Annotated in this window: 102 protein-coding genes, 1 pseudogene, 1 riboswitch and 1 other annotated feature (1 of these 105 running past the window's edge); of the genes and pseudogenes, 81 read left to right on the top strand and 22 right to left on the bottom strand. The window is 44.9% G+C overall.

Annotated features, from left to right (window positions below; all coding sequences use genetic code 11):
- The 13 genes from priA to lgt form a co-directional block, all read left to right on the top strand.
- Positions 1-1,770, top strand: partial view of a replication restart helicase PriA gene (gene priA / locus NE638_RS04215; protein ID WP_114002105.1) — the 3' portion only. 450 nt of this gene lie to the left of the window's left edge; 1,770 of the gene's 2,220 nt are visible here — the last part of the coding sequence; its start codon lies beyond the left edge, outside the window; the stop codon is at positions 1,768-1,770.
- A 12-nt stretch (positions 1,771-1,782) separates the two neighbouring features.
- Positions 1,783-2,256 (top strand): peptide deformylase, encoded by a 474-nt coding sequence (gene def, locus NE638_RS04210; RefSeq protein ID WP_021651614.1) that lies wholly within the window; start codon positions 1,783-1,785, stop codon positions 2,254-2,256.
- Between the two features lie 12 nt (positions 2,257-2,268).
- Positions 2,269-3,213 carry a methionyl-tRNA formyltransferase gene (gene fmt, locus NE638_RS04205; RefSeq protein ID WP_021651615.1) on the top strand — a complete coding sequence of 315 codons (945 nt, stop codon included), beginning with the start codon at positions 2,269-2,271 and terminating at the stop codon, positions 3,211-3,213.
- A 6-nt stretch (positions 3,214-3,219) separates the two neighbouring features.
- Positions 3,220-3,927 carry a zinc metallopeptidase gene (locus NE638_RS04200; RefSeq protein ID WP_015526118.1) on the top strand — a complete coding sequence of 236 codons (708 nt, stop codon included), beginning with the start codon at positions 3,220-3,222 and terminating at the stop codon, positions 3,925-3,927.
- On the top strand, positions 3,923-5,275 hold the full coding sequence (gene rsmB / locus NE638_RS04195) for a 16S rRNA (cytosine(967)-C(5))-methyltransferase RsmB (protein ID WP_044961572.1): 1,353 nt from the start codon (positions 3,923-3,925) through the stop codon (positions 5,273-5,275). The genes NE638_RS04200 and rsmB overlap by 5 nt, the downstream gene beginning before the upstream one ends.
- A 6-nt stretch (positions 5,276-5,281) precedes the next feature.
- Positions 5,282-6,322 (top strand): 23S rRNA (adenine(2503)-C(2))-methyltransferase RlmN, encoded by a 1,041-nt coding sequence (gene rlmN / locus NE638_RS04190; RefSeq protein ID WP_015526117.1) that lies wholly within the window; start codon positions 5,282-5,284, stop codon positions 6,320-6,322.
- Position 6,323: 1 nt separating this feature from the next.
- On the top strand, positions 6,324-7,070 hold the full coding sequence (locus NE638_RS04185; RefSeq protein ID WP_021651617.1) for a Stp1/IreP family PP2C-type Ser/Thr phosphatase: 747 nt from the start codon (positions 6,324-6,326) through the stop codon (positions 7,068-7,070).
- Positions 7,064-9,289 (top strand): Stk1 family PASTA domain-containing Ser/Thr kinase, encoded by a 2,226-nt coding sequence (gene pknB, locus NE638_RS04180; RefSeq protein ID WP_173733432.1) that lies wholly within the window; start codon positions 7,064-7,066, stop codon positions 9,287-9,289. Before NE638_RS04185 ends, pknB begins: the two co-directional genes overlap by 7 nt.
- A 2-nt stretch (positions 9,290-9,291) precedes the next feature.
- On the top strand, positions 9,292-10,170 hold the full coding sequence (gene rsgA, locus NE638_RS04175; protein ID WP_173733433.1) for a ribosome small subunit-dependent GTPase A: 879 nt from the start codon (positions 9,292-9,294) through the stop codon (positions 10,168-10,170).
- A 3-nt stretch (positions 10,171-10,173) separates the two neighbouring features.
- On the top strand, positions 10,174-10,848 hold the full coding sequence (rpe, locus tag NE638_RS04170; protein ID WP_015526113.1) for a ribulose-phosphate 3-epimerase: 675 nt from the start codon (positions 10,174-10,176) through the stop codon (positions 10,846-10,848).
- A 2-nt stretch (positions 10,849-10,850) separates the two neighbouring features.
- Positions 10,851-11,525, top strand: coding sequence for a thiamine diphosphokinase (locus tag NE638_RS04165; protein ID WP_021651620.1), 675 nt, complete (start codon positions 10,851-10,853; stop codon positions 11,523-11,525).
- Between the two features lie 145 nt (positions 11,526-11,670).
- A complete protein-coding gene (ychF, locus tag NE638_RS04160; RefSeq protein ID WP_022426886.1) occupies positions 11,671-12,768 on the top strand; it encodes a redox-regulated ATPase YchF in 1,098 nt (365 codons plus the stop codon).
- 56 nt (positions 12,769-12,824) lie between these two features.
- Positions 12,825-13,943 (top strand): prolipoprotein diacylglyceryl transferase, encoded by a 1,119-nt coding sequence (gene lgt / locus NE638_RS04155; RefSeq protein WP_173745808.1) that lies wholly within the window; start codon positions 12,825-12,827, stop codon positions 13,941-13,943.
- 194 nt (positions 13,944-14,137) lie between these two features.
- Here the strand turns inward: lgt and NE638_RS04150 are convergent, their stop codons facing one another.
- On the bottom strand, positions 14,138-14,944 hold the full coding sequence (locus NE638_RS04150) for a helix-turn-helix domain-containing protein (RefSeq protein ID WP_015526109.1): 807 nt from the start codon (positions 14,942-14,944) through the stop codon (positions 14,138-14,140).
- 139 nt (positions 14,945-15,083) lie between these two features.
- On the opposite strand from NE638_RS04150, the gene NE638_RS04145 reads away from it, so the two are divergent.
- From NE638_RS04145 to ftsZ, 12 genes are all read left to right on the top strand, one after another.
- Positions 15,084-18,128, top strand: coding sequence for a glycoside hydrolase family 2 TIM barrel-domain containing protein (locus NE638_RS04145; protein WP_173745807.1), 3,045 nt, complete (start codon positions 15,084-15,086; stop codon positions 18,126-18,128).
- 303 nt (positions 18,129-18,431) lie between these two features.
- Complete coding sequence (gene mraZ, locus NE638_RS04140; protein WP_021651636.1) at positions 18,432-18,863, top strand: division/cell wall cluster transcriptional repressor MraZ; 432 nt, start codon at positions 18,432-18,434, stop codon at positions 18,861-18,863.
- Positions 18,864-18,898: 35 nt separating this feature from the next.
- A complete protein-coding gene (gene rsmH, locus NE638_RS04135; RefSeq protein ID WP_015526106.1) occupies positions 18,899-19,834 on the top strand; it encodes a 16S rRNA (cytosine(1402)-N(4))-methyltransferase RsmH in 936 nt (311 codons plus the stop codon).
- 22 nt (positions 19,835-19,856) lie between these two features.
- A complete protein-coding gene (locus NE638_RS04130; RefSeq protein WP_173745806.1) occupies positions 19,857-20,426 on the top strand; it encodes a hypothetical protein in 570 nt (189 codons plus the stop codon).
- A gap of 30 nt (positions 20,427-20,456) precedes the next feature.
- On the top strand, positions 20,457-22,526 hold the full coding sequence (locus tag NE638_RS04125) for a peptidoglycan D,D-transpeptidase FtsI family protein (RefSeq protein WP_243269275.1): 2,070 nt from the start codon (positions 20,457-20,459) through the stop codon (positions 22,524-22,526).
- A 67-nt stretch (positions 22,527-22,593) separates the two neighbouring features.
- Entirely contained in the window at positions 22,594-24,360 is a 1,767-nt protein-coding gene (locus tag NE638_RS04120) for a peptidoglycan D,D-transpeptidase FtsI family protein (RefSeq protein ID WP_161209757.1), read from the top strand.
- A gap of 63 nt (positions 24,361-24,423) precedes the next feature.
- A complete protein-coding gene (gene mraY / locus NE638_RS04115) occupies positions 24,424-25,380 on the top strand; it encodes a phospho-N-acetylmuramoyl-pentapeptide-transferase (RefSeq protein WP_015526100.1) in 957 nt (318 codons plus the stop codon).
- Between the two features lie 14 nt (positions 25,381-25,394).
- Complete coding sequence (gene murD, locus NE638_RS04110) at positions 25,395-26,750, top strand: UDP-N-acetylmuramoyl-L-alanine--D-glutamate ligase (RefSeq protein WP_173745805.1); 1,356 nt, start codon at positions 25,395-25,397, stop codon at positions 26,748-26,750.
- A gap of 54 nt (positions 26,751-26,804) precedes the next feature.
- Entirely contained in the window at positions 26,805-27,905 is a 1,101-nt protein-coding gene (locus tag NE638_RS04105; protein WP_015526098.1) for an FtsW/RodA/SpoVE family cell cycle protein, read from the top strand.
- Between the two features lie 27 nt (positions 27,906-27,932).
- Positions 27,933-29,213: a UDP-N-acetylglucosamine 1-carboxyvinyltransferase gene (murA, locus tag NE638_RS04100; protein ID WP_256137110.1), complete on the top strand. Its 1,281-nt coding sequence runs from the start codon at positions 27,933-27,935 to the stop codon at positions 29,211-29,213.
- On the top strand, positions 29,210-30,493 hold the full coding sequence (locus tag NE638_RS04095) for a cell division protein FtsQ/DivIB (RefSeq protein ID WP_022426894.1): 1,284 nt from the start codon (positions 29,210-29,212) through the stop codon (positions 30,491-30,493). Before murA ends, NE638_RS04095 begins: the two co-directional genes overlap by 4 nt.
- A gap of 251 nt (positions 30,494-30,744) precedes the next feature.
- Positions 30,745-31,896 carry a cell division protein FtsZ gene (ftsZ, locus tag NE638_RS04090; RefSeq protein WP_015526094.1) on the top strand — a complete coding sequence of 384 codons (1,152 nt, stop codon included), beginning with the start codon at positions 30,745-30,747 and terminating at the stop codon, positions 31,894-31,896.
- 123 nt (positions 31,897-32,019) lie between these two features.
- On the opposite strand, the gene NE638_RS04085 is transcribed toward ftsZ, so the two are convergent.
- Complete coding sequence (locus tag NE638_RS04085; protein ID WP_021651645.1) at positions 32,020-32,343, bottom strand: DUF1540 domain-containing protein; 324 nt, start codon at positions 32,341-32,343, stop codon at positions 32,020-32,022.
- 440 nt (positions 32,344-32,783) lie between these two features.
- On the opposite strand from NE638_RS04085, the gene infC reads away from it, so the two are divergent.
- From infC to NE638_RS04030, 11 genes are all read left to right on the top strand, one after another.
- Complete coding sequence (gene infC / locus NE638_RS04080) at positions 32,784-33,278, top strand: translation initiation factor IF-3 (RefSeq protein ID WP_015526092.1); 495 nt, start codon at positions 32,784-32,786, stop codon at positions 33,276-33,278.
- 83 nt (positions 33,279-33,361) lie between these two features.
- Positions 33,362-33,559, top strand: coding sequence for a 50S ribosomal protein L35 (gene rpmI / locus NE638_RS04075; protein WP_021651646.1), 198 nt, complete (start codon positions 33,362-33,364; stop codon positions 33,557-33,559).
- A gap of 33 nt (positions 33,560-33,592) precedes the next feature.
- A complete protein-coding gene (gene rplT / locus NE638_RS04070) occupies positions 33,593-33,949 on the top strand; it encodes a 50S ribosomal protein L20 (protein WP_015526090.1) in 357 nt (118 codons plus the stop codon).
- Positions 33,950-34,185: 236 nt separating this feature from the next.
- Complete coding sequence (locus NE638_RS04065) at positions 34,186-35,343, top strand: ABC transporter substrate-binding protein (protein WP_015526089.1); 1,158 nt, start codon at positions 34,186-34,188, stop codon at positions 35,341-35,343.
- Between the two features lie 96 nt (positions 35,344-35,439).
- Positions 35,440-36,324 (top strand): branched-chain amino acid ABC transporter permease, encoded by an 885-nt coding sequence (locus tag NE638_RS04060; protein ID WP_015526088.1) that lies wholly within the window; start codon positions 35,440-35,442, stop codon positions 36,322-36,324.
- Positions 36,325-36,334: 10 nt separating this feature from the next.
- The gene (locus NE638_RS04055; RefSeq protein WP_173745804.1) at positions 36,335-37,408 is read left to right on the top strand and encodes a branched-chain amino acid ABC transporter permease; all 1,074 of its coding nucleotides are present in this window, start codon (positions 36,335-36,337) and stop codon (positions 37,406-37,408) included.
- A gap of 2 nt (positions 37,409-37,410) precedes the next feature.
- A complete protein-coding gene (locus tag NE638_RS04050) occupies positions 37,411-38,169 on the top strand; it encodes an ABC transporter ATP-binding protein (protein ID WP_147603281.1) in 759 nt (252 codons plus the stop codon).
- 14 nt (positions 38,170-38,183) lie between these two features.
- Positions 38,184-38,894, top strand: a complete 711-nt coding sequence (locus NE638_RS04045) for an ABC transporter ATP-binding protein (protein WP_015526086.1) — start codon at positions 38,184-38,186, stop codon at positions 38,892-38,894.
- A gap of 10 nt (positions 38,895-38,904) precedes the next feature.
- Positions 38,905-39,525 (top strand): cytidylate kinase-like family protein, encoded by a 621-nt coding sequence (locus tag NE638_RS04040; protein ID WP_110102931.1) that lies wholly within the window; start codon positions 38,905-38,907, stop codon positions 39,523-39,525.
- Positions 39,526-39,627: 102 nt separating this feature from the next.
- Positions 39,628-40,392, top strand: a complete 765-nt coding sequence (locus tag NE638_RS04035) for a polysaccharide deacetylase family protein (RefSeq protein WP_147603280.1) — start codon at positions 39,628-39,630, stop codon at positions 40,390-40,392.
- Between the two features lie 182 nt (positions 40,393-40,574).
- The gene (locus tag NE638_RS04030; protein ID WP_173745803.1) at positions 40,575-41,897 is read left to right on the top strand and encodes a replication-associated recombination protein A; all 1,323 of its coding nucleotides are present in this window, start codon (positions 40,575-40,577) and stop codon (positions 41,895-41,897) included.
- Positions 41,898-41,925: 28 nt separating this feature from the next.
- On the opposite strand, the gene NE638_RS04025 is transcribed toward NE638_RS04030, so the two are convergent.
- The 3 genes from NE638_RS04025 to NE638_RS04015 are packed head-to-tail and all read right to left on the bottom strand — an operon-like array spanning position 41,926 to position 44,083.
- Positions 41,926-42,438: a DUF4364 family protein gene (locus tag NE638_RS04025; RefSeq protein ID WP_059086750.1), complete on the bottom strand. Its 513-nt coding sequence runs from the start codon at positions 42,436-42,438 to the stop codon at positions 41,926-41,928.
- A 14-nt stretch (positions 42,439-42,452) separates the two neighbouring features.
- On the bottom strand, positions 42,453-43,394 hold the full coding sequence (locus NE638_RS04020) for a TIGR01212 family radical SAM protein (protein WP_059086751.1): 942 nt from the start codon (positions 43,392-43,394) through the stop codon (positions 42,453-42,455).
- The gene (locus tag NE638_RS04015; RefSeq protein WP_173745802.1) at positions 43,394-44,083 is read right to left on the bottom strand and encodes a YesL family protein; all 690 of its coding nucleotides are present in this window, start codon (positions 44,081-44,083) and stop codon (positions 43,394-43,396) included. Before NE638_RS04015 ends, NE638_RS04020 begins: the two co-directional genes overlap by 1 nt.
- 239 nt (positions 44,084-44,322) lie before the next feature.
- Between NE638_RS04015 and NE638_RS04010 the strand changes: the two genes are divergently transcribed.
- Positions 44,323-44,640, top strand: coding sequence for a YerC/YecD family TrpR-related protein (locus tag NE638_RS04010; RefSeq protein ID WP_015526079.1), 318 nt, complete (start codon positions 44,323-44,325; stop codon positions 44,638-44,640).
- Positions 44,641-44,771: 131 nt separating this feature from the next.
- Here NE638_RS04010 and NE638_RS04005 read toward each other — a convergent pair whose 3' ends face one another.
- Entirely contained in the window at positions 44,772-45,392 is a 621-nt protein-coding gene (locus tag NE638_RS04005) for a DUF1836 domain-containing protein (RefSeq protein ID WP_021651658.1), read from the bottom strand.
- 145 nt (positions 45,393-45,537) lie between these two features.
- On the opposite strand from NE638_RS04005, the gene pcrA reads away from it, so the two are divergent.
- The 8 genes from pcrA (at position 45,538) to NE638_RS03965 (ending at position 54,375) form a co-directional block, all read left to right on the top strand.
- Positions 45,538-47,781: a DNA helicase PcrA gene (gene pcrA / locus NE638_RS04000; protein WP_173745830.1), complete on the top strand. Its 2,244-nt coding sequence runs from the start codon at positions 45,538-45,540 to the stop codon at positions 47,779-47,781.
- A 98-nt stretch (positions 47,782-47,879) separates the two neighbouring features.
- Positions 47,880-48,175: riboswitch (cobalamin riboswitch) on the top strand.
- A 103-nt stretch (positions 48,176-48,278) separates the two neighbouring features.
- Complete coding sequence (locus NE638_RS03995; RefSeq protein ID WP_148448563.1) at positions 48,279-49,373, top strand: ABC transporter substrate-binding protein; 1,095 nt, start codon at positions 48,279-48,281, stop codon at positions 49,371-49,373.
- Positions 49,374-49,387: 14 nt separating this feature from the next.
- Positions 49,388-50,473 carry a FecCD family ABC transporter permease gene (locus tag NE638_RS03990; RefSeq protein ID WP_173745801.1) on the top strand — a complete coding sequence of 362 codons (1,086 nt, stop codon included), beginning with the start codon at positions 49,388-49,390 and terminating at the stop codon, positions 50,471-50,473.
- A complete protein-coding gene (locus tag NE638_RS03985) occupies positions 50,473-51,228 on the top strand; it encodes an ABC transporter ATP-binding protein (protein WP_021651662.1) in 756 nt (251 codons plus the stop codon). The genes NE638_RS03990 and NE638_RS03985 overlap by 1 nt, the downstream gene beginning before the upstream one ends.
- Before the next feature lie 36 nt (positions 51,229-51,264).
- On the top strand, positions 51,265-51,618 hold the full coding sequence (locus NE638_RS03980; RefSeq protein ID WP_044961569.1) for a CGGC domain-containing protein: 354 nt from the start codon (positions 51,265-51,267) through the stop codon (positions 51,616-51,618).
- Positions 51,619-51,836: 218 nt separating this feature from the next.
- Entirely contained in the window at positions 51,837-52,067 is a 231-nt protein-coding gene (locus tag NE638_RS03975) for a hypothetical protein (RefSeq protein ID WP_015526073.1), read from the top strand.
- Positions 52,068-52,277: 210 nt separating this feature from the next.
- On the top strand, positions 52,278-53,972 hold the full coding sequence (rlmD, locus tag NE638_RS03970) for a 23S rRNA (uracil(1939)-C(5))-methyltransferase RlmD (RefSeq protein ID WP_173745800.1): 1,695 nt from the start codon (positions 52,278-52,280) through the stop codon (positions 53,970-53,972).
- A 31-nt stretch (positions 53,973-54,003) separates the two neighbouring features.
- Positions 54,004-54,375 (top strand): TnpV protein, encoded by a 372-nt coding sequence (locus NE638_RS03965; protein WP_117636582.1) that lies wholly within the window; start codon positions 54,004-54,006, stop codon positions 54,373-54,375.
- 79 nt (positions 54,376-54,454) lie between these two features.
- Here NE638_RS03965 and mobQ read toward each other — a convergent pair whose 3' ends face one another.
- From mobQ to NE638_RS03935, 6 genes are all read right to left on the bottom strand, one after another.
- The gene (gene mobQ, locus NE638_RS03960) at positions 54,455-56,164 is read right to left on the bottom strand and encodes a MobQ family relaxase (protein ID WP_117996605.1); all 1,710 of its coding nucleotides are present in this window, start codon (positions 56,162-56,164) and stop codon (positions 54,455-54,457) included.
- 135 nt (positions 56,165-56,299) lie between these two features.
- The gene (locus tag NE638_RS03955) at positions 56,300-56,521 is read right to left on the bottom strand and encodes a hypothetical protein (protein WP_005428277.1); all 222 of its coding nucleotides are present in this window, start codon (positions 56,519-56,521) and stop codon (positions 56,300-56,302) included.
- Between the two features lie 169 nt (positions 56,522-56,690).
- Complete coding sequence (locus tag NE638_RS03950; RefSeq protein WP_005428275.1) at positions 56,691-57,548, bottom strand: ATP-binding protein; 858 nt, start codon at positions 57,546-57,548, stop codon at positions 56,691-56,693.
- Positions 57,545-58,261 (bottom strand): replication initiator protein A, encoded by a 717-nt coding sequence (locus NE638_RS03945; protein ID WP_005428274.1) that lies wholly within the window; start codon positions 58,259-58,261, stop codon positions 57,545-57,547. The genes NE638_RS03950 and NE638_RS03945 overlap by 4 nt, the downstream gene beginning before the upstream one ends.
- Positions 58,262-58,285: 24 nt before the next feature.
- A complete protein-coding gene (locus NE638_RS03940; RefSeq protein ID WP_005428271.1) occupies positions 58,286-58,669 on the bottom strand; it encodes a hypothetical protein in 384 nt (127 codons plus the stop codon).
- Positions 58,670-58,672: 3 nt separating this feature from the next.
- The gene (locus NE638_RS03935; protein ID WP_009245410.1) at positions 58,673-59,590 is read right to left on the bottom strand and encodes a ParM/StbA family protein; all 918 of its coding nucleotides are present in this window, start codon (positions 59,588-59,590) and stop codon (positions 58,673-58,675) included.
- Positions 59,591-60,127: 537 nt separating this feature from the next.
- Here NE638_RS03935 and NE638_RS03930 point away from each other — a divergent pair.
- The 5 genes from NE638_RS03930 (at position 60,128) to NE638_RS03910 (ending at position 65,471) form a co-directional block, all read left to right on the top strand.
- Positions 60,128-60,883, top strand: coding sequence for a hypothetical protein (locus tag NE638_RS03930; RefSeq protein ID WP_005428267.1), 756 nt, complete (start codon positions 60,128-60,130; stop codon positions 60,881-60,883).
- Positions 60,876-61,769: a hypothetical protein gene (locus NE638_RS03925; protein WP_005428264.1), complete on the top strand. Its 894-nt coding sequence runs from the start codon at positions 60,876-60,878 to the stop codon at positions 61,767-61,769. Before NE638_RS03930 ends, NE638_RS03925 begins: the two co-directional genes overlap by 8 nt.
- Before the next feature lie 12 nt (positions 61,770-61,781).
- Positions 61,782-62,423 (top strand): ABC transporter ATP-binding protein, encoded by a 642-nt coding sequence (locus NE638_RS03920; protein ID WP_009245407.1) that lies wholly within the window; start codon positions 61,782-61,784, stop codon positions 62,421-62,423.
- A 73-nt stretch (positions 62,424-62,496) separates the two neighbouring features.
- The gene (locus NE638_RS03915) at positions 62,497-64,017 is read left to right on the top strand and encodes a DUF6034 family protein (protein ID WP_117636856.1); all 1,521 of its coding nucleotides are present in this window, start codon (positions 62,497-62,499) and stop codon (positions 64,015-64,017) included.
- 494 nt (positions 64,018-64,511) lie between these two features.
- A complete protein-coding gene (locus tag NE638_RS03910; RefSeq protein WP_226817998.1) occupies positions 64,512-65,471 on the top strand; it encodes an ATP-binding cassette domain-containing protein in 960 nt (319 codons plus the stop codon).
- Positions 65,472-65,807: 336 nt separating this feature from the next.
- On the opposite strand, the gene NE638_RS03905 is transcribed toward NE638_RS03910, so the two are convergent.
- A complete protein-coding gene (locus NE638_RS03905) occupies positions 65,808-68,051 on the bottom strand; it encodes a tetratricopeptide repeat protein (protein ID WP_147598263.1) in 2,244 nt (747 codons plus the stop codon).
- Positions 68,052-68,319: 268 nt separating this feature from the next.
- On the opposite strand from NE638_RS03905, the gene NE638_RS03900 reads away from it, so the two are divergent.
- Positions 68,320-68,454, top strand: coding sequence for a hypothetical protein (locus NE638_RS03900; protein WP_255646893.1), 135 nt, complete (start codon positions 68,320-68,322; stop codon positions 68,452-68,454).
- A 40-nt stretch (positions 68,455-68,494) separates the two neighbouring features.
- Here NE638_RS03900 and NE638_RS03895 read toward each other — a convergent pair whose 3' ends face one another.
- Together NE638_RS03895 and NE638_RS03890 are read right to left on the bottom strand one after the other, a co-directional pair.
- Positions 68,495-69,103, bottom strand: a complete 609-nt coding sequence (locus NE638_RS03895; RefSeq protein WP_117636858.1) for a GNAT family acetyltransferase — start codon at positions 69,101-69,103, stop codon at positions 68,495-68,497.
- Entirely contained in the window at positions 69,096-69,281 is a 186-nt protein-coding gene (locus NE638_RS03890) for a hypothetical protein (RefSeq protein WP_117636859.1), read from the bottom strand. The genes NE638_RS03895 and NE638_RS03890 overlap by 8 nt, the downstream gene beginning before the upstream one ends.
- A gap of 294 nt (positions 69,282-69,575) precedes the next feature.
- Between NE638_RS03890 and NE638_RS03885 the strand changes: the two genes are divergently transcribed.
- The 6 genes from NE638_RS03885 to NE638_RS03860 all read left to right on the top strand — a co-directional run bounded on the left by NE638_RS03885 (position 69,576) and on the right by NE638_RS03860 (position 76,455).
- The gene (locus NE638_RS03885) at positions 69,576-71,417 is read left to right on the top strand and encodes a recombinase family protein (protein WP_244094796.1); all 1,842 of its coding nucleotides are present in this window, start codon (positions 69,576-69,578) and stop codon (positions 71,415-71,417) included.
- 150 nt (positions 71,418-71,567) lie between these two features.
- The gene (locus tag NE638_RS03880; RefSeq protein ID WP_330603359.1) at positions 71,568-72,740 is read left to right on the top strand and encodes an ROK family protein; all 1,173 of its coding nucleotides are present in this window, start codon (positions 71,568-71,570) and stop codon (positions 72,738-72,740) included.
- Between the two features lie 400 nt (positions 72,741-73,140).
- The gene (locus NE638_RS03875; RefSeq protein WP_059086986.1) at positions 73,141-74,169 is read left to right on the top strand and encodes a zinc-dependent alcohol dehydrogenase; all 1,029 of its coding nucleotides are present in this window, start codon (positions 73,141-73,143) and stop codon (positions 74,167-74,169) included.
- A gap of 9 nt (positions 74,170-74,178) precedes the next feature.
- Positions 74,179-74,571: a VOC family protein gene (locus NE638_RS03870; protein ID WP_021652508.1), complete on the top strand. Its 393-nt coding sequence runs from the start codon at positions 74,179-74,181 to the stop codon at positions 74,569-74,571.
- 18 nt (positions 74,572-74,589) lie between these two features.
- A complete protein-coding gene (locus tag NE638_RS03865) occupies positions 74,590-75,954 on the top strand; it encodes an MFS transporter (RefSeq protein WP_059086762.1) in 1,365 nt (454 codons plus the stop codon).
- A gap of 84 nt (positions 75,955-76,038) precedes the next feature.
- Positions 76,039-76,455 carry a carbohydrate kinase family protein gene (locus NE638_RS03860; protein WP_244094797.1) on the top strand — a complete coding sequence of 139 codons (417 nt, stop codon included), beginning with the start codon at positions 76,039-76,041 and terminating at the stop codon, positions 76,453-76,455.
- Between the two features lie 97 nt (positions 76,456-76,552).
- Here NE638_RS03860 and ilvN read toward each other — a convergent pair whose 3' ends face one another.
- The 3 genes from ilvN to NE638_RS03845 form a co-directional block, all read right to left on the bottom strand.
- Positions 76,553-77,062 carry an acetolactate synthase small subunit gene (gene ilvN / locus NE638_RS03855; RefSeq protein WP_015526065.1) on the bottom strand — a complete coding sequence of 170 codons (510 nt, stop codon included), beginning with the start codon at positions 77,060-77,062 and terminating at the stop codon, positions 76,553-76,555.
- 12 nt (positions 77,063-77,074) lie between these two features.
- Positions 77,075-78,793 (bottom strand): biosynthetic-type acetolactate synthase large subunit, encoded by a 1,719-nt coding sequence (gene ilvB / locus NE638_RS03850; protein ID WP_173745799.1) that lies wholly within the window; start codon positions 78,791-78,793, stop codon positions 77,075-77,077.
- 100 nt (positions 78,794-78,893) lie between these two features.
- Positions 78,894-79,135: a binding site (T-box leader), on the bottom strand.
- A gap of 183 nt (positions 79,136-79,318) precedes the next feature.
- Positions 79,319-80,605 (bottom strand): HlyC/CorC family transporter, encoded by a 1,287-nt coding sequence (locus NE638_RS03845; RefSeq protein ID WP_021652503.1) that lies wholly within the window; start codon positions 80,603-80,605, stop codon positions 79,319-79,321.
- Between the two features lie 232 nt (positions 80,606-80,837).
- Between NE638_RS03845 and NE638_RS03840 the strand changes: the two genes are divergently transcribed.
- The 5 genes from NE638_RS03840 to NE638_RS03820 all read left to right on the top strand — a co-directional run bounded on the left by NE638_RS03840 (position 80,838) and on the right by NE638_RS03820 (position 86,696).
- Positions 80,838-81,536, top strand: a complete 699-nt coding sequence (locus NE638_RS03840) for an ABC transporter ATP-binding protein (protein ID WP_118753327.1) — start codon at positions 80,838-80,840, stop codon at positions 81,534-81,536.
- 9 nt (positions 81,537-81,545) lie between these two features.
- Complete coding sequence (locus NE638_RS03835) at positions 81,546-83,861, top strand: ABC transporter permease (RefSeq protein ID WP_173745798.1); 2,316 nt, start codon at positions 81,546-81,548, stop codon at positions 83,859-83,861.
- 265 nt (positions 83,862-84,126) lie between these two features.
- Entirely contained in the window at positions 84,127-84,504 is a 378-nt protein-coding gene (locus NE638_RS03830) for a diacylglycerol kinase family protein (RefSeq protein ID WP_015526060.1), read from the top strand.
- A gap of 95 nt (positions 84,505-84,599) precedes the next feature.
- Positions 84,600-85,025, top strand: coding sequence for a phasin family protein (locus tag NE638_RS03825; protein WP_202031287.1), 426 nt, complete (start codon positions 84,600-84,602; stop codon positions 85,023-85,025).
- A 69-nt stretch (positions 85,026-85,094) separates the two neighbouring features.
- Positions 85,095-86,696, top strand: coding sequence for an ABC1 kinase family protein (locus tag NE638_RS03820; RefSeq protein ID WP_173745797.1), 1,602 nt, complete (start codon positions 85,095-85,097; stop codon positions 86,694-86,696).
- A gap of 143 nt (positions 86,697-86,839) precedes the next feature.
- On the opposite strand, the gene NE638_RS03815 is transcribed toward NE638_RS03820, so the two are convergent.
- Entirely contained in the window at positions 86,840-87,658 is an 819-nt protein-coding gene (locus NE638_RS03815) for an AraC family transcriptional regulator (protein ID WP_173745796.1), read from the bottom strand.
- A 1,012-nt stretch (positions 87,659-88,670) separates the two neighbouring features.
- The gene (locus tag NE638_RS03810) at positions 88,671-89,315 is read right to left on the bottom strand and encodes a YesL family protein (RefSeq protein WP_059086770.1); all 645 of its coding nucleotides are present in this window, start codon (positions 89,313-89,315) and stop codon (positions 88,671-88,673) included.
- Between the two features lie 593 nt (positions 89,316-89,908).
- On the opposite strand from NE638_RS03810, the gene NE638_RS03805 reads away from it, so the two are divergent.
- The 12 genes and pseudogenes from NE638_RS03805 (at position 89,909) to larE (ending at position 103,181) form a co-directional block, all read left to right on the top strand.
- The gene (locus NE638_RS03805; RefSeq protein ID WP_021650446.1) at positions 89,909-91,162 is read left to right on the top strand and encodes an ABC transporter substrate-binding protein; all 1,254 of its coding nucleotides are present in this window, start codon (positions 89,909-89,911) and stop codon (positions 91,160-91,162) included.
- 99 nt (positions 91,163-91,261) lie between these two features.
- Positions 91,262-92,164, top strand: a complete 903-nt coding sequence (locus NE638_RS03800) for a carbohydrate ABC transporter permease (RefSeq protein WP_021650445.1) — start codon at positions 91,262-91,264, stop codon at positions 92,162-92,164.
- 15 nt (positions 92,165-92,179) lie between these two features.
- Complete coding sequence (locus NE638_RS03795) at positions 92,180-93,019, top strand: carbohydrate ABC transporter permease (RefSeq protein ID WP_021650444.1); 840 nt, start codon at positions 92,180-92,182, stop codon at positions 93,017-93,019.
- Between the two features lie 180 nt (positions 93,020-93,199).
- Entirely contained in the window at positions 93,200-95,419 is a 2,220-nt protein-coding gene (locus NE638_RS03790; protein ID WP_015526050.1) for an alpha-galactosidase, read from the top strand.
- Between the two features lie 149 nt (positions 95,420-95,568).
- Positions 95,569-96,489 carry an AraC family transcriptional regulator gene (locus NE638_RS03785; protein WP_173745795.1) on the top strand — a complete coding sequence of 307 codons (921 nt, stop codon included), beginning with the start codon at positions 95,569-95,571 and terminating at the stop codon, positions 96,487-96,489.
- Between the two features lie 311 nt (positions 96,490-96,800).
- Positions 96,801-98,126 (top strand): alpha-glucosidase/alpha-galactosidase, encoded by a 1,326-nt coding sequence (locus NE638_RS03780; RefSeq protein WP_118062740.1) that lies wholly within the window; start codon positions 96,801-96,803, stop codon positions 98,124-98,126.
- A 152-nt stretch (positions 98,127-98,278) separates the two neighbouring features.
- A complete protein-coding gene (locus tag NE638_RS18190; RefSeq protein ID WP_256137108.1) occupies positions 98,279-98,428 on the top strand; it encodes a substrate-binding domain-containing protein in 150 nt (49 codons plus the stop codon).
- Positions 98,403-98,735, top strand: a pseudogene (locus NE638_RS03770) (L-arabinose isomerase family protein); the annotation flags it as partial. The gene NE638_RS18190 and the pseudogene NE638_RS03770, both read left to right, overlap by 26 nt.
- A gap of 108 nt (positions 98,736-98,843) precedes the next feature.
- Positions 98,844-100,448, top strand: coding sequence for a xylulokinase (locus tag NE638_RS03765; protein WP_173745827.1), 1,605 nt, complete (start codon positions 98,844-98,846; stop codon positions 100,446-100,448).
- A 91-nt stretch (positions 100,449-100,539) separates the two neighbouring features.
- Positions 100,540-100,902: an inorganic diphosphatase gene (locus NE638_RS03760; RefSeq protein ID WP_244094794.1), complete on the top strand. Its 363-nt coding sequence runs from the start codon at positions 100,540-100,542 to the stop codon at positions 100,900-100,902.
- A 394-nt stretch (positions 100,903-101,296) separates the two neighbouring features.
- The gene (locus tag NE638_RS03755) at positions 101,297-102,097 is read left to right on the top strand and encodes an MBL fold metallo-hydrolase (protein WP_173745794.1); all 801 of its coding nucleotides are present in this window, start codon (positions 101,297-101,299) and stop codon (positions 102,095-102,097) included.
- Positions 102,098-102,353: 256 nt separating this feature from the next.
- Entirely contained in the window at positions 102,354-103,181 is an 828-nt protein-coding gene (larE, locus tag NE638_RS03750; RefSeq protein WP_173745793.1) for an ATP-dependent sacrificial sulfur transferase LarE, read from the top strand.
- A 145-nt stretch (positions 103,182-103,326) separates the two neighbouring features.
- Here the strand turns inward: larE and NE638_RS03745 are convergent, their stop codons facing one another.
- Together NE638_RS03745 and NE638_RS03740 are read right to left on the bottom strand one after the other, a co-directional pair.
- The gene (locus NE638_RS03745; RefSeq protein ID WP_110103302.1) at positions 103,327-105,291 is read right to left on the bottom strand and encodes an oleate hydratase; all 1,965 of its coding nucleotides are present in this window, start codon (positions 105,289-105,291) and stop codon (positions 103,327-103,329) included.
- 157 nt (positions 105,292-105,448) lie between these two features.
- The gene (locus NE638_RS03740; protein ID WP_022426663.1) at positions 105,449-106,033 is read right to left on the bottom strand and encodes a TetR/AcrR family transcriptional regulator; all 585 of its coding nucleotides are present in this window, start codon (positions 106,031-106,033) and stop codon (positions 105,449-105,451) included.
- Between the two features lie 141 nt (positions 106,034-106,174).
- Between NE638_RS03740 and NE638_RS03735 the strand changes: the two genes are divergently transcribed.
- The 7 genes from NE638_RS03735 to NE638_RS03705 form a co-directional block, all read left to right on the top strand.
- Complete coding sequence (locus tag NE638_RS03735; protein ID WP_022426664.1) at positions 106,175-107,203, top strand: sugar ABC transporter substrate-binding protein; 1,029 nt, start codon at positions 106,175-106,177, stop codon at positions 107,201-107,203.
- Positions 107,181-108,689 carry a sensor histidine kinase gene (locus NE638_RS03730; RefSeq protein ID WP_022426665.1) on the top strand — a complete coding sequence of 503 codons (1,509 nt, stop codon included), beginning with the start codon at positions 107,181-107,183 and terminating at the stop codon, positions 108,687-108,689. The genes NE638_RS03735 and NE638_RS03730 overlap by 23 nt, the downstream gene beginning before the upstream one ends.
- The gene (locus NE638_RS03725) at positions 108,667-110,265 is read left to right on the top strand and encodes a response regulator transcription factor (RefSeq protein WP_022426666.1); all 1,599 of its coding nucleotides are present in this window, start codon (positions 108,667-108,669) and stop codon (positions 110,263-110,265) included. The genes NE638_RS03730 and NE638_RS03725 overlap by 23 nt, the downstream gene beginning before the upstream one ends.
- 5 nt (positions 110,266-110,270) lie before the next feature.
- Positions 110,271-111,350 (top strand): sugar ABC transporter substrate-binding protein, encoded by a 1,080-nt coding sequence (locus NE638_RS03720; RefSeq protein WP_022426667.1) that lies wholly within the window; start codon positions 110,271-110,273, stop codon positions 111,348-111,350.
- A gap of 308 nt (positions 111,351-111,658) precedes the next feature.
- Positions 111,659-112,687 (top strand): multiple monosaccharide ABC transporter substrate-binding protein, encoded by a 1,029-nt coding sequence (gene chvE / locus NE638_RS03715; protein WP_227574350.1) that lies wholly within the window; start codon positions 111,659-111,661, stop codon positions 112,685-112,687.
- 85 nt (positions 112,688-112,772) lie between these two features.
- Complete coding sequence (gene mmsA, locus NE638_RS03710; RefSeq protein WP_173745792.1) at positions 112,773-114,311, top strand: multiple monosaccharide ABC transporter ATP-binding protein; 1,539 nt, start codon at positions 112,773-112,775, stop codon at positions 114,309-114,311.
- A gap of 4 nt (positions 114,312-114,315) precedes the next feature.
- A partial coding sequence (locus NE638_RS03705; protein WP_173740086.1) for an ABC transporter permease subunit occupies positions 114,316-115,343 on the top strand: 1,028 nt, incomplete at its 3' end.

Here is a 115,343-nt window from a genome sequence, read left to right as displayed (position 1 = left end):
ATCCTGGAGGCCGGGAGCCTGGATTATACCTATGCCTCCAAAGAGCTTGGAGCCGGCATTTCCGTTCTTGATTTTTTTGAGAAAAAAGGTCTGATAACTATTGAAAGTCAGGAAATGTATCGCATTCCCGAGGGGCTCGGCCTGGTGAAGGAGAACATGGAACTGAGTCTGAACCAGGAACAGCTTTTGGCGGCAGAGCAGATCTTTCGGGAATGGCAGGAGCCGGACCCAAGGCCTGCACTTCTTTTCGGAGTGACCGGAAGCGGAAAGACCCAGGTTTATATGCGCCTGATCCAGAAGGTACTGGAGGAGGGAAAACAGGCGATCGTGCTGATCCCTGAGATTGCGCTTACTTATCAGACAGTCAGGCGCTTTTATGCCATGTTCGGAGATAAGGTTTCGGTTCTGAACTCCAGACTTTCCCAGGGAGAACGTTATGATCAGTTCAAAAGAGCAAAACGTGGTGAGATCCAGGTGATGGTAGGACCCAGATCCGCACTGTTCACACCGTTTTCAGATCTGGGACTGATCGTTATCGACGAAGAGCATGAACCCACCTACAAAAGTGAGAATACGCCAAGGTACCATGCACGTGAGACTGCCATTGAGAGGGCACGAATGGAACATGCCCGTGTGGTCATGGGATCAGCCACTCCGTCATTGGAAGCCTACAGTCATGCCTGTGACGGAGAATATCTTCTGGTAAAGTTAAACGCACGTTATGAGGAAAGGCCTCTTCCACAGGTATCAATCGTGGATCTTCGGGAAGAATTAAAGAAAGGAAACCGCTCGGTACTGAGTCTGGAGCTGAAGAGGGATCTGGAGCAGGTCCTTGAAAGAAGAGAACAGGCCATGCTGTTTCTGAACCGGAGAGGATATGCGGGCTTTGTTTCCTGCAGAGCCTGCGGTCACGTTATGAAATGTCCCCACTGTGATGTATCTCTAAGTGAACACAATGGCAATCGTCTGATCTGTCATTATTGCGGCTATGAGACTGTGAAACCGGAAATCTGTCCGTCTTGTGGTTCACCGCACATTGGTGGATTTAAGGCAGGAACCCAGCAGATCGAGAAGGTCATTGAAAAAGAATTCCCGAAAGCCAGGGTACTTCGAATGGATTTTGATACCACAAGGACCAAGGACAGCTATGAGAAGATCCTGGCTTCTTTTGCAAAGCATGAGGCAGATATTCTGGTGGGGACCCAGATGATCGTCAAGGGACATGATTTTCCGAATGTGACTCTGGTAGGAGTGATTGCAGCAGATCTTTCGCTGAATATGGATGACTATCACTGCGGGGAGCGTACATTCCAGCTTCTGACTCAGGCAGTTGGACGTTCCGGCAGAGGGAATCGGCCGGGGCAGGCGGTGATCCAGACATATCAGCCGGAGCATTACAGTATCCAGGCTGCGGCTATTCAGGATTATAAGAAATTTTATAAAGAAGAAATGGGGTATCGGATGCTTTTGGACTATCCGCCGGCAGCCCATATGATGACTGTTTTTGGTGCCTGCCAGGATGAAGAACTTCTGAAAAATGCCATGTATTATATAGAAGTTTTTATCCGCAGGGTAAGTCCGAAGGAAGAGCTTCACATGATCGGACCTGCAGCTGCATCGGTAGGTAAGGTAAAGGATGTTTATCGTCAGGTGATCCATCTGAAGCACAGGGATATCTGCTTTCTCACAGCAGTCAGAGAGAAGCTGGAGAAATATATAGAGATAAATTCCGGATTCCGGAAAATATACATTCAATTTGATATGAATTAAAGGAGAAGAAAAATGGCACTTAGAACAATCCGTGTACAGGGGGATTCTGTACTGACAAAAAAATCCCGGACAGTAGACAAAATGACACCGAGGATCGGGGAACTGATCACAGATATGCTGGATACCATGTATGATGCAATGGGTGTTGGCCTCGCTGCACCACAGGTAGGAATACTGAAACGTATCGTTGTCATCGATGTAGGTGAGGGCCCGATCGTGCTGATCAATCCGGAGATCCTTGAGACAAGCGGCGAGCAGACCGGTGACGAGGGATGCCTGAGCGTTCCGGGAATGGCAGGACAGGTAACACGTCCGAACTATGTGAAGGTAAAAGCACTTGATGTAAATATGAACGAACAGATCTACGAGGGAGAGGGCCTTCTGGCAAGAGCGTTCTGTCATGAGATTGACCATCTGGATGGAAAAATGTATACAGAACTTGTGGAGGGAGAACTTCACAAGGTAACTTATGATGAAGAAGACTAAAGGCGGGATACTATGAAGATTATTTATATGGGAACTCCGGACTTTGCGGTGGCGCCTCTTGCAGCACTGGCAGAGAACGGATATGAAGTGGAGGCTGTGATTACACAGCCGGACAAACCGAAGGGCAGAGGCAAAACTATGATGCCTACTCCTGTAAAAGAAGAAGCACTGAAACACGGGATCCCGGTACTGCAGCCGGTGAAGGTAAGAGATCCTGAATTTGTGGAAGAACTGAAAAATCTTGCACCGGACATCATCATTGTTGCGGCATTCGGGCAGATCATTCCAAAGAGCATCCTGGATATGCCGAGATTCGGATGTATCAATATCCATGCGTCTCTGCTTCCTAAATATCGTGGAGCTGCACCGATCCAGCAGGCGGTGATCGACGGTGAAAAAGAATCCGGCGTTACCATTATGCAGATGGGAACCGGTCTGGATACCGGTGATATGATTTCCAGGATCGTGGTTCCGCTTGCCAAAGATGAGACAGGTGGAAGCTTGTTTGATAAGCTCGCACAGGCAGGTGCAGAGCTTCTGGTACAGACTTTACCGTCCATTTTTGACGGAACTGCAATCCGCGAGAAACAGCCGGAGGAGAGTCCAACACCATATGCTGCCATGATCTCCAAAAAAATGGGGCTTCTGGATTTCAGCAAAAATGCGGAAGAACTGGAGCGTCTGGTAAGAGGCCTTGATCCATGGCCAAGCGCTTTTACCTTTATCAATGGAAAAACATTGAAGGTCTGGAAGAGCTCTGTTCTGGAAAAACAGGCACAGGAAGCACCGGGAACTGTGATAGCCGCTGACAAAGGAGGAATCCAGGTAGCATGCGGCCAGAAGGTACTCGTGCTCCATGAAGTGCAGCTGGAAGGCAAAAAACGCATGGAAGTGGATGCGTTCCTTCGGGGATATCAGTTGAAACCAGGAGACATGTTCAGAGATTCCAGGGAGTGATGAGTTATGTACGGATATGGTTATTACGGATGGGGAATGGACCCCACGATTCTTTTGCTCGTGATCGGAATGCTTCTTTCTCTTGCGGCATCCGCGAAGCTGCGCAGTACCTTTGCAGTCTATAAAAAGGTCCGGAGTCATTCAGGTATCACCGGTGCGGAAGCTGCACAGAGGATCCTGAGAGCGGCTGGGATCACAGACGTACAGGTGGTTCCGATCCGCGGAAGTCTTACGGATCACTATGATCCGAGAACGAAAACGGTTTCCCTTTCAGAAGATATTTATGGAAGAAATTCTCTGGCGGCTGTGGGGGTGGCAGCACATGAATGTGGCCATGCGATCCAGGATGCGATCAATTATGCACCACTGAATATCCGTTCAGCCATTGTACCTGCTGCAAATATTGGTTCCCAGCTTTCATGGCCGCTGTTTATCGCAGGACTGATCTTTTCCATTGATCCGCTGGTAACTCTGGGAATTGTTTTGTTTTCACTGGCAGTACTGTTTCAGCTGGTGACACTTCCGGTTGAGATCAATGCGTCTTCCAGAGCGCTTAAAATGCTGGAAAGTACAGGTATCTTAGGTGCAGATGAAAAAAAGGGTGCAAGAAAAGTACTTACAGCGGCAGCGCTTACCTATGTAGCAGCTCTGGCGGCATCTATTCTGCAGCTTCTGAGACTGATTATCCTTGCAGGAGGTAGAGATCGTGATTAGCAGCGGAGTAAATACCAGAGAACTGATCCTTGAGATCCTGTTACAGATCGAGGAGGAGGGTGAGCACAGCCATATTGCGATCCGGAATGCGCTTTCCAAATATCAGTTTCTTCCGAAACAGGAACGTAGCTTTATTACAAGAGTATGTGAGGGAACCCTGGAATACAGGATCTATATTGATTATGTCATCGATTCTTTTTCCAAGGTTTCTGTAAACAAGATGAAACCGCAGATCCGTGAGATCCTGAGAAGTGCGGTATATCAGCTGAAATTTATGGACAGTGTTCCGGACAGTGCAGTATGCAATGAAGCGGTAAAGCTGGCACAGCGAAAAGGCTTTTATAATCTAAAGCCCTTTGTCAACGGGGTGCTCCGTACGATCGCAAGAGAGATCGGTGATCTGGAGCTTCCTTCCAGGGAAGAAAACGAAGTCCGTTATCTTTCTGTGAAATATTCCATGCCGGAATATCTGGTAGAAAAATGGAAAGCAGCCTACGGAGTGAAGACTACGGAGAAGATCCTGGAGGATTTTCTGACAGAAAGACCGATCACAGTACGGTGCCGTACTCATAAGGCGTCTCTGAGAGAGATCGTCACCAGTTTGAAGTCTCAGGGAGTGACAGTAGAACAGGCTCCTTATCTTCCCTATGCACTGAAGATTTCCGATTACAATCATATTTTGACACTTGAGACCTTCCTTCAGGGAAAGATCCTGGTGCAGGATGTAAGCTCTATGCTTGTAGCGGAAGCTGCAAGTCCGAAAAAAGGTGACCATATCATCGACATGTGCGCTGCACCAGGTGGAAAAAGCATCCATGCGGCAGACAAAATGGGGGATTACGGAAATGTGGATGCCAGAGATGTAAGTCAGTATAAGGCAGATCTTATCAAAGAAAACATCCACAGGACCGGAGTGATCAATGTGGAAGCCAGAGTTCAGGATGCAACGGTATATGATCCGGATTCCGAACAGGCTGCGGATATTGTGATCGCGGATGTACCGTGCTCCGGTTATGGAGTTATCGGCAAGAAACCGGAAATCAAATACCGGGCAACTCCGCAGAAACAGGAAGAGATCGTAATGCTCCAGAGAATGATCCTGGATAAGGCTGCAAAGTATGTGAAACCGGATGGAACGCTGATCTTCAGCACATGTACCATTGCCCGGGAAGAAAACGAAGAAAATGTATTATGGTTTTTAAAGAATTATCCGTACCGGCTGGAAAGCCTGGATCCGTATATTCCGGAGGAACTGCACTGTAAATCCACGAAGCTTGGCTATCTGCAGCTTCTGCCGGGAATACATAAGACAGATGGATTCTTTATTGCCAGATTCAGAAGGAAATAACAGAAAATGACAGATGTAAAATCCATGACCATGGAGGAATTGAAGGAATTCATGACAAAGATCGGTGAAAAGCCTTTCCGGGCGAAACAGATCTATGCATGGCTCCACCAGCAGCTGGTTACCTCCTGGGATGAAATGACAAATCTTTCCAAAAGCCTCAGGGAAAAGCTTTCGGCTTATCCGATCACAGCACTGACCCAGGCAGATGTAAGGATCTCAAAAATTGACGGAACCAGAAAATATCTGTTCCAGCTGGAAGATGGAAATGTGATCGAGAGTGTTCTCATGCGGTATCACCACGGAAATTCTGTGTGCATTTCTTCTCAGGTGGGCTGCCGTATGGGATGCAGATTCTGTGCATCTACCATCGGAGGACTGACCAGATGCCTGAAACCGTCCGAGATGCTGGATCAGATTTACCGTATCCAGGCAGATACCGGCGAACGTGTGGCCAATGTAGTTGTGATGGGAACCGGTGAGCCGATGGATAATTATGACAATCTTGTCCGTTTTGTCCGGATCCTTACCGACGAAAACGGTCTTGGGATCAGTCAGAGAAATGTGACGGTTTCTACCTGTGGGATCGTGCCGAAGATGTATGATCTGGCTGAAGAAAAGCTTCAGATCACTCTGGCACTTTCCCTTCATGCTCCAAATGATGAAAAACGACAGGAACTGATGCCGATCGCGAATAAGTATTCCATGGATGAGGTTCTGGATGCCTGCAGAAATTATTTTGACAAAACAGGCCGAAGGATCACCTTTGAGTACAGTCTTGTAGCTGGCGTCAACGACAGTGAAGAAGATGCGAGACAGCTGGCAGGCCGTATAAAAGGCATCAATTGCCATGTAAATCTGATTCCGGTCAATCCCATCAAGGAACGCTCCTATGTGAGGTCTACTCGACAGGCTGTGGAGAATTTCAAAATAAAACTTGAAAAATACGGAATTAATGTTACTATTAGAAGGGAAATGGGCAGCGATATCGACGGTGCCTGTGGACAGCTAAGAAAAAGTTACATGGAAAAAACAGAAAGCGAGAAGTGACATGAGGATATACTCAGCTACTGATGTAGGGCAGAAGCGGAAGATGAATCAGGATTACGTGTTTGCATCTGAAGGTCCGGTTGGAAATCTGCCTAATCTTTTCACAGTCGCGGACGGAATGGGCGGACATAACGCCGGTGACTATGCATCCTCACATGCAGTACGGATCCTTGTGGATGAAATCCGTGAAGATGCGGATTACAATCCTGTGAAGGTTATTCGTCATGCGATCGAAGCTGCGAACACGGAGATCAGAAACCGTGCGCAGGAAGACGAAAACCTCCGGGGCATGGGAACCACTATGGTGGTGGCGACTATTGTAGATCAGTATGCCTATGTAGCCAATGTGGGTGACAGCCGTTTATATGTGATCCAGGACGGAATCCGCCAGGTCACCAGAGATCATTCCCTGGTACAGGAAATGGTGAGAATGGGCGAGATCAGCGAAGCGGAAGCACGGAATCATCCAGATAAGAACATCATTACAAGGGCACTTGGCGCGGAGAAAACGGTGGATGTGGATTTCTTTGATCTGAAACTTGAAAAAGGATGTACGATCCTGATGTGTTCAGACGGTCTCAGCAATATGGTTGAAGATGAGAAGATCCAGGAGATCATATCCGATCCGGAAGCAGATATTGATCAGAAGGGCAGTGCGCTCCTTCGGGAAGCAAATCAGAATGGTGGTAAGGATAATATTGCAGTCGTACTGGTAGAGCCATTCACGAATGAGGTGGAAGCATGTTGAAGACGGGAATGATCATAGCCGAGCGCTATGAGATCGTAGGAAAAATCGGAACTGGCGGAATGGCAGATGTCTATAAGGCTATGGACCATAAGCTGAACCGTTTTGTTGCCGTGAAGGTCCTGAAACCGGAGTTTCGGGAAGACACCACGTTTATAAAGAAATTCAGAAGTGAGGCCCAGGCGGCAGCTGGTCTTACACATCCGAATATCGTCAATGTATTTGACGTAGGAGATGACGGCGGTGTTTATTACATTGTTATGGAACTGATCGAGGGTATCACTCTGAAGGAATACATCTCCAAGAAGGGAAAGCTTTCCATTAAAGAGGCTACAAGTATCGCAATCCAGGTTTCTATGGGTCTGGAGGCGGCACACAGCCATGGTATCGTTCACAGAGATGTGAAACCTCAGAATATCATTATTTCCACAGATGGTAAAGTAAAGGTGACAGACTTTGGAATTGCCAGAGCTGCATCTTCCAATACGATCAGCTCCAATGTAATGGGATCTGTACATTACAGCTCACCTGAGCAGGTGAGAGGCGGATACAGCGATGAGAAGAGCGATATCTATTCTCTTGGAATCACACTGTATGAGATGGTCACAGGAAGAGTTCCTTTTGACGGAGATACCACTGTGGCGATCGCTATCAAGCATCTGCAGGAAGAGATGGTTCCGCCAAGTGTTTATACACCGGACCTTCCGTACAGTCTGGAGCAGATCATTCTGAAATGTACACAGAAAAGTGTAGATCGTCGTTACAGCCGTATGGAGGATGTGATCGCAGACCTGAAGCATTCTCTGATCGATCCCCAGGGTGATTTTGTAAAGCTTACTACAGTTGACAACGATGCCAAGACGGTTGTGATCTCAGAAGAAGAGCTTGGTGAGATCAAACATACACCGAAGCAGATCACAAAACCGGAGATCACCGCACTTGAGGAAGAAAAATACGACGATAACGATTACGATGATGCAGAGGAAGAATACAGACCGAGATCCGAGCATAGATCCGGAAAGAAAAAGAAGCATCATGGTTCCGGAAGAGGCCTGACGATTGCGGCACTGATCGGAGGTGCAGTCCTTCTGATCGTTCTTGTGGTAGTGCTTGGACGTGCCGCAGGACTGTTTGGAACCGGCAGCAGCGGAGCTGCAGACAGCAGCAAGGCAGAGGCGAAGCAGGAATCAGCAGCTGACGGTCTGGCAACCGTTCCTGATCTTGTAGGCAAGACAGAGGAAGAGGCTAAAACACTTGCAAACGATGCACATCTGGGTGTCCAGATGGCCGGTGAGGAGGCATCCGATCAGGAAAAAGGCAGGATCTCCCGTCAGGAGACAGCGGCGGGAACACAGGTTGAAGCCAATACAACTGTGAAATACTGGGTAAGCACCGGAACAGCACAGGTTACGATCCCGGATCTGGATGGACGTACAGGAATCGATGCACAGCAGACTCTGGAAGATCTTGGACTTCAGGTAAATGTCCAGAAAGAATACAGCGACACAGATGACAACGGATATGCACTGGTAGATCCGGGATATGTTTACAATGTCGAGCCGGCAGCAGGTACTTCTGTGCAGGCAAGCTCTTCTGTAACACTGACAGTCAGTCGAGGGGTTGATTATGGCGATAATGCTGAGGTTCCGAGTGTTGTAGGAATGACCAAGGATGATGCGCTTACTACTTTAGGGAAATTTATTGATATCCAGATAACAGAACAGCAGAGTACAGAAGCTGCAGGTACAGTTATCGCACAGGATCCGGAAGCCTATGCGGCAGCAGACCCGGATCAGCCGATCAGCATTACCATCAGCTCCGGTGACAAGGCTCCATCCACAGACAGCGCAGCATCTGCAGATAGTACAGCATCTACAGACAGTACAGCATCTACAGACAGCACAGCATCTGCGGACAGCACAGTATCCACAACTACATCTACAGCAGATGTCAATGCAAACACAGGCTGGAAATGTACACAGACACTGGATACCCCGTCCGGCTACAATGGAGGCGCGATCCGTCTGGAACTGATCCAGGACGTAAACGGTGAGCCTAAGGCATCCACCATCATTGATGGACAGAATATCAGCTTCCCGTATCAGCTTGATATCTCAGGTGCTGAGGGCGTTACCTCAGGAACCATCTATCTCTATGAAGAGGTAGACGGGGATTATCAGCAGCTTGGAACCTACACGGTTACATTCAAGAAAGCTGAGTGATCATGCAGGGAAAGATAATCAAAGGTATTGCCGGATTCTACTACGTATATGCAGAAGACGGCAATACATATGAATGCAGAGCCAAGGGAATTTTCCGTAAGGATAAATTCAAGCCTCTGGTAGGTGACAATGTGGAGATTGCAGTTCTGGATGAAAAGGAACTGGAGGGAAGTGTGACGGAGATCCACAAGCGTAAGAATTCTCTGATCCGTCCGGCTGTGGCCAATGTAGATCAGGCACTGGTGATCTTTGCCATGGATAATCCGAAGCCGAACTTCATGCTTCTGGATCGTTTCCTCATTATGATGGAGAGGGAAGGTGTTCCGGTAGTCATCTGTTTTAACAAAAAAGATCTGGCAACAACGGAAGAACTGGAATTTCTCTATGAAACATACCAGAGCTGCGGCTATCAGGTGATCCTGTCAAGTGCCCTGAAGGGAGAAGGACTCGACGAGATCGAAGAAGTGCTTCAGGGCAGGACAACTGTGGTAGCCGGCCCATCCGGCGTGGGAAAATCTTCTCTTACAAATTCCCTTCAGGAAGAAGTGGAGATGGAAACCGGTGAGATCAGCCGTAAGCTGAAACGGGGAAAACATACCACGCGCCATGCACAGATCATACCGGTGGCACAGGATACATTCCTTGTGGATACGCCGGGATTTTCCTCCTTATATATTGAAAATATGGAGGAGCAGGAACTGAAGGATTACTTTCCGGAGTTCCGAAGATATGAAGGACAGTGCCGCTTTCAGGGGTGCCGTCACATACATGAACCGGGCTGCGCTGTTAAGGAAGCCCTTGAGAACAATGAGATCAGCAGACTCCGATATGAAGATTATCTGGAGCTGCACCAGGAATTAAAAGAGAAAAGGAGATACTGAGTCATGGAATACCGATTGTGCCCGTCGATCTTATCAGCAGATTTTAACAGACTGGGAGAACAGATCAAAATTCTGGAAAAGGAAGGCGTTGAATATCTGCATATTGATGTTATGGATGGAGATTTTGTTCCCAGCATTTCTTTTGGAATGCCGGTGATCAAATCGATCCGGAAAGAATCCAACATGTTTTTCGACGTACATTTGATGGTAACAGAACCGGAAAGATATATCCGCGATTTTGTAGAATGCGGAGCAGATTCCATTACTGTACATGCGGAGGCATGTGAGGATCTGGAGCGTACACTGGAGCAGATCAGGGCAGCAGGGGTAAAGGCGGCAGTTTCGATCAAGCCATCCACACCGGTAAATGACATCAGCCATCTTCTTGAAGATGTGGATATGGTGCTGATAATGACTGTTCAGCCAGGATTTGGCGGACAGAAATACATGGACGAATGCACGGAAAAGATCCAGGAGCTTCGTGAGCTTATTGATGAAGAAGAGCTGGATGTTGATATCCAGGTAGATGGTGGTATCAATGATGATACACTGGAGACGGTTATGCGTGCCGGTGCAAACCTCATGGTCGCAGGTTCCTGGGTATTTAAGGGCGATGTGGCAGCCAATGTAAGACACATTACAGAAAAAATCCACAATATCAAAAAAGAGCTGGACTGAAAATGATCGATACAATAATAATCAGCGGGGGCAATATCCAGAATGGTTTTGCCCTCGATTTTTTAAAAAAAAGAATAGAAGAAAGCCGAGGAGAGAAAATCACTCTTGTTGCTGCAGATAAGGGGATGGAATGGTTTATGAAAAACCGGGAATTTATTCCGGATCTTGCAATTGGGGATTTTGACAGTCTTTCCGAAGAAGGCCAAAAATATATGGAAAGCCTGAAGGGACCGGAGATCATCAGGCTGAAGCCAGAGAAGGATGATTCGGATACACAGTCTGCGGTAAACCAGATGATCCGCAAGGGTGCAAAGGATATCCTGATCCTGGGAGCTACCGGCACAAGGCTGGATCATGTGCTGGCGAATCTGGGACTGCTTTCCATGGGTAAGGAACAGGGCGTTCGTATTGCGATCGCAGATCAGTGGAATTATATCACACTTGCAGAAAGTGGAACCATACTGCACAGAGAGGAGCAGTTTGGAAAATATGTTTCATTCTTTACTGTGGGAGGTGATGTGACAGGCCTCACTCTGAGGGGATTTAAGTATCCGCTGAACGGATATCATCTGACAGTAGAAGACAGTGGCCTGACCGTCAGCAATGAGATTTCGGAAGAAACCGCAGAGATCCTGTATGAAAGCGGGCAGCTTCTGATGATCATGTCCAGGGACTGACAGTAACAACAAATGCCTCACAGTTGCGATTTCAGGCTGTGTATGGTAATATGGGACAGGAATGGCCTGAAAAACGGAAAGGCCTGTTTAAAGAGTATCTGAAAAATACTGTAAATAAATATATCGAAAGGATGTATATAGAGAGATGAAATTAGGTATCGTAGGACTTCCTAACGTAGGAAAAAGTACATTATTCAATTCACTGACAAAAGCCGGAGCAGAATCCGCAAACTATCCGTTCTGTACTATCGACCCCAATGTGGGGGTTGTAACCGTTCCGGATGAGAGACTGAATCTTCTCGGAGATTTTTATAAATCAAAAAAAGTAACACCGGCAGTGATCGAATTCGTCGATATTGCAGGTCTTGTAAAAGGCGCATCCAAAGGAGAGGGACTTGGAAACCAGTTCCTTGCAAATATCCGTGAGGTAGATGCTATCGTTCACGTGGTACGCTGCTTTGAGGATTCCAATGTTGTTCATGTAGATGGAAGCATTGATCCGCTCCGCGATATCGAGACTATTAATCTGGAGCTTGTTTTCTCTGATCTTGAGATCCTCGAGAGAAGAATTGCCAAGGTTACCAAGACTGCACGTATGGATAAGGAAGCTGCCAAAGAGCTTACATTCCTTGAAAAAGTAAAGGCGCATCTGGAAGAAGGACAGCTTGCCATTACTCTGGAAACAGAGAACGAAGATGAGGATGCATGGCTTGCAACCTATAATCTTCTTACTGCAAAACCGGTGATCTATGCGGCTAACGTTGCAGAGGATGATATCGCAGATGATGGGGCGAACAATCAGTATGTACAGGCAGTACGTGAATACGCTGCCAAACAGAACAGCGAGGTATTTGTGATCTGTGCGCAGATCGAGGAGGAGATCTCCGAGCTGGATGAGGATGAGAGAAAGATGTTCCTTGAGGATCTGGGACTGACAGAATCCGGCCTGGAGAAGCTGGTGCGCGCAAGCTATCACCTTCTTGGACTTATGAGTTTCCTGACAGCAGGAGAGGATGAGACAAGAGCATGGACTATCAAGATCGGAACCAAGGCACCGCAGGCAGCAGGTAAGATCCACACAGACTTTGAACGTGGATTTATCAAAGCAGAGGTTGTGAATTATCAGGATCTTCTGGATTGCGGTTCCTATGCAGGTGCCAGAGAGAAGGGCCTTGTACGTATGGAAGGAAAAGAGTACGTTGTACAGGACGGAGATGTGATCTTATTCAGATTTAACGTGTGATCACCAACGTCTGTGAAATACCGGCTGTAAGCTGAAAAATTATAACAGGTGATTTTATGGATATGTCAATTCGGTTTCCCGGATTAAATCTGGTTTTGGATCATGTGCCGAGATCCTTTGAGATCTTTGGCTTTGAGATCACGATCTATGGCGTCCTGATCGCGATAGGAATGCTTCTGGGAATCTTTTTTGTGGTACTGGAAGCCAGAAGAAATCATGAAGATCCGGATGCATATCTGGATCTGGCCATCATAACGCTGCTTTCCGGTGTGGCAGGGGCAAGGCTGCTTTATGCGGCTTTTTCCTGGAGCCTTTATAAAAATGATCCGGGACAGCTTCTGAATATACGGTCCGGAGGACTTATGTTTTATGGCGGACTTCTGGGCGGTGTGCTGGGTGGTGCGGTCTACTGCAGGATCCGAAAGAAATCCTTCTGGCAGATGGCAGATCTTGCCTGCATGGGACTTCTGATCGGGCAGATAATAGGAAAGTGGGGAAGCTTTTTTAACAGAGAATCTTTCGGGGAATATGCAGACAACATTTTTTCCATGCAGCTGCCGCTGACTGCGGTACGGGCAGGAGAGGTCACCACGGCTATGCGTGAAAAGCTTCAAACCGTGGACGGTGGTACCTGGATTTTGGTACAGCCCTTGTTTTTCTATGAAAGTCTCTGGTGTCTGCTTGTGCTTTTGGTGCTTATGATGCTGCTTCGCAAAAAAGTATTTCAGGGAGAGATCTTTCTGAGATATCTGGCAGGCTATGGTCTTGGAAGAGTAGTGATCCAGTGGTTCCGCACAGATAAAATACTGTTTCCGGGAACCGGCGTGGATGTTTCACTGGTGATCTCGGTAATACTTTTTGTTCTTTGCACCGTGGTAGTTGCAGTGAAACGCGTGATGTCCAGAAAGCGGGCAAAAGTACGGATGAGAAGGATCGAGAAAGATCAGCAGGCAGAGAAAGAAGCGGAACAGCAACGGGAAAATGTAGCAGAGAATCTGGAAACAGAGACTGTACAGGGAGAAAAAAATGGATCAGAACGAGATACAGAAGAAAGAGGAAGCTCTTCGGAAAGCGTCACTTTTGCAGCAGCTGCAGGAGGAACGGAAGAAGCTGGACAGCCAGATCAGGAGCAGGAGCGATCTTCTGAAGAATCTGGAGGCCAGCCAAAGAGTTGACCGTATTCTGGAATTATATTACGGAAACTGAGAGCAAACAGATACAGGATACAGATGCTTTTGTCTGATGGATCAGAATATAGGATAGGATACCGGCATTTGGCTGATAAGAGCAGCAGAAAACTGCCCTGCAGGAAAACGTCTTCTACGACGTTTCCGGCAGGGCAGTTTTTGTGCTGTGCAGTAGGAATATATCAGTACATCTTTCGGAAATCCAGAGGAGTTGTGCCTGTGACTTTACGGAACATGGCGATAAAGTGGCTGGCATCGGAAAATCCGGAAGCGCCGGCAACATCCTGGATCTTCATATCCGGTCTGGAAAGCAGAAGCTCACGTGCGCGGCTGATGCGGTACATGGTAACGTACTCGTAAACCGAGCAGCCCATAAAACGGCGGAACAGACGGGAAAGATACTGCGGAGAGACAAAAACGCTCCGGCTCAGCTGCGCTGCAGTGATATCCTGCTGATAACCGGTTTCGATTTCTTTTATTACCGGGATCACATATCTCTGGTAGAGAGGATTATCCTGTATCTTCGGAGAAGCTGCACAGTCTGTAAAATTCATAAGAAAATTATAGCAGTCGGAAGAAAGAGATTTCATATCCGGTGTGGGCTGATGATATTTACGCAAGGTAGAAGAAATCATTTTTCGGATACTGGCTCCCTGTTCCTTTTCGATAAGGATCACTTCCTGGTTGTCTGTCATGGAAGGAATGCTGCCTGCCAGTGTTCCTGTGAAGGTGGCAAACATCGTGGTCCAGGAAGTAGACTCCCTGTGATAGGAATGAGGGACACCGGGGGCGATGAGGATGCCCTCGTTGGCTCCGAGAGTATAAAATTTTCCACGGACTTCAATGCGTCCGGTACCCTTTTCAGTCTGGAGGTAATGATAATACGGATATCCGTCCGGACGGAAGATATTAACCTGATTCCAGTGGTTCCCAAGAGATTCAAACATGAAGGGAGCACTGACCGGAGTGTTTCTGAAATAGATCGACATGATATTCACCTGTTTCTAAATGTTATATATTTTGGCGAAACATATTATACCATAATCCGGTGGATTATACTATAATGATCATAGCATAAAAAACGAAGGATCCGGCAGAAAAAAAGAATCTGCCGGGCAGGAGGAAAAAATGAAAAAATTTGATCATTCTCTGTTAAAAGATCCCCGGTATTTCAGCGACGGAAGAATGGATGCCCACTCAGATCATACATATTATCGCTGTGAGGAAGAGAGAGAAGATGGGAAAACTTCTTTCCGTCACAGTCTGAATGGTCTCTGGAAGTTCCATTATGCACGGAATTATGCATCTGCTATCCCAGGCTTTGAGGAAGAAGCATATTCCTGTAAGGACTGGGAGGACATTTATGTGCCGGCACATATCCAGATGGAAGGATATGATGCACCGCAGTATGCCAATGTCCAGTATCCGTGGGAAGGCCATGAAGAACTTCATCCGGGACAGATCCCGGAACGTTTTAACCCGGTGGCAAGCTATGTGAGATATTTCCATGTGCCGGAGAGCATGAAAGGAAAAAGAGTATTTGTTTCATTCCAGGGAGCAGAGAGCGGCCTGGCTCTGTGGCTCAATGGAAAATTTGTGGGATACAGTGAAGATTCTTTTACTCCGTCAGAATTCGAACTTACGGAATATCTGAAGGACGGCGAGAACAAGCTGGCGGCACAGGTGTTTAAATGGACAGCCAGCAGCTGGTGCGAGGATCAGGATTTTTACCGTTTTTCTGGAATTTACAGAGATGTTTATCTGTTTACGGTACCGGATGTCCATGTATATGATCTCAGGATCCGTGCCATTCCGGATGAAACTCTCAAAAAAGCCGAGCTTGAGATCGTGACCAGTACCTGGGGAAAAGGAAAAATGAAGCTTACACTTTCCGGAAAGGGAGAGATCCTTTTGCAGGAGGAAAGATCTCTGAACGGAGAGGATACCTGTACCTGGGAGATTCAAGATCCCCTTCTCTGGAGTGCAGAAGAGCCGAATCTCTATGATCTGGAGCTGGAGATCAGTGATGAAAGCGGAAAGCTCCAGGAGATCATCCCGGAGAAAGTCGGTTTCCGCCGTTTTGAAATGAAGGATGGTATCATGACCCTTAACGGAAAACGTATTGTATTCAAGGGTGTGAACCGCCATGAGTTCAGCTCTGTCACAGGAAGACATGTGTCCCGGGAGGAACTGCTCAAAGACATCGTGACCATGAAACAGAACAACATCAATGCGATCCGTACCTGTCATTATCCGGATGCATCTCCGATCTACCGTCTCTGTGATGAATATGGTATTTACATGATCGCAGAAAACAATCTGGAATCTCACGGAACCTGGGATATAGCAGAATTTACCGGAGATCACACGGATATCGTTCCGCACAACAAACCGGAATGGCTGGGTATGATGCTGGACCGTGTAAATTCCATGTATCAGCGTGACAAGAACCATCCGGCGATCCTGATCTGGTCCTGTGGAAATGAATCCTTTGGTGGAAAAGATATCTTTGAGATGTCTGAGTTCTACCACAAGAATGATCCTACAAGACTGGTACATTATGAGGGGGTTTTCCATGACCGCAGCTACAATGCCACCAGTGACATGGAAAGCCAGATGTATCCTTCCGTAGAAGCGATCCGGGAGTTCCTTGCAAAGGATGATAGCAAGCCGTTTATTTGCTGTGAGTATACCCATGCAATGGGAAATTCCTGCGGCGCAATGCATAAATATACAGATCTTACAGATACAGAACCGAAATATCAGGGTGGCTTTATCTGGGATTACATTGATCAGTCTATTTACAAAAAAGACCGTTACGGTAAAGAATTCCAGGCATACGGCGGAGACTTCGGTGAACGTCCTACAGATTATAATTTCAGTGGAAACGGTATCGCATACGGCGGAGACAGAGATGCTTCACCAAAGATGCAGGAGGTAAAATTCAACTACCAGAATATCACTGCGCAGGTAAGTGAGGATTCTGTTAAGATCATCAACAAAAATCTTTTTGTAAATACGGACACATTCCGATGTGAAGTAACTCTTGCAAAGAACGGTCATGTCCTCCGCACAGAGACACTGGATACAGCGGTGGAGCCTTTAAGCCAACAGACCTACAGACTTCCATTTGGAAAACAGCAGCGCCCGGGCGAATATACGGTAACCGTAGCCTTCCTTCTCAGAGAAAAAACACTTTGGGCAGAGGCAGGACATGAGGTTGCTTTCGGCCAGTATGTTTATCAGGTGGAAGGAACACCGGAAGCTCCTGCGTGTGGCGTGGAGCTTGTGAGAAGCCTTCATAACATCGGTGTCCGCGGGGAAAATTTCGAAGTGCTGTTTTCCGTTCTCAATGGTGGTCTGGTTTCGTATAAATATGCAGGAAGAGAAATGATCGAAGCGATTCCGAAGCCCAACTTCTGGAGAGCCCCTACAGATAATGATTGCGGAAGTCTGATGCAGATGCGCTATGCACAGTGGAAGATCGCCAGCATGTACGCAAGTCATAAGGATTACCGAAAAGGCATGTATGGTCCGGCCAATGCTCCGGAGACAACGGTTCACGAAAACAGCGTGGAGGTTGCTTTTACCTACATCCTGCCAACTACGCCTGCCAGTGAATGCCGTCTTGCCTATGAGGTAACCGGAGATGGAAGAGTAAAGACAACGCTGACCTATGATCCTGTAAAAGAGCTGGGTGATATGCCGGAGTTCGGAGTACTCTTTAAATTCAATGCGGATTATGATCATGTTCAGTGGTACGGCCTGGGACCGGCAGAGACTTATGCAGACCGGAAGCATGGCGCAAAGCTCGGCATTTATGAGAATCTCGTGACAGACAATATGGCACGCTATCTTGTGCCGCAGGAATGCGGAAACAAAGAGGAAGTACGCTGGGCAAAGATCACAGACAGAAAGGGTAGAGGAATGCTCTTTGAGATGGATAAAGAAAACGGCCCGATGATGTTCTCGGCACTTCCATATACTCCTCATGAAATGGAAAATGCCATGCATCCCTATGAGCTTCCGGCAATCCATTATACCGTTGTCCGTGCCGCAAAGGCGCAGATGGGAGTTGGAGGAGATGACAGCTGGGGTGCCCGTACCCATCCGGAATACCTTCTGTATACCAATGGAAAGATGAAATTTTCCTTTGCGTTCAAAGGCCTTTAAAATGTCATAAAATAACAGAACATAAAGTCAGAAAAAAGCTTCCGGCGACTGTCCGGAAGCTTTTTCATTTCATAATAATGCACAGAAAATAAACAGGTTGAAAAAAAACCTGTGGATATTTCATGAAATGAAAAAAAACTTGGATATGCACTTGTTTTTTCATGGTAAATAGTTTAGAATGATTACATAAGTGGTAGAAAGTGGTGAATAGTGGTAGCGAATGGGGATGAGTGGCAGAACACACCATTTGCACCCTGGAAGCACGAAGGGGAGAATCGTGTTTCACGAGAGTAGGTGGGTTTCATGTTCATGGGCGAGTATAATCATACGATCGACGCGAAGGGGCGTCTGATCATCCCTTCCAGGTTCAGGGAACTCTTAGGGGAAGAGTTCGTACTGACAAGAGGGTTGGATGGTTGCCTTTCTATTTATCCGATGGATGAATGGGTTGCTTTTGAAGAGAAACTCCGAGCATTACCACTTACAAATAAAGACGCAAGAACCTTTTCACGTTTCTTTGTAGCCGGAGCTACAACATGTCAGCTGGATAAGCAGGGAAGAATCCTGGTGCCGCAAACGCTGCGCCAGTTCGCTGGTCTGGATAAGGATGTGGTGCTTACGGGTAATCTGAACCGGATCGAGGTTTGGAGCAAAGAGAAGTGGAGCGAGAACTGCAATTATGATGATATGGACAGCATTGCGGAAAGCATGCAGAACATAGGAATCGTCATTTGAGCATAACGCAGGTAGAAATCCCACAGGAGACGGATATGGAATTTAAGCATAAATCTGTATTACTCAATGAGACCATTGACGGCTTAAGGGTAAAGCCGGATGGAATCTATGTGGATGGCACTTTAGGAGGAGCGGGACACGCCACAGAGGTGTGTAAGAAACTTTCTGCCAAGGGGAGATTTATTGGCATAGATCAAGACCAGGATGCGATAATTGCTGCGAGTGAACGGCTGTCAGCCTTTAATCAGGTGACAATCATTCGCAGCAATTATTGTTACATGGCAGATGAGCTGAGATCCCGTGGCATTGAGAAGGTGGACGGGATCCTGCTGGATTTGGGAGTGTCATCTTATCAGCTGGATAATGAAGAGAGAGGTTTTTCCTATCGGTACGATTCTCCTCTGGACATGCGAATGGACAGAAGACAGAGCCGTACAGCCGGTGATATAGTCAACGGTTATGAGGAACGGGAGCTGTATCGGATTATCCGCGATTACGGCGAAGATAAATTTGCCAAAAATATAGCGAAACACATTGTGGCTGCCAGAGAGCAGGCACCGATCCGGACAACCGGAGAACTGACAGAGATCATACGGGGTGCGATCCCCATGAAAATACAAGCTACAGGAGGACATCCGGCCAAGAGGACTTTCCAGGCAATACGTATTGAGCTCAACCGGGAGCTTGACGTGCTCCGGGATTCCCTGGACGGCATGATCGATCTCCTGGATGACGGAGGAAGGATCTGTATCATTACATTCCATTCTCTGGAAGACAGGATCGTTAAGACCATTTTCCGAAAAAATGAAAATCCCTGTACCTGCCCGCCGGATTTTCCGGTCTGCGTATGCGGAAAGAAATCCAAGGGTAAGGTGATCACAAGGAAACCGATCTTACCGGGAAAAGAGGAAATGGAAGAGAATCCGAGATCCAAAAGTGCGAAGCTTCGTATTTTTGAACGGAAAATGTAGTTGAGAGATGGAAGGTAGGCAAATGGCGAAGACAGGAAGAGGGACTACAGCCAGAAGAAATCGAAATACCGTCAGGAACAGCAGAGAAATGTATGTTCAGGGAAATGCGGTAAAACGGCTGCAGGAAGTTCCTCAGAGGACTGATCTGCCCGAGATACAGGAAAGGCGATGGCTGGCTCAGAAAAGAAAACAGAAATCCGCAGTACCTGTGACACCGGCAAAACAGGTGGTAAGCAGACAGGCACAGCGGAACCGGGAAAAGGCAATGGCCATGAACAAGGGGTTCGTTCTGTTTCTTACGGCAGTTTCCATCGCGGTACTTTTTACCTGTATCAATTATCTTCAGGTAAAATCCGAAATCACGGCGAGTATGAAAAATGTTGCAAATCTGGAATCTGAGCTTGCACAGCTGAAAGAAGATAACGATGCATATTACAGTCAGGTCACTTCTGCAGTGGATATCAGCGAGATCAAGAAAAAAGCTATCGGCGAGCTTGGAATGAAATATCCTTCGGAGGATCAGATACAGACCTATACCACGGAAGGAAACAGTTATGTGAGACAGTATCAGGATGTGGACACACACAAGTAACAGAAGTACAGTTTTTAAGCAGGTGATCGATTGAGTACAAGAAGGCGCAGGCCGGTAAAAAAAATAAATTACAGTATGAAGAAAAAGCTGGCAGTACTATTTTCCTTAGTGTTGCTGGCTTTAGTCGGTTTGGTGGCAAGAATTACCTATATCAATGCCACCAGCGGAAGCAAATATCGAAAGCAGGTGCTGAGTCAGGCTCAGCAGAAATATGAAAATCAGACACTTCCGGCAAAAAGAGGAGATATCTATGACCGGAACGGGAATATCCTGGCAACCAGCAACAAGGTCTATAATGTGATCCTTGACTGTCTGGAGGTCAATAAGGATCAGGATTCTGTGGAGCCTACCATAAAGGCTCTTGTGGAAGTCCTGGGATTGGATGAAGATGAGATGCGAAAGCTTCTCACCGACAGCAGTACAAAAAAAAGTCAGTATCAGATCGTAAAGAAACAGATTTCCATGGACGACAAAAAAGCCTTCGAAAAATACGAAGATCCGGGGGACGACAGTGAACTGACTGCCACGCAGCTGAAAGAACGTTCCAGGATCACAGGTGTATGGTTTGAAGAAGATTATCTCAGATCTTATCCGTTTAATGAGACTGCCTGTGATACCGTTGGATTTACACTTTCCAGAGATGTGGCGGATGCCGGACTGGAAGGATATTACAATGCGACACTTACCGGCGTGGATGGAAGACAGTACGGATACATCAACAACAATTCCGACGTAGAACAGACGATCATCGAACCGACGGATGGCAAAAGCATTGAGACCTCGCTGGATCTGGGACTTCAGCAGATCGTGGAAAAATACGTAAATACCTTTGAAGAAAAGATGGGAGCCAAAAATGTAGGCGTGATCATCGAGGATCCGAAAACAGGAGAGATCCTGGCAATGGACGGCGGTGACCGTTATGACCTGAATAACCCGAGAGATCTTTCAAATGTGTATTCCCAGAGTGAGATCGCTGCCATGAACGATGAGGAAACCGTGGAAGCGCTAAACGGGATGTGGAGTAATTTCTGTGTGACAGATGCCTACGAGCCTGGATCGGTTGTAAAGCCTATCGTTATGGGCTCCGCACTTGAAATGGGAGCGATTTCCGAGAGCGATAATTTTGTCTGTGACGGCGGACAGTCTTTTGGAGCGGAAGGTGCGACTACTTTTATCAAATGTGCGGTATGGCCGGATGCTCACGGGACAGAAGCTCTTTCCGATGTCATTGCCAATTCCTGCAACGATGGTATGATGCAGATCGCAGCAAAGATGGGAAAAGATAATTTTCTTAAGACACAGAGCGTTTTCAATTTCGGAACAAGAACCGGTATCGATCTTCCCAATGAGGGAAGCGGTGTGATCCATACCAGCGATACCATGGGAGAAACGGAGCTTGCATGCTCTGCTTTCGGACAGGGCTATACACTGACCATGATACAGGAGATCAATGCAATGTGTTCTGTGATCAATGGAGGATACTACTATCAGCCTCATCTGGTGACGAAGATCAAGGACAGCAGCGGCGGAATCGTAAAAACGATCTCTCCGACACTGATGAAGCAGACGATTTCCGAGAAGATATCTGCAGATATCCGCTCCTACATGGCTGCCAGCGTAGACCATGGTACCAGCCGTACCTCCAAGGTGCAGGGCTACAGCTCCGGTGGTAAAACCGGTACTGCCGAGAAGCTTCCGCGAGGCAATGGCAAGTATCTGGTATCTTTTATCGGATTTGCACCGGTAGATGATCCGGCGCTTGTGATCTATGTAGTTGTGGATGAGCCGAAGGTAGATGATCAGGCAAGTAGTACGTACGCACAGTACATTGCACAGGGGATCCTTTCCGAAGCACTTCCGTATCTGAATGTACAGCCGGATGAGGCAGAGGATGGAGAAGTTCCGACTACAGAGCTGTGGGAACTTTTTAAGGGAATCAGCGATTCTGCAACAGGAACCGGCGCGGACGGGCAGAAGGAGGCAATTTCCGATGAGAATGTACCAAGTCCGCCGGAAGATGAGTCGGAGGACAGTGATACCGAAGATAATAACGATATGCAGAGCGAAGGTCTTACCAACGAGGAGGCCGGTCTGGAATAGATAAAAAGAATACCCTCTCAGGGGAACGTCATATATTACAGTGACGACCTCTGAGAGGGATTTTTTTATGATCCGGACCATGGTTTATCACAGGAAAAAAATATGGATGGTTTTTCTGATCTGCATAATGCTTCTTCTGGGACTTGTGGGAAGACTCTGGTATCTTATGAACGTTCGGGCAGAATATTATTCAAAAAAGGCGGAGGATCTTCATGAGAGGGAACGTGACATAAAAGCAGCCAGGGGAAAGATCCTGGACATCAGGGGAAATATTCTGGCAGATAACCGGACAGTCTGTACAGTATCGGTGATACACAGCCAGATCAAAGATCCTGAAAAAGTGATCCGTGTACTGTCCGGAGCATTGTCTGTGAAAGAAGAGGAAATCCGGAAAAAAGTTGAAAAAGTTTCTTCTATTGAAAGAATACAGACAAACGTGGAAAAAAGCATTGGAGACAGGATCCGGGAATATGACCTTGAGGGAGTGAAGGTAGATGAGGATTATCGGAGATATTATCCTTATGGATCTCTCGCTTCAAAAGTACTGGGATTTACCGGAGGTGATAATCAGGGGATCATTGGTCTTGAAGTGAAATACGATGAGATCCTGAAAGGAGAGCCCGGAAAGATCCTCACAGTTACGGATGCACGTGGTGTGGAGATCGACGGAACCGGAGAACGGAGGAAGGAACCGGTGTCAGGAAATACTCTGCGTACCAGTCTGGATGTTAATATCCAGGAATATGTGCAGCAGGCAGCCGGTAAAGTCATGGAAGAAAAACAGGCGGAGAGAGTTTCCATACTGCTTATGAACCCTCAGAACGGAGAAATCTATGCCTGTGTCAATGTGCCTGAATTTGATCTGAACGATCCGTTTACTCTGAATACAGAAGAAACAGCAGCAGAGGGAGAAAAGAAGCAGGATCTTCTGAACCGGATGTGGAGAAACCCCTGCCTGAATGATACCTATGAACCTGGCTCGACTTTTAAGATCATCACTATGGCAGCAGGGCTGGAGGAAGGAGTGGTGTCAACAGAGGATCGCTTTTTCTGTCCGGGCTATAAGGTGGTGGAGGACCGGCGGATCCACTGTGCAAAGAGAACAGGACATGGTGCGCAGAGTTTTGTAGAAGGTGCCCAGAACTCCTGTAACCCGGTATTTATTGAGGTGGGCCTGCGGCTTGGAGCAGACCGTTATTACAAATATTTTAAACAGTTCGGACTTTTGAAAAAAACAGGAATAGATCTTCCGGGAGAGGCCGGAACGATCATGCATAACCCCAAAAATATGGGAGAGGTGGAGCTTGCCACGGTATCCTTTGGCCAGTCGTTTCAGATCACACCGATCCAGCTTGCAACAACCGTCAGTGGGATCATCAATGGCGGAAACCGGATCACACCTCATTTTGGGATCAGCGTGGAAAGTGCGGACGGAACAAAGGTGCGGACACTGGAATATCCGGTGGAAAGCGGGATTGTGTCCGGTGAGACTTCCCGGACAGTACGTACGATCCTGGAAACTGTAGTTTCAGAAGGCTCCGGAAAAAATGCCGGGATCCAGGGGTTTTCCATTGGGGGAAAAACAGCTACCTCTCAGACACTGCCCAGAGGCTCCGGCAGATATATTTCTTCATTCCTGGGGTTTGCCCCGGCAGAGGATCCGAAGGTCCTGGCTCTTTGTATCATCTATGCACCCCAGGGTATGTATTATGGTGGGATCATTGCCGCACCGGTGGTACGCAGTATTTTTGAAAATGTACTTCCCTATCTTGGGATCAAGAGGACAGTTACGGAAACTCCATCCGGGGAAAACCGGGCAGATGGGGTTGATTAATGAGGATAAAAGCCTTATACTGTTGAAGAAGTATAAAAAAACGAAAGAATTAGAGGTGTGAGGATGGAGTTTCATGTTGTGATCCCTGTGCTGATCTCATTTGCGATCAGCCTTGTATTAGGACCGATTGTTATCCCTTTTTTAAGAAGACTTAAAATGGGACAGACAGAGAGAGAGCTGGGTGTGCAGTCCCACCTGAAAAAGAACGGTACCCCTACGATGGGTGGGGTGATCTTTCTCATTGCAACAACTGTAACATCACTGTTTTATATCAGAGATTATCCGATGATCATCCCGGTACTTTTCCTGACACTGGGATTTGGACTGATCGGATTTCTGGATGATTATCTGAAGGTAGTTCTGAAGCGTTCTGACGGACTTCTGCCATGGCAGAAAATGGCACTGCAGATCGTTGTGACAGCTGTATTTGCTTTTTATCTTGTAAATTATTCCAACGTATCCCTGACTATGAAGATCCCGTTCTGGAGCGGACATTATCTGAACCTGGGATGGTTTGCGGTTCCGGTACTGTTCTTTGCGGTGATCGGTACAGTAAACGGAGTCAATTTTACGGATGGACTTGACGGACTGGCTTCCAGTGTTACCCTGATCGTGGCAGTATTCTTTACGGTGGTTTCCCTTGGAATGAACAGTGGTGTGGAACCGATCACCTGTGCAGTTGTAGGCAGTCTGATGGGATTCCTTCTGTTTAATGTATATCCTGCCAAGGTATTTATGGGAGACACCGGTTCTCTGGCATTGGGGGGCTTTGTGGCTGGTGTGGCTTATGCCATGCAGATGCCGCTGTTTATCATCCTGGTCGGACTGATCTACCTTGTGGAGGTATTGTCTGTTATGCTCCAGGTATCCTATTTCAAGGCAACACACGGAAAAAGAATCTTCAAGATGGCGCCTATCCACCATCATTTTGAGCTTTGTGGGTGGTCCGAGACACGAGTTGTTGCAGTGTTCTCTGTTGTAACTGCTATTATGTGCCTGATCGCTCTCCTGGCATTATAAGGAGGAACAGAAAAATGGATTTAAAAGGAAAAAAAGTTCTCGTTTTCGGAGCCGGAAAAAGCGGCATTGGAGCAGCTGATCTGCTTGGGAGTGCAGGAGCACAGCCGGTGATCTATGACGGAAACGCAGATCTTGATAAAGAGGCAGTTTTACATAAAACAAACGGAAAATACACCCCGGAGATCTGGGCCGGAGATTTTCCGGAGAGAGCGCTGGACAGTCTTGATCTTATAGTGCTAAGTCCGGGAGTTCCCACAGACCTGCCGCTGGTAAGGAGCTTCTATGAAAAGGGCCTTCCGGTATGGAGCGAGGTGGAGCTTGCCTATCGTACAGGCAAGGGAGAGGTTCTTGCGATCACAGGAACCAACGGTAAGACAACAACAACAGCACTTCTCGGAAAGATCATGGGAGATGCCCGTGAATCTGTATTTGTTGTAGGAAATATCGGAACTGCATATACATCCAAATCATTGGAGATGAGAGAGGATTCCGTAACTGTTGCGGAGATCAGCAGCTTTCAGCTGGAGACTATTGACCAGTTCCGCCCGAAGGTAAGTGCGATCCTCAACATCACAGAGGACCATCTGAACCGTCATCATACCATGGAGGAATACATCCGTGTAAAAGAGCTGATCACCAAAAATCAGGGACCGGAAGATGTATGTGTTCTGAATTACGAGGATGAAGTCCTTCGTAAATTCGGTGAAAATATCGTTCCGAAGGTGGTATATTTCTCAAGTCTTCGCAAACTGGATCAGGGAATCTATCTGGACGGAGACCAGATCATTCTCAAAACAGAAAAAGAAGAGATACCGATCGTAAAAACCGAAGAGCTTAAGATCCTGGGACGTCATAATCACGAGAATGTAATGGCAGCCGCCGCCATGGCATATTATGCGGGCGTTTCTGTGGAGAGTATCCGCAAGAGTGTCTGTGAGTTTGTGGCAGTTCCACACAGGATCGAGTATGTGACAGAGAAAAACGGTGTTGCATATTACAACGATTCCAAGGGAACCAATCCGGATGCGGCCATCAAGGGGATTCAGGCAATGAACCGTCCGACTCTTCTGATCGGCGGTGGCTATGACAAGGAATCCAGCTATGATGAGTGGATAGAATCCTTCGACGGAAAAGTCCGTTATCTTGTTCTCATCGGTCAGACGAAAGAGAAGATCAAAGCAGCAGCAGAACGTCTTGGATTTACAGATATCATCCTCTGCGAGGATCTGAAGGAAGCTGTCCGGGTCTGTGCGGAAAAAGCCAATCCCGGAGATGCAGTTCTGCTTTCACCGGCATGTGCGAGCTGGGGACAGTTTGATAATTATGAGCAGCGCGGTGACATGTTCAAGGAATACGTGAAAGCACTGTAATAATCCGAAAAATACATACATAAGCTGAAATAAAGACCACTGTGGAGGCCATGCATGAAGGCAGGACAGAAACAGACCGGAAAGACAGATACCGTTCTCTGGGTACTGGTTCTGATTCTGGTGGTATTGGGACTCGGGGCGCTTTTTTCGGCAAGTGAATATAATGGCAGAGTACGTTTCCACGACTCTGCCTATTATTTTAAGAAGCAGCTCTTTGCCACGGCACTGGGGCTGCTTGTTATGTATCTGGCATCACGGGTAGATTACCGGCTGTCTGTAAAGCTGGCGCCGGCTGCCTATATTTTTTCGCTTTTTCTGTCTGCTGCAGTCCTGCTTTTCGGACAGGAGATCAATGGATCGAAGAGGTGGCTGAACCTGGGGCCGCTTTCCTTTCAGCCGTCGGAGTTTTCCAAGGTGGCAGTGATATTGTTTCTGGTGTGGCAGATCAGCAATACAAAAAGCAAAACAACCGGATTCTGGTTTATCTGCAGGACTATGATGACGTTGCTTCCGGTAGCAGGTCTGGTGGGCTCCAATAACTTAAGCACAGCGGTGATCATTCTGGGGATCGGTGTGCTGCTGATCTTTGTGGCCAATCCCAGGTATCTGCAGTTTCTCGCACTTGGAGGTGCGGGGATAGGATTTATTGCGGTTTTTCTTGCCGCGGAGAGTTATCGTCTGGAACGCCTGGCAATCTGGCGGGATCCGGAAAAATATGAAAAAGGATTTCAGACTATACAGGGCCTGTATGCGATCGGAAGCGGAGGGATCTTCGGCAAGGGGTTCGGGAACAGTCTGCAGAAGCTGGGATTTGTCCCGGAAGCCCAGAATGATATGATATTTTCTATTGTGTGTGAGGAAACGGGGATACTGGGAGCCTTTCTGACACTTTTTCTGTTTGGTATTCTGATCTGGAGGCTTTGTATTCTGGCATTAAACTGCCGGGATCTGCAGGGAACGCTGCTGTGCGCCGGGATCATGGCACATATGGCGATCCAGGTAGTCCTGAATGTTGCAGTAGTAACGAATACGATTCCCAACACCGGGATCACTCTGCCCTTTGTAAGCTATGGCGGAACTTCTGTTGTTTTTCTTCTGGGGGAAATGGGGCTGGCCTTAAGTGTCAGCAGTCACAGACATGGAAGGATCACATAGAATAACAAGTAAGAGGCCCTTTTAGGAGTGGAATACTTGAATGAGATCGATGAGATCATCGTGACCGGAGGCAGGCCGCTACATGGAAGCGTCCGGATCCAGGGGTCAAAAAATGCGGCACTTCCGGTTATGGCAGCAGCACTCTTAAGCACCGGGACCAGTGTACTGCGGGGATGCCCGAGAATCAGTGATGTATATTTGATGGAAAAGATCCTGAAATATCTGGGGGCAGAAACCTGGTGGGAAGGTCAAGATCTTTATCTGGACTGCAGTCATGCGGACGGCACCATGATACCGGAGTGTTATTCCGGAAAAATGCGTTCTTCCGTGATCTTAATGGGAGCAATGCTGGGGCGGAGCAAAAAGGCACAGACAGGATATCCCGGAGGCTGTGTGATCGGGAAGCGGCCGGTGGATCTTCATATCCAGGTTTTGCGCCGCCTTGGGGCAGCTGTGGTGGAAAACGGCGGGATGATCCGGGCATCCTGTGGAAAACTCCGAGGCGCAGAGATGTTTTTTCAAAAAAGAAGTGTAGGCGCTACAGAACAGGGCATTCTGGCAGCGGTCCTTGCAGAGGGGAAAACAGTCCTTAACGGCTGCGCCTGTGAACCGGAAATTTATTGGCTTTGCCATTATCTTACCGGAATGGGGGCAAAGATCCGGATTCGTGAAAATGGCTGTATCTGTATTGAAGGGGTGGAGAAGCTTGAAGCTGGCGATGACTGCATTCCACCAGACCGTATTGTCGCCGGAACCTATCTCATGGCAGCGGCGGCAACCAGAGGAGAGATCATCCTGGAAAATCCGCCTCTGGAGGAAATGGATGGAATCCTGGACGTATATCGGAAAATGGGTGGACAATGCCGCAGGGTAGGTGGTAAACTAATAGTCAACGGAAAAAATACAGGTTTTCCCCTGGAGCTTCTGGAAACAGAAGTTTATCCGGGATTTCCTACAGACCTGCAGTCTCCTGCGATGGCGGTACTGGCCACGATCCCGGGAGTGAGCAGGATCCGCGAGAAGATTTTTGAAGACAGATATAAAACAGCTTCATGGCTCTGTAAAATGGGAGCACAGATCCAGATCCGGGATGGAGTTGCTGTGATATACGGAGGGCAGCCCCTGACCGGTTGTACTGTGGAAGCAGAGGAACTTCGCGGTGGTGCGGCACTTGTGATCGCAGCACTTGCCGCGCAGGGGATTACCAGGATCCGGGGCTGTTGTTTCATAGAAAGAGGCTATGAACATATCTGTGAGGATCTGACCGCACTGGGCGGTCTGCTGATAAAGGACAGAGGAACTTTATGAAAACATCAAAAAAAAAGCCACTGAAAGCAGTTGGCGGACTTCTTGTCCTGCTGCTGGCAGGAATTATTTTCTTTTTTACGTATTATCAGGTAGATGAAGTGCAGGTGATGGGCAGCAGCCATTATTCTGAAAAACAGATCAGGAAGATGGTGCTTAGGGGGCCGCTGGCATCCAATTCTGTTCTTGCACCGCTTCTTTATACTAAGCAGAACACAAAGGATGTTCCCTTTATAGAAGGCTATACCGTAACAAGGCTGAACCGGCACACCATCTGTGTCAGTGTGAAGGAGAAGGATATCGTTGGCTGTATCCCTTATCTGGACAGTTATATTTATTTTGACAGAAACGGTATTTTTGTGGAAGGATCCACGGAACGTAACGAAAAAATTCCGTTTTTTGACGGGATCAAAGTCAAAAAAGTGATCCAGAACGAGAAACTCCCCATCAAGGATGAAACGGTGATGAACACGGCAGTTGCTCTTTCTACTATTTTTGCAAAAAATGATAAGGTTCCGGATCACATTGAATTTGAAGACGACGGACAGATCAGTCTTGTTTACGGGGATATCACAGTTAAACTTGGAAAGGATGAATATCTGGAAGACAAAATGACCAGAGTTCTGGCTATCCTTCCGATGATTTCCGAAAAAAAAGGAATTCTCCATGCAGAAAATGTAAATGATAATTCCAAGAACATTACCCTGGAGCAGGAACAGGATGAGAGCCAGACTTCCGCAGAAAACTGGACCGGAGGCTATGATGAGGAAGGAAATTACACCGGAGAAGGCGAATACGACGAAAATGGCAACTATGTAGGACCGAAACCGCAGACGGATCTGGAGTATGCGCAGGAAAACTGGGTAGGTGGCTATGATGAAGAGGGAGATTACACAGGCAGTGGTGAGTACGATGCCAACATGACCTATGTAGGCGAAGCCCCCACAGAAGAAACCATGGCAGAAAAAGGAAACTGGAAGGGCGGTTACCGGGAAGACGGAGGCTATGACGGAGTCAGTGAATATGACCGTGATGGCAATTACGTAGGCACTCTGGAGGATTATCAGGCTTCGGCAGAAAGCTCCGGAGACGGAACAGACTCCGAAGATCCAGATGCTCAGAGTACGGATACCGGAGATACAGAAAATGAAGAAGACTCTTCAGACAGCAGTACGGACAGCACCGAGGAAGAGGCTGATTACAGCAGTGATCAGGAAGAAGGAGCTGAGGATTATGATGAAAATTCGTACAGCGATTACAGTGATGAGTCCGATTATGAGTAAAGATAAAAAAGCTTTCTTAATATATAGTACCAGTATTTGGACATTTTGCCAGAGATTGTTTTGTAAATGTTTCGGTTAATAGAAACAGTGCCGAAATTTAGTGAAAAAAGTATAAAAAAACAAAATTAATGGTTGATTAATTACCGAAAAAAATATATGATATAACTATGTGTATATGTAGCTTGGAATAGATTATTACACTGAATCGGATATCAGGTAGAAATAAAGGAGGAAGTACATTGTTAGAGATAATGACGAATGAGGCTGAGTCTTCTGCGAAAATTATTGTAATTGGAGTAGGCGGCGCAGGTAATAATGCGGTAAACAGAATGGTGGAAGAGGCCATTGGCGGAGTTGAGTTTGTAGGTGTTAATACCGATAAACAGGCTCTGACACTGTGTAAAGCTCCGACTGTACTTCAGATTGGTGAGAAAATTACGAAAGGTCTCGGCGCCGGTGCACAGCCGGAGGTTGGACAGAAGGCAGCTGAGGAGAGCATTGAGGAAGTTAAGAAGATCATCGAGGGAGCGGACATGGTTTTCGTTACCTGTGGTATGGGAGGCGGAACCGGAACCGGAGCTGCTCCTGTGATCGCCGGTGCGGCAAAAGAGATGGGTATCCTGACTGTCGGTGTTGTTACCAAGCCTTTCCGTTTTGAAGCAAAGACCCGTATGAACAATGCACTTGCGGGAATCGAAAATCTGAAGAAAGCAGTTGACACTTTGATTGTCATCCCCAATGACAAATTACTTGAAATCGTTGACAGAAGAACAACCATGCCGGAAGCACTGCGTAAGGCTGATGAGGTTCTTCAGCAGGCAGTACAGGGTATTACAGACCTGATCAATCTGCCGGCTCTGATCAACCTTGACTTTGCAGATGTGCAGACAGTCATGACAGACAAGGGAATCGCTCATATCGGTATCGGTGAGGCAAGAGGTGATGACAAGGCTATGGAGGCTGTACAGCAGGCGGTATCTTCTCCGCTTCTTGAGACAACCATCAAGGGCGCTACTCATGTGATCATCAACATTTCCGGAGATATTTCTCTTATGGATGCCAACGATGCTGCAAGCTATGTACAGGAGCTTACAGGTGAGGATGCAAACATCATCTTTGGTGCTATGTATGATGATTCTGTTGCAGATTATGCGAGAATTACAGTTATTGCTACAGGTCTTACAGACAATAACCTTCAGAACACACCATTTGGAAACAGAGCTTCCAATTCTGTATTCGGAAACACCAAAAAAACAAGCCAGTCACAGCCAGGCGGTATGAACCTTAACATGCCAAGCTTCAGCCTGCCGACTATGAATTCCACACAGTTTGGAACAAAGGCTCCTACAAGCACTGTTCAGAAAAAGGACATCCAGATCCCGGATTTTCTTAAGAACAGATAATAAATGAACAGGATAAGATCCGGCAGAGACTCCATCTGGAACGCTGCCGGATCTTTTTGACTTTCTGATCAAAAGAAACAGGAATGTCTGCTCTGTATGGAAACAGGATTTCTGTTCAGGATATCAGCATTCGCAGCTGAAAGTATCACATTTTGTATCACAGCAGCGATGCGCATTGGCACCGGATACATTGATGGAAGCTGCGGTGCATTTGCAGTGCTCATTGTAGGTGCAGTTGTGTGCTTTGCAGTCGATGTTAATGGTCTCACACCCACAGCAGGGATCTGCGGAATTTTTTACAGCACACTCTTCCTGGTCACGGAAGCTTTCACAGGCGGTGTCGTCCGCATAACGAGCATCTGCACCTTCGACACTGATGGATCCCCTGGAGCAGAGAGAATTTTTGTTATAGCAGCAGTTGTGTGCGGAGCATTTAAGACTTGTCATAAAAGTGTCCTCCTGATAATTATGATTTTACCGGAAACCGTCAGCCTGCCGGAATGCGCATCCTTTCTGATCGTCAGCACTGCGGTAAGGCTTGACAGATTCCGATGTTGCATAGTATGTCCGGAAGAAGAAAAATTTATACTCAAAAAATAAATACATAATAATATAAAAAACAGTTGACAAATAGCAGACACCATGGTATCCTCTTAAAGTACGTAGCGAAAAGAAAGCAGAGTTCACTCTCACCTCAGCGCTGAAGATAAGCGACTCAGGTCAATATTGCACAGTACTGCGGACGGGCCAACCATCAGTGCGCAGGTGTAATTATTTGAAGTGTGGACATCTGTCTGCGCTTTTTTTGTGCGGCTTAAGCTACATTAATGAGAAAGAAAAAAATAATTCTATCATGTTCATGGAGGTGTACAACAATTAGCGGTTTAATGATTAACGAACAGATCAGAGACAGAGAGGTACGCTTGATTGGTCCGGACGGAGCTCAGCTTGGAATCGTGTCCGCCAGAGAAGCGATGGCGAAAGCGCAGGAGGCAGGACTTGACCTTGTAAAGATTGCCCCACAGGCGAAACCGCCGGTATGCAAGATCATCGATTACGGTAAATACCGTTACGAGCTTGCAAGAAAAGAAAAAGAGGCCAGAAAAAAGCAGAAAACCATCGATGTCAAAGAAGTGCGTCTTTCCCCGAACATTGATACGAATGATTTGAAGACGAAGGTAAATGCAGCAAGAAAGTTCCTTAGCAAGGGCGACAGAGTTAAGGTTACACTTCGTTTCCGCGGAAGAGAGATGGCACATATGTCCAGCAGTAGGCATGTGCTTGATGACTTCGCAGATCTTCTGTCCGATATAGCGACTGTAGAGAAGGCTCCGAAGGTAGAAGGCAGAAGCATGACTATGTTTCTGACTGAGAAACGGTAGATATCTCAGTCTTCACGGCAACAGCCGGGCAGAACGGGATGCTATATAAAATTTAGAAGTACCAAATCAAGGAGGAATTCATAATGCCAAAAATTAAAACTTGCAGAGCAGCAGCAAAGCGCTTTAAAAAAACAGGTACAGGAAAATTAGTAAGAAATAAAGCCTACAAGAGCCATATCCTTACAAAGAAATCTCAGAAGAGAAAGAGAAATCTGAGAAAATCTACTGTTGTTGATTCTACTAATGTAAAGAGCATGAAGAAAGTATTACCATATTTATAAGATAGAGAAGACGAACAGGAGGAGAATTAAGAAATGGCAAGAATTAAAGGCGGATTAAACGCAAAGAAAAGACATAACCGTACATTAAAACTGGCAAAAGGCTACAGAGGAGCCCGTTCCAAACAGTATAGAGTAGCAAAACAGTCTGTAATGAGAGCTCTTACAAGCTCCTATGCAGGAAGAAAACAGAAGAAACGTCAGTTCAGACAGCTCTGGATCGCTCGTATCAACGCAGCAGCAAGAATGAACGGACTTTCTTACAGCAAAATGATGCACGGCCTTAAGGTTGCAAACATCGACATCAACAGAAAGATGCTTGCAGAGATGGCTGTTAACGATGCAGCAGGCTTCACAGCTCTTGCTGAGATCGCTAAGAAAGCAATCGCATAAGTAAAGTATTAAGAGACGAAGGAGTCCAGGGAATTTTTCCCTGGATTTTTTTGTAAAAAAATTCAGACAATTTGCCGAAAAACGACACAAGCTGTACAGCGGACAAGTGTCCGCGTTGTGCAATCAGACGAAAAACAACAGATAACTAAATTTGCCCTTGAAATAAAAAATATGCGATGCTATAATTTTACCATTAAACATTAGTAACGCGACAAAGCGCAGGAGGAGAGATTATTATGAAGAATTGGAAGAAAGTAATCGGCGTTGCATCAGCAGCAGCGATGACAGCAGCTATGATGATGCCTACGTCAGTTTTTGCAGCAGATGAGACATTTAAGATCGGTGTGATCGGACCGATGACAGGTGATTACGCACAGTACGGTACCAACGTATACAACGCAGCCAAGATCGCAGCTGATGAGATCAACGAGAACGGTGGATTCAACGGATATAAAGTAGAGATTCTTGACGCAGGTGATGACCAGGGAGATCCGGAGAAGGCTGTTAACGCATACAATGACCTGATCGATAAAGGAATGCAGATGCTCTGTGGAACTGTAACATCCGGTTCCTGTATCGCAGTAGGAGCTGAGGCAGCTGAGGATACATTCCTCTTCACACCATCCGCAACAGCACTTGACTGTATCACAGCAGGAACAAACGAGTTCCGTATGTGCTTCACAGACCCGGCACAGGGAACCAAATCTGCTCAGTACATTTCCGAGCACAAACTTGCAACGAAAGTAGCAGTACTTTATGATTCCGCTGCTGACTACAACTCCGGTGTACATGACGCATTCGTTGCAGCAGCTGCTGATGACGGACTTGAAGTAGTTGCAGATGAGGCTTACACAACAGACAGCAACACAGACTATTCTGTACAGCTTGCAAAGATCAAGAAGAGCGGCGCTGAGCTTCTTTTCCTTCCGAACTACTATTCCGACAATGCGCTGATCCTTCAGCAGGCATCTGAGGCAGGACTTGACATTAAATTCTTTGGTGTAGATGGCATGGATGGTATCCTCAATGTAGAGAACTTCGATAAATCCCTTGCAGAGGGTGTTATGCTTCTGACACCATTCTCCGCAACAGCTACAGATGAGAAGAGCCAGAACTTCGTAAAAGCATACGGCGATGCTCACAACGGTGAGATCCCGAACCAGTTTGCGGCAGATACATATGATGTACTTTACGCAATGCAGCTTGCAGCTGACGATGCAAAGATCACACCAGATATGGAAAATGCAGACATCAGTGCAGCAATGAGCGCATCCATGGCAAACATCGAGCTTGACGGACTTACCGGAAAAGCAAAATGGACCGAGGATGGCGAGTGTGATAAAGAGCCGAAAGCATTCGAGATCAAAGACGGTGCTTATGTAGAGATGAAATAAGTAATTTCTGTTAACGTTAGGGGTCAGGGGACGGTCACCTTTAGTGGGAACCGTCCCCTTTTTCCCTTATCAATAAACAATTAAAAGAGGTGCGTTATGAGTTTTATATCTTATTTAAAAGACGGCATCAGTCTTGGCAGTATCTATGCGATCATCGCACTTGGATATACCATGGTTTATGGTATTGCCAAGATGCTGAACTTCGCACACGGAGATGTTATCATGGTGGGAGCTTATATCATCCTTACCTGTATCACAAGAGGCGGCATGTCACCGATCCTTGCTGTGATCCTTTCCGTTGTGATCTGTACACTGCTTGGTGTTGTCATTGAGAAGGTAGCTTACAGTCCACTTAGAAAAGCTTCCTCAAACTTGGCCGTTCTTATCACGGCTATCGGTGTCAGTTATCTGCTTCAGAACCTGGCACTTCTGATCTTCGGCGCAGATGCCAAGAGTTTCGTAGCTGTTATCAAAGTTCCGTCCATCACACTGTTTGACGGTGAGCTTACCATCAAGGGAATCACCATCGTAACCATCCTTGCATGTATCATCATCATGGTGGGACTTTCTCTCTTTGTAAAAAAGACAAAACCTGGCCGTGCCATGCAGGCGGTTTCCGAGGACAGAGATGCGGCACAGCTGATGGGAGTTAACGTCAATGCGACAATTTCCCTCACATTTGCCATCGGTTCCGGACTTGCAGCGATCGCAGGCCTTCTGCTCTGTCAGACTTATCCGACACTGACTCCGTACACAGGAGCCATGCCTGGTATCAAAGCTTTCGTAGCTGCTGTATTCGGTGGAATCGGTTCGATTCCGGGAGCTATGGTCGGCGGCATCCTTCTGGGAATCATCGAGATCTTCGGAAAAGCTTATATTTCTTCCCAGGTTGCAGATGCGATCGTATTTGCAGTCCTGATCGTCGTGCTTCTTGTAAAACCTACCGGACTGTTCGGCAAGAACATCCAGGAGAAAGTGTAAGGTGGCCGATATGAAGAATATGAAAAACAAAACAACAAAAAATAACATGATCAACTATGGAATTGTCATTGTGCTTTTTGTGATCGTACAGGCACTTTCCTCAACTGGAAATCTTTCCAGACTTCTTATGGGACTTCTTGTTCCCCTTTGTGTTTATACCATTGCATCAGTTTCCCTGAACCTGGTAGTCGGTTTTTCCGGTGAGCTGAGCCTTGGACATGCGGGCTTCATGTGCGTGGGAGCTTTTTCCAGTGCCCTGTTTTCACAGGTTGTTGCAGACTCCATTCCGCAGGTTCCTCGCTTTATCCTTGCAATCCTTGTAGGTGCGGCAGTTGCAGCACTGTTCGGTGTGATCATCGGTATCCCGGTACTTCGTCTCCGCGGTGACTACCTGGCTATTGTTACACTGGCTTTTGGTGAGATCATCAAGAACCTGATCAATGTACTTTACATTGGCGTGGATGACAAAGGACTTCACGTTGCAACAAGTGCAGCCGGTCTTCATCTGGAAGCCGGCGGAAAGCAGATTCTCAAAGGTGCCCTTGGTATTTCGGGAACAGCAACTCTTTATAAAGATATCAAGAATTACTTTTTCCTGATCGGCGTGATCCTGCTTCTTCTCACATTGTTTATTGTACAGAACCTTGTAAACTCTAGAAGCGGACGTGCTATTATGTCAACCAGGGACAACCGTATTGCAGCGGAGTCTGTAGGAATCAATATCACCAGATATAAGCTGCTGGCATTTACCATTTCTGCAGCCCTTGCAGGAGTTGCAGGTGTGCTGTATGCACATAACCTTTCTCTTCTTAAGGTTTCTGTATTCGATTACAATATGTCCATTCTGGTACTTGTGTATGTAGTACTTGGAGGAATCGGAAATATCAGAGGATCTATCATTGCAACAATTATCCTCTATGCACTGCCTGAGCTTCTCCGTGGATTCGCAAACTACCGTATGCTGATCTACGCAATCGTGCTGATCATCATGATGCTCTTTAACTGGGCACCGGCAGCAAGAGACTGGAGAGCACGCATGGTAGAAAAATTCAAAGGCAAAAAAGCGAAAAAGGAGGTGGCCTGATCATGGCAATGCTGGAAGTAAATAATCTGTCTATCCAGTTCGGCGGTCTTCGTGCTGTTGACGGCTTTAATATGACCATTGAGAAGGGACAGCTCTATGGACTGATCGGACCTAACGGTGCCGGTAAGACAACGGTATTCAACCTTCTCACAGGTGTATACAAACCAACAGAGGGAATCATTAGACTGGACGGCCAGGACATCACCGGAAAAAGCACCATCGAGATCAACAAGGCCGGAATCGCCAGAACCTTCCAGAATATCCGTCTTTTCAAGGATATGCCGGTTCTTGACAATGTAAAAGTAGGACTTCACAATCATCATCCATATTCCACACTGACCGGGATCTTAAGACTGCCGAAATATTACAAGGTAGAAAAAGAGATGAATGAACGTGCCATGGAGATACTGAGGGTGTTTGATCTGGATAAGGAAGCAGACACTCTGGCAGGAAATCTGCCTTATGGTAAACAGCGTAAACTGGAGATCGCTAGAGCTCTTGCCACAGAGCCGAAGCTTCTTCTCCTGGATGAGCCGGCGGCTGGTATGAACCCGAATGAGACACAGGAGCTGATGGATACTATCCGTTTTGTGCGGGAGCATTTTGATATGACTGTTCTTCTGATCGAGCACGACATGAAACTGGTGGGCGGTATCTGTGAGGAACTTACAGTTCTGAACTTCGGTCAGGTACTGATCCAGGGTGAGACATCTGCAGTGCTGAAAGACCCGACGGTTATCACTGCATATCTGGGAGAATAAGGAGGAACGAGACAATGGCAATGTTGGAAGTAAAGGACCTCCAGGTCTATTATGGTGTGATCCAGGCTCTGAAGGGAATTTCTTTTCATGTAAATCAGGGAGAGGTTATTGCGCTGATCGGTGCCAACGGTGCCGGAAAGACAACCACACTTCAGACACTTACCGGAATTCTTTCTCCGAAGTCCGGAAGCATTGTGTTTGAGGGAAAAGACCTCACAAGAACACCAGCCCATAAGATCGTAGAAATGGGAATGGCACACGTTCCGGAAGGAAGACGAGTATTTGCGGATATGTCCGTTTATGAGAATCTTCTTCTTGGAGCTTACACAAGAAAAGACAAGGCAGAGATCGCAGAGAGCCTTGCTGGTGTATACAAGAGATTTCCGCGTCTGGAAGAACGTAAAGGACAGCGTGCCGGAACACTTTCCGGTGGTGAGCAGCAGATGCTTGCCATGGGACGTGCACTGATGAGCAGACCAAGGATCATTTTGATGGATGAGCCGTCCATGGGTCTGTCGCCGATTTTTGTAAATGAGATTTTTGACATTATCCGCGAGGTAAGTGAGAGCGGAACTACAGTGCTTCTGGTTGAGCAGAATGCGAAGAAGGCTCTTTCCATTGCGGACAGAGCGTACGTTCTGGAAACAGGAAGCATTACTATGGATGGAAAGGCAGAGGATCTTCTGAATGACGAGGCCGTTCAGAAGGCATATCTTGGAGAGTAGGGGGAAAGACATGGATAATTTCGTAATTACCATTGCAAGACAGTATGGAAGCGGTGGACGTACCATCGGAGAGGAGCTTGCAAAGAAATTAGGGATTTCTTACTATGATAAGGATATCATCCGTATGGCATCCGAGGAGAGTGGCATTCATGAGCAGCTTTTTGGAAGGGCAGATGAAAATGTCAGTACAAAGCAGAGATTTTTTGCAAAGTCCGGAATCTACAAGGGTGAGCTGATCCCGCCTCAGAGCAAGGATTTTACATCCGATGAGAACCTGTTTAATTATCAGGCAAAGGTGATCCGGCAGCTGGCAGAAACAGAGTCCTGTGTGATCATCGGACGTTGTGCAAATATGATTCTGAAGGATTATTCCAATGTTCTTCGTGTGTTTGTTTACGGAGACTGGGATTTCCGTATCCGTGAGGCAAGTAAGAAACTCAGCGGAACTACAAAGGATATTGAGAAATTTATGCATAAGGATGACAAACGCAAAGAAGATTTCTGCAAACGTTTCATGGGTGTTGACTGGGCAGACATGACGAAATATAATCTGTGCCTGGATAACGGTACCCTTGGTTATGAGAAATGCGTGGAGGAGATCGAGAGTGCACTTGAGATCCTGAAAAAATAAGACATATATCAGAGAATATTCCCCGGGAAAGAAAAGCCAAAAGTCTTTTCCCGGGGATTTTTTCATATATTGTGGAAAAGTATATTTGATCCGGCGGGAAATATGGATAAGCGAAAAAAATATTTCTGTGTAGTGGCAATGGTATTGATCCTGCTCAGCGGATATGGAAAAATCTCAGACAGTGCATTTCGGATGTGGGTGACCAGAATGATCGCCGGTGAGGGGATGCTCCGGCTGGTGGCGGCGCAGTACGGACAAAAAGCAGCAGAACCGGTGACTGAGACAGCTTCTGACAGAAGCGAAAAAGAGGATCGTCCACGTGTGGCTCTTACCTTTGATGATGGACCGCATGCAACATATACACCTCTGCTTCTGGATGGCCTGCGGAAGCGTGGAATCCATGCCACATTTTTTCTTATGGGAAAAAATATCCGGGGAAATGAGGAGATTGTAACGCAGATGCAGAGAGACGGTCATCTCATCGGTAATCACACGTATGATCACGTGCAGCTTGATAAGCTTCCCGGTGATCAGGCCTGTCAGCAGATCATAAAGACGAATAATGAGATCTACGAGATCACCGGAGAGTATCCCATGTATCTTCGCCCGCCCTACGGTGCCTGGCCGAAGGATCTGGAGCTCTGTGTGACCATGCTGCCGGTATTTTGGGATGTGGATACCCTGGACTGGAAATCAAAAAATGTCCGTTCTGTGGAAAATATCGTAAAAAGACAAGTGAAGGATGGCTCCATTATCCTGATGCATGACAGCTTTTCTACCTCCGTGGAAGCGGCCCTGGAGATTGCGGATATGCTTACGGAAGAAGGATATGACCTGGTAACTGCAGATCAGCTGCTGGTGATGTAACTGTGATTTGCCGAAAAGGCAGAAACGATTGCTTTTTTATGTGCAAACAGGTAAAATTATAAAAATAAGGAATCTGTCCGTATGCCGGAAACAAATGAAACGATCGTTGCCGGATACAGATCTATGAAAAGAATACGGATCGTGAATATCCGCTTTTTACAGAAAATACAGGAGTGAAAGCCATGGATTTATTTGAATACGCAAAGTCAAAAACGCTGGATCAGGAGTCACCTCTTGCATCCAGGCTGCGTCCGCGAACGCTGGATGAGGTGGTGGGACAGCAGCACATCGTAGGAAAAGATAAATTGCTGTATCGTGCCATAAAGGCGGATAAGCTGACATCTGTTATCTTTTACGGCCCTCCGGGAACCGGAAAGACCACCCTGGCAAAAGTCATCGCCAATACCACAAGCGCCAGCTTTACCCAGATCAATGCAACCGTAGCAGGGAAGAAAGATATGGAAGCAGTTGTAAAGCAGGCACAGGACGATCTCGGCATGTATGGGAAAAAGACTATTCTGTTCATTGATGAGATCCACCGTTTCAACAAGGGACAGCAGGATTATCTTCTTCCCTTTGTGGAGGACGGAACCATCATTCTTATCGGGGCCACAACAGAGAATCCATATTTTGAGGTAAACGGAGCGCTTCTTTCAAGATCGATCATCTTTGAATTGAAGTCCCTGGAGATACCGGAGATAAAGGAACTGATCTTGCGTGCGGTTAACGATCCGGAACGTGGAATGGGAAGCTATGGGGCGGTGATCGAGGAGGATGCTTTGGAATTTCTGGCAGATATGGCAGGAGGAGACGCCAGAAGCGCCTTAAACGCCATAGAACTGGGAATCCTTACCACACCCCGTGATACAGATGGTAAGATCCATCTGACCCTTGAGGTGGCTTCTGAGTGTATCCAGAAGCGGGTGGTGCGCTACGATAAGAACGGGGACAATCATTATGATATCATTTCTGCCTTTATCAAGAGCATGCGAGGCTCCGACCCGGATGCGGCAGTCTATTATCTGGCAAAAATGCTCTATGCAGGAGAAGATGTGAAATTTATCGCAAGAAGGATCATGATCCTTGCTTCCGAAGATATCGGAAACGCAGATCCCCAGGCCCTCTGCGTGGCAACGGCAGCAGCACAGGCAGTGGAACGTGTGGGAATGCCGGAGTCCCAGATCATTCTTTCCCAGGCAGTTACATACATGGCCTGTGCACCCAAGAGCAATTCTGCAGTAAATGCCATACAGGAAGCCATGCGCTGCGTGAAGGCGAAGAAGACAACCGTTCCGGTGCATCTGCAGGATGCCCATTATGGTGGCCACGAAAGTCTGGGTCATGGTATCGGATATAAATATGCCCATGATTATCCGAACCACTATGTAAAACAGCAGTATCTGCCACCAGAAATCAAAGGAGAACATTTTTACGAGCTCAGTGATATGGGATATGAAAAGAAACTGAAAGAGCATATGAAGAAGATCCACGAAGAAGCGAAATAAATGAATATAAGTAAAACGGAGGAGCCTCTCAGAGAAGCTCCTCCATTATTTTGTCATAAACATTCTGGTATTTATAAGGCCAGCTTTCACATACAGACTGTGCAGCAGCAAGATTTGGCACATTGATGCTGAGATCAACGATGCTGACGCCGCTTTCGATGATCCGCAGACGTACCGAGTAGCTACCCTCTTTGGTGGGATAGTAATCTGCAGGAGTCAGGAGATGTTCTTCGATCTTGCAGTGGAGGGAATTGAGATATTCTTCCACTTCTTTCTTGATGTCAGAGGAAAGTTCTTTGGAAAAATATTTCAGAGTGTTTTTTCCCTCGGAGGTCAGTCGATAGTAACTGCGGTTGGACTGTGAAGACATTTCCACCAGATCTGCCTCCACAAGTTCGGAAACTGCCTGCTGGAGCTGAAAATAATTGGTGTATTTCCGGTCCAGGATAAAATCGGTGATCTGGGAATTTGTGAGATCCCCATCGGAATTCTGCAGCATATATAAAATAATAAGCTTATAGGTTGTAAAAGGTGATGCCATAAGAATCCTCCTTTTTACTGGCTGCGGGAAAGGGCTTCGAGAGCTTTTCCCTGAAAACTTGCTCTTTCTTTCATCCGGTGATGAAGAAGGTTTAAAACTTCTCGTTTGCGGCTGGCCCATAAAGGTGCGATCAGCAGATCCTTCGGTCCGTCGCCGGTGACCCGGTGGATCACGATATCCGGTCTGAGATGTTCCAGACAGTCAATGACAAGGTTCAGATACTCATCCCGTTCATAAGTGCGGAAAAGACCGGCTTCATGATCAGCGGCAAGATCTGTACCACGCAGTACATGAAGAAGCTGCAGCTTGATCCCCTGGATATCCATGGCGTTCAGATAAGCCATTGTTTCCAGGATATCCTTCCGGCTTTCGCCGGGAAGCCCCAGGATGGTGTGGACGATCACTTCGATGCCGCCTGCGCGGAGATTTTTCACTGCGGTATCAAAACAGGACAGTGGATAGCCGCGCCGTATATATCTGGCGGTATCTTCATGGATAGTCTGGAGTCCCAGCTCCACCCACACCGGTTTGATCTGGTTCAGGGAATAAAGAAGCTCCAGTACATCATCTCCCAGACAGTCCGGTCTGGTACCAATGGACAGTGCCACGATATCCGGATGGGAGATGGCTTCTGTGAAGATCTTACGCAGGTGTTCCACAGGAGCATATGTGTTTGTATATGCCTGAAAATAGGCGATATATTTATGGATCGGGCGTTTGGAAGAGAGACTTTTGATCTGTGTGTTGATCTGCTCTGTAATGGAAAGAGCGGCGTTTGCTGCAAAATCTCCGCTTCCGCCCTGGCTGCAGAAGATGCAGCCTTTTTTGCCCAGGGTGCCGTCACGGTTGGGACAAGACATGCCGCCGTTTAATGCAACCCGGTAGACCTTTTCGCCGTATCGCTCCCGGAGCATATAGTCCAGAGAATGATAAGGCTTGTCGTTCCAGCGCTTCATTATGCCTCTTTCGGTTCGTTTTTCTCTTCGCCGTTTTCTTCGTTTTCATCTTTCGGTATATAGTTATCGAAGATCTTTACAAAGATCTTTGATTTCCAGTAGGCCAGCGTGGAAAATCCCATCAGAATAAAAAGCATGATCAGGATGGATGTAAACTGTGCGTAGCTCACATAAGCAAAAAGCCACATCAGAAGGAGCGGAGACGCAGAGATCACAAGCATCAAAAGTGTCAGCGGAAGATGGCGGACGGACATCAGGAATGCATTTACAAAGGTATTCTTGACGGAATTAAAAAATTTGGAAAGGATCGGATAAATGTACAGAAGGATCATCACATAGATCAGTGCAAATGCAATGAACAGGCTGAAAAGTCCTTTGTACATAGCTCCGCTTCCGGCTCTGGCGATTCGAAGATCGATAAACAGAACAGCAGCGGTGAGGAGCATGATGATATTGATGATGGTCGCCTGTTTGAAGTTCTGTTTGAATGAGCGGAAAAAGCTGCGGGCAATATAAGATTCTTCGTCTCTTGCCATCTTCAGTGTGACATAGTAGAGAGCTGTTATGGAGGCGCCTGCGGTGACAACCGGAATACAGCAGAGGATGCACAGAAAATTCAGAAGAAGCAGGTCTGCTACGCGTCCCATGAACACGAAGAATTTGTTGTCCATGTTGAAAAAACGATTCATTTGATAAGTCTCCTTTTCTTTTGGATATTATTTTAAGTATACCCAATCACAGCAGAAAAAGCAAATCCCAAATGTTTTCCGGGGCAGTGGAAATGGGAAAATCATGTGTCCGCTATAGAAAGACAAAATAGCGAAATAGTTTATTAAATTTCCTTAAAAGGCTTGCTTATCACGATTTAGAGTGTTAAAATATCAGTATTGTATTAGACGAAATTTATGTATTTTAAAGGAGCGTAACAATGAGCAAAAAAATCAGGACGGAGGCTGTGGATCATCTTTTTGAAGCGATCCTGTGCCTGAAGGATAAGGAAGAGTGTTATACATTTTTTGAGGATGTGTGCACCATCAATGAGCTGCTTTCTTTATCTCAGCGCTTCGAGGTAGCCAAGATGCTTACTGATAAGCGTACATACCTTGATATTTCCGAGAAAACAGGAGCTTCCACAGCTACGATCAGCCGTGTGAACCGTTCCCTGAACTATGGAAATGATGGTTATGAGATGGTATTTGCACGTATGAAGAAGGATAACGGGGAGCAGGGCGGCGAAGCAGAATAAGGCTTACGTCCATACCGTGATGATAACGGATAATGCTGTAACGAAAAAGAGACAGGCGATCGTGCGTCTGTCTCTTTTTTTTTCGGTGCGCCCGGCGACGCACGTTTATGACCGGATGTGAGCTCCGGATATTATTTGTCTTTTTTTGAGGAATCCGTATCTTTTGAGGAATTCATGTGGTCGATCATGTTTTCGATGATCATTTTTTTCATGTATACGTCGAAGCTAAGAAGACAGATAAAGGAAAACTGGTGAAGGAATTCCTTATCCTCCGGGTCGGCGTCCTCAAAAATTTCTCCGGCACTTTTGAAACGGCGCATAAGATCCTTTTCCAGGTAACGGATCTGTGACTGCTCCATACTGAAAACCTCCTGGTAGATGTAAGTCATGTCCTTTTCTGTAACGGACTTGAAGTATTTCTCGGTGATCGGTCCCAGAAGGGTCTGGATATCACTGATGGAGAGGATATTCTTAAAATAGTAGATAAAGATCAGCATCAGCAGATGCTCCCGGGAATACCGCTTTTTTTCCGGCGGGGGAAGGAGCTTGTTCTTTGCGTAATTGTTGATCATGGTCTTGGTCAGGATCTTGTCATCATCATGACGCTTGGTGGAAGCGAGATTATCTTCCATAAAGGTTGTGACCTGATCCATGTAAAGAGCAATATTGGGAATTTCATCGGGTTTTATATAATCAAGCTCAGCAATTTTTGCAAAAATGCTGTTCATCATTTCTTTTTCGTTTTCTGTCATCGCATTATCACCTCTGCTCCCTATTATATAGTTTTAAATACTACTTGTAAAGAAACTTTTTTTCAGAGAGGTGGGTTTACCGGAAAGTAAAGTCATGATAGTATATAAAGATACTGTTCATATGGAAAAAGAAATGGAGATCAAAATGAGTATACATGATGCTTTGGACACATTGAATCCTATGCAGCGGGAAGCTGCCGTACATACAGAGGGACCACTTCTGATCCTCGCAGGAGCCGGTTCCGGAAAAACAAGAGTGCTGACCCACAGGATCGCCTATTTAATGGAAGAAAAGGGTGTAAACCCATGGAATATCCTGGCGATCACCTTTACTAACAAGGCCGCCAGTGAGATGCGGGAACGTGTGAATAAAATTGCGGGAATGGGTGCGGAGAGCGTATGGGTCTCCACCTTCCATTCCGCCTGCGTGAGGATCCTGCGCAGACATATTGAGGTGCTGGGCTTTGGCAGTAATTTTACCATCTATGATGCCGACGACCAGAAAACAGTCATGAAGGAAATCTTCCGGAAGTTTGATATCAATACCAAGATCTACAAGGAACGCGCTGTTCTTGCTGAGATTTCCCATGCCAAGGATGAACTGATCACACCGGAAGAGATGGAGCTGAATGCGGGCGGCGATCCGGATGCACGGAAGATTGCCGGTATGTATAAGGAATATCAGTCTATCCTCCGGGGAAACAATGCGCTGGATTTTGATGACCTGATCGTGAAGACTGTGGAGCTTTTTCAGCATAATCCGGATATCCTGGACTATTATCAGGAACGTTTCAAATATATTATGGTGGATGAGTATCAGGATACCAATACTGCCCAGTTTAAATTTGTAAGTCTTCTTGCCGAGAAATACAAGAATCTCTGTGTGGTTGGTGATGATGATCAGTCCATCTATCGTTTTCGTGGAGCAAATATCGGGAATATCTTAGGCTTTGAGAAGGTTTTTCCTGAGGCTAAGGTGGTGCGCCTGGAACAGAATTACCGTTCTACCCAGAACATCCTCAATGCAGCCAATGAGGTGATCGTCAACAACACAGAGCGTAAGGAAAAACGCCTCTGGACAGAGAACGAAGAGGGCGATAAAGTACATTTCCGTCAGTTCAACAACGGATTTGAGGAAGCGGAGTATGTTGCAGGAGAGATCATCCAGGGGCGCCGCAACGGGAAATTCCAGTACAAGGACTGTGCAGTACTTTATCGGACCAATGCCCAGTCCCGTCTCTTTGAGGAGAAATTTCTCCTGGCAAATGTTCCTTATAAGATTGTCGGCGGCGTGAACTTTTATGCCCGCAAAGAGATCAAGGATCTGTTAAGCTATCTGAAGACCCTTGACAATGCCAGTGATGATCTGGCTGTGCGCAGGATCTTAAATGTGCCAAAAAGAGGGATCGGACTCACCAGCATCGGCCGTGTCCAGGACTATGCGGATATGATGAACCTGAGCTTTTACGATGCGCTCCGCGTGGTGGAGGAAGTACCGTCCATTGGCAGGGCAGCAGGAAAGATCAATGATTTTGTATCCTTTATCCAGGGACTGAAAAGTAAGGCAGAGGCCTATACAGTCCGTGAAACCCTGGAAGAGGTCATTGAGCTTACCGGTTATGTGAAGGAACTGGAGGCAGAGAAAACGGAGGAGGCCCAGGCGAGGATCGAAAATATCGATGAGCTGATCTCCAAGACAGAATCCTTCCAGGAAGCCATGGAGGAGGCCGGACAGCCGGCAACACTTTCTGCATTTCTGGAGGAGATCGCACTGGTGGCAGATATCGATTCTGTTGATCCGGATCAGGATTATGTGCTGCTGATGACCCTTCACAGTGCCAAGGGACTGGAATTCCCAAATGTATTTATCGTGGGAATGGAGGACGGTGTTTTTCCGGGGTATGCTTCCATCTGGTCCGGTGATCCGTCGGATATCGAGGAGGAGCGAAGGCTCTGTTATGTGGGGATCACCCGTGCCATGAAGGAACTGACCTTAACCTGTGCAAAACAGCGGATGATCCGTGGGGAGACTCAGTATAACCGTGTGTCACGTTTTGTAAGGGAGGTTCCACGGGAGCTGGTAGATCTTGGACATACCATTCAGGAGAAAAAGCCCAGGGTAGATGATATCGTATCTCCGAAAAGCGCCTATGCCCAGATGAAAATGAATTTCCAGGCAAAGAGCACCCTGCAGAAAAAAGATTTCACAGTGAAGAAGGCGGACAGCCTGGACTATGGTGAGGGAGACACGGTCCGTCATGTGAAATTCGGAGTCGGTATCGTAAAAAATATCGCAGACGGCGGCAGAGACTACGAAGTGACGGTAGACTTTGACAAAGTCGGCGTGAAAAAAATGTTCGCCGGTTTTGCCAAGCTGAAAAAGATCTGAGAGGGATCTCTCCGGGCAGACTATTTCTGCAAAAAAATGTAAAAATCCGGCCTCAAGGTTGTAATTGGAAAACCGGTATGTTAGAATCAGTATCAGCGTAATTGAATTGCTGTGAAGTGGACAGTATCACCGGCACATATGCTGTCGGATACTGTGAGAGGGAATCGGGTAAAAAGCCTGAGCGGTTGCGGCCACTGTATACAGAAGAAGGGATTTCACATGCCATTGCAGAAACTCATGTGAGAAGGCGAAATCCCGATGTCAGAGAGATTCTGGAGAAAATTCTGATACATCATTCATGATCGGCTAAAAGATGAATGGTGTATCAGTTTTTATTTTGCGGAGTTTTTTCTGAGTCTGTAAGTCAGGAAACCTGCTTGACAGTATGTAAGTGGGAGCTTCCGTACAAAGTGTTCCGTGCAGATTTTATGAAGCCCCATCTTTTCGGTTACCCATAGGCAACAGGAGATAAAACAGGCGAAAAGAGAGGAAATGAAATGAAAAACAAGTATGTATCCACAAGAATCATGGCAATGGTAATGGCAGCGGCAATGACCGTATCAGCAGCTCCGGCTGTTTATGCCGCAGAGAGAGCAGACTCCGAGACCATCAAGGAAGACAATCAGCCGGCAGCAGAAGACAGTACAGAGTCTGCAGACACCGAAGATTCTTCCGCAGAGGCAACCAAGACAGAATATCCTCTGACCATCACAACCTATGATTACGATGGAAACGAAATCGAAACCACTTATGAAAAAGCACCGGAAAAAGTCCTTGCTGTATATCAGGGAAGCATTGAGACTATGCTCGCACTTGGTCTGGAAGACCACCTGGTAGCTACCGCAGGTCTTGATAATGAAGTTCCGGAAGATCTCAAAGAAGCATTCTCAAAAACAAATTATCTTGACGAATTTACCCCATCCCTTGAAACTGTAACAATGCTGGAGCCGGATATGATCTTATCCTGGAGCTCTCTTTTCTCTGATGAGAATCTGGGAAATGTAACAGACTGGATCGACAAAGGCTGCAACACCTACTACAACACCAATACTCGTCCGGACGGCGACAGAACACTGGAAAATGAATTCACAGATATCTTAAATATCGGAAAGATCTTCGATGTACAGGACAAAGCACAGGCTATCGTTGATGATGCAAAAGCAGTGATCGACAAAACTCTTACTGCAACTGCAGATGTAAAAGACAAACCAAGCGTAATGGTATTGGAGCCTCTTGGAGATGACATCACAAACTATGGCGTAAAGAGCCTTGGCGGAGATATGGTAACACAGTTAGGCGCAACTCTTGCAAACCCGGATGCTTCCACCGTTGGAAAAGAGGATATCATCGCAGCCAACCCTGACGTGATCTTTGTGGTTTACATGCCATATGCAGGAGATGATCCGGAAACTGTTAAGAACAGCCAGCTTGCAGTGATCCAGGATGATGAGTCCCTGAAGAGCCTTGACGCAGTAAAGAACGGACGTGTTTACCCGATCATGCTCAGTGAGATGTATGCAAGTGCAACACGTACCCAGGACGGAATCGAAACTTTTGCAAAGGGATTATATCCGGACGTAAATCTTGACTGATCGGAGAAAATGCAGTGAAAGAAACAGCTTCACAGAGAAAAAAAGATAAGGTGCTCAGAACATCCATGTATGTGGCAGTTCTCATCGGACTTGCAGGATTCCTTATTTTTTCCATACTTGCAGCCATCACTTTTGGAAATGCGGATCTGTCACTGAAGGATGTATACAGCGTTATCGCTTATAAATTGTTTCATATAAAAAGTCTGTCCGCCTATGCGGAAGGCGCAGTTCATGATGTTGTGTGGCTGATCCGGCTGCCTAGAGTCCTTCTGGCTCTGGCAGTTGGAATGGCTCTTTCCGTGTGCGGCGTGGTGATGCAGGCTATCGTGCAGAACCCGCTGGCAGACCCGTATGTGCTGGGTATCTCATCTGGTGCATCTCTGGGTGCCACACTGGCCATCATGCTTGGAATCGGAAGCTTTCTTGGTGGAAACTCTGTGGGAATCACAGCTTTCATTGGCGCGATGATCACTTCTTTTGCGGTGATCGCCATTGCAAACATGGGTGGAAAGGCAACTTCCGCAAAACTGATCCTTGCGGGAATGGCGGTCAGCGCAGTCTGTTCTGCTTTTTCCAATTTTGTCATTTATATTACCAATGACAAAAATGCGGCAACAGAAGTTATGAAGTGGAGCATGGGAAGTCTTGCCGGAGCAAGCTGGACCAGAGTGGGAGTAATGCTTCCGGTCACGCTGGTGTGCGTGGCTGTTTTCTGGACGCAGTACCGGAACCTGAATCTGATGCTTCTGGGAGATGACGTATCCATTACCCTTGGAACAGATCTGCACAGACTGCGGACTTTTTATCTGATCATTGCTTCTGTTATGATCGGATTTGCCGTGTACTGTGCCGGTGTAATCGGATTTGTGGGACTGGTGATCCCTCATGTGGTCCGGATCCTTTTTGGAACAGATCACAGAAAACTGCTCCCCTTAAGTGCGCTTCTTGGTGCATCGTTTCTGATCTGGTGCGATGTGGCATGTCGTGTGATCCTTAAAAATTCCGAGATGCCCATCGGTGTGCTGGTATCCATTATCGGTGCTCCCTGCTTTATTTATCTGCTTGTGCGGAAATCCTATGGATTCGGAGGTGCCCGGTAATGAAGATCACCACAGAAAATATTCAGGTTGGCTTTCACGCCAGACAGATCCTGAAGGGAATCTCCATGGAATCCCAGGATAAGGAACTGGTAGGAATCATCGGACCAAACGGAAGCGGAAAATCCACTTTGCTGAAATGCATTTACCGTATTCTGAAACCAGACGCAGGAGCCGTGTATCTGGACGGCGAGGAGCTTCATTCCATGAGTGTTCGAAGCTCTGCGAAAAAAATGGCCGTGGTGGCACAGCACAATTATTATAATTTTGATTTTACGGTCCGCGAGGTGGTTCTTATGGGGCGTGCGCCTCATAAAAAGACTCTGGAACGGGACAATGCAAAAGATTACCAGATCGTGGATGAAGCGCTGAAAACCGTACAGATGGAGGCGTTTGCAGACCGTACCTTTTCCACTCTTTCCGGAGGAGAGCAGCAGAGGGTGATCCTGGCAAGAGCACTTGCCCAGCAGACCTCTGCACTGATTCTGGATGAGCCTACCAATCATCTGGACATTACCCACCAGATCATGCTGATGGAGCTGGTGAAAAAACTTAATGTAACCGTGATCTCCGCTATTCACGATCTGAATATTGCAGCAGCATACTGTGATAAGATCTATGTACTGAAGGACGGAGTTCTGGAAGGTTACGGAACGCCGGAAGAAGTCCTGACCCCGGAGCTGATCCGCAGGATCTATAAAGTAGAAGCGGAGATCGTTTACGACAGCCGCGGAAAGATGCATATTTTGTTTTTATGATTCTGGCTGTGAGGCGGGATGCATAGAGGGAAAAAGATGAAAAAGATCGGGATTTTGACATGCCTTAATTCCAATGATGTGTGTACCAGGGCAGGATGTCTGTCTGCATTTCGGGAAAGAAGAGATTTTTTTTCCGGCTATCCGGAAGATACGATTCTGGCAGCTGTGATGACATGCAACGGATGCAAAGAAACCAATGCAAAAGAACCTGCTGAAGATGAGGGGATTTTGGAAAAGGCAGATCGGCTGGTCAGTGAAAAGATCAGCGTCATCCATGTCGGGGTATGCCGTCTGAATGAGGAAAAAAAGGAATGTCCGCGGATAACACAGATCTGCGGTCTGATAGAAGAACGCGGGATCAAAGTGATTCGAGGAACCCATAAAGAATAAGAGAAAACCGCCGTATCTTTCCGGAAATGCCGGAAATACGGCGATTTTTTTATAGAATGTTTCTGCGAAAATTTGTGTAAGTTCTGGTAAAACCAGACATATGGTGGTATAATAAGAACATTAAAAAAGGCTCGGGTGCAGCGACCTCAAAAAACGCTGCGCTGCAGATTTACTGACAGAAAGTACAGCCGAACAGAAAGAAAGGATGGTGCAGTGTTATGAATTTAAATACAACAAAACTTGAAGAACTGCTCGCAACACTGAAGAAAAAAGAAGAAGAGAAAGATAAGAACACAGTCCTTTGGGTACTGGCGATCATCGGTGCTGTTGCAGCTGTTGCCGGTATTGCGTTTGCAGTATACCGTTTCTTCGCTCCGGATTATCTGGAAGATTTTGAAGAAGATTTTGATGATGACTTCGATGATTATTTCGAGGATGAGGAAGAGTAAGAACTTTCACTGCAGAGGCTGTTTTGAGCAGATCAGAATGGCTGTCTGTTATGTATGAATATGAGAAGCGGATAATTGAAGCCCCGGCGCGATACCGGGGCTTGATTTTTGAAAACGGACCGTGAAACGCTGGCGTTCATGAGCAGACAGTAAAGAGGATCCTGAATGTTCGAACTATTGTCTGCTGGTTATAAAACAGAAAGAGGATTTATGAAAAAAGGTGAAATTTACGAAGGTATTATAGAAAAAGTGGAATTTCCAAACAAAGGTTTTGTTTGGGTTGATGACCAGAAAGTAATTGTAAAAAACGGAATCCCGGGACAGAAAGTCCGGTTTATGATCAATAAGAAACGTTCCGGCCGGGCGGAAGGACGTCTTCTGGAGGTCCTGGAGAAATCTCCGCTGGAGACAAGAGAACCTGCCTGTCAGGAGTTTCCGGCATGCGGCGGCTGCATGTACCAGACCATGAGCTATGAGGCACAGAAGGATATGAAGGAACATCAGGTGAGGGAACTTCTGGATGGGGCAGTAAGAGAGAGCCTGGCTAAGATCGGGAAGAACGGTGATGGGACAGAAGAAGCTGAGGCTGCAGATCGTTTATATCACTGGGATGGGATCTACGGCAGTCCTATTGAGTTCGGGTACCGCAATAAGATGGAGTTTTCTTTTGGGGATGAGTATAAGGATGGTCCGCTGTCTCTTGGACTTCACAAAAAGGGCAGCACTTACGATATCCTGAATACAGATGACTGTAAACTGGTGCATCCGGATATGACGAAAATCCTTGTCTGTGTGCGGGAGTTTTTCCTGGAGCGTAATGCCAGTTTTTATAAGAAGCTTCAGCATGTGGGATATCTCCGCCATCTGCTTCTTCGAAGAGGCGTCACAAGCGGCGAAATTCTGGTTCATGTGGTAACTACCACCCAGGAAGAGTATGATCTGGAACCACTGAAAGAACAGCTCCTTGCACTTCCCCTGGAAGGTAAGATCGTGGGGATCATGCACATTTTAAATGATTCTCTGTCCGATGTGGTACAGAGTGATGAGACGAAGATCCTTTATGGAAAGGATTATTTCTACGAAGAACTTCTTGGGCTGAAGTTTAAGATCAGCACGTTTTCCTTCTTCCAGCCAAACTCCCTGGCTGCAGAGATCCTGTATTCCAAGGTGCGGGAATATGTAGGAGATACCAGAGATAAGGTGGTGTTTGACCTTTACAGCGGAACCGGCACTATCGCCCAGCTTGCGGCATCTGTTGCCAGTGAGGTGATCGGTGTGGAGATTGTGGAAGATGCGGTAAAAGCTGCCAGAGAAAACGCAGCACGAAATGGCATCAGCAACTGCCGCTTTATAGCCGGAGATGTGCTGAAAGTGCTGGATGAAGTGCCTGAGAAACCGGACATGATCATTCTGGATCCGCCAAGAGACGGCGTTCACCCGAAAGCCCTTCCGAAGATTCTGGCTTATGGGGTGGACCAGATCGTATACATTTCCTGCAAGGTTACAAGCCTTGTAAGAGACCTTCCGGCATTTTATGAAGCAGGGTATCAGATGACCAACGCCTGTGCAGTGGATCAGTTCTGTCAGGGGGTTCATGTGGAGACAGTTGTTCTTTTGTCCCAACAAAAACCAGATGACACGATAGAGATCGACTTAGACCTGGACGAGCTGGATGCCACCAGTGCCGAGTTGAAAGCAACCTATCAGGAAATCAAAGATTATGTGCTGAAAGAATTTGGCTTGAAGGTTTCAAGTTTATATATTTCTCAGGTAAAACGCAAATGTGGAATTGAAGTGGGAGAAAACTATAATCTTCCAAAATCAGAAAATGCAAGAGTTCCACAATGCCCGAAAGAGAAGGAAGAAGCTATCAAGGCTGCCCTGGAATATTTTGCGATGATCTAAGGGCATCGCTGATTTCAAGGAGGAATAACACATGAAAAGCACATTTGAAAAAATGGGTGGAACCTACACACTTGGCGCAGACGGAATTTACTATCCGAATCTTGTCAGTACAGATGAAGAACCGTATTATGGAAAATATGGAATGATACGAAAAACGTATTTGAAAGAGCATCGTCCGGCAATATATTCACTGTATATATTGGAGGACAGACTGGTGGAACATCTGAATGCTGTGGACGATGAAGCACAGGAGAGGATGGATATTCTGGTGTGTCAGATGATGAAGAGGCAAGGTATTACAGAAGAAACGAAAGCCTGTGACCAGATGGCTTGGGTAGGAACGGTAAATAATATCCGAAATGCGGCGGAAGAGATTGTGTTGAAAGAATTGATTTACAGGTAGACAAAGAGCTGAACAGGTAGGACGAAAAATCCTATTTGTTCAGCTCTTTGTGTTTGTACGGGTTCAAAGAAGAATCAAATTACAATTCTATATCATGTGATTTTTTCTTAGTTCGGACAGGCTGATTTCGTCGCATCTCTTGTTTTCTCTGATATTCAAGTTCCCAGGCACGATGGGAGAAAACATCAGGATCTTCAACATTGAGATAATCTACTTCATTAGCTGCAATATCACGACGGTGATAGTCATAATATTCACCAAAAGTACCTTTGAGCTGCTCAATCAGTTTATCTCGGAAAGTAGGTCGTATCTGGATTCTGGCATCCAGTAATTCAGTGTATTGCTCCGGGTCAGGACGGAATTTTTCCTCTTGGAAAGCGACAGCATCTTTTTTAAGCTGCCCTTTGAGAGACATATCTTGAGAATCGAGAATATCCAGATTCTTATCCATCTGGTCGTATTTTCTGGAAAGGCTCGCCATATCTTTCTCTGTGGAGCATTCAGCCTGAAACAGCAGCTGTTCTTTGACAGATTTCAGTTCCTCGATTTCTTCTGTTACGGTTGTAAGCTGCTGATTTAACTTTATATGCTGGAATGGATTTAGAATACTGGTTTTACTTTTTTGCACATTTAGTTCTTTCTTTTCAGTAACTTTCGCTTTGAGCTTTTTCTTAATGGTATCATATTGATTCAGGATAGGACGAAAATGCTGCATCCAGTCATGGATCACTTCTTTTTGCATTTCATTATGAAGTAAATGATATTGTGTAAAAATCATATGATTTCGGATTGCTTCTAATGTTTCTGCAATTACCGGAATAGATTTTTCGACAGCTTGGGCAAATTTTTTCACCTGTGCTTTTAATTCCCGAAGCATTTTGTTATCTGCACGAATCTGACGGTTGATTTCACACCGGTCTGCTATCATGCCTTTCTTTTCCATATTCTGGGCAATGTAGCCCTCATGGATGGTTGGCTGTTCTGTGATTCCCTGAGCTGCAAAACTGCGGTGATCAATGGCGGCATTTATCTGATTAAGGGCAAGCATTTTATTTACGGCATCTGCCCAGTTTGCTCTCCAGAGGCAGAGCTGTTCCTCACTGTTCCATTGTTCGGAAATCGGGTTTTGTCTGCCATACCGGGTGCTTTTTGGATGTTTGTCGATACGTTCATAACCTTTCTCCTGTGCTGCCGAGGGAGTCAGATATACTTTCTTTTTCCCAGCTTTATAACGATACTGTTTTTCCCAGCCCTCTTTCTGAGCATCCTTAAATTCAGAAGCAGTAAATCCCTTTTCCTCTCCATCTTTGATGCATAGATATTCTTTTTCGGTTTTATACTGCCATGTTCCGTTTTCGTTTAATGGACGGACAGTAAGTAGAATGTGTGCATGGGGATTGTGACCATCTGTATCGTGAATGGCGAAATCGGCACACATTCCCATATCTACAAAATTCTTTTGAATAAAATTCTGAAGAAGAGAAATATTGCTGTCTTTATCCAACTCAATAGGGAGTGCGACAACAAATTCTCTTGCCAGTCGGCTGTCTTTTGTTTTTTCAGCAGCTTCTACAGCATTCCAGAGTTGCTCCCGGTTTTTCCATTTAGGCGGAGCCATAGGGGGAAGCATTACTTCCTGATAGATCAGTCCATGTTTTCGGGTGTAGTCATGCTGGATGCCATCGTAATCATTGTATATGCGGCTACAGCTCATATAAGCAGATGCAGCGACAGCAGACCGCCCGGAACCACGGCTGACGACCTTGGCTTGCATATGATAAATTGCCATATCTGGCACCTCCTTTCGATGTTGCCTGCAACAGCGGATAGCCCTCGGCAGAGCGCACGAGCCCCGTAGGGGATACCACCGCCCGATTTATCGGGTGGTGAGTAAGTGCGCCCTTTGGGAGTAGAACTTGTGTATTTACATTCCTCTTAGCCGGAGCATCAGCTCCCGCTTTAGGGTATCTAAATCCATTTCTTTAATATGTGGAGCAATGCTTTCCAGAATCGCTCCTTCTTGAATCAATCTGCGTGTTCTGGCATTACGTTCCTTTTTACGGTTTCTTGCTTCGATTTCTTCCAGTCTGTGTTTTGCCTGTAAAAGCACTTTTTCTTCTGGTGTCATAATTCTTTTATTTGCCATATCTGGCACCTCCTTTTTATGCCCGTATCCGGGCGATTTAGTTTTAAAATCTTGTGGTTTAGTACTATAGTTTTAGATAACTGACAGTGGCATGTCTCTGGTGATAAATAAGAAAAGAAAGTAGTACTACTGTCAGTGAAAAATAGTTATTGTGCGATGCTGCTTTGTTTCAACTCTGGTTTGAAGTGTGATTATCTAACAGAATTTTTTTCGTTTTTTTTAAATTAGCTGTTGCATTGTCCTGACGGATATTCCGGTTATTGATACGGATGGGAACACATCTCTCCAGAATCCGGTCATAAATTCGCTTGTGTGCGATATCAGCGGCGTTATTCAGCTCTGATAAAGTGAGATTGGTTGTTATGATCAGGGGCTTTTTACTGCGGTAACGGCTGTCAATCACATTGAATACCTGTTCCAGTGCAAAGTCAGAGTTCCGTTCAATTCCGAGGTCATCAATGATCAGAAGGCTGTAGCGGTTTAAGCTGTGGATGAACTGATTCCTGTCTTCAAAATGCATTCCGGTAAGGGTATTCAGAATCCGGGAAAAGTTGGTCATCAGTACCGGGACGCCTTTTTCCAGAAGGGCATTGGCAATGCAGCCTGCAAAGAAAGATTTTCCAGTACCGACATCGCCCCAGATGAGAAGTCCGGAAGCGTTTGCTTTCATCTCTTCCCAGTTACTTACATAATTGTGTGCAAGTTTCATTTCCGGATTGCTGCCGTTATCTTTGGCAAAGGTGTAGTCATAAAGTGATTTGTCCTGTAAGCCGCTGGTTTTGAGATGCTCTATTTCCATTTGCTTTTCATGAAGTTTTCTCTGGGCTTCCTCCTGTTCAAAGATCTCCTGCTGGCACTTACAGCGGATGGAAGGAATAAGAACCTTTCCCTGTAATTCATGCCTGCACTGTCTTGGCGTATTGCATTTGGAACAGTAGATCAGGTGATTTGTTTCGTTAAAATATTCATCAGACTGAAGCTCTCTGTTTGGTGTGATAGCTGTTGGTTTTTCTGTAAATGTTGTCATAATGTTTCGTATTCCTCACTTTCATAATTTCGTTGCCGGGAAACAGGATGATCCTGTCTTGCCCAACGGATGATGGTAGCTGCATGGTTTTGGTATTGCTTTCCGGTAGAAGCCATATAACCGGATAAGCGTTCCATATAGTCCTGCCAGTCAGGGATTGTCTGCCGGATATTTTCCAGCTCCGTCTCTGACAGAAAAACATTTTGAAATGTTCCATAGGGTGAGCGTGGCTCTTTACTCCCTCTTATTGTTAAATGGTTCTTTTTTATCTCTTTCTTATTACTGGACAGTTTTCTGTCTGTATCAGGGAAAGAATCCTGTCTGTCAATAGGACAGTTTTCTGTCTGTCTTGAGGAAAGAATTCTGTCTGTATTGCTGAGGGTTTCTTTCGGGATTTTTACATAGATCCGATTAGGGTGTCCGGGTCCCTGCCGTTTTCGGAAGATAAGCTCTTGTTTTTCCAGTACTGCCAGAGCAGTTTTCACCGTCATCTGGCTTTTGTGGAGAACTTCTGCCAGTGCTTCAATCGTAAAGTAGAGGAACACATGACCATTTGTATCTGACCAGCCCTCATTTTTCTGGGAAAGCCTTGCACGGTCGAGCAGGATCATATAAAGCATTTTGGCAGTTTCGTTTATTTCCATGTCCAGAAGAAAACGGGGAAACATCATATAAGATGGCAGGCTTGTGTCTGCTGTCAGAAAGTCCGTCATGTGTTCACCTCCAATCACAATGGTTTATTCTCCAAGAAAATCCCAGTCTATATCACGATCCGGCTGTTCTTTTTCAGGAGCTGGAAAGGGCATCCTGATGGGGGATTCCCTTTCCAACATGCCTGCAGTCAGCCCGGACAGAAAAATCGGCAATGACTGTTTCAGGCTGTGTTCTACTGCTTCTACAATCTGTTTCACAAAAAGTTCTTCCCGTTCCCTTGTTTCCAGATAGGGATCAGCCTGAGTGCGGTAGTAGCGGTCAAAATAATCGACCAGTGCAAGGGAGATTACCTGGCTGTAAGATTTAAAATTCTGTCTGTCCATCGTCTGTAAATATTCCCAGGCTCTCCGCTGCTGGTCTTTGTCCAGATTAAATCGCAGGTTTGTGTTGCGGATATGGTTCTGCATGGCTTATCCCCTCCTTTTCAGGCTCATATAAGCCAGAGATTCATAACCTTTGGCAGTGGCACAGATATCATCAAGGATGGTAACTCGTGATTTGTCATACGCTCCAAAGTTACGGATCAGGCATCCACCGCCTCCGACCACATACAGGCGCATCAGGCCAGGATTGTATTCATATTTGCGGAGCGTGGCAAAAATATCTGTGACATACTGTCTGGCAACAGCAGTAATACAATCCAGATAAGACGCTGAAATGTCAGCGGTTCCAAACCGCAGAATCTGCTCTACGGTAGATTCTTCAATCTTTACTCCGAAGTTGTCCAGAACAGCGTTTTTAGCGGCAATCATGCATTGGTTTACGCCAAACTTTTCTGTCCAGCACCGGCTTTCCTGTGCTTTCTTATTATTGATATACAGAATGTTCATGGTTCCGTTGCCGATATCTGCAAGAAGATTTGTCCCCTTGAAATCTCCAAGTCGGTTTACGATAGCCGGATATCCCTGCGGGTAAAGGCTGCATCCCACAAAACGGAGATGATACTCTTTGCTGTTAAATCGGTAATGGACTTCTGGATTCTGGAGCAGATAGGAACGGAAATCTTCTCTCTGGTTTCTGATCCATGTCAGAGGAAGCCCGGCAGCCAGATGAACGTCTGCTTCACGGATGGAAAAGACATTCAGTTCCCTTGCAATCGCCATGAGAGTTAGAAGATAATATTCTTCGTCCATAGCTTTATCTGGGATAAATTCTTTGTGTCCTTCGCCAATCCGGTAGTAAATGCCGTTATATTCCAGAATATTCCCGGTGAAGATGGGTTCTGTTTCATAGGCTTTGATTCCGGTTGGTGTGACGGTATTTGCTGTTTTCATGTTGCCGTAGCCGTGATCTACAGCAATGATTTTTGTGTTTCTGAGTTCTCGCATAAAAAACACCTCCATTTTCGTATTGATTAATTCAGCAGGCTGTACCGGTGTGGTACTGCTTTGCTGTGAGATAAGCATACGAAAGTTGGAGGAAAAAGACATTGAGGGAAAATTGAGTTGGAATTGAAAAATAGGATATAATTTTGTAAAATAGAGCAATTTCTTTAGTTTTTTATAGCCCTGCATTTTTTTGTTATAAACGTTCATTAAATGTTGACATGTTATTATATAAATGGTAAAATTGTACAATAAAACGTGGAAAGTTGGATGAAATTTATTGAATTATAATAAAACTAATCGTACTTAACTGGCGGCTTATGTATTTGTAGAACTTAGAATAATAGAAAATTTAAAATATTATCAATTTTTACAGCTGTTGCAATGCTTTCAGTAGGAACAACAGTTTTTGCAAGTCCTTAACTGTTGTTTGATAAGGAGTGTAGTTTTATACAAATAGTGATATTATTGCAAAAAACTAGGATTTTATAAAAATAAAAAAATCAAGTCTATAGCTGTTTGAAGTGAGGAGAAAAGCGTATGAGAAATGTGTTGGCAACGGACATAAAAAACAATATTCGAAGCATTCGCTTTATTTTGGGGATTTTTCTAATCGTTTCGGCTACCCTGATGTCTGAGCATGAGATGTTGCAGAAGATCATAAATGCAGGCGGATCTGCAGAAGGACCAGGCTGGTTCGTAGCATACACCTATTGTATGAACAGCGTTAATATGCTTCTGTTTGTTCCCATTGCTGTTGCTTTTGCGGGTGGAGAGAATACGGAGGCTGAGCTGCACAGTCGTTTTTTTCTGTTCAGTTATATCCGTTCAGGGAGAAAACAGTATCTCGTAGGAAAAGCAGCAGGATTGTTGGTCTCCGGAGGTTTGACAGCTTTTTTAGCCATGGTGTTCCTTCTTGTAATCTGTATACTGAGGTTCGGTCAGTATCCTTCTCTGATTGACGGAAATTATGAGATGGCAGTGCTTGTGGGCAGAACGGCGGTAAGCTTTCTGAGATTGTTTTTAAATGGCGCTTTTTGGGCGCTAATTGGCGGTACGTCGGCTGTCATAACAAAAAATCGCTATATGTCCTATGCCGTTCCTTTTATTCTTTATTATGTCCTGACCGTATTTCAGGAGCGTTACTATCAAAAAGCATTCTTTCTGAGTCCCCGCTATTGGGCGGCGTCTATTTACTACAATGATATCTTCTGCATTGCTATATTAGCGGTTGGAAGTTTTTTAACGGCACTGATCTTTATGTGCGCAATAGAAAGAAGGTTGCGGTATGCGTGATATTAAACAGGCTTTTTGGATTGCAGGCCAGAATTTCTATGGATGGAAAAAAAGTCCGAGGATCTGGATGACCTTTATTTTGGCAGCTATATTATGTCTGATGCTGTCGGATCAGATTATTTCCCATGCGATAAAATATGAGACAATCCTTCAGGTATTCGAGCCGTTTATTTGGACATATGGGGATGCATCCTCTGTTATGCTGTCCTCCCTGCTTTTAATCCTGCTCTTTGCGGACATGCCATTTATCAGTCAGGCAACTCCGTATTGGCTTGTACGCACAAAACGGAAGATATGGCTTGCGGGTCAGATTATCTATGTGATCCTGGCGACTGTGATCTATAATATTTTTTTGGCTGTGATGCTTGGAATTATGGGAGCTCCCTTTTCCTTTACGGGAAATGTGTGGAGCGAAACAGCGGCAATGTTGGGCTATGGCGGTGGGGAGAGCATAACCGTTCCTGTTTCCATAAAAACAATGGAAAGCTCAACTCCTTATATGTGCGCAGCAATAGTGTTTGGACTTGTACTTTTATATACTCTTTTTATCGCAGTTCTCATGTTGTTTTTAAATCTGGCTGCGGGAAATATGGCAGGGGTGATCGGTGCTTTTGCAGTCAGTCTGTATGGGCTCCTGCTGAACCCAGATGTTTTCCGGAAACTGTTTCATTTTACAGAAAGTCAGGAATATAGGGCGAACGTGTTCTGCGGCTGGCTGTCTCCGTTGAACCAAGCTACCTTTCCCATGCACAGCTTTGGTTATGATTACCTGCCAGGGATCGGGATGAGCATGTTCATATTTGCAATATTAATCATAGCGCTGATCGGCTTGTCAGCCGTCCGAATTAAGGGCTATAATTTCTCTTTTACGCAGACAAACGAATAAATGGAGGGCAAAATGGAATATGCAATCAGGTTGAAGGGACTGACAAAATCCTTTCAAAAAGAAAAAGTATTAAAGAACATTACCCATGATTTTGAAAAAGGGAAGATTCATGGGATTATGGGGTTTAACGGTTCAGGGAAAACCGTAATGTTTAAATGCATCTGTGGATTTTTACAACCTGAGAGCGGCACAGTGCTCGTAGGGGGAAAACAGATCGGGAAGGAGCTGGACTTTCCAGATTCCGTAGGCATTATCATTGAAAACCCTGGCTTCTTTCTGGATCTCAGCGGTTTTGCGAATTTAAAGAGACTGGCGTCTCTGAAACACCGTATTTCCGATGACGATGTGAGGGCGACGATGCGTGCCCTAGGGCTTGATCCTCTGTCTAAAAAGAAGGTAGGACAGTATTCTCTTGGAATGCGTGAACGTCTTGGTATCGCACAGGCAATCATGGAAGATCCGGAGCTTTTGATATTGGACGAGCCTTTTAATGGTCTGGACAAGCAGGGGGCAGGAGAGGTCTGCGAGCTTTTGCGGGGATTAAAGGAACGAGGGAAGACTATTCTTATCGCAGCACATAACATGCTGGAGATCGAATGGCTCTGCGATACGATCTGTGAGATGGATGCAGGTGTCCTGACGCAGATAAAATAAAAATACGGGGGAAAGAGTTTATAATTGAAGTTTCGTGAAAAAGCGACAATTCTATAAGATATATGGAGGAAAAATGAAAAAAAGTGTTTTAGCAATTATGGTAGGTGCGTTGTGTATTATTCTTTCCAGCTGTCAGGAAACACCAGAGGAGAGTTCGGTAGTCAGCAAAGTGGATGGGATTAGCGAGGCGGCTGTCTGTGAACCTCTTAAAAAAGGAGAAAAGAGAGAGACAAATGTTCCAACGCATTGGAAATTTGAAGAAAAGAAAAGCAACGACCGTGTGGTTATCCAGGCAGATATTAAGTTGGCCGAACAAAGCATTGGCAATCTTCCAGTCATAGAGATGCAAAATCACGAGTTAACGCAGGAAGAACTGAATGGATTGATTGATTATTTTACGGACGGTGAGGAACTATATATGCCACAGATGGTGACAAAGGATGCGTATCAGGAAGTGTTAGACAGGATTTCCAGCAAGGAAGGAAGTTACTTGCAATCAGCATATTCTACATCGATTGCAGGGATTCAAAACGCAACCCGAGAGGGGATGGAGCTTGCACCGGATGAAGCGTCTGCACCGGAAAAGATGGAGATAAAATTTCAAAAAAAAACAGAGGATCACGGTGTGGAAGCGGCACGGAGTTGGATGAGTACTGAATTGGAAAACACAGATACAGAGGATTATTTTACTGCAGATGTGGGCGAGGACAGGAAGGCATATATAGAAGCAGAGCGGTATAATCAGGAAATTGACAATGACAGTAGTTTTCTCTGGATGGAGGGTTCTAATTTTATAGAAGAAGAAACAATAGAAACTGAGGAAATGCAGAGTGAGTATTACAGTAGCTTTGGCATGGATACCAACGGCTATACAGAGAAATTTCATGAACTGGCAGATGCGTATCGAAAGTGCATGGACAAGATCACCTTTACAGAGGAAGATGGAAAGGAACAGGCAGAACAAGTTTTAGAGGATTTAGGTATCGATGGAATGGGCCTTGTAGATTCTGATCGTACCGTGTGGTTCCCGAATGGCGCATGTTCAGAGCGCAATGGTCTGGGACTTGGTAGTGATGCTTTGTGGCAGGGAGATCTGGATAGAGGATTACCGGGATATCTGTATTGTTTTTCGAAAAGTGTAGAGGGTATTACTTCAGTTCCTGATGGCGTGGTTGCGGAAGAAACAGTGGATAGTTATGTGCCTCCGTTCCAGGTAGAAACAATCTCTATTCTGATAACAGAGGAAGGAATTAAATATTTTAAATGGGATGGGATATCGGAAGAAGTCTGTACGGTGACGGAAAATACAAAGCTTCTGCCTTTTGAAAAAATACAGGCAAAGCTGACAGATCAGATTTTTTATTGGTATTCCGGAAAAGGCCAGTCTGCCAACGACACTACCGCACTGGAGTATGATGTGGTAAACGCAAAATTGCAGTATACTTATACCACAGCCTATCAGGAGCCGAAACACGCATGGTTGGTTCCAGCATGGATTTTTACTGTCAGGGAAAGTATTGGTGGAAATTCTCTACAGGAGCTTTCTTATGTGATCAATGCTTATGATGGCAGTGTGATTGGAGAAGCATATTAGGGTTCAGCGACACTTGAATTTTTATTGACCATAGAATTACAAGGTTTATCATGAGAATAATAAATATGCGATATTTGGCTTGGATATATAACAGGTAAGAATAGGAATAGTGCAAATGATTAAGCTCGCATTGATTGATAACGGTATACCTTATCATATGAGAAATAACAGGAATCAAAGGATTGTTCATAAATCTTTTTTGGCTTCTAAATGCGATCCAAGTGAGTATAAAGACGATAAATCATTCCATGGCGCTGTATGCGTCGGAATTATCACAAGCATATGTAGTGATATAGAATTATGGGACTTAGTCAGAACGGTTATTACGCAATAAATCTGCAGAAAAATCCTTTAGATGAAAATGTAATTCCTTTAGAATATTATGACGATTCCAATGAGTCATTGAACGATATCCTTTATACAGTATATATAGCTTATGAACCTGATATTATTCTTTTGAATCAAGAGGAAGAAATATTTGAAAGTAGTAAGGCATGCTAGATGAATATAGTACTGTCAGTGTTGTAGTAATAGACACGGTTGTAAATGCGTTATTATATATATTAAGTGGGCTTTTTATAATAAAAGGAGAATTCACTATAGGCGGAGCATTTGCTTTTATTACATATAGTGCATATGTTGTAAATCCAATTTCAGCATTGATAAACATTAAATATTATTTTGCGCAAATTGAGCCATCGGCAAAACGTCTTTTTGAGTTATGGGGACAACCGGAAGAATTGGAAATGAAATTATGTGAAATGAAACCTGAGAAAATTTATCAAGATAGGGATATGGTTTTTGAAGTAAAAAATCTTGTCTTTGGTTATGAACCAGGACACCCTATTTTAAATGGTATTTCACTATGTGTAAAAAAAGGGGAACGAATTGCGATCGTAGGAGAAAATGGAAGTGGCAAATCAACACTTTTGAACCTTTTGGCGGGATTCTACCGGCCACAAAAAGGAATAATAAAATTGTATGGAGCTCCTGTGGAATTGATGGATATACAAGATATGAGAAATAGAATTGCGGTTATAAGCCAAAGGCCATATCTATTCCAAGGGACTATAGAGGAGAATGTTAATATCGATGGAAAGGCGTCAAGAGATGCAGTTGTTGAAGCATGTAGAAAAAGTGGTGCTTTAGGTTTTATTGAAAAATTGGATCATGGATTTGGACAAAAAATTGGACAAGATGGTGCAAAACTTTCTGGAGGAGAAAGACAAAAGATAGCTGTAGCTAGGGCTCTGCTGAAAAATGCAGACATTTTACTTATGGATGAGGCTACAGAAGGATTTGATGTTGAATCAAATGAAGCTTTACGTGAGTTATTACATAGTGAATTAAAAAATAAGACTATCGTTTTTATTACGCATAAGTATAAAGAACTGGAAAGTGTTGATAAAGTATATCGCCTTTCAAAAGGAATTTTAGAATTGGTGCGGAGTTAGAGATATAAATTTCTAATAGAACTGAGCCACTATGCATTTGACATATTGTATCAAACAGTAGGTTGATGACGAGATGATTGTAATGTATCGCAGATTGAACAAGCAGAGGAGCATATTTACAAGTTCTCAGGCATTGATGAAGGCAATATACCTAGACTATAAAAAATTTGAGATAGGAGGAGCGAAAAGTGTCAAAAAAAGAAAAGTGATCCTTATGTAAACGCTCCATGTCTAAGAAAAAATGGAAATGGACAAGCGCCTAGTCTTGGAGTGTATCTCAAAACTAGGCGTTTACATTATTGAGGCAATATATTTTACAAGTGTTTGTAGGAACCGTTAGTGCTTGGTGAGAAGAATACTTTTTGCCAGAGCAATTCCAGCTTGTGGATACAATTCTTGAATTGCTTGATATTTTTCTTCAATCAATTCGGGTTCGTCTGCCCATATATCCTCATAAATTTTCAAGGCTTTTTTAAAATGGGTTTTCGCTTGCGAAATATTTGCAGTGATCAGGCAGATACTTCCAAGGGATTCCTGTACCTGGGCATAATCCAAACAGTGGTTTGAATTATATTCTTTGATAATCTGTGCTAATTTCTGAAGAGCAGACAGGGCAAGGTCAGGTTCTTGTATTTCAATTAAGAGGACAGCATAATTATTAATCTGGGGAATGCTGTCATTAGTATAAAGAAGCTGGTATTGTTCTAAAAGAGAGATACCCATTTTCATGTGTTTTTTAGCCAGATCAAGCTGTCCGTTTGTTCGGTAAAGTCCTCCAAGATTGGAATAGAGGTTGGAAACAAGGTGGGCATTTTCTTTTGTGATTTCTTTTATTTGAGCAAGTGCTTCTTTTTCTAATTTTATCGCTTTTTCTGTTTGGGGTTCCAGAGTTGCCTGATAATCCAATAGTAAGGCACGGTCAGAGGCAGTCCCGTAAGTACTTGCTTTTACAAAATGCTGTAGTTCTTGGACAATTTTTTTCATGCCCTTTTGATAGCGGTACTTCTCCATATATGGAAAAACATCTTCTAAAAATAACAGGTATTGGGGAATATCATCCTTTTCAATGAATTGGATGATATTTTCTGCTGTCTGAAATAATTTTTTATAATAGCTAACTTCAATGCCATGCATTAAACATATTTTTCGCAGAGAATCCAATAACGTGTGGCAGCTTGTAATAGAAGGTGCGGTCTCGGAAACGGCAATTTCCTGAATCAGTGGATGTAGAGAAATAGTATGCCGGAGACTTGACTGTACAAAACCTGTCTCAATCAGATCGTTGATATCATTTAAATTTCTTAATTGAAGCCATTCAGCCCAAAGCCGTGCAGAGATACCACCAGAAGGAAGAAAGCACAGATTACGCATGATTCCCCTTTGTTCCTGGGAGAGAGAATAGAGGGAAAATAGGGTGTGAATATGGTAATAGTAGGTTGCATTACTGCTCTGTCCGTCTTTGAAGGCTTTGATTTTGTCCTCATTTTCGAGAGAAGCCTTTTCTCTTTGAAGCTTTTCTAGTAATTGCTGCGGAGCTAAAATTCCGTTTTCCAGAAGCTTTGCTGCTAATTCTACGGCGAAAGTATGACGATGAACGGTTGCGATGATTTCATCTACAAGTGACCGATGTTCTTCGGCTTCCGAATAAAAGGAAGATACCAGTTGAAACAGGCTGGATGATTCTTTAATCTCTTTTAAGTGCAGGGTACAGTAACTATCGAATTTGCTTCTTGTTGTAAAAAGAATCCGGCAGCGGTATTTTAACATTACGGACAAAAAGGAGTCCTGTGTTGCGGTTGCATTGAAGTTGTCTATGATGATTAAAGTATCATCTTTCAAAGAACGAAGGAAACGGTTGTGTTTTCGGAAACGTTCTTCTTCGGCATCTTCAGGTAAATCATCAGCAAAATCCATATCCGTAACAGATTGATGTAAATCTCCGGCATATTCAAAATACAGGATGTTTGTGTAATGCTTTTTATAGTACTTTGCATAGGATTTTGCCAGTTCGCTTTTCCCGATTCCGGCAATTCCGTAAAGAAATACTTTGCTATTATCTTCCAGAAGGGAATGTAATTCTGTTGTTTCATCTTCTCTCCCTACAAAATGGCGGCATGGTCTTGGGACTTCACTATCCATAATATAATCCAGTACCATTGGTGAGAGGGAACCACCTGCGATCAATTTCTGGTTTTTGGTATCACGTTTAATAAACGGGCGTTCCATACCAAAAGAAATTAGCTTTGCCAGAAACAGCAGACGTAAATTGGCAGGTTTGTATAGAGAGGTAAGCTCTGCTTTTTTGGCCTCAGAAATTGAAGAATCATGGATAAATAAGGTATAAATATCCTGAAGTGCTTTGTCGCAGTCAGCCATTAAGGGGACAATATTTTGGTGTATAGTTTTCGCCAGTTTTTCCTGATTGCTTGGTCTTGCATAAAAAGAAGATATTTTGGGACTGATTTTCGCCTGGCCTGTCATCCAGCGGCAAACCAGACCATTATCCAAAGTAAATTCTTTGTTTTCAGGACTGTCTAAAAAATCTTCAAATATTTCATATAAAAATTCAGGCTGGCTCATCTGATTGCTTTCACTGATTTGGTTTTTTAAATATGTCATTATCGAACTAAAATCACAACGATCCAATAGGCATTTCCTCTTTTCTATAGATTAAATTAAGTGAACAGGTTTGAATAAGTATATCATACCACGAACATATATTCGGTTCAAGATAAATAGAGATTTTCGTTACATGATTTTCTCAATTTACGGTCAATTCCGGTTCAATGTTGTTTATGAAGAAATTCTGTAAAATAAGCTCAGATTAAAACAATGACAGGAGGAGCTTATGCAACAGAATATTGAATTTGAGCGGTGCATTGATTTTCTGGTACGGATGATTGATAAGTACGGCGATGAAGTCCTCCGGGAGTTGGAGGAAGAAAAACAGAATAAAGAAGAAAAAGAAGCGGCAGTTTCCTGAAATACTAAATGTAAATCAGACTGCCGCTTTTTATGTGTTTTCAGATGAATTTCAAAAGCTGATATAGAGTGTGAGGTTCATTGTTCTGGGAAGCGGTAATACGGGTATCAAATGGCTTGAAATGATTTTGTGTATAAAAGCTCAGAAGAAATTCATTATCTTCGCATTCAAGAAATTCCATAACGCCGCCTACGGAATATTTGAGACCGGATATGGTTTCCAGTGCAAATCCCAGCAGGATGTTTCCAGGGATTCGTTTTTCCTTTGGTAGAGAATAGTTCTTTCCTAACTGTGCAATCAGGTAAGCTGCTGTGTTGTAAGACTGTGTTTCTTCATCCAGAATACTGACACGGGACAGCTTCTTTGCCATCGTCTTACTGATATTTGAAGCCCGGACAGATATTGGCTTTACTGTAAGAGAAAAATAGCCGACCAGTGAAGCATCTTCGGCATCGAATACCAGATAAGTGATAGATTGATCTTTTTTGGTAAACTCAACCGCATTATGTAATAAAAAGTATTCCACATCGGGATTTTGGGGACAAGAAAAATCGGAGAGCAAGTCGTAAAGACTTTCCTCTCCGATATATGTCGGTTCGTCTTTATCCAAATATGCCCGAATATTAACGGTAAAATATTTATCAGACATGTTTTTTCTTCCTTTTTGACATTAAAGCTAAGATTTCCTGTGGGTTTGTTAACTGACGTCCGGGAAGTGCCTGCTTTGGTGTGCGGTCACGATCGGCTTCGTCAATCGCTGCGACAAAACGCTTTACACTATTTGGATTGGATACGACAAAATTATGAGTAATACTTGAAGTAGCCATACTAACACCTCCTCTATTTCTGGCTTTTTGTGTATTTATAGTATATGCAATGTGTGATGAAAACACAATATCAAAAACTGAAATAATTTCTAAATAATTTTCAAGCCGGATATTTATTAGATGCTTCCGGTAAGTGGACGATATTTTGATAACAGATATTCTCTATATCTAATTTAATTATACAAGTGACAGAGAAATGCGTCAACATGGAAAATAAGTATTGAAAAGAATTGGAATAAGTACTAAAATAAAGTTGGGACAATAAAGCGGAGTTACTATATAGAGGAAAAGACTATGAAGAATATAAAAATTAAATGTAATATCTATACCAGAGTATCCACAACCATGCAGGTAGATGGATACAGTCTGGATGCTCAGAAAGAAAAATTAAGGCGTTATGCAGAATTTCAAAATATGGAAATCGTAAATGAGTATTCAGATGAAGGTAAATCTGGAAAAAGCGTGGAGGGAAGACCTGAATTTCAGAGAATGCTGGATAATATAGAGAATGGCACAGATGAGATACAGTTTGTACTGGTATTCAAACTTTCCAGATTTGGCCGTAATGCGGCAGATGTGTTAAACTCTCTGCAAAGAATGCAGGATTTTGGAGTGAATCTGATTTGTGTTGAGGATGGGATTGACAGCTCCAAAGATAGTGGAAAGCTGATGATTTCCGTTCTGTCTGCGGTGGCAGAGATTGAAAGGGAAAATATCCTTGTCCAGACAATGGAGGGACGTAAACAGAAAGCCAGAGAAGGGAAATGGAACGGTGGATTTGCTCCATATGGCTATGAACTGGTAAATGGAGAATTACAGATTGCAGAGGATGAAGCAGAGGTCATACGTCTGATTTATGATAAATTTATTCATACGAATATGGGAATTGCTGCGATCGCCATATGGCTGAATCAGCATGGATATAAAAAGAAAAAGAGACAGAATAATACACTGGATGCATTTGCCGCTTCTTTTATAAAAGGTGTTTTGGACAATCCGGTTTACTGTGGAAAACTGGCTTACGGACGAAGAAAGAATGAAAAGGTTGCTGGAACACGAAATGAATACCGTATTGTAAAACAGGAGAATTATATGTTATATGATGGTATTCATGAAGGGATTATCTCAGAGACAGATTGGGAACTGGCACATCAGAAAAGGGTAAAAAATGGAGTGAAATATGAGAAAATCCATAGCTTAGATCATGAACATATTTTATCCGGAATCTTGAAATGTCCGCTATGTGGAAGTGGAATGTATGGAAATGTGAACCGAAAGAAAAAGAAAGATGGAACTTTGTATAAGGATTATTTTTATTATGCCTGCAAACACCGTCGTTTAATGAATGGTCACAGATGTGATTACCATAAGCAATGGAGCGAGGATAAGGTCAATAATGCAGTTGAAGAGGTTATCCGGAAACTGGTACAGAATCCCAAATTTGAAGAAGCGATCCGAAAAAAAATCGGTTCAAGGATTGACACAGATGAAATTGAAAGAGAAATCGAAAATTTGGAAAAACAGCATAGGCAGTTGACAGGAGCAAAGGCAAGGCTAGGCCAACAGATGGATAACCTGGATATCATGGACAAATTTTATGAAAAGAAATATCAGGATATGGAGACAAGGTTATATCGGCTGTATGATGAAATTGAAGGCGTGGAAAATAGCATAGAAGAAGTTAAAAAGCGTTTGCTGAATATCCAGCAGCAGAAAATATCAGAAGAAAACGTCTATCAATTCCTTTTATATTTTGATAAACTATATGATAAGTTCACCGACTTGGAGAAGAAAGAATTTCTCAACAGCTTTGTAGAACGTGTGGACATTTACGATCAGGAGCAGCCGGATGGCAGATTCCTGAAGCACATAAAGTTCCGTTTTCCGGTGTATTTTGGAGACAGGGAAACACAGGAACTTTGTTGGGACAACGAAAGTACCGTTGAGACGGTTGTTCTTTTGTCCCAACATCGAGACAAGAGTACTTGTCTCGATGAACGCGGCAGTCGGCAAATCGAGATGCAAGCATCTCGGCTTGCCTCGTTGCTCGCGCAAAAACCAGATGACACGATAGAGAGCGACTTAGACTTAGATGAGCTGGATACAACCAGAGCTGAGTTGAAAGCTCGTGATTAGAGGGAATGTGTCAGATTGGTAAATGGTATTCGTAATATGGCAGAAGAGATTATGTTAAAAGAATTGGTTTATATCTAAAGCGTGGAAAGCTCCTTCGGGAGCTTTTTGCTGTTTATAAGATAAATTCTGTCGGAGATTTATTATAAAACATTGCTTTACAAGAAGAATAAAAAAGCATATAATTCTTTTATAATATATTTAATAAAAGAGGATAAGAAAACGGAAAATAAAGATAAAAAAAATATAACAAGAAAAAGAATAATTAACTATGTGCTGAACAATCATGTTACATCCAAGGCGGGAATCGCAAAAGAATTAAACTTGAGTATGCCGACTGTGTTAGCAAATGTGAATGACTTGTTAGAAAAAATGGTGTTGGAAGAAACTGGGGAATATGCTTCGACCGGTGGAAGAAAGGCAAAAAGTATAGGGATTAATAAGTCATACTGTCATGCAATGGGAATTTTGATTACAGCGAATCATATAGAAATGGTATTAGTAAATCTTGGAGATGAGATTATAAAAAAAGATCGCATCCGTTTAAAATTTACGGCAGAATTATCCTATTGTACAGAAGTGGCACAAAAGGTCAAAACTTTTCTTGAAGGCGAATTAGCGAAGGATACGCTACTTGGGATTGGAGTGGCGATTCCGGGAATTATTGATCAGAAAGAACGGATCGTTTTAAAATCCCATGCTTTAGGTATAGAGAATTATAGTCTGCGCTTTTTAGAGCAGGCTTTGGAAATTCCAGTATATTTTGAAAACGATGCTAATGCTGCAATGCTTGCAGAAAAAAAACAAATGTATCCAAATGCGATATATCTGTCTTTGAACCACACCTTAGGAGGCGCATTCTGCATAGATGGAAAGCTGTTTCGAGGGCAGAACCAGAAAGCAGGTGAGTTTGGTCACATGATACTCGTTCCCGGTGGAAGAAAGTGTTATTGTGGTAAATCAGGATGTGCAGATGCATATTGTGCTGCAAGTGTACTGACACAAGATAACAGGCAGTCACTGGATGCATTTATGGAAAAAATTGAAAGTGGTGATGAAAAAAATTTGCAGACATGGAATGAGTATCTGGATCATCTTGCTGTTTTGATATCAAATCTGCGGATGGCATATGATATGGATATTATACTCGGAGGTGATGTGGGAGGTGTATTGTCAGATTATATGATACCACTGGGAGAAAAAGTGATGGCATATAATGGCTTTGAGCATGATGTTTCATACTTAAAAAATTGTTCGTATAAGAAAGAAGCGTCGGCTGTTGGAGCTGCGAAATACTTTTTTACAAAACATATGGCAGAATTGTAAATTTTTTGAACGCAGATAAGCAGTACACCGCATCTGGTGCGCAGGGCATTAAGCGTTGGGGAAGGGGATGTTCACTCTGTTGGAGTTAAAAGCTCCCACTGACAGGTTGCAAAGCGAATGAGGATGTCCGCTTTATATGTGTGAAAAACAAGAAGTTGTGTAAAATTAGAAAAAGATATTATAGTAAAAAACGGAAAGAAAACAGTAACTACGGTTTCCTTTCCGTTTTTTTCGTGTTGATTGTGAAAAATACACAAAAAATGTATTTTAAAATTATGAAATATATAAAATTATGAAAAACATATTGACAAATCGTGTTTACAGGATAATAATGTAATTACTTTAATAAAACAATTTATAAAAGATCAAATAAAACAATATAAATAAGGAGGAAACAATTATGTTACAGCAGGTAATGACAAATCCAGGAGAAATTATTTTCAGAGAGGTTCCGGTTCCGGAGGTAAAGGAAAATCAGGTGTTGGTAAAGATTATGAATATTGGTGTTTGTGGATCAGATATTCATGTTTATCATGGAAAACATCCGTTTACAAAATATCCGGTAACACAGGGACATGAGGTTTCTGGTGAGATTACAGAACTTGGAAAAAATGTCACAGAGTTTCATGTGGGACAGAAGGTGACGATAGAGCCTCAGGTATATTGTGGACATTGCTATCCATGTCGTCATGGAAAGTATAATCTCTGTGAGGAATTAAAAGTAATGGGATTTCAGACGACAGGAACAGCATCTGAGTATTTTGCAGTGGATGCATCTAAAGTAACACCTATTCCAGAAGATATGTCCTATGAAGAAGGAGCTATGATCGAACCTCTTGCGGTGGCAGTTCATGGTGTAAAACAGATGGGCGATGTGGCTGGCATGAATATTGTAGTCCTTGGCGCAGGACCGATCGGAAATCTCGTGGCACAGGCAGCAAAAGGAATGGGGGCAGCGAAAGTGATGATCACAGATATCAGTGATCTTAGACTGGCAAAGGCAAAAGAATGTGGAATTGATGTGTGTGTGAATACCAAAAATAAAGACTTCGGTGAGGCAATGATCGAAGCATTTGGACCGGATAAGGCGGATGTGATCTACGACTGTGCCGGAAACAATATTACAATGGGACAGGCAATTAAATATGCAAGAAAAGGAAGCACGATCGTACTGGTGGCTGTTTTTGCAGGAATGGCAGAAGTAGATCTTGCAGTGGCAAATGACCACGAACTTGACATTAAGAGCACGATGATGTACCGCCATGATGATTACATAGATGGAATCAGACTGGTAAATGAGGGCAAAGTTCATTTGAAACCGCTCATCTCAAAGACATTTGCTTTTAAAGATTATCTGAAGGCGTACCAGTATATTGATGATAACCGCGAGACAACGATGAAAGTAATTATCAACGTCAGTGAAAAGTAAGGAGTTCGTATGGAAAATAAATATGGAATTGTCGGAGTTGCTCATATCGGGCTTCCGACAAACGATTTGCAGAAAACAGTTGAGTTTTATAAGAGTCTTGGATTTGAAGTAATTATGCAGTCTTATAATGAAAAAGCAGGGGAAAAAGTGGCATTTTTACAGATAAAAAATTACTGTATAGAGACTTTTGAAAATGGGCAGGCGGCAATGTCAGACGGTGCATACCAACATGTTGCACTTGATGTGGAAGACATTGAAAGTATGTATCAGAAAATCTGCAATGAAAAATACACAATTATTACAGACGGAATCGAAGAACTGCCATTTTGGGAAAATGGTGTGAAGTTTTTTATGATCAAGGGCCCAAATGAGGAAAGAATAGAGTTCTGTCAGAAACTCTGATAAAAATAGGAGGGACATATGGGAAGCGAAAACAAAAATGGAAAAGTACCGCTGATCAGTAAGATTGCATATGGTTTTGGTGATGTCGGATGTAATTTCAGCTGGATGTTCGTCAGTAATTTTCTGATGATATTTTATACAGACGTGTTCGGAATCAGTATGGCGGCTGTGTCAGCACTTATGCTTTTTTCAAGATTCTGGGATGCGATCAATGATCCAATCGTCGGGGGACTTACGGATAAAACAAAATCGAGATGGGGACGGTACCGTCCATGGCTGTTAGTAGCGGCACCAATTACAGCGATTCTTCTTGTTATGACATTCTGGGCAAGACCTGACTGGCCGCAGAATGGAAAGATCATTTATATGGTAATTACATATTGTCTGCTGGTTTTGGGGTATACCTGTGTGAATATTCCATATGGAACCTTGTGTGGTGCTATGACACAGGATATTGATGAACGTGCAAAAATAAATACATCCCGTTCGGTTGCAGCGATGATTGCAATTGGTGTGTTAAATATTATCACAGTTCCGCTGCTCAGCAAATTCGGCAGTCACAGTGCAAAGACAGGATATCTGACGGTGGCGGTCATATATGGATGTATTTTTACAGCCTGTCATTTCTTCTGCTTTGCGAAGACGAAAGAGGCAGTGATTACTCCGGAAAAAGAAAAAATTTCTGTAAAGATACAGTTGAAAGCAGTCATGCAGAACAGACCATATCTTCTTGCATTGGCAGGGCAGATATTATTTGGATTTACATTATATGGTAGAAACGCAGATATTCTGTATTATTTTACATATGTGGAAGGGAATGCCTCCTACTACACAACTTATTCGATGTGCATTATTATTCCTTCTATCATCGGGGCAGCCTGTTTTCAACCATTATTCCGCAAGTTGAATAACAAAGGAAGAACAGCATCTCTCTTTGCTTTATTTACAGGAATTTCCATGTTGTCTATGTTTTTCTTCAATGCCAAAGAATCACCAGCTATTTTTTATGCATTATCTGGTCTCACACAGTTTTTCTTCTCTGGATTTAATACCGCAATCTATGCAATTATTCCAGACTGTGTGGAATATGGGGAGTGGAAAACCGGACTTAGAAATGACGGTTTTCAGTATGCATTTATTTCACTTGGAAATAAAATCGGAATGGCAGTTGGAACAGCACTTTTAGCAGGATTACTTGGAAAATATGGTTATATTGCAAATCAGACACAAAATGCAATTGTACTTTCAATTATGAAGCATGCATTTACGACGATTCCGGGTGTACTGTGGATTGTGACTGCGGTTGTATTATTTTTCTACCGGTTAAATAAAAAACGTTATAACGAGATTGTAGAGGAACTAAAAAATGGAAGAAAAAGTTGATATCGTGGCATTGGGAGAATTGCTTCCTATGATCCAAATTATCGCTCGTCTCTTTGGAAGAGCAAAGAGTATGCAGTGAAAAAAATGAGATCTGTCATAGAATTGGTAGATGTCATGAAGGTATCAGATGAAGAGAGTACTCTGTTGACAGAGGCGAAGAGTTATGAGCAGGCTGCAGATCAACTCCTTGCCATGGGACCAAAGCTGGTTGCTATTACATTGGGAGAACAGGGCGTTCTTATGGCAACAAAAAGCAGAAAAGAAATCATCAAAGCATTTCAGACACATGCGGTCGACACGACTGGGGCAGGTGATTCATTCTGGGGAGGCGTATTATGCAGTATCCTTTCTATGAATAAGAATGTTGAAAAAATGGAATGGGAAGAAATCAAAAAGTGTGCTGTTTTGGGAAATGCAGTTGCTGGATTGTGTGTGCAAAAGAGAGGCGGAATCCCTGCGATTCCGACGAAAGAGGCAGTGCTTGAATTTATGCAGAAATAATGAATGTATATGAACAAACTCGGGGCTGTAAAAATCACGATTTATTAATCGTTAAAGCATCAGCCCCGTGTTTTTCTGTCGGAGTATTATTCCGCTTTTATCTTTCCATCATACTGATCGATTCAATTCCAACACTTCCGCCGCGGACAACTTCGATGTGTTTGAACTCTTCTTTGATCAGTTTGATAACTGCGTCGTTTTTGGTTGCGGTCTGGACAAATTCCAGGAGAAGGCTGTCTTTTCCGTAGTCGATGACACGGGCTTTGAAGGTCTCAGCGATCTGGAAAAGTTCCACTTTGTCTTCCGGGGAGCAGCCTTTTACCTTGATGTAAAGGATCTCCTTCATTCGAACAAATACATCTGTAAAATCAATGACCTTGATAACTTCGATCATACGGTTCAGCTGTTTTTTGATCTGTTCAAAAGTCTCATCATCGCTGACTGTGGCGATGGTCATTCTGGAAACTGTGGGGTCCTCGGTGGTTCCAACAGTAAGACTGTCCAGGTTATAGGACTTTCCGGAGAAAAGACCGGAAATCTTGGAAAGAACACCGACCTGGTTTTCAACGTAGAGAGAGATCCATCTTTTTTTCATTCCTTTATCCATCATTCATTCCTCCTAACAATCCATGATCAGATCAGCCAGAGTACCGCCCGGCTTAACCATCGGGTAAACCATTTCCTCCGGATCAATGATAAATTCGATGATCGTAGGAGTTTTTGTATTCTTCTTAGCCTCTTCGAAAGCAGCCGCGATCTGATCCTTTTCAGTTACGCGGATACCTTTTGCCCCATAGCTCTCTGCGAGACGGATGAAATCCGGTGTGTATTCCGGATATTCCTGTCCGTCTGTACGGCGGGAGAGTGCACCGGCTTTTAAGTTTGTCATGGCGTAGCGTTTTCCGTAGAAAAGCTTCTGCCACTGGCGGACCATTCCAAGATATTCATTATTAAAGATACAGCAGATGATCGGAAGTTCCTCCAGAACTGCGGTAGCCAGCTCCTGAATGTTCATCTGCATGCCGCCGTCACCGGAAACGGAGATGACCGGTGTGTCCGGATTGCCGATCTTGGCACCGATGGCACCCGGAAGGCCGTAACCCATGGTTCCAAGTCCGCCGGACATGATCAGCTGACGGTTCTCAGTGATGTCTGCATACTGGCTTACCAGCATCTGATGCTGTCCTACATCGGTAACAAGAATGGCTTTGTCAAACTGGCGGTTGATCTCACCGATGATATCCAGAGGTCCCATCATACCACGGTCTTTCATGGTAAGAGGATGATCTTCTTTCCATTCCTGGATCTGTTTCAGCCATTTTTCAGTGTTGCACTCCTGTACATATTCATCCATTTTTGTGATGGCCTCTTTTGCATCGGCAACGATGGGGATATCTACATGAATATTTCTGGAAATGGAAGCGGTGTCAATATCGATGTGGACGATCTGTGCATGTGGGGCAAATTCATGGAGCTTGCCTGTGATACGGTCGTTAAAACGGGTTCCGATGGAAAACAGAAGATCGCATTCATTCACAGCCATGTTTGCGGCATAAGCGCCGTGCATACCAAGATTTCCGATAAACAGAGGGTTCTTTGTGGAAATGGCGCCACGTCCCATGACGGTTGTGACAACCGGGATCTGAGTTTTCTCAACAACCTGGGTAAAAATCTCCTGCGCGCGGGAAATGATCACACCGCCGCCAGCAAGAAACAGAGGTTTTTTGGCCTTCTGCAGCATTTTGAGGGCACGCTTCAGCTGTCCGATATGCACGCTGGTGTTAGGCTTGTAGCCACGGATATTGACAGTCTTCGGATACTCAGCACTTCCCAGCTCGGCCATTACATCCTTTGGAAGGTCGATGAGAACCGGGCCTGGGCGTCCGGTGCGTGCGATATAGAAGGCTTCCTTGATGATACGTCCAAGATCCTCACGGTTGCGGACGGTAACACCGTATTTTGTGATGCTTCTGGTGATCCCGACAATATCAACCTCCTGGAACGCATCGTTTCCGATGAGGTGACGGGCAACCTGTCCGGTAAAGCATACAAGCGGAACGCTGTCATAGTTGGCAGTTGCAAGACCTGTAACAAGGTTGGTAGCTCCGGGACCGCTGGTAACGAGACATACGCCAACCTTTCCGGTAGTTCTGGCATAGGCATCTGCTTCATGTACAAGGGCCTGCTCGTGACGTGGCAGGATGATGTCAATGCCGCTCTGTTTATATAATTCATCGCTGATATCGATGGTGCAGGCACCAGGATAGCCGAACAGAACATCAACGCCTTCTTCTTTTAAGGCTTTTACAAGCAATTTGTTTCCGGAAATCTGTTTCATGAATTGGTTCCCTCCTTTGATGATGTGAAAAGTTAAGCAGATAAGGGCTGCCGCGAGAAATTTTTCCAATAAAAAAGTCCCGGCATATCGGATAAAATATGCTCAGGACGGATGATTCCGCGGTACCACCTGTTTTCAGAGGTAAAACTCTGCTCTCTGCCAGTACAAAATTATACTGCCTCCCTGTAACGTGGGAATGACGATGAAGCCTACTGCATGAAGATCCATGGTTCAGTCCACTGCTCGAGGGCTACTTCCACAGTTCAGTCACGAAGATTTTCACCGGCCATCTTCTCTCTGTGCATCCGGAGACTGTGTACTACTCCCTGTCATTGCATTTAGTAAATATGGATAAAAATTTTCTATCATTATAATATAAAATATCGGAACTGTCAATCAAAAATCCTGATGGCTCAACGGGTGAGCCGGGGATTACGATAACAGTTCCGATATGGATGATATTAAGTATTAAATATTTTTTCAGTACATCAGCTGTTCCTTGTTACGGAGCTGGAGCCTGCTTACTCAGGATTCGGTATTATCCAGTGTTTCAGGATCTTTTTCCGGAAGGTAGACATGCACTTTCTCGATACGGTTTTTATCCAGCTTTTCTACGATCAGACGGATTCCGTCCTCTGTGATCACTTCGTCACCGGCAACAGGCAGACGATCCAGATGTTCGATGATAAATCCACCCAAGGAATCATAATCCTCGGAATCCAGTTCCGTATCCAGATGATCATTTACGTCATCCAGATGCATGGAACCTTCGATGATATATTCCCGGTCGGAAATCTTCTGGACAAGCTCGTCCTCTTTCTCATCGTATTCGTCATGGATCTCACCCACGATCTCCTCCAGGATATCCTCCAGTGTGATCAGTCCGGCCATATCACCGTATTCATCCAGTACAATGGCAATGTTGAAGGTGGAGTCCTTCATTTCCACAAGAAGATCGGAAATGCTTTTTGTTTCGTAAGTGAAATGCGGCTTTCGGAGGAAATGATCGATAACAAATTCCTCATTTTTGTCGTAAAGAAGAAGATCCTTCATGTTGATGATTCCCACAATGTTGTTCTGGCTGTCCTTATAAACCGGCAGACGCGTGAACTTATCCTCGCGGAAAATATCGATCAGCTCATCATAGGTGGATTCCACATCTGCAAAGGTAACATGTACTCTTGGAACCATGATATCCTTGGCTGTGGCATCTCCAAGATCAAACACATTGTAGATCATTTCTTTTTCGTCGGATTCAATGACACCGTCCTCATGGCTGACGTCCACGATAGTACGAAGCTCCTCCTCGGTCATGGCCTTGCTGGCTGCATCCGGATCCACACGCATCAGGCGCATCACACCTCTTGAAAAGAGATTGATGATGAAGATCACCGGTGTCATGATAGTCATAAGAAATTTAAAGACCGGGATATAGCGGAGGGTGATCTTTTCAGAGTTAATGGTTGCGTAGTTCTTGGGGGTGATCTCACCGAAGATCAGGATCAGAACTGTCAGGATCACCGTCACGATGCTGACCATATAGCCGCCAAAGCTGTATGCAAGTGTGGTTGCAAGGGAAGAAGCTGAAATGTTCACAATGTTGTTTCCGATGAGAATCGCACTGAGAAGCTTGGGCGTCTGGTTCTCCAGGATATCGAGAGCCATGGCTGCACGCTTGTTTCCCTCGTCTGCAAGAGAGCGGAGACGGATCTTGTTTACCGACATCAGCGCGGTTTCGTTAGATGAGAAAAAGGCTGACAATGCCAGCAGAATAAGTAATATGATTATCTGGTAAGTGTCGCTGGGGTCCACTTTCAATATTCACTCCTTTAAAAATAAGATTATTTGGTTAAAAATATACAGATACTCCCACATTATATACGTTTTACTGGATTTTGGCAAGAGCCGGACCAGTACAGCGCATATAGATATATGGAAAAAATACGAAAATAAGTCTGCTTCTTGACAAAAGAGTAAGCTCAGACTAACATATATGTATATTCATATATAAAGAAGAACTGTATAGGAATGGAAGGAGCGGTTTATGTTTCTGGAGATAAAAGGAATCAAAAAATCCTTCGGGGCAGGAGAGAGCCATGTAGACGTTCTGAAGGGGATCGATCTTGAGATTGAAAAGGGAGAATTTTGTGTGCTTCTGGGGCCGTCCGGTTCCGGGAAATCCACGCTGCTAAACATTATTGGCGGCATTGACGGAGCAGATGCAGGAAGCATTACCATTCAGGGAGAACAGCTGGAGGATATGAAGGAAAAGAAGCTTTCCCTCTACCGCAGAAAACATCTGGGATATATTTTTCAGATGTATAATCTGATCCCCAATCTGACTGTGAGGGAGAATATTGAAGTTGGTGCTTATTTAAGTGACAGACCGCTGGATGTGGATGAACTGCTGGAGACACTGGGACTTTATGAACATCAGCGGAAGCTTCCGAACCAGCTTTCGGGAGGTCAGCAGCAGAGAACTGCTATTGGACGTGCCATTGTAAAAAATCCGGATATCCTGCTTTGTGATGAGCCTACCGGCGCTCTGGACTACAACACCTCCAAGGAAATCCTGAAGCTGATCGAAACAGTCAATCACAAATACGGAAATACTATAGTCATGGTTACTCATAACGATGCCATCAAGGATATGGCAGACCGTGTGGTAAAGCTTCGTGACGGGATGATCCGCAGAAACTATCAGAATGAGCAGAAGATTCCGGCTGCTGACCTGGAATGGTAAGGGGGCATTATGAAGAATCCTTTACGTAAACGTATCCCCAGGGAACTGAAGGGGGAATTTGGAAAATATCTGGTGGTTTTCCTGCTGATGGTACTGACCATCGGGTTTGTGTCCGGCTTTCTGGTAGCCGATGGAAGCATGCTGAAGGCTTATAATGAGAGCTTTGATAAATATAACATCGAAAACGGAAATTTCCGTACTGCGGAAAAGATTTACAGTTCTCAGTGGAAGGATATTGAAGCTGCCGGTGTTAAGCTTTATGAGAACTACTATATAGAAGAAGATCTGGATAACGGAAGTACCATGCGTTTTTTTAAAAACCGTGAGAAGGTGAATAAGGTCTGCCTGATGAAGGGAGAAATGCCGTCAGGGCAGGGTGAGATCGCCATTGACCGTATGTATGCGGATAACAACAGTCTTAAGGTAGGAGATACCCTGATCAGATGTGAAAAATCCTGGAAGATCACAGGTCTGGTGGCACTTTCGGATTACAGTGCCCTGTTTCAGAATAATAATGATTCCATGTTTGATTCTGTAAAGTTTGGTGTGGCGATCGTAGCCCCGGAGGAATTTGAAAACCTGGATCAGGAAAAGCTCCGGTACAATTATGCATGGATGTATGATCATCAGCCAAAGAACGAAAAAGAGGAGAAGAAAGTTTCCGAAAATCTCATGGAAGACATTGGCAAAGTGGTAGCTCTGGAAACCTTTGTCCCACGTTATCTTAACCAGGCGATCATTTTCACCGGCGATGATATGGGCGGAGACAGGGCAATGGTCATCACGCTTCTTTATATTGTGATCGTGATCATGGCTTTTGTGTTTGGAATTACCATCAGCAATACGATCCGAAAGGAAGCCAGTGTTATCGGTACGTTACGTGCATCCGGTTATACCAGACGGGAGCTGATCCTTCATTATATGACGCTTCCGGTTCTGGTCACGTTGGCCGGTGCCCTGATCGGAAATATTCTTGGATATACCGTATTTAAGGGTGTATGTGCAGACATGTATTACGGGAGCTATAGTCTGCCGACTTATGTGACCGTATGGAATGCAGATGCCTTTCTTCTGACAACCGTAGTTCCGGTCATCATTATGATACTGATCGATCATGCGGTGCTTAGGTACCGCCTGCAGCTTTCTCCTCTGAAGCTTCTGCGAAGGGATTTTTCCGGTAAAAAACAGAAACGTGCAGTGTATTTAAGTCCGAAGATAGGAATTTTTTCCAGGTTTCGCCTCCGGGTGATCTTTCAGAATGTCAGCAGTTATCTGGTGCTGTTTGTGGGAGTTGTTTTCGCAAATCTGCTGCTGTTTTTCGGAATGCTTCTTCCGTCTACGCTGGATCATTATCAGCTTGAGATCCAGGAGAATATGCTGGCGAAATATCAGTACATGCTTTCGGTTCCGGCAAGTGCCTATTCAGGAAATAAAGCGGATGCCATGAGTTCTCTTATGGAATATTATATGGATACCAGAACGGATAATAAGGATGCGGAAAAATTTTCTGCATATTCTCTGAATACCATGCCTGGTAAATATAAAAGTGAGGAGATCACTCTCTATGGTGTGGAGCCGGATAGCAAGTATATCCGTGCAGATCTTTCGGGAGAGGGTGTTTATATTTCCAGTGCTTATGCAGATAAATTCCGGATCAAGGAGGGCGATACCATAACTTTGAAGGAAAAATACGAGAAGGATGAGTATTCCTTTAAAGTAGATGGAATCTATGATTATGCGGCAAGCCTCTGTGTATTTATGGAAAGAGATAAACTGAATGAGGCGTTTGATCTTGGAGATGATTATTTTGGAGGATATTTCTCTGATACAGAGATCCGGGACATCCCTTCAAAATATATCGGCTCTGTCATTGATCTGGAAGCTCTTACAAAAATATCCAGGCAGCTGGATGTCTCCATGGGAGATATGATGGGAATGATGTATGGATTTTCCGTGATCATTTTCTTGGTGGTGATCTATCTGCTTTCCAAGGTCATCATCGAAAAAAATGCCCAGTCGATTTCTATGACCAAGATCCTGGGCTATACAAATGGTGAGATCAGCCGTTTGTATATACTTTCCACATCACTTGTGGTGGTGTTCTGCCTGCTGTTAAGCCTTCCGGTTGAACGGCAGATCATGGAAGTGCTGTTCCGCGAGATGATGCTTTCCAGTATTTCGGGATGGATCACCATGTGGGTGGATCCCATGATCTATGTGAAAATGACAGCGATCGGAATCGTAGCCTATGCAGTGGTAGCAGTGCTGGAATTCCGGAGAATCCGTCAAGTGCCCATGGATGAAGCACTGAAAAATGTGGAATAATATGTGACATCTGTATATATATCCGGAAAAATAATTCAGGATATCCGGAAATTTTACAGAATATGCAACAGGATCAGGAGTATGTGTGGTTTAACTGAATGCGGATGCTTTTATCCGCTTGAACAGTTGTCTGTGAATAACCACATATACTCCTTAAATATTCATAAATTTTCCGGAATACTGGAAATATTACTACAAACTTGTTATAATAATCCCATACTTCCCGTTGGAGGGAATAATTCAAACAGGAAATCAGGTGAGGAACATGGCAGGCAGAAAGAAGGATCCGCTGTATAAAAGCTTCGGATATGCGTTTCAGGGGATTTTTACCTGCATCCGCAAGGAAAGAAATATGAAGATCCACTGTATGGTGGCAGCGCTTGTGGTGATCGCAGGACTGATCCTTGGGATTTCCGTGACAGAGTGGTGCATCTGCCTGGGGCTGTTCGGAATGGTGATGGCGCTGGAACTGGTGAATACGGCAGTGGAAGCTGTTGTGGATCTGGTTACGGAGGAACGTCACCCACTGGCAAAGATCGCCAAGGACACAGCGGCCGGAGCAGTACTGATCGCAGCGATCATGGCAGCGATCGTCGGACTGATCATTTTTGTTCCCAAGGGACTTGTTTTTCTGGGAATATGACAGGAACAGAAAACTTTTGTTTCAGGATAGGGTCTGGTGTCGGACTGTGGTGTGATGGTCCGGCAGCTGCCGGTTTCAGGAAAGGAGAAAATATTATGGAATTAGGTGAAGGACTGAAGAAAATTTTATTGGTGGGTATTGGTACAGCAGCAGTGACAGCAGAGAAATCCAAAGAAATCCTGGATGAACTGGTAAAAAAGGGTGAGCTTACGGTTGAACAGGGTAAGGTTCTTAATCAGGAGCTGAAGCATAACATCAAATCAACAGTTAAGACAGCTGCTGATTCTGTAAAGGAATCTGCAGCCAGAAAGAATGATCAGGAAGAACTGAAGGCAACGATTTCCAGGCTGACACCGGAGCAGCTGGCTGCTGTGAAGGCGCAGATCGAGCACATGCAGGCCGAGGCTGCTGAGGAGAAAGCCGAGACAGCAGAAGAACCGGCAGAGGAATCTGTACAGGAAGCTTCTGCGGAAACAGAAAATGCAGAAGATACCGGGAGCGAAGAACAGGCAGCAGAGTAACCGACTGCGGATCGCAAATATCCGCTTGACTAAACGACAACGCAGACGAAGCAGTAAATGGAGAAGTTTATGGGCAGAGAAGAAAAGGAGAAAAAAGAGAAAGGCGGATATGGAGAACGGCTGAGAGAGATCACAGCCGTTCTGAAAAAACATGCCATTACCCGGGGTGTTTCTCCTGAGAAGCTCCGGCTCATACTGGAAGATCTGGGCCCAACTTATATTAAGTTGGGTCAGATCATGTCTCTTCGTTCCGATATTCTGCCGAAACGCTACTGTGACGAGCTGATGAAGCTCTGCTCTGATGTACCACCGATGCCTTTTTCCCAGGTGATCGAGGTACTGGAAGAGTCCATGGGCTGTCCGTGGCAGGCAGAATTTCAGCATATTGAGCAGAAACCTCTGGGAGCAGCATCGATTGCCCAGGTGCATCGGGCCACGCTGAAAACAGGTGACGAGGTTGTGATCAAGGTTCAGCGAAAGGGAATCTATGAGACCATGGCCAGGGATATCGGCCTGATGCATAAAGCAGTGCGCCTGATGCCGCCGGTGAGCATTAAGGGCATGGTGGATCTGAACATGGTTTTAAGTGAACTGTGGACTGTGACCCAGGAGGAAATGAATTTCCTGACAGAAGCTGCAAATATGGCAGAATTTGCAAAAAAGAACAAAGATGTGGCTTTTGTGAAAGTACCGATTCTCTACCGTGAGTATATTTCGCCGCATATTCTTGTGATGGAATATATTGACGGTTTTGCCGTCAATGACAAGGCTGCGCTTCTGGCCAATGGTTATGATCTTAATGAGGTCGGAACGAAATATGTGGATAATTTCATCAAACAGGTGATGGAGGATGGCTTTTTCCATGCGGATCCCCATCCGGGAAACGTGCGGATCCAGGATGGAAAGATCGTCTGGATCGATATGGGAATGATGGGACGGCTTACAGAGCACGATCGTCAGCTGATCGCAGAAGCTATTGAAGGGGTTGCCATGAACAACATCGGCAAGATCCAGGATGCGGTCCTGGCTCTTGGGGAGTTTAAAGGCAAACCGGATTCCAGCAAGCTTTATGAGGATCTCCGCGGACTTATGGAGAAATACGGTACTGCGGATATGGGGAACATTGATGTGGCTGAAGTGATGGTGGACCTGATGGAGGTCATGAAAGAAAATAAGATCATGATGCCTCACGGACTGACTATGCTTGCAAGGGGGCTGACTCATGTGGAGGGGGTTCTGGCTGAGATATGTCCGGACATCAATATGACACAGATTGCTGCGGCAAGGCTCAAGGAGCAGCTGTTCAGCAATGGGAACTGGAAGCGTGAGATCAAAAAAGAAGGAAAAAATCTTGCCTGGTCGCTGAAACGTGCAGTGGATATTCCTTCTCTGGCGGCGGATTTCCTTCAGGGCTGTATGAAAGGGCAGACGAAGATCAATCTGGATCTTCATGCCTCGGATGATCTGGCGTGGCTTTTGCGGCGGCTGGTGCGGAATATTGTGATGGGGCTGTGGGTGATGGCACTTCTGATCAGTTCCAGTATTATCTGTACTACGGATATGAAACCAAAGCTGTGGGGGATTCCGGCGTTGGGCGCCTTTGGTTATGTGTTTGCTTTTATTATTGTTTTGTATGTGTTTATCAAGCATTTCTTTTCAGGAAAAAAATAAAAGACGGAGATCATTTGCAGAGTCTGCGGGATGGTTTCCGTCTTTTTTTGCTGTTATGGAATTGTTTCGGTCTGCTGTTATAACTGCGATTAGGAGCCATCATCTTCCGACCGGCTGGTAAAGGACGGAGTGCGGGTGTCTGGTCAGGTGTAGATGGTTCCGCTGTAGGCTTTGCGGAATTCCTTTGGGGTGTAGCCGGTTCCCTGGCGGAAGTAGTTGCAGAAGGAGGGAGCGTCCCGGAAGCCGCAGGAGAGAGCTGCTTCTGTGATGGTGCAGGAGGAGGAGCAGAGAAGCTGGGCTGCCATCTGGAGGCGGTGTTTCAGGAGATATTGTTTTGGGGAGGTGTTTTCATGTTCCATGAAGATTCGGTAAAGATAGGAACGGTCGATTCCTACGTAGTGTGCCACGTCTGAGATCTGGATGGGGTAGGCATAGTTGTTTCTGATGTATTCGGAGGCTTTCTGAAAGTACAGGTTTGAGATGTCGGTCCTGCTTTCGGAGGGCTTTTTTTGCATGTCGGATAGTATCAGGAGGAGGTTTCCTGTGGAGGCAAGGTCGTTTCCGTTGTTTTCGGAAAAGGTGTCAAGGAGGCTTTGCATGTGGGTGAGGAGGCTGTTTTGCCGGGAGGGTGTTTCCGGGGTGAAGATTGGGGTGTCGGAAAATACGGTTTGTTTCAGGATTTCTTTGCAGGCGGAGCCGTCAAAGCCTGCCCAGGCATAACTCCAGGGTTCGGAGCTGTCAGCGCGGTAGTAGATGGAGTCCATGGGGCGGATGAGAAAGGCGTCGCCTGCTTTCAGATGGTAGGTGTGGCCGCTGCACTGGTAGATGCCTTTGCCGTGGAAGATCACGTGGAGAAGGTAGTGTGGGCGCATGGCCGGGCCGAAGGAGTGGTTCGGACCGCAGTCTTCCTGGCCGCAGAAGTAGACGGAGAGGGTGTGCTGTGGGTTGGGTTCTTTTTTCATTTGGTTGGGCCTCCTGTTTTTTGTTATGCAGCAAAAACTAAATGTAATTTTGGGTTACAAAATGGGGTGGATGTTGTATGAGATGATTATACAATATTGGGGTGGGGAGGGCAATGGGAAAGGGGGAAAGGGGACGCCCGTGAGGCGTGTGCTGTCTGTCACCGGGGCTTCGTCGGGGGCTGGCTTCTAAGGCGCCGGAATTCTGCTAAAACCGCTTCAAAAATTCTCGAACTCGCGTCTGAAGCCGCTCAGACAGCGAGAATTTTTGAAGCAACGCAGATTTCCGCCGCCTAAGAAGCAGCTCCCCTCCTGCAGAGTCCGGTGACAGACAGCACACGCCTCACGGGCTGGCTTTTCAGGGCGGAAGGGATAGAGTGGCGATGGCGGGAGGGATTACAGGTGAGGAGGGAGCAGATAGCATCTGATTCCTCCTGTAAAAATTCTGGATTATCGGAGGGATTACAAGTAAGGAGAGAGCAGATAGGAAAATGAGTAGACGGAGTGGGAATTTGGTTCAGAGTGGGAAGTGAGGTGGTTTCCCGGGAGTTGGATGGGTCATCAGCGCTGCGCTGGATGACTGGGACGAAAGGCTGAGTTTCCCTGTGGCCTGCCGGGGAAGAATGGGTCGAGGCGCTTCGCTGTCGACTTGGAGGTGAGTTGTTGTGGTAATGTATTGGCGCTGGGGCGAGATGTGATATTGATATTGTAGAATACATCGGCATCCTCATCGGCATAGCGCAGCATTATCAATACCGTAGAATACATCGGCATCCTCATCGGCATAGCGCAGCATCATCAATACCGTAGAATACATCGCCGTGCCAATACACTAACACATTCCCACAGTGTACGACAATATAGCGTGCCCGGAAAGGGGGAGCGCGAGGGGGAAAAACGGGCTTCGCAACTCTGAGTGCTTTCCCCCTCGCAGATTTCCTCCGCTTTGAAAAGCGAAAATACTATATCTAAAAATACTATATCTAAATAAATAACAATTTTCCCAAGCTTTTCATCACAAAAGCGAAATATCCTCCTCCGGAGGAAGCAGCTTTTTAAAAAATCGATACAACAGCATCGAATTTATAAAAGCTACAAGTCCAAATCCAAAGAAAAACCAGCAGCATGCGTAAAGTGGCTGCAGCTTTGCATCGAGATATGTCATATACAATGGAAAGATCGTGATCACCGCAATGGCGATCGTTGTGGGGAAATGCATAAATGCCAGCAGAAATGCATTTCTGCAAAGTGCCCCCAGTGTATTGGCAAAGGTTGCGATTACCGGGAATATGTATAAAGTAAAAATTATCAGCAAAGTCAGAACCCCCACAGAAAGATAAAACAGCATATGTGCAGCGCTTCCTTCTGCATGGAGCAGAAAGCGGATATTCAGGATGATCATGGTTCCGGCAGCAAGGATCAGCAGCCATATGATCAGTGACTGTTTGAAGTTTTCCTTAAAAGCTCTGAAAAATGTTTTCGTTGTGCCGTTGTTATTCCCTTTTACTGTACGCATCATGCAGTGATAAAGGGCAGTTAGTGACGGCCCAATGGTGATCACGGGGATGCAGCAGAGAATAAAAAGAAGATTGGCGATCACGATGTCACCCAGCTTGTTGAGAAATACATGGACGACATTATCTTCATTTAAAAGATTCATAACGAAATACCTCCTTATATAGAAATGTAGAAATGAAAACAGACCATATGGGAAAAGTCCGATACAGCTAATCTTAGCATAGTTTTTGATTGTGTGTAAAGAGAGGGGACGCAGATAAGTATCAGCACGGTTTATGGGACTGTATAAAAAAACATGGAACTTTGCGTGCACATGTGAAAATGATGGCACGCATGGAATTATGTTAGGAAAGGAAAATTGTGTTTTTTGGAAAATGACATTTATACATGTGCTGAGTTAGTAAAAACATACAAAAACAGATATGTAAAAATGTTGGTTTTGCTACAAGGAAATAAATGGGTGCCAAAATATGCTCATAAATAGTGAAAAATATGAAAATATATGTAATAAATGAAAGAAAACATGTAAAAATGACGAATAATTAACTAAGTATGAACAAAAAATGGATAAAATGAATAAAAAGTAACATTTTTCCATGTTGAAATGACAATAATCCATTTATCATTTTTCCATGTGCAATTATAATAATATCAACGGTCAGGGACGTGAAAAAATATAAAAACTGACCAAAAGAAAGAGGGAAAATAAGAAAGATTTAAAAGGAGGAAGAAGTTATGAATTTCAAAAGAGTAGCAGCATTATTGTTAGCAGGTGCCATGGTAATGACAGCAGTTCCGGTATATGCAAAAGGTGACGATGTTACACTTTCCGTATCCATCTGGGACACCAACCAGGAGCCGGGAATCAAAGAAATTCTCGCAGACTTCACAGAGAAGACAGGAATCAAGACAGAGATCTCCGTTGTTAAATGGGATGAGTACTGGACAATGCTCGAGGCCGGTGCACAGGGTGGTTCCCTTCCGGACGTATTCTGGATGCACTCCAACGAGAGTCAGAGATACATGTCCAACGATATGCTTCTTGATCTGACCGATAAGATCAAAGACAGCGATCTGATCGATCCGGAGAACTATCCGGAGGATATCTGGGGACTGTATACATACGATGATAAATATTATGCAGTACCGAAGGATATAGATACAATCGCTCTCTGGTACAACAAGACATTATTTGACGAGGCAGGACTTGATTATCCGACAGCTGACTGGACATGGGATGATGTTACAGAGGCAGCTAAGAAGCTTACTAAGGATGATGGTTCCCAGTACGGTCTCGGAATGAGAAATGATAACAACCAGGCCGGATACTACAACCTGATCTATGATAACGGCGGATACATCATCAGCGATGACAAGACAAAATCCGGCTGGGATGATGAGAAGACGATCGCAGCTATGCAGACACTGGAAGGATGGATCAAGGATGGCGTGATCCCGTCTCTTGAGACAATGTCCGAGAACAACGAGGACGTACTTTTCGAGGCTGGCAAGATCGCTATGACATGCCAGGGCTCCTGGATGCTTGCAGCATTTAAAGAGAACGAGTACACAGCAGCTAACTGTGATTGTGTAGAGCTTCCTAAAAACGCTGAGACAGGCAGAAGAGCTTCCTCATATAACGGACTTGGATGGGCAGCATCTGCTTCCGGTGAGCACACAGACGAAGCTTGGCAGCTGATCGAGTACCTCGGATCCAAAGAGGCTCAGGAGAAACAGGCTGAGCTTGGTGTTACAATGAGTGCATACAAAGATACATCTGATGCATGGGCTAAATCCGCAGACTTCAACCTTCAGGCTTATCTGAACATGATGGATGACATGGAGATCCGTCCATACTCCAAATCTACTGTAACATGGGAGAACGAGGACAACGAGATCCTTAAAGGCGTATACACAGGCGACATCACAATGGAAGAGGCTTGCAAGCAGATGGCTGATCAGATGAACGAGAAGCTGGCTGAGGAGTAAGCATTAAGAAACACCGATAATTAAGTGCAGTAATGAGAGGGGCCGCCGCACTCAGGTGCAGCGGCCTCATACATAGAAGGAATAGAAGGAGTGATTCTTATGGCTAAAACTACCAAGTCACAGGCACGGACAAAGAGAGAGCGCAGTGAGTTCCTCTGGGGCTGGCTGTTTATTCTCCCAACAACAATCGGACTGATCGTATTGAACATCATTCCGATCTTCCAGACTATTTACCAGAGCTTTTTCAAGACAGGAGATTTTGGTAAAGGAAATATCTTTATCGGTTTACAGAACTACCAGAAGGTTTTTGCAGATAAAGAGATCTGGCAGGCACTGATCAACACATTCAAATATGCGATCGTGGAGGTCCCTTTTTCCATTGTCATCGCACTTGTTCTTGCAGTACTTCTTAACAGAAAGATGAAGGGCCGTTCTATTTACAGAACCATCATCTTCCTTCCGATGGTAGCAGCTCCGGCAGCGGTAGCCATGGTATGGAGATGGCTGTTCAACTCTGATTATGGTCTTATCAATAACGTTTTCCATGTTCATGTAAACTGGGTTTCTAATCCGAAAATTGCAGTATTTGCAGTTGCGATCATCGGTGTATGGTCTATCATCGGTTACAATATGGTTCTTTTCCTGTCAGGACTTCAGGAAATCCCGAGAGATTATTATGAAGCAGCATCCATTGACGGTGCAACAGGCGTGAATGCATTCTTTAACATCACGGTCCCGCTTCTTTCACCAACCATTTTCTTCGTACTTGTTACCCGTGTGATCGGATCCCTTCAGGTATTCGACCTGATCTATATGGTTATTGACAAGTCAAACCCGGCACTTACCAAGACTCAGTCACTGGTTTACCTGTTCTATAAATATGCATTTATCAATAAGAACATGGGATACGGCGCTACGATCGTAGTAGTACTTCTTATTATCACCATGATCCTGACAGTATTCCAGATGATCGGTCAGAAGAAATGGGTATTCTACAACTAAAAAGGGGGATTAACCATGGATAGTATGGAAACAAAAAAGAAATTAACCACTATTTTAATACATGTCATACTGATCATTGTGTCCATAACGATGCTTGTGCCATTTATCTGGATGATCCTGACAGCTTTTAAAACTGTAACGGAAGCAACATCTGTAGATCCTTTCACCATTTTCCCGAAAATATGGAGAAAAGACGCATTTATTTCTGTTATCAATAACATGAACTTCCTGCTTCTGTACAAGAATACACTGCTTCTGATCTTCTTCCGAGTAGTGTGTGCGGTTCTTACAGCAACTATGGCAGGCTATGCATTTGGACGACTGAACTTCAAGGGCCGTGATCTCTGCTTCAGTCTTGTACTGTTCCAGATGATGGTTCCGGTACAGATCTTCATCATCCCGCAGTACCTGATGGTCAGCAAGATGGGTATGCTGAATACGATCTTTGCCCTTGTATTCCCAGGTATTGTTACTGCATTCGGTACTTTCCTTCTGAGACAGGGATATATGGGACTGCCGAAGGATCTGGAGGAGGCTGCCAGACTTGACGGATGTAACATCGGTCAGACCTTCCTTTACATCATGGCACCACTTACAAGATCCAGTATGGTCGCACTTGGAATTTTCACAGCTGTATTCGCATTCAAAGATCTGATGTGGCCGATGATCGTTAATACAGATAAGGATATGCTGGTACTTTCTTCCGCACTTGCAAAGATGCAGGGCCAGTACGTATCCAAATTCCCGGAACTGATGGCTGCATCTCTGATCGCCTGCATTCCGATGATCGTGATCTACATGATCTTCCAGAAACAGTTTATCGAAGGTATTGCTACCAGCGGTGGAAAACTGTAATCAGAAATATTACATAAGGTAATACAAGACCGCTGACAATGTATATAACTGAGGATTTGGTTATTAAGGTTGTCAGCGGTATTTTTATCGAAGCAAATGCCAAAATGCACAGTTATCTGATGATTCTTAAGGAAAGAGGCGGATATTTTTATCCGCAGTAAACGAAAAAAGGAGAAAATTATGCCGATCAAATTTCACGAGGGATCAAAGACATTCCACATTTATAACAAACATTTAAGCTACATCACCTGTATCATGGAAAATGGCCAGATGGAGAATCTGTACTATGGAAAAGCTATCCGCGATAAAGAGGATTTCAGTTATCTTCACGAGGAGATCATGCGTTCCCTGATGGCTGTATGCGTTCCGGAACCGGGACTTCTTTCCATGCAGTATACCAAACAGGAGTATCCTGTTTACGGAACCGGTGATTACAGAAATCCTGCCCTTACTGTTCGTCAGGAGAACGGAAGCGAGATCGTAGATTTCAAATATGTTTCTCATGAGATTTACGGCGGCAAGAAGAAGCTTGCCGGTCTTCCGGCAACCTACACAGAGAACGAGGAAGAGGCAACATCTCTGGACATTACACTTCATGATTCTGTGATGGACACAGACCTTGTTCTTACATATTCCGTATATGAGGATTACCCGGTGGTCACCAGAAGTGCACGCCTTGTTCAGAAAGGGGATCAGAAGATCCGTCTTGAGAACGTGATGAGTGCAGCAGTGGAGTTCCCGGATATGGATTATGAGATGATCCATCTTTCCGGTGCGTGGGCACGTGAGCGCTATGTAAAAACACGCAAACTTGAGATGGGTACACAGGCTGTACAGAGTCTTGCAGGAACCGGCTCCAGCTCTGAGCAGAATCCGTTTATTGCGCTGAAGCGTCCTCATACAACAGAAGATACAGGCGAGGTTTTCGGCTTCAGCTTTGTGTACAGCGGCAACTTCCTTGCACAGGTCGAGGTTTCCACCTACGAGATGACACGAGTTATGATGGGGATCAATCCACAGGGATTTTCCTGGGAGCTTTCCAGAGATGAGGAATTCCAGACTCCGGAGGTCGTTATGGTATACAGCGATAAGGGCTTAAACGGAATGAGCCAGGCTTACCACAGACTGTACCGTGACCGCCTGATGCGCGGAAAATGGAGAAATCATGCACGCCCGATCCTTCTTAATAACTGGGAGGCAACCTATTTTGATTTTGATGAGGAAAAAATCCTTAATATTGCAAAAAAAGCCAAAGAGGTTGGAGTAGAGCTTTTCGTTCTGGATGACGGATGGTTCGGAACCAGAAACGATGATTACCAGGGCCTTGGCGACTGGTTTGTAAATAAGAATAAGCTTCCAAACGGAATTTCCGGACTTTCCCGCAAGATCGAGGAGATGGGACTGAAATTCGGTCTCTGGGTAGAGCTTGAGATGGTAAACAAGAACAGCGACTGCTACAGAGCACATCCGGACTGGCTCATCGGAGCACCGGACCGTTTTGAGTCCCACTCAAGACATCAGCACGTTCTTGATTTTTCCAGACCGGAAGTAGTGGATTTTATTTATGATTCCATCTCCAAAGTTATCGAGGAATCTTCCATTTCTTATATTAAATGGGATATGAACCGTTATATGTCCGAGCCGTTCAGCCGCGGAGCTTCCGCAGCAGATCAGGGCAAGACTATGCATAAATATATCCTTGGTGTATATGAGCTGTATACAAGACTGACAGAGAGATTCCCTGACATCCTCTTTGAATCCTGCGCAAGCGGCGGAGCAAGATTTGATCCGGGAATGCTGTATTTTGCACCGCAGACATGGACCAGTGATGATACCGATGCAGCAGAGAGAGAAAAGATTCAGTACGGTACCTCCTTTGTTTATCCGATCGTCAGCATGGGATCTCATGTATCAGCAGTACCGAATCATCAGCTGCACCGTACCACACCGCTTTCTACAAGAGCAAATGTGGCATATTTCGGAACCTTTGGCTATGAGCTGGATCTGAACCTTTTAAGTGCCAAAGAGATCGAAGAGGTAAAGGCACAGGTGGAATTCATGAAGGAACATCGTGACCTGATCCAGGTGGAGGGCGATTTCTACCGTATCTTAAGCCCGTTCGAAGGAAATGATACTGCATGGATGGTTGTTTCCAGAGACAAAAAACAGGCAGTTGCTGGATACTATGAAAGACTGAACAAGGTCAATGCTTCCTGGATGCGTCTGCGCTTCAAGGGTCTTGACGAGGACCAGCTTTACAAAGTAAAATGGGAAGATAAGTGCCTGAAAGCTTACGGAAATGAGCTGATGTATGCAGGAATCCCGGTTGATCGTGACTATTGCAATAAGACAAACGGTGATTTCCATTCTGTATTGTATACAATTGAAGCAGAGGACTGATTTCTGTAAATGATGGAATAAAAATTATCTGCAGAAAAACATCCGCCTGACCAGAAAAATAACAGGCCGCCGGATATGGCGGCCTGTTATTGGGTGGCGGAGCAGCTCACAGGCGGAAACATAATATATGACATCAGGGAGGTGACAAGTTGCTTCACACAGTTGGTTTTACAAACTCGGACAGCTATAAATGTCTGGAGAATTTAAAGAAAGGTGCGGTGGATCTCTGTCTTACTTATTGTGGGTGGGAAAAATGCGATCCGGGACATCGATTTGGACCAAATAAAAGGATCTCTCATGTACTTCATATCGTGGAATCCGGAAGCGGAGTTTTTGAGATGGATGGCCATCAGTATCATCTGACAGGTGGAGAAGCATTTCTGATCCCAGCCAGTGTGGAGGCCTGGTATGAGGCAGACATGGATAATCCCTGGACGTACCGCTGGGTGGGATTTGAGGGAATGACTGCAGAGGAAGTGATCCATGTAAGCGGCTTCAGCAGGGAAAATCCGGTCCGAAGGATCCACTGCATGGAAAATGCGGCGAAGTATATTGATGCAATGGTACGGACCAACAAGCTCGTTTTTGAAAATGAACTGAAACGGAACGGACTTCTGATGCTTCTTTTTTCTGACCTGATCACAGATAACCGGGATGCATGTCTGAGAGAAGGCAAGCTTCTTCCATCCCACAGATATCCAAATTCCGTTTATGTGGAGCATGCAGTGGATTACATTGCAGCCAACTTTGACAAGCGGCTGAAGATCAATGAGCTGGCAGACCGCATTGGCGTCAACCGGAGCTATCTTACCAGCTCGTTTAAAAAAAGCCTCGGATGCTCGCCGCAGGAATATCTTATGAATCTTCGCATCGAGAAGGCAAAGACTCTTCTGAAAAACGGAGATATTCAGGTCAGTGAAGTAGCTGCAAAAGTAGGGTATGGAGATCCGCTGGCTTTTTCCAAGGTATTCAAGGCAAGAACAGGAAGAAGTCCGAGAGAATACAAGGAAGAAAAGAGAAAACTTGTAGTGAAGGGGAAAAAAGGGGATTATACGGAATCTGAGGACTGATTCTGTGATATATTTCACGAAGAAAAAAACTCTCTGTCTGTGCCAGAATATATAAAATTCTGGTATCGGGCAGAGAGTTTTTTATGTCATAAGAAATGTTATAGAAAATTACTTCCAGGTATCTCATGCAACAAAACAACAATTATTAACATCAAAGTACATATTTTAAACAAGTTTCTGGTAGTATGATAAGATCACAAAGAAAACGAAGCGGGACTGCACCGCAGAAATAGCAGAAAATCAGGAATTTTAAAGAAAAATATAACAATTCCGGATAAGAGATCCAACAAAGAAAGCAGGAGGAAACGAACATGATCAAAATTACATTCATGGGAGCTGGAAGCACGGTTTTCGCAAGAAATGTACTTGGCGACTGTATGTGCACACCGGCACTTCGCGAGAGCGAGATCGCACTTTATGATATCGACGAGAAGAGACTGGAGGATTCCAGGATTATCTTAAGTGCCATCAACCACAACGTAAATGAGGATCGCGCAGTGATCAAAACATATCTCGGTGCTGAGAACCGTAAAGATGCACTTCGTGATGCAGACTTCGTAGTCAATGCCATTCAGGTAGGCGGCTATGAGCCATGTACAGTAACAGACTTTGAGATCCCGAAGAAATACGGCATCAAACAGACTATCGCAGATACCCTGGGAATTGGTGGTATCATGCGTGCACTTCGTACCATTCCGGTTCTGGAAGAGTTCGCACGGGATATGGAAGAGGTCTGCCCGAACACTCTGTTCCTGAACTACTCCAACCCTATGGCAATGCTCACCGGCTATATGCAGCGTTTCACAAAGATCCGCACCGTAGGTCTCTGCCACAGCGTTCAGGTCTGCTCCCAGAAACTTCTTGAGGGAATGGGAATGGAAGACAAGCTTGAGGGACGTACCGAGCTGATCGCAGGTATCAACCACATGGCATGGCTTCTTGAGATCCATGACAAAGACGGAAACGACCTGTACCCGGAGATCCGCAGAATCGCCGAGGAGAAGAATACCTCCGGCGAGAAGCATGAGGATATGGTACGTTACGAGTACATCCGTCATCTTGGATACTACTGCACAGAGTCCAGTGAGCACAATGCAGAGTATAATCCGTTCTTCATTAAATCCAAATATCCGGAGATGATCGAGGAGTTCAATATTCCGCTTGACGAATATCCGAGAAGATGTATCAAACAGATCGAGGGCTGGGAAAAAGAGCGCGAGGATATCCTCAAGGATGGCAAGATCGGCCATGAGAGAAGTAAAGAGTATGCTTCCTACATCATGGAGGCTGTTGTTACAAACACACCGTACAAGATCGGTGGAAATGTTCTTAACAACGGTTACATCGACAACCTTCCGCCGGATGCCTGCGTAGAGGTTCCATGCTATATCGACGGAACCGGTGTACATCCGGTAAAAGTGGGCAAGCTTCCTACACAGCTGGCAGCTATGAACTCATCCAATGTCAGCCCGCAGCTCCTTGCTATTGAGGCAGCAGTGACCAAAGACCGCCAGAAGATCTATCAGGCAGCCATGATGGACCCGCACACAGGTGCAGAGCTGAACATCAAAGACATCCAGGCAATGTGTGATGAGCTGATCGAGGCACACGGGGATTATATGAAGATGTACCGCTAAGGCAGGAAATGATCGGAAGGCAGCAAAAACTTTGAAATAAATATGCAAGGCAGCATATAAAGGCCGGAACACCAGAATGGAGAGGGTGTTCCGGCCTTTCTTTATATGGAACTTTTGATAAATAATAAAAACAACAGATCGCTGTCCAGGTCATGGAAGAACTGGAACGTCAGGGCAAAAGGATCCCGGAAGATGTTGCGGTAACCGGCTATGATAATTCACTATATGCAAGACAGGGACAGGGCATTACCACTATCACCCATCCCCAGGAAAAACTGGGAGATCGATGCTTATCCGGTTAATGAGATCGCAGAATATGTTCAGGATGTAAGCCAGGGAGATATTGATGTTCTGGTAGAAGAATATTATAATAAATACGATATGATTCTGGATGGACATGACCCTGAGGAATTTAAGAAGCATGTAGCAGTCCAGGCAGGGATCGAGATCGGTTTTGAGCGCTTCCTCGAGGAGAAAAATTATCAGGCTATCGTAACACACTTTGGTGATCTGGGCTCCCTGAAACAGCTTCCGGGACTTGCGATCCAGCGACTGATGGAAAAAGGCTATGGCTTCGGTGGCGAGGGTGACTGGAAAACAGCAGCTATGGGGATTGAAGCGGTTTATATTGATGGCGATACAACGATCCGGAATCTGCAGAATGAGCTGAGATGGAACAGCATGTATTTCAGCAAATAATACGGGAGGTTTTTTACAATGGGAGTAAATGAGGCAAAAACAGCAATTCTTGAGAATCGCACGGCTCTTGGTATTGAGTTTGGTTCCACAAGGATCAAGGCAGTTCTGGTGGACGATAAGAACCAGCCCATCGCATCCGGAGCCTATGAATGGGAGAACCAGTATGTGGATGGTATCTGGACATACAGCCTGGAGGAGATCTGGAAAGGTCTCCAGGGCAGTTACCAGGATATGGCAGAAGATGTTCAGAAAAAATATGGAGTGGAGCTTACAAGCGTAGGTGCGTTTGGTGTCAGTGCCATGATGCATGGCTATATGCCGTTTAATAAAGAGGGAGAGCTGATGGTCCCGTTCCGTACCTGGAGAAACAACATCACAGGAGAAGCCTCTGAGAAGCTGGCAGAGCTTTTCCATTACAATATCCCTCAGAGATGGAGCATCGCACACCTGTATCAGGCGATCCTTAACGGTGAGGAGCATGTAAAAGATATCGATTATATCACCACTCTGGAAGCCTATGTGCACTGGAAACTCACCGGAAAAAGAGTTCTTGGTATCGGTGATGCGGCAGGTATGTTCCCAATCGACAGTGAAACGAAGGACTATAACGAGGAGATGGTTCAGAAGTTCGATGAACTGATTGCGCCTTATGGTTTCCCATGGAAGCTTCGCGATATTATGCCGAAAGCTCTGGTGGCAGGTCAGGATGCAGGAGTTCTTACTGAGGAAGGCGCAAAGCTTCTGGATGTAAGTGGAAAGCTGAAAGCTGGAATCCCGATGTGTCCGCCTGAGGGAGACGCAGGAACCGGTATGGTTGCCACAAACAGTGTCCGCCGGCGTACCGGAAATGTTTCTGCGGGAACATCTGTATTTGCCATGATCGTCCTGGAGAAGGCACTTTCCAAACCGTATAAAGAAATCGATATGGTTACCACTCCGGCAGGAGATCCGGTTGCCATGGCACATTCCAACAACTGTACTTCGGATCTGAACGCATGGGTAAATGTGTTTAAGGAATTTGCAGAAGCTATGGGCATGGAAGTAGATATGAACAAACTGTTCGGAACTCTTTATAACAAAGCCATGGAAGGCGCCCCGGACTGTGGCGGACTTCTTTCCTACTGCTATTTCTCCGGCGAGCATATGACCGGCTTTGAAGAGGGACGTCCACTGTTTGTACGTTCTCCTGAGAGCAAATTTACACTGGCAAACTTTATGCGAAATAATCTTTACACCTGCCTCGGCGCCATGCGTGTAGGTCTGGATATCCTTCTGAATCAGGAGCATGTAAAAATTGATAAGCTTCTGGGCCACGGCGGCCTCTTTAAGACAAAGGGGGTCGGCCAGCAGATTCTTGCAGATGCGGTAGATGCACCGGTATCTGTAATGTCCACAGCAGGAGAAGGCGGAGCCTGGGGAATCGCACTTCTGGCTTCCTATCTGATTAACAGGAGAGAAGGCGAAGACCTTGCGGATTTCCTGGATGAAGATGTCTTCAAAGGAAACGAAGGCAGCACACTGGCGCCGGAAGCAGAAGGTGTGAAAGGATTCAACGCATTTATGGATCGATATATGAAGGGTCTTGGCATTGAGCGTGCGGCTGTAGAGTCTGAGATATGGTAAAACGAAGAACGGATTGAAATAAAAATCTTCGATTTACTGGCATAATAGAAAAATCTGTTAATTTATTGTATGTGCTTAAAGAGGAATATAAATGAAGCAGATGATTTATGAAAAGAAGAAACCGACTCCGGGCCAGCTTGTACATATCATGATCGACCGTCCAATGAACAGTTATCATCCGGAACACAAAGAGCTTTTTTACCCGGTAAATTACGGCTACATCGAAGGAATCATCGCTCCGGACGGCGAGGAACAGGATGTTTACGTTCTGGGGATCGATCATCCGGTAAAAGAATTTACAGGAAAAGTGATAGCCATCATCCACCGCCTTAATGATGTGGAAGACAAATGGGTGGCAGTTCCGGAAGATATGACCATGACAGCTCAGGAGATCAAAGAACAGGTCCGGTTTCAGGAACAGTATTTTGAGACAGAGATAGATATGCTGGAATAACAAAAATATAAAACAGGAGCAGACATGGTACGCCATGTGACTGCTCCTGTTTTTGTACAGGATCCATATATTATATATTTCTGTTATCTGCGATGCAGATAAACTGGATGACAGAGGATGCAAGGGAGCACCGGACTGGATTCTGTGAAAACAGGAATCTATGAAGACTTGTGGATTGATTTTTCTGCTATGAAAATGAATGGATCTCATTGAAAATATTTCTTCATAATGTTATCATTGGACACGAAAAACACAGAAAAAATAAGAAAACAAAAAATTAAACGGTTGTATATTTGTCTGTAATATGACCAGAGACAGCCGGTTAGAGTGTCAGAGAGCAGAATGGTGGGTGGCTGAATGTTTGATGACCAGGGCTATACAGGAGGAGAACAGAATGAAATTAACCATGCTTGGAACAGGTAACGCACTGGTAACAGAGTGCTACAATACATGTTTTGTGCTCAGCGATGAGTACGGCCATTTTCTGGTTGACGGAGGTGGCGGAAATACAGTGCTTTCTCAGCTGAAGAAGGCTGGCGTTGATCTGATGGATGTTCATGAGATCTTTGTTACACATAAGCACGTAGACCATATCATGGGGATCGTGTGGGTGATCCGCATCATTTGCCAGAACATGAAAAAAGGCACTTATCAGGGCGAGGCAAACATCTATGCTCATGATGAAGTGATCGGACTTCTCAAAGACATGGCATTTAAGCTTCTGAATAAGAAGGAGACACAGTACATCGGTGACAGACTTCATCTGATCGAGGTAAAAGACGGCGAGAAAAAAGCAATTCTTAATAAGAAAGTGACCTTCTTTGATATCGGTTCCACCAAGGCGAAACAGTTCGGTTTCCAGATGATCTACGACGGCGGTAAGGTGCTTACCTGTTGCGGAGACGAGCCATACAATGAATGTGAAGAGAAATACGCAAAAGGCAGCGACTGGATGTTCCACGAAGCATTCTGTCTGTATGGACAGCGTGATATCTTCAATCCATATGAGAAGCATCACTCCACAGTTAAGGATGCCAGTGAGCTGGCTGAGAACCTTGGAGTTAAGAATCTTGTCCTGTATCACACAGAGGATAAGAACATTAAGAAACGTAAAGAGCTTTACGGAGCAGAAGGCAGAGAGTATTATCACGGAAATCTGTTTGTTCCGGATGATCTTGATGTGATCGAAATGTAATAACTGTAAAAAGAAAGACTGGAAGTATGGCATATGCTGTATTTCCGGTCTTATTATGTTTGGAAACAGAGAGGATACTAATAAATTTCATAGTACATCTGTCAGGTAGAAAATACTTGTATGGCAAAAAGGTATCGTTTACAATAAAGAATACACACATAGCATTGCAAGAGCATGTCAATAAGAACAGATCTGAAAATTACAGATTCGGATTCGGCAAAAATAAGATTTTACAAATTACGAGGTGACAGAACATATGCCAGCAACAGATAACATCACACTTGAAAAAAAATACAGAAAACTCCAGGAAATCCTCCGTTCCCTGGGAAGTGTAGCCGTAGCTTTTTCCGGTGGAGTGGACTCCACATTTTTGCTGAAAGCTGCACAGGAAACACTTGGCGACAAAGCTATGGCCATTACCGCATGTCCATGCTCCTTCACCGACAGAGAACTGAAAGAAACGCAAGATTTCTGCCAGGAAAATCACATTTGCCAGGAGATATGCAAGATCAACGAATTCGACATCCCGGGGTTCCGTCAGAATCCGCCGGACCGCTGCTATATCTGTAAAAAAGCCATCTTTATCAGACTTTGGGAAGCTGCAAAGGCGCGCCATATGAACATGATCGTGGAAGGTTCCAACATGGATGATCTGGGCGACTACCGTCCGGGAAAAAGGGCTATCCAGGAGCTTGGGGTCCGCAGTCCGCTCCAGGAAGCAGGCCTCTATAAAGAAGAGATCCGGGAGCTGTCAAAAGACATGAATCTTCCAACCTGGAACAAGCCATCCTTCGCCTGTCTTGCTTCCAGATTTGTATACGGTGAGACCATTACCGAGGAGAAGCTTCACATGGTAGATCAGGCCGAGCAGTTTCTGATGGATCTGGGATTCCATCAGTTCCGTGTTCGCATCCACGGTACCATGGCAAGGATCGAGGTTCCGGAAGAAGAGATCCTGAAAATTGCAGATAATGAAATAAGAACAAAGATCACAGAGAAATTCCGTACATTGGGATTTTCTTACGTGACTCTGGATCTTCAGGGCTTCCGTTCCGGAAGTATGAATGAAACACTGGGAAAATAAGTATCAGAAAATAAAATAATCCCCCGGAAATACCGCGCGAGAAGTATTTCCGGGGGATTGCTGCACGAATAGAACCGGAGGTTCTGTTACTGTGTTCAAATCTTAATTTTCGGATTGAGAATATTTGTCTGGCAGGCTGTATATCTTACATATAATCCTTCAGCACATCATGATCCCGCAGTACCTTCTCAACCACAGTACCCTTCACAACATTAAGAAGTGGTTTCTTCAGTGCATTTAGCGGCCCTGGCAGCTGGATCTCCAGCGGGGATTTTCCGTCCATCAGCTTCACACTGCTGTCCAGAAGCTCACGGATATCGTAAACGCTTCCCCATACTTCCGGAACCCCACGGTCTACACCGAAAAGTCCGTATACAGCCTCCATTGCAGTACGTACGGAATATTCTGTTGTGAATACGGTATCACGAGGAGTTTCCGCAAACTGGCCCAGGAATGCAAAGTTTACACAGCCATCCGGGATAACATCCGGGCGGTCACCTTTGGTACGGGGCATGAAGAATGCGGTGATGTACGGCATCATGGTCGGAACGCAGACAGCGCTGTTTTCTGCCATATCGTCGATCTGATCTACCGGAACACCCAGGTGGTACAGCCACTCGGCGGTAATTTCCTTACCGGTACAATCTTTCATCGGTTTCTTGATATAGTCACCAGGAACATCGGTAAACAGTCCGTAAACCCATACGCAGACCTTTTTCGGGTCCTGATCCTTGAACTGTCCCTGACGGTTGATGGTCCAGCTTAAGAGCCACTTGGAATCCTGGCAGCTTACGATACCGCCGGTAACAACCTTGCCGGTACGTGGGTCACGCTGGCAGATGTTGGTGATATACGGGATGATATGGTCGTCCAGAGTGGTGACAGTAGCGGATTCCCAGTTTGTCTTGGCAATGTCTGAGCAGAATTTCTCCGGATGTCCGAAGGACGGATCCTGAGCCGCGATATTTTTCCACAGGGACCAAACGCCACTGGTACGGACCTCCGCATCGCCGTTTGGCGCGTGGTTCTGGTCGCCGTAGATCGTACCCTCTGTACAGCTTCCGTTAGTGACGAAAACATAATCATTTTCTGTAAGAAGGATGCCCTGCTCCACATCTTTTACCTTGCATTCGATAGCAGTGGCGATCTTTTTGCCATCTTTAAAATTAAAGATCACGTTTGTGACCTCAGTATTAAACTGGAAGTCAACACCTGCATCCTCCAGATATTTTTTCATGGGAAGAATCAGGGATTCGTACTGGTTGTACTTGGTGAATTTCAGGGCGCTGAAATCCGGAAGACCTGCAATGTGGTGGATAAAACGCTGGAAGTAAAGCTTCATCTCCAGAGCACTGTGCCAGTTTTCAAATGCGAACATGGTCCTCCAGTACAGCCAGAAGGTGGAATCAAATACTTCATCATCAAATACATCTTCGATGGTTTTATCGTAAAGATCCTCATCCTTTGTCATGAACAGCTTCATGATCTCCATGCAGCCCTTCTGGCTCAGGTTAAATTTTCCGTCGGTGTGGGCATCCTGTCCACGGTTGACGGTTGCACGGCAGAGAGAATAGTTCGGGTCGTGCTTGTTCAGCCAGTAGAACTCGTCCAGAACAGAAGCACCCGGTTTTTCAAGGGAAGGAATACTGCGGAAAAGATCCCACAGGCACTCGAAATGGTTTTCCATCTCACGACCGCCACGCATGATATAGCCTCTGGACGGATCAAAGATTCCATCGCAGGCACCTCCGGCAATATCCATGGCTTCCAGGATGTGGATATGATCACCTGGCATCTGTGCGTCTCTTACCAGGAAGCATGCAGCAGCCAGGGAAGCAAGACCGCTTCCTACAATGTAGGCATGCTTGTCGTCCACACCTTCCGGTTTTTCCGGACGGGCAAAGGCTTCGTAGTTACCGTTGGAATAATAAATCCCTTTGCTGTTTTTGTCATGCTTTCCACGCTCGGTGTTGCGGTAGTTTGTAGTAGTTTCTTTCACATGGAGGTTTTCCTCTTCGTTGATCTCTCTTGTTTTTTTCATCAGCATGGCTGCGCCGGCTCCGGCTGCCGCAAGTGCTGCAAGTCCCATGAATCCTTTTTTATCTGACATATGACATCCACCTTTCGTAAATGAGATACCTGTTTGTATCGGATTAACTGTTCTTTGTTGCTGTTGAGGCTATGATAGCCCATCCGGAAAAAAGATTCTATTTACAAAATACCGAAAGTGTTCAGTTTTTTATCATTATGTCTGTTTTGATAAGTTTTTATTCTGTATGCATTTCTGCTGTTTTGTTTCTGGCGGCAAAATTGCGGATGGCGTTGTCGATGCTTCCGTACAGTGCGGTTGCGGTATCATCTGCGATTTCGCGATAATCTTCGCGCATGCCGTTTTTGATCCAGTCCAGCATGATCCCTACAAAGCTGTATTTATATAGATCTGAGATAAAAATTTTCTGTTCATCCGTGATGGGGATATCTTTTGATTTTTCTGTTACCACGCCCATAAGAAGATCGCAGGTAAGCTGGAACAGATAATTCTCGATCTGTTCCCGCCCCACGCAGCGGTATACATTTAAGATAAACGGCTTGTTTTCCATCACGGCATCAAAGATCTGCAGAAGCCCTTCATGCCAGGTGGAAGAGGTTTTTTTGCCCTGAAGGGCAATTCTGGCATCTTCCAGACAGCACCACTCCACAAGATCATAGATATCTTTGAAATGATAGTAAAAAGTCATGCGGCTGATCCCGCAGTCCGTAGTCAGGTCGTTGATGGTGATCTTATCTAAAGGCTTCTTAAGAAGCAGATGTTTCAGGGATTCTTCCAGGGCAAGCTTGGTTGCGTTTGTCATGTCTTGCGGCCTCCTTTGGCAAGGTTATAGTTATTAATATAACATGAAAGTGCACAGAAAATCCATGTTAAACAGTGACTTTTCTGTGAAATTATGATAGACTGAACTTGGAATATTTTGCGGAACAGAACGGAGTGTACTATGAAGAAAAAATCAGTTTGTATCCTGCTGATCTTTGCTGCCGTGATAGTACTTACTTATGTGACAGGAGAATCCTATTACAGAGGAATCAGTGAAAAAGCAGGGTTGGATAAACAGGAAGAGAAAATATATAAATATCAGTATGACATGATCGTGGACAGCCCCGATTCCCAGTTCTGGCAGGCAGTATATGACAGTGCGAAGAAAAAAGCAGCTCCCAATAATGTACTGATTGAGATCATGGGGCCGGACAGAGAAACATCCTATGATAAACTTGATTATATGAATATGAGTATTGCGGCCAAGGCGGATGGTATTATCCTGCAGTATAATGGAGAAGCCGGTCTGGAAGAAGCAATCAATACTGCAGTAAGAAACGGAATACCGGTGGTTACAGTCATGAGTGATGCGGTGCACAGCCGCCGCCAGAGCTTTGTGGGAGTCAGCGATTATCAGCTTGGCATGGCTTACGGGGAAATTGTTGCCAAATACGTGGATGAGAACACGAAGAAGATCCTGATCCTGCAGAAACGGGACATTGATGATATGAACGAAAGTCAGATATACACTCAGATCAGCAATGCGGTGAAGATGGCAGCTGGTTCTGAGGATATTGAGATCAAGGGAAGGAATCTTCTGTCAACAGGAACCTTTGAAACAGAGGAGGCAGTTACTGATATTTTTCAGCAGAAGCGGAATGTTCCGGATATCCTTGTGTGTATGGATGAGGAGACAACGGAGTGTGCAAGACAGGCAATTCTGGATTTCAACCTTGCAGGAAAAGTGAAGATCATTGGTTATTATACATCTGAGGATATTCTGGCGGCAGTTGAAAAAGGTGTTATTTCAGTTACCTGTGATGTGGACACGACCCAGCTGGGACAGTACAGTGTGGAGGCAGTTACCAGCTATATAGAAGATGGAAGAACCAATTCTTTCTACAACGTAGACATTAATTTTCTTGACAGAACAGCAGTGAAGAAGATGAGGAGGGAGGCAGTCACAGATGAAAAAGATCCGTTGGAGTGACTTTTCTCTTGTAAGCAAGATCATGATCGAGGTTGGCGTGCTGGCAGTTTTACTGTTCAGCATCAACATGCTGTTTTATGCGCGGATCAACAACTCCATGCAGGAGATGGATGATGTGTATGCCAGCAATGCCCAGATCACAGAGCTTGGGCAGGTTTTTGACGATGTGCAGGACAGTATGTACCAGTATCTGAAGGTAAAAAACTCTCAGGCACTGATGGATTATTATCAGAATGAGGCGAAATACAGGCAGGAGCTGGAGAAGTTAAATGAACGGAATATTGATGATTCCGTAAAACTTCTGGAGAAGAAGATACGTAAGATGTCGGAATCATATCTTTCCTGTACCGCAGGAACTGTAGCTGCCAAGAGAGGCAGGAATGTGGAGAAATATAAGCAGGAATATGATGAAAGTCTGGAGCTTTACAGTTATATCCAGAGTTCTATGGATGAGCTGAACAAGCAGCTTTTTAAAGAAAATTCCCAGACTTATGCAGCTCTCCGGGCGGTTATGAGATATCTGGAGATCAGTAATATGATGATCATGCTTCTGGTGGTGATCTGTGGAATGTTCCTTCTGATCATGGCAACAAGGGAGATGTTCCTGCCGCTGACTAATATGGCAGAAACTGCACAGCTGGTAGGTCAGGGGAATTTTAATGTAAAGATGCCCCCAGCAGATTCCAGGGATGAGCTTGGAACGGTAACAAGAGCCTTTAATACCATGGTGGATAATCTTGGTCTTTACATTGCCAGGACAAAGGCCAGCATGGAAAAAGAACAGCAGATGATAGAGAGGGAGCTTTTGATGGAAACACATCTCAAGGAGGCACAGCTTAAGTATCTCCAGTCTCAGATCAACCCGCATTTCCTTTTTAATTCCCTGAATGCAGGAGTACAGCTTGCAATGATGGAGGATGCAGAAAAAACCAGTATCTTTGTGGAAAAGATGGCAGATTTTTTTCGCTACAATGTAAAGAAGGGTGAGGAAGATGCCACACTGGAGGAAGAACTGGAGGCTGTGGATAATTACATTTATATTCTGAATGTACGGTTTGCCGGGGACATCCATTTTTCAAAAAAAGTGGAATGTGATGTGGAAAATGTACGTGTTCCCAGTATGATCCTGCAGCCGGTTGTGGAAAACGCAGTCAATCATGGAATCCGGAATATAGATTGGGAAGGACATATTGATCTCAGTGTGGAGAAATGGAACGACCATATTGAGATCAGTGTTCGGGATAACGGACTGGGCATGACCGGAGAACAGATACAAAGAGTACTGTCAAAAAAAGTCCACAGCAGTTCAGGCGAGGGTGATTCCACGGGAATCGGAATGAATAATGTGATCAGCCGTCTGGAACTATATTATGAGCGGGACGGATTAATGGAAATATACAGTGAAGGTGAAGGAATGGGAACAGAGGTAGTGATCAATATTCCTCTGGAGAGGAGCGAAAAAAATGTACAGAATCCTGATTGCTGATGATGAGGGGATCATGCTGGAATCCCTGAAAAATATTATAAGTTCCAACTATGGAAATGAATGTGAGATCCATACAGCCAAGACAGGCCGTGTGGTTGTGGAGGAGGCGGAGAAATATCCGCCGGATATCTGCTTTATGGACATTCAGATGCCGGGCTTAAGTGGGATCCAGGCAATCCGGGAAATTCAGAAATTTAACAGATCTGTGGTCTTTGTGATCATTACAGCCTATGATAAATTTAATTATGCCAAGGAAGCGGTAAATCTTGGAGTTATGGAATTTCTTACCAAGCCGGTAAACAAAAAGGTGATTTTGGAAACATGCTCCAAAGCTATGGAAAAGGTAGATTACACAAGACAGAAGCGAAGCGATGATCTCCGTATCCGTGAAAAGCTGGAGACAGTTGTGCCCATGATCGAAAGCGGATATATCAATAATATTCTTCTGCAGGATGATTTTCAGACATATCAGGATAATTACAGGGAGCTTCTGGATATCCGGGAAGAATATGGATATATGATCGTGGCTGAATTCGGGGATTCCACGGAAAATGGCGTTCTTACCAATGCGGTGGGGGCCAGTGTGAAGGCAAACAAATTTTATTCCACATTCCGGGAAATCGCTCAGGGATTTTTTGAATGTCTGGTAGGACCCATTATGGGAAACCGTATTGTACTGCTTGTTCCATACCGTAATTCCAGGGAGTCCTATGAGGAACGTGTGGAGGTTGTAACAAGAACCAGAAACATGGTACATAAGCTGGAAAGCAGGATCGACAGTAAATTTCGCTGTGGTATCGGCCGGGTGAAGGAGATGGGAAGCACCATGAAAGAATCCTTCAAGGAGGCCATGATCGCACTTCGGGAAAGCACCAGCCATGTTATACATATTGAGGATGTTCCGGCTGCACAGAAATATGACGGCGAATATCCAAGAGATCTGGAACGTCGCTATGAAAAGCGGGTGATGGATAAGGATGTGGCAGGAGCTTTAAGCTGTGCCGAGGAATTTATCAGGTGGATGGAGAAGCAGCCGGGAGTAGATCTGGAGGACATGCGCATCAAGATCCTGGAGCTTGTGATGGGAGTGGAAAAAAAGGCCTTTTTTGCAGGTACCGTGAAATATGCGATCAGCTGCCGCAGAAATTATATTCATGAGATCCAGGAATATACAGATATAGAAGGAATGAAAAAATGGTTCCTGGGCAAAACATCAGAAATCTGCAGTAACATGGAAAGTGCAAGGGAAAAAGAAGCGGTTTCTATTATCGAAAAAGCAAAGTCCTATATTCGGGACAATTACAAAAAAGATATTTCACTGGATGAGGTGTCACGGGAGGTGGATATCAGCCCTTATTATTTCAGCAAGCTTTTTAAGCAGGAGACCGGAGGAAATTTTATCGAGTATCTTACAGAAGTGCGGCTTCGGAATGCAAGAGAACTTCTCAAAGATTCAGGGCTTTCCATCAAGGAGATCTGTGCGGAATCCGGATACAGCGACCCCAATTATTTCAGCAGGATATTCAAAAAATACGAAGGCGTGACACCAAGTGAATTCAGAGAGAGGTTGAGGTAGACAATATGAGCGGGGGGAAAATGATCAGGAAGCTGTTGATCTTGCTGTGTCTGTTGACATTGATGCTGAATGGCTGTGCTTCCGAAAAAATAAAGCAGACAGCTGCACAGGAAAACGATACAGAGGAAGACAGTGGTGAAAAGAAAATTCAGATCGGTCTTACAGTGGATTCCTTTGTTATTGAGAGGTGGATTCGTGACAGGGATGCATTCGTGGCAACCGCAAGGGAATTGGGAGCGGAAGTGAATGTTCAGGATGCGGGAGCAGATACAAAAGAGCAGATCAGCCAGATCGACTATTTTATCAGGAAGCATATGGATGTGATCGTGATCATTGCCAGAGACTGCAAGGCATTATCTGAGGCTGTGGAGCGTGCCCACAATGTAGGGATCAGGGTGATCTCCTATGACCGTATGGTAAATGATGCGGATACAGACATGTATATTTCCTTTGATAACCGGAAAGTCGGAGAGGTCATGGCACAGTCCATGATGGAAGCGATCCCTGATGGCGGAAAGATTTTTATGGTCCAGGGATCTGCTTCAGATAACAATGTGGACATGGTAAAAGAGGGATTTGAAGACACTCTGAAAAACAGTGATCTGAAGGTGGTTTACGAAGCCAACTGTGAGGGCTGGGTCGCGGAGCTGGCAGCAGATTATGTGGAGGAGGCACTGGAAGAGTACCCCGATGTAAAGGGAATCATGTGTGGAAATGATGATATTGCCAGCCAGGTGATACAGGTTCTTGCGGAAAACCAGCTTGCCGGACAGGTGATCGTGGTAGGCCAGGATGGTGATCTGGCTGCATGTCAGCGTATTGTAGAAGGAACCCAGTACATGACAGCATTTAAATCTATCGAAGATCTGGCATGCCAGGCAGCTGAATATGCGGTGAAGATGGCAGAAGAGGGAAAGCTTCCGTCAGATGTGACAGATACCATGAACGATGGAAGCTACGATATCCCGGCGAAGGTGCTGGAACCGGTTGCCGTTACAAGGGATAATATTGATGAGGTGATCATTGACGGCGGTTTCCACAGAAGGGATGAAGTATATCTCAATACAGATTATGATACAGAGTAATGCAGAACAGATTGCATACCGGCATATATGTGGTGGTGAAATTCTGCAAGTAATGTGGCAGTGTAGCCATATGTGCAATAATACACAATTATGACAAAAATCAATAGCAGATTTTTGGTGCAAAAATGTCTTGCCTGATGCAGGGCATTTTTCTTTTGCAAAAAAATGTCTCTGTCATTGCCAACTATGTCCAGACAGTCCTGTGCTATAGTAACATCATCGAAGGAAACGTGATTCAAAAAACAAATAATGAAACGGAGGATTTTACAATGAAAAGAAAAATGGTATCTGCACTTCTTTGCGCAACAATGGTAGCTGGTATGGTGGTAGTTCCGGCAGCAACAGCACAGGCAGCAGACAAGAAACTGATCGGTGTTACCATGCCGACCAAGGATCTCCAGAGATGGAACCAGGATGGCGAGAACATGAAGAAAGAGCTGGAGGCAGCAGGATATGAAGTAGACCTTCAGTATGCATCCAACGACGTAAGCACACAGGTTTCCCAGCTTGAGAACCAGGTAGCAAACGGATGCGACCTTCTGGTTGTGGCATCCATCGACGGAAGCAGCCTTGGCGAGCCTCTGAAACAGGCCAAAGAAAAAGGAATTCCGGTTATCTCCTATGACCGTCTTCTTATGAATTCTGATGCAGTTTCCTATTATGCAACATTTGATAACTACAAAGTAGGACAGAAACAGGGCGAGTACCTGGTAGACGCACTGGATCTTGATAATCAGGACGGACCATTCAACATCGAGCTGTTCACAGGAGATCCTGGTGATAACAACTGTAACTTCTTCTTCGGTGGTGCAATGGATGTTCTCCAGAAATACATCGATGACGGTAAGCTGGTAGTAAAATCCGGACAGACAGAGTTCGAGCAGGTTGCTACCGCAAACTGGGATAGTGCAAAAGCACAGGACAGAATGGATACCATCATCGCAGGTAACTACTCTGACGGAACAAACCTTGACGCAGTTCTCTGCTCCAACGATTCCACAGCCCTTGGTGTTGAGAATGCACTGGCAGCTTCCTACACAGGAGAATATCCGATCATCACCGGTCAGGACTGTGATACACCGAACGTTAAGAACCTTGTAGCAGGAAAACAGGCAATGTCCGTATTTAAAGATACAAGAGCTCTTGCATCTGCAGTAGTAAAAATGGTTGACTCCATCATGAAAGGTGAGGAGCCGGAAGTGAACGATACAAAATCCTATGATAACGGAACAGGTGTCATCCCGACATACCTTTGCGATCCGGTTGTTGTTACAACAGATAACTACAAAGAAATCCTGATCGATTCCGGATACTACACAGAGGATCAGATCAAATAATCATAATTTTTAAGAAAGAAATTTATCACATGCAGGCGGGGAATATAACCGCCTGCATGAACAGTGGAAAGGGAGGGAAATTGAGTTGGCTAAGATACTTCTGGAAATGAAAAATATCACCAAAACTTTCCCAGGTGTAAAGGCACTGGATAATGTTAATCTCCAGGTCGAGGAAGGCGAGATCCACGCACTGGTAGGTGAGAACGGTGCCGGTAAATCTACATTAATGAATGTATTAAGTGGTATATATCCGTACGGCTCGTATGAAGGAAATATTATTTACGATGGTGAGATCTGTAAATTTAACACCATCAAAGACAGTGAACATAAAGGAATTGTGATCATTCACCAGGAACTGGCACTGATCCCGTATATGACCATCGGTGAAAACATGTACCTGGGCAATGAAAGAGGCAGGAGCTTTTCCATTAACTGGAATGAAACTTATGGGGAAGCAGATAAATATTTGAAAATAGTGGGACTGGAGGAATCCTCCAGAACTTTGATCAAGGATATCGGTGTAGGTAAACAGCAGTTGGTTGAGATCGCAAAGGCACTTGCAAAGAATGCAAAGCTGCTCATTCTGGATGAGCCTACCGCATCACTGAACGAAGATGACTCCAAAGCTCTTCTGGATCTTCTTCTGAAATTCAAGAAGCAGGGAATGACCTCTATCATCATTTCCCATAAATTAAATGAGATTTCCTATGTGGCAGATAAGATCACAGTTATCCGAGATGGATCTACCATTGAAACACTGGATAAAAGGAAAGACGATTTTTCTGAGCAGAGGATCATTCAGGGAATGGTTGGACGTGAGATGACAGACCGGTTCCCGAAACGTCCAAATGTAAAGATCGGCGATGTTTCCATGGAAGTTAAGAACTGGAATGTTTACCATCCTCTGTATACAGAACGTAAGGTGGTAAATAACGTATCCTTTAAAGTACATAAAGGAGAGGTTGTCGGTATTTCAGGACTGATGGGAGCAGGACGTACAGAATTGGCCATGAGTATTTTTGGCAAGAGCTATGGAACTAAGATTTCCGGCCAGGTGTTCATGAATGGAAAAGAAGTGAAGCTGAATACAGTTCAGGAGGCTATTGACAACAAGCTCGCCTATGTTACAGAGGATCGAAAAGGAAACGGATTGATTCTTTCCAAGTCCATAAAGATGAACACTACACTTGCAAACATGTCCGGTATCAGTAATGGAAAAGTGATCGATACGGATAAAGAATACGCAGTTGCTGAGGAATACAGGAAGAAACTGAAAACCAAGTGTCCGACAGTTGAGCAGAATGTCGGAAACCTGAGCGGTGGTAATCAGCAGAAGGTCCTTCTTGCAAAATGGATGTTTGCAGAGCCGGATATTCTGATCTTGGATGAACCTACAAGAGGTATTGACGTAGGTGCCAAATATGAAATCTACTGTATCATCAATGACCTGGTCGCAGCAGGAAAATCTGTGATCATGATCTCTTCTGAGCTTCCGGAAGTGCTTGGAATGTCAGACAGAATCTATATCATGAACGAGGGCAGATTCGTAGGTGAGGTAAGTGGTGAGGAAGCTACATCTGAGCTGATCATGTCCAGGATCGTGAAGTCAGGTAAAGGAGAGTAAGAAGATGGAGAAAAAGATTAGTTTTTCAGAAATATTAAAAAAATATACCATGGTCATTGTTCTGGTATTTGTTGTGATCATGTTTTCTGTGAACACAAAGGGCGTTATGCTTCTTCCGCAGAATGTAAATAACCTGGTAGCCCAGAATGCATATGTATTTATTCTTGCAACCGGTATGCTGTTCTGTATTTTAACAGGTGGTAACATCGATCTGTCAGTTGGTTCTGTTGTATGCTTTGTTGCTGCTGTCGGTGGTAAGATGATGGTTCTCAACAGTATGAACCCGTATCTCACTATGATCGTGATGCTTCTTGTGGGTATTGCCATTGGTGCATGGCAGGGATTCTGGATCGCTTATGTACGAATTCCTCCATTTATTGTTACTCTGGCAGGTATGCTTGCTTTTCGTGGCCTTTCCAACGTAGTTCTGGAAGGACAGACCCTGGCCCCGATGCCGGATGCTTATCTGGCTCTGTTCAATAACTATATTCCGGACTTCCTTGGTGGAGGTGAAGGATTTAACAGAACATGTTTCGTAGTTGGCATTATTGTCTGCATCGTCTATGTTGCACTTGTTATGAAAAACCGTGCAGACCGTGCAAAAAAAGGCTACAGTGTTGAGTCTTTCGGTGGTGTTGCAGTGAAGATGGTTCTGATCTGTGTAGTTGTTCTTGCATTCATGTTCAGACTTGCTCAGTACAAAGGTATCCCGAATTCTCTTCTCTGGGTTGCAGTGATCATCGCGATCTATACATACATTGCTTCCAAGACTACAACAGGCCGTTATTTCTACGCAGTTGGTGGTAATGAGAAGGCAACAAAGCTTTCCGGTATTGATACGAACAAAGTTTATTTCCTTGCTTACTTGAACATGGGTCTTCTGGCTGCTATCGCAGGTATGGTGACAATGGCCAGATTGAATTCTTCCAACCCGCAGGCTGGTACAAACTTTGAGATGGATGCGATCGGTGCTTGTTTTATTGGTGGTGCTTCTGCTTATGGTGGTACCGGTACAGTTCCTGGTGTTATCAT

It is taken from the genome of Blautia sp. MSK.18.38 (assembly GCF_024460535.1).
In the GTDB taxonomy this organism is placed as follows: Bacteria; Bacillota; Clostridia; order Lachnospirales; family Lachnospiraceae; genus Blautia_A; species Blautia_A fusiformis.
The sequence above is the reverse complement of the archived record's forward strand: the minus strand, read 5'-3'. Positions and strand labels throughout refer to the sequence as shown.

Bases quoted from the DNA above. Each gene is read 5' to 3' on its own strand.
- def (WP_021651614.1), top strand. From the start codon at position 1,783: ATGGCACTTAGAACAATCCGTGTACAGGGGGATTCTGTACTGACAAAA.
- fmt (WP_021651615.1), top strand. From the start codon at position 2,269: ATGAAGATTATTTATATGGGAACTCCGGACTTTGCGGTGGCGCCTCTT.
- NE638_RS04200 (WP_015526118.1), top strand. From the start codon at position 3,220: ATGTACGGATATGGTTATTACGGATGGGGAATGGACCCCACGATTCTT.
- rlmN (WP_015526117.1), top strand. From the start codon at position 5,282: ATGACAGATGTAAAATCCATGACCATGGAGGAATTGAAGGAATTCATG.
- NE638_RS04185 (WP_021651617.1), top strand. From the start codon at position 6,324: ATGAGGATATACTCAGCTACTGATGTAGGGCAGAAGCGGAAGATGAAT.
- pknB (WP_173733432.1), top strand. From the start codon at position 7,064: ATGTTGAAGACGGGAATGATCATAGCCGAGCGCTATGAGATCGTAGGA.
- rsgA (WP_173733433.1), top strand. From the start codon at position 9,292: ATGCAGGGAAAGATAATCAAAGGTATTGCCGGATTCTACTACGTATAT.
- rpe (WP_015526113.1), top strand. From the start codon at position 10,174: ATGGAATACCGATTGTGCCCGTCGATCTTATCAGCAGATTTTAACAGA.
- NE638_RS04165 (WP_021651620.1), top strand. From the start codon at position 10,851: ATGATCGATACAATAATAATCAGCGGGGGCAATATCCAGAATGGTTTT.
- ychF (WP_022426886.1), top strand. From the start codon at position 11,671: ATGAAATTAGGTATCGTAGGACTTCCTAACGTAGGAAAAAGTACATTA.
- lgt (WP_173745808.1), top strand. From the start codon at position 12,825: ATGGATATGTCAATTCGGTTTCCCGGATTAAATCTGGTTTTGGATCAT.
- NE638_RS04150 (WP_015526109.1), bottom strand. From the start codon at position 14,944: ATGTCGATCTATTTCAGAAACACTCCGGTCAGTGCTCCCTTCATGTTT.
- NE638_RS04145 (WP_173745807.1), top strand. From the start codon at position 15,084: ATGAAAAAATTTGATCATTCTCTGTTAAAAGATCCCCGGTATTTCAGC.
- mraZ (WP_021651636.1), top strand. From the start codon at position 18,432: ATGTTCATGGGCGAGTATAATCATACGATCGACGCGAAGGGGCGTCTG.
- rsmH (WP_015526106.1), top strand. From the start codon at position 18,899: ATGGAATTTAAGCATAAATCTGTATTACTCAATGAGACCATTGACGGC.
- NE638_RS04130 (WP_173745806.1), top strand. From the start codon at position 19,857: ATGGCGAAGACAGGAAGAGGGACTACAGCCAGAAGAAATCGAAATACC.
- NE638_RS04120 (WP_161209757.1), top strand. From the start codon at position 22,594: ATGATCCGGACCATGGTTTATCACAGGAAAAAAATATGGATGGTTTTT.
- mraY (WP_015526100.1), top strand. From the start codon at position 24,424: ATGGAGTTTCATGTTGTGATCCCTGTGCTGATCTCATTTGCGATCAGC.
- murD (WP_173745805.1), top strand. From the start codon at position 25,395: ATGGATTTAAAAGGAAAAAAAGTTCTCGTTTTCGGAGCCGGAAAAAGC.
- NE638_RS04105 (WP_015526098.1), top strand. From the start codon at position 26,805: ATGAAGGCAGGACAGAAACAGACCGGAAAGACAGATACCGTTCTCTGG.
- NE638_RS04095 (WP_022426894.1), top strand. From the start codon at position 29,210: ATGAAAACATCAAAAAAAAAGCCACTGAAAGCAGTTGGCGGACTTCTT.
- ftsZ (WP_015526094.1), top strand. From the start codon at position 30,745: ATGACGAATGAGGCTGAGTCTTCTGCGAAAATTATTGTAATTGGAGTA.
- NE638_RS04085 (WP_021651645.1), bottom strand. From the start codon at position 32,343: ATGACAAGTCTTAAATGCTCCGCACACAACTGCTGCTATAACAAAAAT.
- infC (WP_015526092.1), top strand. From the start codon at position 32,784: ATGATTAACGAACAGATCAGAGACAGAGAGGTACGCTTGATTGGTCCG.
- rpmI (WP_021651646.1), top strand. From the start codon at position 33,362: ATGCCAAAAATTAAAACTTGCAGAGCAGCAGCAAAGCGCTTTAAAAAA.
- rplT (WP_015526090.1), top strand. From the start codon at position 33,593: ATGGCAAGAATTAAAGGCGGATTAAACGCAAAGAAAAGACATAACCGT.
- NE638_RS04065 (WP_015526089.1), top strand. From the start codon at position 34,186: ATGAAGAATTGGAAGAAAGTAATCGGCGTTGCATCAGCAGCAGCGATG.
- NE638_RS04060 (WP_015526088.1), top strand. From the start codon at position 35,440: ATGAGTTTTATATCTTATTTAAAAGACGGCATCAGTCTTGGCAGTATC.
- NE638_RS04055 (WP_173745804.1), top strand. From the start codon at position 36,335: ATGAAGAATATGAAAAACAAAACAACAAAAAATAACATGATCAACTAT.
- NE638_RS04050 (WP_147603281.1), top strand. From the start codon at position 37,411: ATGGCAATGCTGGAAGTAAATAATCTGTCTATCCAGTTCGGCGGTCTT.
- NE638_RS04045 (WP_015526086.1), top strand. From the start codon at position 38,184: ATGGCAATGTTGGAAGTAAAGGACCTCCAGGTCTATTATGGTGTGATC.
- NE638_RS04040 (WP_110102931.1), top strand. From the start codon at position 38,905: ATGGATAATTTCGTAATTACCATTGCAAGACAGTATGGAAGCGGTGGA.
- NE638_RS04035 (WP_147603280.1), top strand. From the start codon at position 39,628: ATGGATAAGCGAAAAAAATATTTCTGTGTAGTGGCAATGGTATTGATC.
- NE638_RS04030 (WP_173745803.1), top strand. From the start codon at position 40,575: ATGGATTTATTTGAATACGCAAAGTCAAAAACGCTGGATCAGGAGTCA.
- NE638_RS04025 (WP_059086750.1), bottom strand. From the start codon at position 42,438: ATGGCATCACCTTTTACAACCTATAAGCTTATTATTTTATATATGCTG.
- NE638_RS04020 (WP_059086751.1), bottom strand. From the start codon at position 43,394: ATGAAGCGCTGGAACGACAAGCCTTATCATTCTCTGGACTATATGCTC.
- NE638_RS04015 (WP_173745802.1), bottom strand. From the start codon at position 44,083: ATGAATCGTTTTTTCAACATGGACAACAAATTCTTCGTGTTCATGGGA.
- NE638_RS04010 (WP_015526079.1), top strand. From the start codon at position 44,323: ATGAGCAAAAAAATCAGGACGGAGGCTGTGGATCATCTTTTTGAAGCG.
- NE638_RS04005 (WP_021651658.1), bottom strand. From the start codon at position 45,392: ATGACAGAAAACGAAAAAGAAATGATGAACAGCATTTTTGCAAAAATT.
- pcrA (WP_173745830.1), top strand. From the start codon at position 45,538: ATGAGTATACATGATGCTTTGGACACATTGAATCCTATGCAGCGGGAA.
- NE638_RS03995 (WP_148448563.1), top strand. From the start codon at position 48,279: ATGAAAAACAAGTATGTATCCACAAGAATCATGGCAATGGTAATGGCA.
- NE638_RS03985 (WP_021651662.1), top strand. From the start codon at position 50,473: ATGAAGATCACCACAGAAAATATTCAGGTTGGCTTTCACGCCAGACAG.
- NE638_RS03980 (WP_044961569.1), top strand. From the start codon at position 51,265: ATGAAAAAGATCGGGATTTTGACATGCCTTAATTCCAATGATGTGTGT.
- NE638_RS03975 (WP_015526073.1), top strand. From the start codon at position 51,837: ATGAATTTAAATACAACAAAACTTGAAGAACTGCTCGCAACACTGAAG.
- rlmD (WP_173745800.1), top strand. From the start codon at position 52,278: ATGAAAAAAGGTGAAATTTACGAAGGTATTATAGAAAAAGTGGAATTT.
- NE638_RS03965 (WP_117636582.1), top strand. From the start codon at position 54,004: ATGAAAAGCACATTTGAAAAAATGGGTGGAACCTACACACTTGGCGCA.
- mobQ (WP_117996605.1), bottom strand. From the start codon at position 56,164: ATGGCAATTTATCATATGCAAGCCAAGGTCGTCAGCCGTGGTTCCGGG.
- NE638_RS03955 (WP_005428277.1), bottom strand. From the start codon at position 56,521: ATGGCAAATAAAAGAATTATGACACCAGAAGAAAAAGTGCTTTTACAG.
- NE638_RS03950 (WP_005428275.1), bottom strand. From the start codon at position 57,548: ATGACAACATTTACAGAAAAACCAACAGCTATCACACCAAACAGAGAG.
- NE638_RS03945 (WP_005428274.1), bottom strand. From the start codon at position 58,261: ATGACGGACTTTCTGACAGCAGACACAAGCCTGCCATCTTATATGATG.
- NE638_RS03940 (WP_005428271.1), bottom strand. From the start codon at position 58,669: ATGCAGAACCATATCCGCAACACAAACCTGCGATTTAATCTGGACAAA.
- NE638_RS03935 (WP_009245410.1), bottom strand. From the start codon at position 59,590: ATGCGAGAACTCAGAAACACAAAAATCATTGCTGTAGATCACGGCTAC.
- NE638_RS03930 (WP_005428267.1), top strand. From the start codon at position 60,128: ATGAGAAATGTGTTGGCAACGGACATAAAAAACAATATTCGAAGCATT.
- NE638_RS03925 (WP_005428264.1), top strand. From the start codon at position 60,876: ATGCGTGATATTAAACAGGCTTTTTGGATTGCAGGCCAGAATTTCTAT.
- NE638_RS03920 (WP_009245407.1), top strand. From the start codon at position 61,782: ATGGAATATGCAATCAGGTTGAAGGGACTGACAAAATCCTTTCAAAAA.
- NE638_RS03915 (WP_117636856.1), top strand. From the start codon at position 62,497: ATGAAAAAAAGTGTTTTAGCAATTATGGTAGGTGCGTTGTGTATTATT.
- NE638_RS03910 (WP_226817998.1), top strand. From the start codon at position 64,512: ATGCTAGATGAATATAGTACTGTCAGTGTTGTAGTAATAGACACGGTT.
- NE638_RS03905 (WP_147598263.1), bottom strand. From the start codon at position 68,051: ATGAGCCAGCCTGAATTTTTATATGAAATATTTGAAGATTTTTTAGAC.
- NE638_RS03900 (WP_255646893.1), top strand. From the start codon at position 68,320: ATGCAACAGAATATTGAATTTGAGCGGTGCATTGATTTTCTGGTACGG.
- NE638_RS03895 (WP_117636858.1), bottom strand. From the start codon at position 69,103: ATGTCTGATAAATATTTTACCGTTAATATTCGGGCATATTTGGATAAA.
- NE638_RS03890 (WP_117636859.1), bottom strand. From the start codon at position 69,281: ATGGCTACTTCAAGTATTACTCATAATTTTGTCGTATCCAATCCAAAT.
- NE638_RS03885 (WP_244094796.1), top strand. From the start codon at position 69,576: ATGAAGAATATAAAAATTAAATGTAATATCTATACCAGAGTATCCACA.
- NE638_RS03875 (WP_059086986.1), top strand. From the start codon at position 73,141: ATGTTACAGCAGGTAATGACAAATCCAGGAGAAATTATTTTCAGAGAG.
- NE638_RS03870 (WP_021652508.1), top strand. From the start codon at position 74,179: ATGGAAAATAAATATGGAATTGTCGGAGTTGCTCATATCGGGCTTCCG.
- NE638_RS03865 (WP_059086762.1), top strand. From the start codon at position 74,590: ATGGGAAGCGAAAACAAAAATGGAAAAGTACCGCTGATCAGTAAGATT.
- NE638_RS03860 (WP_244094797.1), top strand. From the start codon at position 76,039: ATGAGATCTGTCATAGAATTGGTAGATGTCATGAAGGTATCAGATGAA.
- ilvN (WP_015526065.1), bottom strand. From the start codon at position 77,062: ATGGATAAAGGAATGAAAAAAAGATGGATCTCTCTCTACGTTGAAAAC.
- ilvB (WP_173745799.1), bottom strand. From the start codon at position 78,793: ATGAAACAGATTTCCGGAAACAAATTGCTTGTAAAAGCCTTAAAAGAA.
- NE638_RS03840 (WP_118753327.1), top strand. From the start codon at position 80,838: ATGTTTCTGGAGATAAAAGGAATCAAAAAATCCTTCGGGGCAGGAGAG.
- NE638_RS03835 (WP_173745798.1), top strand. From the start codon at position 81,546: ATGAAGAATCCTTTACGTAAACGTATCCCCAGGGAACTGAAGGGGGAA.
- NE638_RS03830 (WP_015526060.1), top strand. From the start codon at position 84,127: ATGGCAGGCAGAAAGAAGGATCCGCTGTATAAAAGCTTCGGATATGCG.
- NE638_RS03825 (WP_202031287.1), top strand. From the start codon at position 84,600: ATGGAATTAGGTGAAGGACTGAAGAAAATTTTATTGGTGGGTATTGGT.
- NE638_RS03820 (WP_173745797.1), top strand. From the start codon at position 85,095: ATGGGCAGAGAAGAAAAGGAGAAAAAAGAGAAAGGCGGATATGGAGAA.
- NE638_RS03815 (WP_173745796.1), bottom strand. From the start codon at position 87,658: ATGAAAAAAGAACCCAACCCACAGCACACCCTCTCCGTCTACTTCTGC.
- NE638_RS03810 (WP_059086770.1), bottom strand. From the start codon at position 89,315: ATGAATCTTTTAAATGAAGATAATGTCGTCCATGTATTTCTCAACAAG.
- NE638_RS03805 (WP_021650446.1), top strand. From the start codon at position 89,909: ATGAATTTCAAAAGAGTAGCAGCATTATTGTTAGCAGGTGCCATGGTA.
- NE638_RS03800 (WP_021650445.1), top strand. From the start codon at position 91,262: ATGGCTAAAACTACCAAGTCACAGGCACGGACAAAGAGAGAGCGCAGT.
- NE638_RS03795 (WP_021650444.1), top strand. From the start codon at position 92,180: ATGGATAGTATGGAAACAAAAAAGAAATTAACCACTATTTTAATACAT.
- NE638_RS03790 (WP_015526050.1), top strand. From the start codon at position 93,200: ATGCCGATCAAATTTCACGAGGGATCAAAGACATTCCACATTTATAAC.
- NE638_RS03780 (WP_118062740.1), top strand. From the start codon at position 96,801: ATGATCAAAATTACATTCATGGGAGCTGGAAGCACGGTTTTCGCAAGA.
- NE638_RS18190 (WP_256137108.1), top strand. From the start codon at position 98,279: ATGGAAGAACTGGAACGTCAGGGCAAAAGGATCCCGGAAGATGTTGCG.
- NE638_RS03765 (WP_173745827.1), top strand. From the start codon at position 98,844: ATGGGAGTAAATGAGGCAAAAACAGCAATTCTTGAGAATCGCACGGCT.
- NE638_RS03760 (WP_244094794.1), top strand. From the start codon at position 100,540: ATGAAGCAGATGATTTATGAAAAGAAGAAACCGACTCCGGGCCAGCTT.
- NE638_RS03755 (WP_173745794.1), top strand. From the start codon at position 101,297: ATGAAATTAACCATGCTTGGAACAGGTAACGCACTGGTAACAGAGTGC.
- larE (WP_173745793.1), top strand. From the start codon at position 102,354: ATGCCAGCAACAGATAACATCACACTTGAAAAAAAATACAGAAAACTC.
- NE638_RS03745 (WP_110103302.1), bottom strand. From the start codon at position 105,291: ATGTCAGATAAAAAAGGATTCATGGGACTTGCAGCACTTGCGGCAGCC.
- NE638_RS03740 (WP_022426663.1), bottom strand. From the start codon at position 106,033: ATGACAAACGCAACCAAGCTTGCCCTGGAAGAATCCCTGAAACATCTG.
- NE638_RS03735 (WP_022426664.1), top strand. From the start codon at position 106,175: ATGAAGAAAAAATCAGTTTGTATCCTGCTGATCTTTGCTGCCGTGATA.
- NE638_RS03730 (WP_022426665.1), top strand. From the start codon at position 107,181: ATGAAAAAGATCCGTTGGAGTGACTTTTCTCTTGTAAGCAAGATCATG.
- NE638_RS03725 (WP_022426666.1), top strand. From the start codon at position 108,667: ATGTACAGAATCCTGATTGCTGATGATGAGGGGATCATGCTGGAATCC.
- NE638_RS03720 (WP_022426667.1), top strand. From the start codon at position 110,271: ATGAGCGGGGGGAAAATGATCAGGAAGCTGTTGATCTTGCTGTGTCTG.
- chvE (WP_227574350.1), top strand. From the start codon at position 111,659: ATGGTAGCTGGTATGGTGGTAGTTCCGGCAGCAACAGCACAGGCAGCA.